Annotated in this window: 104 protein-coding genes, 3 tRNA genes and 2 pseudogenes; 53 read left to right on the plus strand and 56 right to left on the minus strand. The window is 45.7% G+C overall.

The annotated features are described in order from the left end of the window. Positions 1-121: 121 nt before the first annotated feature. From msrB to speB, 5 genes are all read right to left on the minus strand, one after another. Positions 122-520, minus strand: coding sequence for a peptide-methionine (R)-S-oxide reductase MsrB (gene msrB, locus QUB35_RS09440; RefSeq protein WP_333141487.1), 399 nt, complete (start codon positions 518-520; stop codon positions 122-124). Between the two features lie 298 nt (positions 521-818). Continuing rightward, positions 819-2,636 carry a molybdate ABC transporter permease subunit gene (gene modB, locus QUB35_RS09445; protein WP_333141489.1) on the minus strand — a complete coding sequence of 606 codons (1,818 nt, stop codon included), beginning with the start codon at positions 2,634-2,636 and terminating at the stop codon, positions 819-821. A gap of 416 nt (positions 2,637-3,052) precedes the next feature. Then, positions 3,053-3,871 (minus strand): molybdate ABC transporter substrate-binding protein, encoded by an 819-nt coding sequence (modA, locus tag QUB35_RS09450; protein WP_333141491.1) that lies wholly within the window; start codon positions 3,869-3,871, stop codon positions 3,053-3,055. A 134-nt stretch (positions 3,872-4,005) separates the two neighbouring features. After that, the gene (locus QUB35_RS09455) at positions 4,006-4,563 is read right to left on the minus strand and encodes a thioredoxin family protein (protein ID WP_333141494.1); all 558 of its coding nucleotides are present in this window, start codon (positions 4,561-4,563) and stop codon (positions 4,006-4,008) included. Positions 4,564-4,696: 133 nt separating this feature from the next. Next, positions 4,697-5,626, minus strand: coding sequence for an agmatinase (gene speB / locus QUB35_RS09460; protein WP_333141496.1), 930 nt, complete (start codon positions 5,624-5,626; stop codon positions 4,697-4,699). A 232-nt stretch (positions 5,627-5,858) separates the two neighbouring features. On the opposite strand from speB, the gene QUB35_RS09465 reads away from it, so the two are divergent. The 3 genes from QUB35_RS09465 (at position 5,859) to QUB35_RS09475 (ending at position 8,809) form a co-directional block, all read left to right on the plus strand. Then, a complete protein-coding gene (locus tag QUB35_RS09465; protein ID WP_333141498.1) occupies positions 5,859-6,773 on the plus strand; it encodes an alpha/beta fold hydrolase in 915 nt (304 codons plus the stop codon). 494 nt (positions 6,774-7,267) lie between these two features. After that, the gene (locus QUB35_RS09470) at positions 7,268-8,371 is read left to right on the plus strand and encodes a DUF4241 domain-containing protein (protein ID WP_333141500.1); all 1,104 of its coding nucleotides are present in this window, start codon (positions 7,268-7,270) and stop codon (positions 8,369-8,371) included. Positions 8,372-8,386: 15 nt separating this feature from the next. Then, complete coding sequence (locus tag QUB35_RS09475; protein ID WP_333141502.1) at positions 8,387-8,809, plus strand: DUF2809 domain-containing protein; 423 nt, start codon at positions 8,387-8,389, stop codon at positions 8,807-8,809. A 158-nt stretch (positions 8,810-8,967) separates the two neighbouring features. Here the strand turns inward: QUB35_RS09475 and QUB35_RS09480 are convergent, their stop codons facing one another. After that, entirely contained in the window at positions 8,968-9,396 is a 429-nt protein-coding gene (locus QUB35_RS09480) for a DUF202 domain-containing protein (protein ID WP_333141504.1), read from the minus strand. A gap of 358 nt (positions 9,397-9,754) precedes the next feature. Here QUB35_RS09480 and QUB35_RS09485 point away from each other — a divergent pair, with 358 nt between their 5' ends. Together QUB35_RS09485 and QUB35_RS09490 are read left to right on the plus strand one after the other, a co-directional pair. Further along, complete coding sequence (locus QUB35_RS09485; protein ID WP_333141506.1) at positions 9,755-10,639, plus strand: FkbM family methyltransferase; 885 nt, start codon at positions 9,755-9,757, stop codon at positions 10,637-10,639. Between the two features lie 247 nt (positions 10,640-10,886). Continuing rightward, the gene (locus tag QUB35_RS09490) at positions 10,887-11,009 is read left to right on the plus strand and encodes a hypothetical protein (protein WP_333141508.1); all 123 of its coding nucleotides are present in this window, start codon (positions 10,887-10,889) and stop codon (positions 11,007-11,009) included. Between the two features lie 8 nt (positions 11,010-11,017). On the opposite strand, the gene QUB35_RS09495 is transcribed toward QUB35_RS09490, so the two are convergent. The 3 genes from QUB35_RS09495 to QUB35_RS09505 form a co-directional block, all read right to left on the minus strand. Beyond that, entirely contained in the window at positions 11,018-12,433 is a 1,416-nt protein-coding gene (locus QUB35_RS09495; RefSeq protein ID WP_333141510.1) for an LCP family protein, read from the minus strand. A gap of 104 nt (positions 12,434-12,537) precedes the next feature. Continuing rightward, on the minus strand, positions 12,538-12,912 hold the full coding sequence (locus QUB35_RS09500) for a hypothetical protein (RefSeq protein ID WP_172192965.1): 375 nt from the start codon (positions 12,910-12,912) through the stop codon (positions 12,538-12,540). 124 nt (positions 12,913-13,036) lie between these two features. Then, positions 13,037-13,159, minus strand: coding sequence for a hypothetical protein (locus tag QUB35_RS09505; RefSeq protein WP_333105380.1), 123 nt, complete (start codon positions 13,157-13,159; stop codon positions 13,037-13,039). Between QUB35_RS09505 and rpe the strand changes: the two genes are divergently transcribed. Beyond that, the gene (rpe, locus tag QUB35_RS09510; RefSeq protein WP_333141513.1) at positions 13,158-13,859 is read left to right on the plus strand and encodes a ribulose-phosphate 3-epimerase; all 702 of its coding nucleotides are present in this window, start codon (positions 13,158-13,160) and stop codon (positions 13,857-13,859) included. The two genes, QUB35_RS09505 and rpe, sit on opposite strands and share 2 nt — an antisense overlap. A gap of 196 nt (positions 13,860-14,055) precedes the next feature. Here the strand turns inward: rpe and QUB35_RS09515 are convergent, their stop codons facing one another. The 10 genes from QUB35_RS09515 to QUB35_RS09560 all read right to left on the minus strand — a co-directional run bounded on the left by QUB35_RS09515 (position 14,056) and on the right by QUB35_RS09560 (position 23,177). Further along, positions 14,056-15,216, minus strand: a complete 1,161-nt coding sequence (locus QUB35_RS09515) for a ribonuclease inhibitor (RefSeq protein ID WP_333141515.1) — start codon at positions 15,214-15,216, stop codon at positions 14,056-14,058. 6 nt (positions 15,217-15,222) lie between these two features. Further along, positions 15,223-16,632, minus strand: coding sequence for an SDR family NAD(P)-dependent oxidoreductase (locus tag QUB35_RS09520; RefSeq protein ID WP_333141517.1), 1,410 nt, complete (start codon positions 16,630-16,632; stop codon positions 15,223-15,225). Positions 16,633-16,700: 68 nt separating this feature from the next. Further along, positions 16,701-16,772, minus strand: a tRNA-Ala gene (locus QUB35_RS09525). 8 nt (positions 16,773-16,780) lie between these two features. Beyond that, a tRNA-Asp gene (locus tag QUB35_RS09530) sits at positions 16,781-16,855 on the minus strand. Between the two features lie 107 nt (positions 16,856-16,962). Continuing rightward, the gene (locus tag QUB35_RS09535) at positions 16,963-19,311 is read right to left on the minus strand and encodes a VIT domain-containing protein (protein WP_333141519.1); all 2,349 of its coding nucleotides are present in this window, start codon (positions 19,309-19,311) and stop codon (positions 16,963-16,965) included. Positions 19,312-19,771: 460 nt separating this feature from the next. Beyond that, positions 19,772-20,554, minus strand: a complete 783-nt coding sequence (locus QUB35_RS09540) for a thioredoxin domain-containing protein (protein WP_333141521.1) — start codon at positions 20,552-20,554, stop codon at positions 19,772-19,774. A 704-nt stretch (positions 20,555-21,258) separates the two neighbouring features. Next, positions 21,259-21,771, minus strand: a complete 513-nt coding sequence (locus QUB35_RS09545; RefSeq protein WP_333141523.1) for a hypothetical protein — start codon at positions 21,769-21,771, stop codon at positions 21,259-21,261. Between the two features lie 116 nt (positions 21,772-21,887). Beyond that, positions 21,888-22,331 (minus strand): hypothetical protein, encoded by a 444-nt coding sequence (locus QUB35_RS09550; RefSeq protein WP_333141525.1) that lies wholly within the window; start codon positions 22,329-22,331, stop codon positions 21,888-21,890. A gap of 77 nt (positions 22,332-22,408) precedes the next feature. After that, the gene (locus tag QUB35_RS09555; RefSeq protein ID WP_333131066.1) at positions 22,409-22,591 is read right to left on the minus strand and encodes a CsbD family protein; all 183 of its coding nucleotides are present in this window, start codon (positions 22,589-22,591) and stop codon (positions 22,409-22,411) included. A 379-nt stretch (positions 22,592-22,970) separates the two neighbouring features. Next, positions 22,971-23,177 carry a hypothetical protein gene (locus tag QUB35_RS09560; protein WP_333141526.1) on the minus strand — a complete coding sequence of 69 codons (207 nt, stop codon included), beginning with the start codon at positions 23,175-23,177 and terminating at the stop codon, positions 22,971-22,973. 631 nt (positions 23,178-23,808) lie between these two features. Between QUB35_RS09560 and QUB35_RS09565 the strand changes: the two genes are divergently transcribed. Both QUB35_RS09565 and urtA read left to right on the plus strand, forming a co-directional pair. Then, the gene (locus QUB35_RS09565; protein ID WP_333141529.1) at positions 23,809-25,074 is read left to right on the plus strand and encodes a transposase; all 1,266 of its coding nucleotides are present in this window, start codon (positions 23,809-23,811) and stop codon (positions 25,072-25,074) included. Between the two features lie 155 nt (positions 25,075-25,229). After that, positions 25,230-28,157 (plus strand): urea ABC transporter substrate-binding protein, encoded by a 2,928-nt coding sequence (gene urtA, locus QUB35_RS09570; RefSeq protein ID WP_333141531.1) that lies wholly within the window; start codon positions 25,230-25,232, stop codon positions 28,155-28,157. 352 nt (positions 28,158-28,509) lie between these two features. Here the strand turns inward: urtA and QUB35_RS09575 are convergent, their stop codons facing one another. Next, entirely contained in the window at positions 28,510-28,986 is a 477-nt protein-coding gene (locus tag QUB35_RS09575; RefSeq protein ID WP_333141533.1) for a hypothetical protein, read from the minus strand. Between the two features lie 180 nt (positions 28,987-29,166). On the opposite strand from QUB35_RS09575, the gene uvrB reads away from it, so the two are divergent. From uvrB to QUB35_RS09595, 4 genes are read left to right on the plus strand one after another with little or no spacing between them, the layout of a single operon-like run. Then, positions 29,167-31,179, plus strand: a complete 2,013-nt coding sequence (gene uvrB / locus QUB35_RS09580) for an excinuclease ABC subunit UvrB (protein WP_333141535.1) — start codon at positions 29,167-29,169, stop codon at positions 31,177-31,179. A gap of 16 nt (positions 31,180-31,195) precedes the next feature. Next, positions 31,196-31,429: a DUF433 domain-containing protein gene (locus QUB35_RS09585; protein WP_424405108.1), complete on the plus strand. Its 234-nt coding sequence runs from the start codon at positions 31,196-31,198 to the stop codon at positions 31,427-31,429. Beyond that, positions 31,426-31,788: a DUF5615 family PIN-like protein gene (locus tag QUB35_RS09590; protein WP_333141537.1), complete on the plus strand. Its 363-nt coding sequence runs from the start codon at positions 31,426-31,428 to the stop codon at positions 31,786-31,788. The genes QUB35_RS09585 and QUB35_RS09590 overlap by 4 nt, the downstream gene beginning before the upstream one ends. A 56-nt stretch (positions 31,789-31,844) precedes the next feature. Next, positions 31,845-32,105 carry a DUF4926 domain-containing protein gene (locus tag QUB35_RS09595; protein ID WP_333141539.1) on the plus strand — a complete coding sequence of 87 codons (261 nt, stop codon included), beginning with the start codon at positions 31,845-31,847 and terminating at the stop codon, positions 32,103-32,105. 214 nt (positions 32,106-32,319) lie between these two features. Here QUB35_RS09595 and QUB35_RS09600 read toward each other — a convergent pair whose 3' ends face one another. From QUB35_RS09600 to QUB35_RS09625, 6 genes are all read right to left on the minus strand, one after another. Continuing rightward, entirely contained in the window at positions 32,320-32,697 is a 378-nt protein-coding gene (locus QUB35_RS09600; protein WP_332991898.1) for a type II toxin-antitoxin system PemK/MazF family toxin, read from the minus strand. After that, positions 32,681-33,361, minus strand: a complete 681-nt coding sequence (locus QUB35_RS09605; RefSeq protein ID WP_333141542.1) for a DUF433 domain-containing protein — start codon at positions 33,359-33,361, stop codon at positions 32,681-32,683. The genes QUB35_RS09600 and QUB35_RS09605 overlap by 17 nt, the downstream gene beginning before the upstream one ends. Before the next feature lie 92 nt (positions 33,362-33,453). Then, positions 33,454-33,804: a hypothetical protein gene (locus tag QUB35_RS09610; RefSeq protein WP_333141544.1), complete on the minus strand. Its 351-nt coding sequence runs from the start codon at positions 33,802-33,804 to the stop codon at positions 33,454-33,456. A gap of 588 nt (positions 33,805-34,392) precedes the next feature. Continuing rightward, entirely contained in the window at positions 34,393-34,917 is a 525-nt protein-coding gene (locus tag QUB35_RS09615) for a hypothetical protein (RefSeq protein ID WP_333141546.1), read from the minus strand. After that, a complete protein-coding gene (locus tag QUB35_RS09620) occupies positions 34,910-35,353 on the minus strand; it encodes a hypothetical protein (RefSeq protein ID WP_333141548.1) in 444 nt (147 codons plus the stop codon). The genes QUB35_RS09615 and QUB35_RS09620 overlap by 8 nt, the downstream gene beginning before the upstream one ends. 105 nt (positions 35,354-35,458) lie before the next feature. Beyond that, positions 35,459-36,385 (minus strand): aldo/keto reductase, encoded by a 927-nt coding sequence (locus QUB35_RS09625; RefSeq protein ID WP_333141550.1) that lies wholly within the window; start codon positions 36,383-36,385, stop codon positions 35,459-35,461. A 309-nt stretch (positions 36,386-36,694) separates the two neighbouring features. On the opposite strand from QUB35_RS09625, the gene QUB35_RS09630 reads away from it, so the two are divergent. From QUB35_RS09630 to QUB35_RS09650, 5 genes are all read left to right on the plus strand, one after another. Continuing rightward, a complete protein-coding gene (locus tag QUB35_RS09630) occupies positions 36,695-37,834 on the plus strand; it encodes a DegT/DnrJ/EryC1/StrS family aminotransferase (RefSeq protein WP_333141551.1) in 1,140 nt (379 codons plus the stop codon). Positions 37,835-37,983: 149 nt separating this feature from the next. Continuing rightward, on the plus strand, positions 37,984-38,859 hold the full coding sequence (gene crtB / locus QUB35_RS09635) for a cyanoexosortase B (RefSeq protein ID WP_333141679.1): 876 nt from the start codon (positions 37,984-37,986) through the stop codon (positions 38,857-38,859). 8 nt (positions 38,860-38,867) lie between these two features. Then, complete coding sequence (locus QUB35_RS09640) at positions 38,868-39,578, plus strand: cyanoexosortase B system-associated protein (protein ID WP_333141553.1); 711 nt, start codon at positions 38,868-38,870, stop codon at positions 39,576-39,578. A 129-nt stretch (positions 39,579-39,707) separates the two neighbouring features. Beyond that, positions 39,708-41,285 carry a polysaccharide biosynthesis/export family protein gene (locus tag QUB35_RS09645; protein WP_333141556.1) on the plus strand — a complete coding sequence of 526 codons (1,578 nt, stop codon included), beginning with the start codon at positions 39,708-39,710 and terminating at the stop codon, positions 41,283-41,285. Between the two features lie 180 nt (positions 41,286-41,465). Further along, the gene (locus QUB35_RS09650) at positions 41,466-43,751 is read left to right on the plus strand and encodes an AAA family ATPase (protein ID WP_333141558.1); all 2,286 of its coding nucleotides are present in this window, start codon (positions 41,466-41,468) and stop codon (positions 43,749-43,751) included. Between the two features lie 463 nt (positions 43,752-44,214). Here the strand turns inward: QUB35_RS09650 and QUB35_RS09655 are convergent, their stop codons facing one another. Next, the gene (locus tag QUB35_RS09655) at positions 44,215-44,505 is read right to left on the minus strand and encodes a hypothetical protein (protein ID WP_333141560.1); all 291 of its coding nucleotides are present in this window, start codon (positions 44,503-44,505) and stop codon (positions 44,215-44,217) included. 433 nt (positions 44,506-44,938) lie between these two features. Between QUB35_RS09655 and lpdA the strand changes: the two genes are divergently transcribed. From lpdA to QUB35_RS09670, 3 genes are all read left to right on the plus strand, one after another. Further along, positions 44,939-46,375 carry a dihydrolipoyl dehydrogenase gene (gene lpdA, locus QUB35_RS09660; protein WP_333141562.1) on the plus strand — a complete coding sequence of 479 codons (1,437 nt, stop codon included), beginning with the start codon at positions 44,939-44,941 and terminating at the stop codon, positions 46,373-46,375. A 286-nt stretch (positions 46,376-46,661) separates the two neighbouring features. Further along, positions 46,662-47,153, plus strand: coding sequence for a DUF4365 domain-containing protein (locus QUB35_RS09665; RefSeq protein WP_333141564.1), 492 nt, complete (start codon positions 46,662-46,664; stop codon positions 47,151-47,153). Continuing rightward, a complete protein-coding gene (locus tag QUB35_RS09670) occupies positions 47,150-47,731 on the plus strand; it encodes a hypothetical protein (protein WP_333141567.1) in 582 nt (193 codons plus the stop codon). The genes QUB35_RS09665 and QUB35_RS09670 overlap by 4 nt, the downstream gene beginning before the upstream one ends. Before the next feature lie 4 nt (positions 47,732-47,735). Here the strand turns inward: QUB35_RS09670 and QUB35_RS09675 are convergent, their stop codons facing one another. Then, positions 47,736-48,095 (minus strand): nucleotidyltransferase domain-containing protein, encoded by a 360-nt coding sequence (locus QUB35_RS09675; protein WP_333141569.1) that lies wholly within the window; start codon positions 48,093-48,095, stop codon positions 47,736-47,738. Between the two features lie 89 nt (positions 48,096-48,184). Here QUB35_RS09675 and QUB35_RS09680 point away from each other — a divergent pair, with 89 nt between their 5' ends. After that, on the plus strand, positions 48,185-48,508 hold the full coding sequence (locus QUB35_RS09680; RefSeq protein ID WP_333141572.1) for a hypothetical protein: 324 nt from the start codon (positions 48,185-48,187) through the stop codon (positions 48,506-48,508). Between the two features lie 16 nt (positions 48,509-48,524). Continuing rightward, positions 48,525-48,914 carry an SCO4402 family protein gene (locus tag QUB35_RS09685; protein ID WP_333141574.1) on the plus strand — a complete coding sequence of 130 codons (390 nt, stop codon included), beginning with the start codon at positions 48,525-48,527 and terminating at the stop codon, positions 48,912-48,914. A gap of 43 nt (positions 48,915-48,957) precedes the next feature. On the opposite strand, the gene QUB35_RS09690 is transcribed toward QUB35_RS09685, so the two are convergent. The 3 genes from QUB35_RS09690 to QUB35_RS09700 are packed head-to-tail and all read right to left on the minus strand — an operon-like array spanning position 48,958 to position 52,064. Next, on the minus strand, positions 48,958-49,398 hold the full coding sequence (locus tag QUB35_RS09690; protein ID WP_333141576.1) for a hypothetical protein: 441 nt from the start codon (positions 49,396-49,398) through the stop codon (positions 48,958-48,960). 22 nt (positions 49,399-49,420) lie between these two features. Further along, the gene (locus QUB35_RS09695) at positions 49,421-50,965 is read right to left on the minus strand and encodes a WD40 repeat domain-containing protein (RefSeq protein WP_333141578.1); all 1,545 of its coding nucleotides are present in this window, start codon (positions 50,963-50,965) and stop codon (positions 49,421-49,423) included. A gap of 7 nt (positions 50,966-50,972) precedes the next feature. Continuing rightward, complete coding sequence (locus QUB35_RS09700) at positions 50,973-52,064, minus strand: hypothetical protein (protein WP_333141580.1); 1,092 nt, start codon at positions 52,062-52,064, stop codon at positions 50,973-50,975. A gap of 241 nt (positions 52,065-52,305) precedes the next feature. Here QUB35_RS09700 and QUB35_RS09705 point away from each other — a divergent pair, with 241 nt between their 5' ends. Both QUB35_RS09705 and QUB35_RS09710 read left to right on the plus strand, forming a co-directional pair. Continuing rightward, a complete protein-coding gene (locus QUB35_RS09705; RefSeq protein WP_333141681.1) occupies positions 52,306-53,778 on the plus strand; it encodes an NB-ARC domain-containing protein in 1,473 nt (490 codons plus the stop codon). Positions 53,779-53,810: 32 nt separating this feature from the next. Next, complete coding sequence (locus QUB35_RS09710; RefSeq protein ID WP_333141582.1) at positions 53,811-54,002, plus strand: hypothetical protein; 192 nt, start codon at positions 53,811-53,813, stop codon at positions 54,000-54,002. A gap of 33 nt (positions 54,003-54,035) precedes the next feature. Here the strand turns inward: QUB35_RS09710 and QUB35_RS09715 are convergent, their stop codons facing one another. The 4 genes from QUB35_RS09715 to QUB35_RS09730 form a co-directional block, all read right to left on the minus strand. Further along, complete coding sequence (locus tag QUB35_RS09715; RefSeq protein WP_333141583.1) at positions 54,036-54,395, minus strand: DUF5615 family PIN-like protein; 360 nt, start codon at positions 54,393-54,395, stop codon at positions 54,036-54,038. Further along, a complete protein-coding gene (locus QUB35_RS09720; RefSeq protein ID WP_333055073.1) occupies positions 54,392-54,724 on the minus strand; it encodes a DUF433 domain-containing protein in 333 nt (110 codons plus the stop codon). Before QUB35_RS09720 ends, QUB35_RS09715 begins: the two co-directional genes overlap by 4 nt. 157 nt (positions 54,725-54,881) lie before the next feature. Then, the gene (locus tag QUB35_RS09725) at positions 54,882-55,274 is read right to left on the minus strand and encodes a XisI protein (RefSeq protein WP_333141586.1); all 393 of its coding nucleotides are present in this window, start codon (positions 55,272-55,274) and stop codon (positions 54,882-54,884) included. Further along, a complete protein-coding gene (locus QUB35_RS09730) occupies positions 55,259-55,678 on the minus strand; it encodes an element excision factor XisH family protein (RefSeq protein WP_333141588.1) in 420 nt (139 codons plus the stop codon). Before QUB35_RS09730 ends, QUB35_RS09725 begins: the two co-directional genes overlap by 16 nt. Before the next feature lie 147 nt (positions 55,679-55,825). On the opposite strand from QUB35_RS09730, the gene trpC reads away from it, so the two are divergent. The 3 genes from trpC to QUB35_RS09745 all read left to right on the plus strand — a co-directional run bounded on the left by trpC (position 55,826) and on the right by QUB35_RS09745 (position 58,561). Further along, a complete protein-coding gene (trpC, locus tag QUB35_RS09735) occupies positions 55,826-56,725 on the plus strand; it encodes an indole-3-glycerol phosphate synthase TrpC (RefSeq protein WP_333141590.1) in 900 nt (299 codons plus the stop codon). Between the two features lie 349 nt (positions 56,726-57,074). After that, a complete protein-coding gene (locus QUB35_RS09740) occupies positions 57,075-57,320 on the plus strand; it encodes a DUF5340 domain-containing protein (RefSeq protein ID WP_333055069.1) in 246 nt (81 codons plus the stop codon). An 83-nt stretch (positions 57,321-57,403) separates the two neighbouring features. Next, entirely contained in the window at positions 57,404-58,561 is a 1,158-nt protein-coding gene (locus QUB35_RS09745) for an alanine--glyoxylate aminotransferase family protein (RefSeq protein ID WP_333141592.1), read from the plus strand. Between the two features lie 62 nt (positions 58,562-58,623). Here QUB35_RS09745 and QUB35_RS09750 read toward each other — a convergent pair whose 3' ends face one another. The 4 genes from QUB35_RS09750 to nblR all read right to left on the minus strand — a co-directional run bounded on the left by QUB35_RS09750 (position 58,624) and on the right by nblR (position 60,993). After that, on the minus strand, positions 58,624-58,836 hold the full coding sequence (locus tag QUB35_RS09750; RefSeq protein WP_333141594.1) for a DUF2949 domain-containing protein: 213 nt from the start codon (positions 58,834-58,836) through the stop codon (positions 58,624-58,626). Positions 58,837-58,951: 115 nt separating this feature from the next. After that, positions 58,952-59,164, minus strand: coding sequence for a hypothetical protein (locus QUB35_RS09755; protein ID WP_333141596.1), 213 nt, complete (start codon positions 59,162-59,164; stop codon positions 58,952-58,954). A 493-nt stretch (positions 59,165-59,657) separates the two neighbouring features. Beyond that, positions 59,658-60,173, minus strand: a complete 516-nt coding sequence (locus QUB35_RS09760; protein WP_333141598.1) for a DUF192 domain-containing protein — start codon at positions 60,171-60,173, stop codon at positions 59,658-59,660. Positions 60,174-60,297: 124 nt separating this feature from the next. After that, a complete protein-coding gene (gene nblR / locus QUB35_RS09765) occupies positions 60,298-60,993 on the minus strand; it encodes a response regulator transcription factor NblR (RefSeq protein WP_333141600.1) in 696 nt (231 codons plus the stop codon). A gap of 317 nt (positions 60,994-61,310) precedes the next feature. Between nblR and rbsK the strand changes: the two genes are divergently transcribed. Beyond that, positions 61,311-62,231: a ribokinase gene (gene rbsK, locus QUB35_RS09770; RefSeq protein WP_333141602.1), complete on the plus strand. Its 921-nt coding sequence runs from the start codon at positions 61,311-61,313 to the stop codon at positions 62,229-62,231. Positions 62,232-62,299: 68 nt separating this feature from the next. On the opposite strand, the gene QUB35_RS39100 is transcribed toward rbsK, so the two are convergent. Continuing rightward, positions 62,300-62,488, minus strand: a complete 189-nt coding sequence (locus QUB35_RS39100; RefSeq protein WP_445252112.1) for a TRADD-N-associated membrane domain-containing protein — start codon at positions 62,486-62,488, stop codon at positions 62,300-62,302. A 33-nt stretch (positions 62,489-62,521) separates the two neighbouring features. Continuing rightward, the gene (locus QUB35_RS09780) at positions 62,522-62,707 is read right to left on the minus strand and encodes a hypothetical protein (RefSeq protein WP_333141606.1); all 186 of its coding nucleotides are present in this window, start codon (positions 62,705-62,707) and stop codon (positions 62,522-62,524) included. On the opposite strand from QUB35_RS09780, the gene QUB35_RS09785 reads away from it, so the two are divergent. Beyond that, positions 62,706-63,779, plus strand: coding sequence for an ATP-binding protein (locus tag QUB35_RS09785; protein ID WP_333141608.1), 1,074 nt, complete (start codon positions 62,706-62,708; stop codon positions 63,777-63,779). The genes QUB35_RS09780 and QUB35_RS09785 overlap by 2 nt on opposite strands. A gap of 759 nt (positions 63,780-64,538) precedes the next feature. Next, the gene (locus QUB35_RS09790) at positions 64,539-66,023 is read left to right on the plus strand and encodes an AAA family ATPase (protein ID WP_333141610.1); all 1,485 of its coding nucleotides are present in this window, start codon (positions 64,539-64,541) and stop codon (positions 66,021-66,023) included. Positions 66,024-66,423: 400 nt separating this feature from the next. Here the strand turns inward: QUB35_RS09790 and QUB35_RS09795 are convergent, their stop codons facing one another. Next, a complete protein-coding gene (locus QUB35_RS09795; protein ID WP_333141612.1) occupies positions 66,424-67,701 on the minus strand; it encodes a ribulose bisphosphate carboxylase small subunit in 1,278 nt (425 codons plus the stop codon). A gap of 128 nt (positions 67,702-67,829) precedes the next feature. On the opposite strand from QUB35_RS09795, the gene QUB35_RS09800 reads away from it, so the two are divergent. The 3 genes from QUB35_RS09800 (at position 67,830) to QUB35_RS09810 (ending at position 74,629) form a co-directional block, all read left to right on the plus strand. Next, complete coding sequence (locus QUB35_RS09800; RefSeq protein ID WP_333141615.1) at positions 67,830-69,101, plus strand: aspartate aminotransferase family protein; 1,272 nt, start codon at positions 67,830-67,832, stop codon at positions 69,099-69,101. A 574-nt stretch (positions 69,102-69,675) separates the two neighbouring features. Next, positions 69,676-70,908 (plus strand): RNA-guided endonuclease TnpB family protein, encoded by a 1,233-nt coding sequence (locus QUB35_RS09805; protein WP_333141617.1) that lies wholly within the window; start codon positions 69,676-69,678, stop codon positions 70,906-70,908. A 40-nt stretch (positions 70,909-70,948) separates the two neighbouring features. Continuing rightward, positions 70,949-74,629, plus strand: a complete 3,681-nt coding sequence (locus tag QUB35_RS09810; RefSeq protein WP_333141619.1) for a CHAT domain-containing tetratricopeptide repeat protein — start codon at positions 70,949-70,951, stop codon at positions 74,627-74,629. Positions 74,630-74,778: 149 nt separating this feature from the next. Here QUB35_RS09810 and QUB35_RS09815 read toward each other — a convergent pair whose 3' ends face one another. The 3 genes and pseudogenes from QUB35_RS09815 to QUB35_RS09825 all read right to left on the minus strand — a co-directional run bounded on the left by QUB35_RS09815 (position 74,779) and on the right by QUB35_RS09825 (position 77,320). After that, on the minus strand, positions 74,779-75,213 hold the full coding sequence (locus QUB35_RS09815) for a CAAD domain-containing protein (protein ID WP_333141683.1): 435 nt from the start codon (positions 75,211-75,213) through the stop codon (positions 74,779-74,781). A gap of 348 nt (positions 75,214-75,561) precedes the next feature. Next, positions 75,562-77,004 (minus strand): annotated as a pseudogene (gene gltX, locus QUB35_RS09820) (glutamate--tRNA ligase); the annotation flags it as partial. Positions 77,005-77,182: 178 nt separating this feature from the next. Next, complete coding sequence (locus tag QUB35_RS09825) at positions 77,183-77,320, minus strand: hypothetical protein (RefSeq protein ID WP_333141621.1); 138 nt, start codon at positions 77,318-77,320, stop codon at positions 77,183-77,185. A gap of 71 nt (positions 77,321-77,391) precedes the next feature. Here QUB35_RS09825 and QUB35_RS09830 point away from each other — a divergent pair, with 71 nt between their 5' ends. The 3 genes from QUB35_RS09830 to QUB35_RS09840 all read left to right on the plus strand — a co-directional run bounded on the left by QUB35_RS09830 (position 77,392) and on the right by QUB35_RS09840 (position 80,445). Further along, positions 77,392-77,889, plus strand: coding sequence for a DUF393 domain-containing protein (locus QUB35_RS09830; protein WP_333141623.1), 498 nt, complete (start codon positions 77,392-77,394; stop codon positions 77,887-77,889). Between the two features lie 97 nt (positions 77,890-77,986). Beyond that, on the plus strand, positions 77,987-78,196 hold the full coding sequence (locus tag QUB35_RS09835) for a hypothetical protein (RefSeq protein ID WP_333141625.1): 210 nt from the start codon (positions 77,987-77,989) through the stop codon (positions 78,194-78,196). Between the two features lie 368 nt (positions 78,197-78,564). Then, the gene (locus tag QUB35_RS09840; protein WP_333141627.1) at positions 78,565-80,445 is read left to right on the plus strand and encodes a DUF4209 domain-containing protein; all 1,881 of its coding nucleotides are present in this window, start codon (positions 78,565-78,567) and stop codon (positions 80,443-80,445) included. Positions 80,446-80,798: 353 nt separating this feature from the next. Here QUB35_RS09840 and QUB35_RS09845 read toward each other — a convergent pair. The 3 genes from QUB35_RS09845 to QUB35_RS09855 all read right to left on the minus strand — a co-directional run bounded on the left by QUB35_RS09845 (position 80,799) and on the right by QUB35_RS09855 (position 83,978). After that, a tRNA-Asp gene (locus QUB35_RS09845) sits at positions 80,799-80,872 on the minus strand. Between the two features lie 56 nt (positions 80,873-80,928). Then, positions 80,929-82,131: an esterase-like activity of phytase family protein gene (locus tag QUB35_RS09850; RefSeq protein ID WP_333141629.1), complete on the minus strand. Its 1,203-nt coding sequence runs from the start codon at positions 82,129-82,131 to the stop codon at positions 80,929-80,931. After that, positions 82,128-83,978 carry a TM0106 family RecB-like putative nuclease gene (locus QUB35_RS09855; protein WP_333141631.1) on the minus strand — a complete coding sequence of 617 codons (1,851 nt, stop codon included), beginning with the start codon at positions 83,976-83,978 and terminating at the stop codon, positions 82,128-82,130. Before QUB35_RS09855 ends, QUB35_RS09850 begins: the two co-directional genes overlap by 4 nt. Positions 83,979-84,073: 95 nt before the next feature. Between QUB35_RS09855 and QUB35_RS09860 the strand changes: the two genes are divergently transcribed. The 3 genes from QUB35_RS09860 to QUB35_RS09870 all read left to right on the plus strand — a co-directional run bounded on the left by QUB35_RS09860 (position 84,074) and on the right by QUB35_RS09870 (position 86,295). Continuing rightward, positions 84,074-85,429 carry an aminotransferase class V-fold PLP-dependent enzyme gene (locus QUB35_RS09860; protein ID WP_333141633.1) on the plus strand — a complete coding sequence of 452 codons (1,356 nt, stop codon included), beginning with the start codon at positions 84,074-84,076 and terminating at the stop codon, positions 85,427-85,429. Positions 85,430-85,666: 237 nt separating this feature from the next. Continuing rightward, entirely contained in the window at positions 85,667-85,891 is a 225-nt protein-coding gene (locus QUB35_RS09865) for a DUF2281 domain-containing protein (protein WP_333141635.1), read from the plus strand. After that, positions 85,891-86,295 (plus strand): type II toxin-antitoxin system VapC family toxin, encoded by a 405-nt coding sequence (locus QUB35_RS09870; RefSeq protein ID WP_333141637.1) that lies wholly within the window; start codon positions 85,891-85,893, stop codon positions 86,293-86,295. The genes QUB35_RS09865 and QUB35_RS09870 overlap by 1 nt, the downstream gene beginning before the upstream one ends. 120 nt (positions 86,296-86,415) lie before the next feature. Here QUB35_RS09870 and QUB35_RS09875 read toward each other — a convergent pair whose 3' ends face one another. Continuing rightward, on the minus strand, positions 86,416-86,688 hold the full coding sequence (locus QUB35_RS09875; RefSeq protein ID WP_333141639.1) for a hypothetical protein: 273 nt from the start codon (positions 86,686-86,688) through the stop codon (positions 86,416-86,418). Positions 86,689-87,267: 579 nt separating this feature from the next. Here QUB35_RS09875 and QUB35_RS09880 point away from each other — a divergent pair. Together QUB35_RS09880 and QUB35_RS09885 are read left to right on the plus strand one after the other, a co-directional pair. Next, entirely contained in the window at positions 87,268-87,627 is a 360-nt protein-coding gene (locus tag QUB35_RS09880) for a hypothetical protein (protein ID WP_190744682.1), read from the plus strand. Positions 87,628-88,321: 694 nt separating this feature from the next. Further along, positions 88,322-88,531, plus strand: coding sequence for a hypothetical protein (locus QUB35_RS09885; RefSeq protein WP_333141643.1), 210 nt, complete (start codon positions 88,322-88,324; stop codon positions 88,529-88,531). Positions 88,532-88,551: 20 nt separating this feature from the next. Here QUB35_RS09885 and QUB35_RS09890 read toward each other — a convergent pair whose 3' ends face one another. Together QUB35_RS09890 and QUB35_RS09895 are read right to left on the minus strand one after the other, a co-directional pair. Continuing rightward, positions 88,552-89,781 (minus strand): ferrochelatase, encoded by a 1,230-nt coding sequence (locus tag QUB35_RS09890; RefSeq protein ID WP_333141645.1) that lies wholly within the window; start codon positions 89,779-89,781, stop codon positions 88,552-88,554. Positions 89,782-89,801: 20 nt separating this feature from the next. Beyond that, a complete protein-coding gene (locus QUB35_RS09895) occupies positions 89,802-90,008 on the minus strand; it encodes a hypothetical protein (protein ID WP_333141647.1) in 207 nt (68 codons plus the stop codon). A 487-nt stretch (positions 90,009-90,495) separates the two neighbouring features. Here QUB35_RS09895 and QUB35_RS09900 point away from each other — a divergent pair, with 487 nt between their 5' ends. Both QUB35_RS09900 and QUB35_RS09905 read left to right on the plus strand, forming a co-directional pair. Next, complete coding sequence (locus QUB35_RS09900) at positions 90,496-91,080, plus strand: hypothetical protein (RefSeq protein WP_333141649.1); 585 nt, start codon at positions 90,496-90,498, stop codon at positions 91,078-91,080. Continuing rightward, positions 91,073-91,798 carry a DUF3120 domain-containing protein gene (locus QUB35_RS09905; RefSeq protein ID WP_333141650.1) on the plus strand — a complete coding sequence of 242 codons (726 nt, stop codon included), beginning with the start codon at positions 91,073-91,075 and terminating at the stop codon, positions 91,796-91,798. Before QUB35_RS09900 ends, QUB35_RS09905 begins: the two co-directional genes overlap by 8 nt. A 124-nt stretch (positions 91,799-91,922) precedes the next feature. Here the strand turns inward: QUB35_RS09905 and QUB35_RS09910 are convergent, their stop codons facing one another. Then, positions 91,923-92,393 carry an aspartyl protease family protein gene (locus QUB35_RS09910; protein WP_332983681.1) on the minus strand — a complete coding sequence of 157 codons (471 nt, stop codon included), beginning with the start codon at positions 92,391-92,393 and terminating at the stop codon, positions 91,923-91,925. A 227-nt stretch (positions 92,394-92,620) separates the two neighbouring features. Here QUB35_RS09910 and QUB35_RS09915 point away from each other — a divergent pair, with 227 nt between their 5' ends. Further along, complete coding sequence (locus tag QUB35_RS09915; protein WP_333141652.1) at positions 92,621-93,469, plus strand: alpha/beta hydrolase; 849 nt, start codon at positions 92,621-92,623, stop codon at positions 93,467-93,469. 108 nt (positions 93,470-93,577) lie between these two features. Next, a complete protein-coding gene (locus QUB35_RS09920; RefSeq protein ID WP_333141654.1) occupies positions 93,578-94,735 on the plus strand; it encodes a pentapeptide repeat-containing protein in 1,158 nt (385 codons plus the stop codon). A gap of 166 nt (positions 94,736-94,901) precedes the next feature. On the opposite strand, the gene QUB35_RS09925 is transcribed toward QUB35_RS09920, so the two are convergent. The 4 genes from QUB35_RS09925 to ggt all read right to left on the minus strand — a co-directional run bounded on the left by QUB35_RS09925 (position 94,902) and on the right by ggt (position 98,374). Then, entirely contained in the window at positions 94,902-95,066 is a 165-nt protein-coding gene (locus tag QUB35_RS09925; protein WP_333141656.1) for a hypothetical protein, read from the minus strand. 18 nt (positions 95,067-95,084) lie between these two features. After that, the gene (locus tag QUB35_RS09930; RefSeq protein ID WP_333141658.1) at positions 95,085-95,237 is read right to left on the minus strand and encodes a hypothetical protein; all 153 of its coding nucleotides are present in this window, start codon (positions 95,235-95,237) and stop codon (positions 95,085-95,087) included. A gap of 6 nt (positions 95,238-95,243) precedes the next feature. Beyond that, the gene (locus tag QUB35_RS09935) at positions 95,244-96,125 is read right to left on the minus strand and encodes a choice-of-anchor L family PEP-CTERM protein (protein ID WP_333141660.1); all 882 of its coding nucleotides are present in this window, start codon (positions 96,123-96,125) and stop codon (positions 95,244-95,246) included. 521 nt (positions 96,126-96,646) lie between these two features. Further along, positions 96,647-98,374: a gamma-glutamyltransferase gene (ggt, locus tag QUB35_RS09940; RefSeq protein WP_333141662.1), complete on the minus strand. Its 1,728-nt coding sequence runs from the start codon at positions 98,372-98,374 to the stop codon at positions 96,647-96,649. A 1,261-nt stretch (positions 98,375-99,635) separates the two neighbouring features. Here ggt and QUB35_RS09945 point away from each other — a divergent pair. The 8 genes and pseudogenes from QUB35_RS09945 to QUB35_RS09980 all read left to right on the plus strand — a co-directional run. Further along, positions 99,636-99,896 (plus strand): glycosyltransferase family 2 protein, encoded by a 261-nt coding sequence (locus tag QUB35_RS09945; RefSeq protein ID WP_333141664.1) that lies wholly within the window; start codon positions 99,636-99,638, stop codon positions 99,894-99,896. 9 nt (positions 99,897-99,905) lie between these two features. Beyond that, entirely contained in the window at positions 99,906-100,667 is a 762-nt protein-coding gene (locus QUB35_RS09950) for a glycosyltransferase family 2 protein (RefSeq protein ID WP_333141685.1), read from the plus strand. A gap of 567 nt (positions 100,668-101,234) precedes the next feature. Further along, positions 101,235-102,011, plus strand: coding sequence for a DUF1350 family protein (locus QUB35_RS09955; protein ID WP_333141667.1), 777 nt, complete (start codon positions 101,235-101,237; stop codon positions 102,009-102,011). A 379-nt stretch (positions 102,012-102,390) separates the two neighbouring features. Continuing rightward, on the plus strand, positions 102,391-103,578 hold the full coding sequence (locus tag QUB35_RS09960) for a sigma-70 family RNA polymerase sigma factor (RefSeq protein WP_333141669.1): 1,188 nt from the start codon (positions 102,391-102,393) through the stop codon (positions 103,576-103,578). Between the two features lie 563 nt (positions 103,579-104,141). Beyond that, positions 104,142-104,558, plus strand: coding sequence for a hypothetical protein (locus QUB35_RS09965; protein ID WP_333141671.1), 417 nt, complete (start codon positions 104,142-104,144; stop codon positions 104,556-104,558). Between the two features lie 184 nt (positions 104,559-104,742). Then, positions 104,743-105,282, plus strand: a complete 540-nt coding sequence (locus QUB35_RS09970; RefSeq protein ID WP_333141674.1) for a DUF4347 domain-containing protein — start codon at positions 104,743-104,745, stop codon at positions 105,280-105,282. Between the two features lie 103 nt (positions 105,283-105,385). Further along, the gene (locus QUB35_RS09975) at positions 105,386-105,979 is read left to right on the plus strand and encodes a calcium-binding protein (protein ID WP_333141676.1); all 594 of its coding nucleotides are present in this window, start codon (positions 105,386-105,388) and stop codon (positions 105,977-105,979) included. A gap of 732 nt (positions 105,980-106,711) precedes the next feature. Next, positions 106,712-107,253 (plus strand): annotated as a pseudogene (locus QUB35_RS09980) (hypothetical protein); the annotation flags it as partial.

Raw genomic sequence — 107,253 nt, forward strand, 5'->3', positions numbered from 1 at the left:
ACAACCGGATTTATTTTTTTTCTGTGAATGCTAGGTGAACAGGCAAGATGCCTGTTCCACAACCGGATTTATTTTTTGTGGGGAGTAGGGGTTGGGCACTCTTAGCCCGCCCTTAAAAGACTCAATCCTTGGGAACGAAATTAAGAGCAGCAGAATTCATGCAGTAACGCTGACCGGTAGGTTTCGGCCCGTCGTTAAATACGTGACCGAGATGAGCGTCGCAAACAGCGCACAGTACCTCTGTTCGGCGCATGAACAAGGTGTTATCCGACTCGCACTTGACATTTTCTTCGCTAACGGGAGCGTAGAAACTCGGCCAACCAGTACCGGAATCGAACTTTGTTTCAGATTTAAATAGCTCAGTGCCGCAGCAAATACACTTATAACTTCCCGTTTTCTTGTTGTCGTGATATTCGCCACTAAAAGCTCTTTCCGTTCCTTTTTTGCGGGTGACTTTAAACTGTTCGGGCGTGAGTTGTTGTTGCCATTCTGCGTCGGTTTTTTGAACTTTTTGAGTCATGATTTGATGTTGTTAATTGTTGACTGTTGACTGTTGACTGTTGACTGTATATAGCAATCCTAAATCATTCTCATAATTATTGTAGGGGCAATCCGACCCCTACTCCCCGTGGTTGCCCGATAGATAGGGGGTAGGCACGGGGAGTAGGGGTAGCACTACCCCTACAAATTTATCGGAATCATTTAGGATTGCTATATATAGCAACCACTAAGGTAGTTAAGACGTTATTAATTGCTAAAACCCTTGATTTTATTGCCTTTTCACATCTATCTTTTTCCTTCGGCTATAGCTAGTTAACTCAGGCTCCCATTAATATTAACCTAATTGGCTCGATCTGAACATACCAGGGAAAAGAATTGTCCTTAATAGCCCTCCACTTTTCCTTGAAAACTTCGGCTTGTAAGTGATAATCTTGGGAATCATTGGGAGGCGAGTGCAATTTGAGATATAATGTCACCCGGTGCGGAGTTTCCACAGTCGAGGCGATCCAACAAGCAAAAGTATTTTCACGATCGCACCCGCTAACAAAAATCAGTTGATGAGCCCGAATTCCCACAGAAACTAGAGATTTGGGAATTGGTTCGACTACAGTCAGAGTACAGCCCCAGTCGATCGCCTCGACGAGAGTTTCTGCGATCGGTTTAGCGGCAGAGAAGTTCTTACAGCCAGTCAACTGGGCGACGGTGAAGTTGCCAGGGCGATCGAAAATGTTCTCTTTGGTATCAAAGGCGATCGGCTTTCCCTCCGCCAATACCAACAGATTTTTGCACACCCGGTAAACTTCCTCTAAATTGTGGCTGACAAACAAAGTAATTCCCCGATAATTAGCCAGAGTCTGCATTAACTCCTGTTCCAGTTGACTGCGTAAGTGAGTATCCAAAGCAGAAAACGGTTCGTCTAACAGCAGCAATTCTGGAGAAGGGGCGAGCGCCCTCGCCAAAGCCACCCGTTGCTGTTGGCCCCCCGAAAGTTCGTGCGGGTAGCGGTTTTCCAGTCCCGACATTTGCACCGAAATTAGCTGTTCTTTTACCCGAAGTTCTTGCTCGCTTTCAGATAAATGCTGCAAGCCAAACGCAATATTTTGAGCAACAGTCAGGTGAGGAAATAAAGCATAGTTTTGAAACAAAAAACCGATGCGACGGTCTTTAGAAGGTACATTAATGCCCTGTGCTGAGTCAAATAAAACCCTGCCATTGACTGCAATTTTACCGCTCCTGGGAGTTTCCAAACCAGCGATGCAGCGCAGAGTCATGCTTTTGCCGGAACCCGACGCGCCCAAAATTCCCAGCACTTCCGGGCTAATATCGAAGCTGACATCCAAGGCAAAGCTGGAGAGAGGTTTAAAAATGCTTAAACAAAGTCCGCTTTTGGGTTGTTGTTGGGGTTTTGTGGTAAAACTAGACGCGAATTTAGGAAGATTTGATTGCAGTCTTTGGCTCGAATTCTCTTTGGGCGATATCCTTTGTAAATCCGTCCAAAAATTAACAGCAGTTAGCACGCTCAAAGAAATACTCAGAATAATCAAAACCCAAATACCAGCTTGCCTCATATCCCCAGCTTCCACAGCAAAATAAATTGCCATCGGGATAGTTTGAGTTTGTCCGGGAATATTCCCCGCTAACATCAACGTCGCGCCGAATTCACCCAAAGCGCGGGCAAATGCAAGGATAGTTCCTGCTAAAATTCCCGGCCATGCTAGCGGCAACATAATTCGCCAAAAGACTTGCCACTCCGAGGCTCCCAAAGTGCGGGCTGCGTTGAGAAGATTGGCATCAATTTGCTCAAAAGCTCCCAAAGCAGTTTTGTACATGAGGGGAAATGATACAACTGTGGCAGTAATGGCGGCGGCTTGCCAAGTGAAAATTATAGTTAAGTCGAATTGTAGCAAAAATTGCCCGATCGCCCCATTTCTCCCAAACAGCAGCAGCAGCAAAAATCCCACTACTGTCGGCGGCAAAACTAAGGGAGAAATTAAAATGCCTTCAATCAAAGCTTTACCTCTGATGCGAGTTGAAAGCATCCACCGAGCGGCGGCTATTCCCATGAAAAAGGTGATAAATGTCGCAATAGCGGAGGATTTTAGAGATATCCAGAGCGGAGAAATATCAAATTCCATAAATCGTAGGGACGGGTTTCACCAACAATAATTGCCTCCAACAAATAATTTCCTAAACCCCCCCACACACAGATAAATCAAAATGTATAATTTGGGGATTCGCTCGTAGGGGCGGGTTTTACCAACAATCTTCGGCTAATACCAATAATCTCGTAAACCCGCCCCCACCCAACGGAAAATCGAAATGTACCTCTTTGAATACACAAGGTTATCTGTTGTGTGAGGGCGGGTTTATATAGATTGTTGGCGGGAATTAGATATTGTTTGTAAAACCCGCCCTACAAAATTTGGTTGTATCTCACATCTTGCACCATTCTCAAGAACAGGCAAGATGCCTGTTCCACAAAGAGTGAATTTTCTTGTGGAACAGGCATCTTGCCTGTTGCTAAACAAGTAATTGAGAATGGTGCAACATCTCAGTTGTATGAGACTAATTGGTGAGCCATCCCAAATCCGTATTTCTGAAATACTATTTTAGCCCGATCGCCCGCCAAAAAGTCAACAAACGCTTTCGCAGCAGCCGGATTGCGGCTGTTTCTGATAACTGCCAGCGGATAAACAATGGGCGAATGCAAATTTTCGGCAGCCGTTAGCCGCACAGTTACTTTGTCGGAGGCTGTGGCGTCAGTCGCATAAACTATACCAGCATCAACGTTACCGCTTTCTACGAATGTAAGCACTTGGCGGACGTTATTTCCTAGCACTAATTTTGGCTGTATTTGCCCCCACAATCCAAGTTTATTTAGCATTTCCTGAGCGTATTGTCCGACAGGTACGCTCTTGGGTTCGCCGATCGCAATTTTCTTGATTCGGGCATCTGTCAACTGTTTGAAATCGCTCAAAGCAACACCGTTTTTGGGAGTAATCAAAACTAGGCGATTTGTCAGCAAATTGCGGCGCGTGTCGTTAATTAACAGGTTAGATTGCTGCAAATCGTTCATTTGTTTTGTAGCGGCGCTGAAAAATACATCTACCGGGGCTCCTTGCTGAATTTGCTGTTCTAGAGCACCGGAAGCACCAAAATTATAAGTAATAGTAAAATTCGGATTACTGCTTTGATAAACAGTTTTGATTTCCCCTAAAGCTTTCGAGAGACTGATAGCAGCGGATACGTTTAAGGACGTTTGCTGCTGTGTTGTTGTTGGGGAAACGCTTTTAAACAAGTTCCAAGCAATCAGCAGTGTCAGCGCTACAGCGGCTGCGACGATCGAGTTGAAAATGCGTTTTCTTTCCACAAGGCTGTATTATAATTTGCCCTAGGCCGATCTACACTATCTGTAGTAGTAAGGTGCGCCCCGCACACCTTACAAGTAGATGCTGTTTGTCCAGGATTATCATCTTCTAATGACTGATGACTGCTGACTAATGACTACGATCGCCATTTGACGGAACAGCCGATCGCCTCTGTAGTTGAAGGCTCAACGGGTTGACTGTTGAGCAATTGGTCGATCGCACTCCGCAGATAAGAAACCTGCACCGCCGCCGGATCGTCAGCGTTGTCGTCAATTAAACCTTTATAGCGCAGTTTGCCGTCTTGGTCTAACAAAAAAACCTCCGGCGTTTTAGAAGCCCCAAAACTTTCAGCCACATCTTGAGCAACATCTCGGATGTACGGGAAGTTGAGTTGATTGTTGGCGGCAAAAATTTTCATATTCTCAAAACTGTCGTCGGGATATTGGTTTGCATCATTAGCATTAATCCCGATTAAAGTAACATCTCGATCTTGAAAATCTGCTTGAAGTTCTTTCATACGATTGAGATACAACTGCACGTAAGGGCAATGATTGCACATAAATATCACCGCGATCGCCCGAAATTTTTCTAAATATCGAGCTAAATGGTGAACTTCGTCGTCAACTCCCGGCAGTTCAAAATCGGGAGCGTAGCCGTTAATGGGAGTACCCGTTGTATCCATTAGTAAACTCATGTTTTCAGGAGGTGAAGAGCAGTATTGGCCAGCATGAAAGATGAAACAATCAGCACGAATAAAATTGGCTGTTGTTTAGCTTTAGCTTAATTCTAGCCTTGCCAACAGCCTATTGTGATTCGTACTTCGCTATTTATCCCTCGTCTGGCTTTAGCCAACCTTGAGCCAGAGCTTGGTATCCAATAAGTTTGTATGCTAATTTGGCGGCGGTAAATTCTGAGACTACAGAATCTACAATAGGTGCTAATTCCATAATGTCACACCCGATTACTTCGTATGACTCGAAGATGCGACGCAAAAATGCGGTGAGGGAATACCAATTTAACCCGCCCGGTTCGGGTGTTCCCACCCCTGGAATTAACGTCGGATCGATGCCGTCTAAGTCGATCGTCAAAAATACTCGCTTAGTTGTTATGCTGGCAATTGCCCGATCGGCCCAATCCGGTTGAGTAGCAATTTCGCGAGCTCGAATCACGTTTAGCTGTTTTGCTTTAATTAAGTCTGCTTCTTCCTTGCAGATAGCGCGAATCCCGATTTGCAGTGTGGGCAAGCCCATATCTACAATACGTCGCATCACGCAGGCGTGGTTGTGAATCGAGCCTTCGTATTCGTGCCGCAAGTCCCCGTGGGCATCGATTTGCACGACTGTGAAAGGTTCATCCGGGTATGCTTGGCGATAACCTTCGACAACGCCGGCAGTGATGCTGTGTTCGCCTCCGAGGGAGATCACAAATTTATTTTCGGTAACTAGCTGGTAGACTGCTGCTTGGGTGACTTGCAGCATTTCTGAGGATGAAACTGGTTGTCTGTTGCGGGTATCGGCGATCGGCTCTTGTGTATAAATTCCGACATCGTAGCAAACTTCGGAATCCAATTCTTCGTCGTAGCACTCGAGTTGATGAGAAGCTTCTAGAAGTTTGGCGGGCCCGTTTTCGCACCCCCGGCGGTAAGTGGTGGTAGCTTCGTAGGGAATTGGTAAGATAACTACTTTGGCGGTGTCGTAGTCTGGTACAATTTCTGACCCCAGAAACGGTACGACAGCAGTGGAAATGATCGTTGGCATAAGGGAAATTTTAATACAGCAAAGAAGTCAGCAGGTTTAATCGTGACATAATATCGGCTCTAACTGCAAAGTCAGAAGGAAGAGGAATTAACCGCAGAGGGCGCAGAGGGCGCAGAGGGAGGAGGGAAGGGAGGTTTGGGATTTATTTCCTAGCGGTTGCCTCGAATTGCGATACGGTTTGTAGTAATGACGGAATTCCTTCTCACTCTTAAAGTTTCACTTTTTTATTTCTATGGCATCTTCTAGTCCCGCTTTGTCAACACTTATTTCGCCTCAAACTTGGCTGTGGAAAGGCTTTCCGATTTGCTACCAGGCTGCGGGTTCCCAGGGGCCTGCGGTGGTGTTTGTCCACGGTTTTGGTGCGTCTTGGGGCCACTGGCGCAAGAATTTGCCGGCGCTGGCTGCTGATTGCCGCTGTTATGCGATCGACCTCATCGGTTTTGGCGGTTCTGCTAAACCCGCGCCCAAACTTGAAATTGACTATACTTTTGAAACTTGGGGACAGCTAATTGCTGATTTTTGTCGGGAAGTTGCGGGCGGGCCGGCTTTTTTGGTGGGAAATTCGATCGGCTGTGTGGCAATTATGCAAGCAGCAGTGGATTTTCCCGATATTGCTTCTGGCGTAATTTTACTCAATTGTTCCCTGCGCTTGCTGCACGATCGCAAACGCGCCGAATTGCCTTGGTATCGCAGTTTCGGAGCGCCAATTGCACAAAAAATTTTAAATGTCAAGTGGATAAGTCAATTATTTTTTAAACAATTAGCAACGCCAAAAACAGTAAAAAAAGTGCTTTTGCAAGCATATCGCCGTCCTGAAGCTGTCAGCGACGAACTGGTAAATATGCTGCTGGAACCGGCTAAAGACAGCGGCGCTGTGGAAGTATTTGTAGCATTTATCAGTTATTCTCAAGGCCCGCTACCGGAGGATTTGTTGCCTCGTTTAAGCTGTCCGGCTTTGATTTTGTGGGGGACAGATGACCCTTGGGAGCCGATCGCATTGGGGCGAGAATTGGCAAAGTTTCCGGCTGTTGAAAAGTTTATTCCTTTGGAGGGAGTGGGCCACTGCCCCCAGGATGAAGCGCCGGAATTGGTCAATCCTATTTTACTCGATTGGATTAAAGAGCGATCGGCATTTGCAGACAATTAGTGCTTTTGCTCCTTTGGTGCGGGAAGAATTGGTATGATTGAACCGCGAAGACGCGAAGAACGCGAAGGAAGAAGTAGGAAGAAGAAATTAGGACACGGCACTGGTGTGTCCTCGGTATCATATGGAGTGCAGCCGTAATTGATATTATATCAAATCTGTTAGCATCGGAATTATTGATATCTCTCTTCTATTCATCTGCGTTAATCTGCGTCAATCTATTGTCATCTGCGACCCGACAAATTCTCTTTTTTTAACCGCAGATGAGGGCAGATAAACACAGATTAACGCAGATGAATTAGATCGATGGCGAGCGCCAAAGCAATGTAATTCTTTTGCAAGTTGTACCAGACACTCAATCCGATACAGGTTAAGATTTTATGCCAGTCATATCAAGTCCGGTTAAATAGATATGGCTTACCCAAGCAATCTTTGATGTTGAACCACAAATCATATATTAGAGTAGTAAAAATGTTCTATCTAACTGCGATCGCCTCATGTCCCTAAAGGCTCATACCAATTTCCTCGCAGCATTCGAGCCCAATCAAGTCTACGAATCGCTCACAGAGGGTCGCATAACCAGTGATGTTGTTCAGGCGGGTGACTTAGTTTTACCTTCAGGGCGTATTATTGCGTGCGACCCCGGTTGGCTGTGGTGCAAAGACGTTGCCCCATTTACCAGAACCGTTCCACCAGGGCGCTATCCTGTGTTGCTAAGTGTGGTTGACTATTGGACCATTGCCTGTGCGATGGTTAAGTTTTGCTCTGAATCCCCTGTCCGTTGGGAGATGGCTCTGCGTCCAAGTGAGGATTGGGCCGAGTTAAGAGGGAATCAGTTTTTTGGCTATGGTGTTGATGCGGGAATGGGCTGTTTTGTGGATGCTCAGGTAGTTGAGCGGCGTTCTGCTGAAGAATTGCAGGGTCTAGTCGAGGGTGCCTTTGAACAAAAGTTGCAATTGGATGCCTGGCTAGCAGCTCAGGATCTGGTAACTCAATTGACCTACCCATTTCAGCAAATTATCGATCCGAGTGGTTTCAATCTCACCCTAGACCCCGATACTAACACTTTCAATCTCACCCTAGACCCTGATACTGAGGGCAATGCGATCGCATTTTCAAGTGGATACGGGGATGGTTCCTATGCCAGTTATTGGGGGTTCACAGCCGATGATGAACTGGCTTGTTTGGTCACTGATTTCGGGGTACTGCTTGAGGGCATCACGCAAGATATCGAGATTGAAGCAGTCACAAGGTTCCTAGAAAAATCCATAGAGCATCCTGACTTGGAGCGGCTTGAGGTGGCTATCAGACTCAGCCTTCATCGCCCAAGTTGGGTTCAGCTTAGTGATGATTCGCTGAACGATCAACCCAGCAACCCAGATTGCATCTTGGTTTTGGAAGGACAGGGGCGGCAGCCCTGGAGCGTCAATTTAGACGCTGGCGATCGCTGTTTTGCGGAGCGTTGTATGTTTTCATTGATAGAAGAGGATAGGTGGTACAAAGAACATTGGTTCAATGAGCCGTTGCCAGCCAATGCAGTATTGAAGATGACATTTACTGCTGAGGTTTATCCACTTCAACCTGTGACAACAAATCCGTGATTGTGGCCGGAATCAATGACTTCCCCAATTTCTCCCCATCACCGTTTTTTCAAATATCGAGTTGCTCTGCTAATCAGCATTACTGTCATTATCCCTTTAGGTTACGTAGTGAGATTTTCTCGCGGCCCTGCACCGGAATGGTTCAACGACTCTTTTGGGAGCATAGCTTATGAGGTATTTTGGATTTTGCTGGTAGTTCTGATATTGCCGCGATTTTCGCAAATTAGGGCGGCTGTAGCTGTGTGTCTAGCTACCTGCGGAGTAGAGTTTCTCCAACTGTGGACTCCTCCGTGTCTACAAGCAATGCGAGCTACTTTACCAGGAAGGCTGATTTTGGGAAATCACTTTAGTTGGTCAGATTTTATCTCTTATTTTGTGGGGAGTTTTTTAGGTTGGTTGTGGGTGCGATGGCTTCATTTCACTTGCTTCCGCTTGTAAGTTGTACTGCATTTAAATTGTATATTTCCATGACCAGAGCCAAAATCGTCAAATCCTCTCCCCATCAGCTCCTTTAAGACTATAGACAATCTAGATGCACAAAAGCTTAATGATATGGTTGCGGTTATTTTCACTCAATTATAAGCAATCGGATTAACTTAGAATTGAGAGTTTTTAGGAGTTGAAGTGGGAGCTATATTTCCGCGATCGCGCCACAGCAACAAGGGAATGCTTAACGTTCCTAAAATCATTACAACTCCAGTCAGAATCCAAACTAGCACACGATTTGGGCGATAATCACCTCGCTCAATTTGCCAGAATACTCGATTATAACGCCATGCTGCTAAGGCAATCACCGCAATTCCAAAAACGACCAGACTCAGCCCTAAAGTTTCGGAGTTGAAGAAGGGAGGGGAGGAAACTTCTTGCTGAGTCACTGTAGCTTGAAATTGACGGAGAAATAAACTGAACCGACTGATCGCAAACCCAAAACCAATTAAAGCGAGTGAAGTTCGTAACCATGCAAGAAACGTGCGTTCATTTGCTTGATGTTCCCGCTGTCGGTCTATTTTAGGCTCCTTGTTCATCAACCCTACCTTTATAAAATATCTTAGGCTTTCCCTGGTAGATTATTGTTTCACTTGTGATTGCGGAGGGAAGTATCGGTATTGCGATCGTGATTCATTATCACCAAAAAAGATAGTATCATAGGAATAGCGCAGAAACCGGTTTTTTTTAGGAAAAGACTGTGTTATAGCCTTTAATCCCGGTAAAAAACCTTCCAGGCATCCGAGTGGGCAAGTCCTGATTCCTGACTGATGACTCCGACTAAAAAAAAACCGGGTTTTTGGGTCAGAGATTTTCATCGTTCCTTGAGATTTGCGATATAATCCTTATGACATTAAATTGAATAGCAATTTTTCTCCATAAATGAACCATCAACCCATGAATATTTTTCTTAACTGGACCAGAAAATTTACCCAATTTGCATACCAACATCCACCTTTGGGTTATTTAGGGGAATTAACCCGTAAACTCTATCCTCAACCCACTCAACCCGTAGTTATTGATGATTTTGATCGCAATCTTTACTTTACTTGCGATCTCAAGAGTTATATTTGTAACGAAATCTTTTGGCGAGGTTTCTATTCCTATCATCAGTGCAATTTTTTAGAGAATATTCTCAAACCGGAGATGGTTTTTATGGATGTGGGAGCCAATCACGGGGAATTTACTTGCTTCGCTGCTAAACGATTAACTTCGGGTTCTGTGATTGCCTTTGAACCTGTTAGTACAACTTTTGAAAAGTTATCCTCTAATGTTAAAATGAATCAATGGAATCACGTTCAACTCGTACAAAAAGGTTTGAGCGATCGAGTGGGTAAACTGCCTATCTACATCTCAATGGAAAAAGAAAAACATTATAATTTGCATAATGAAGGAGTAGCCACAATTTACCCCGATCAAAATTATACAGAATGCTTAGGAGAAATTGAGTTAACGACTTTAGATCGTTGGATGGAAGAAAATCCTCAAATCCAACGTCTAGATGTCATGAAAATCGATATTGAGGGGGCTGAATTAGATGCTTTAAAAGGCGGAGAAAAAACCCTGGCGAAATTTCGTCCCCTAATTTTAATGGAAATTAACCAGAAAACTATAAGAGCTGCGGGTTTGACCTCAAAATACTTACTAGACTATATGAATAATATGGGATATCACTATGAATTAATTTACCGAGATAGTCTGTATACAAAAGGTGGTCAAACCTTAAAAATTTCGGAAGATCAATTAAGTGAAATAGACGATTTAATCTTCTCTCCTAAATGAATTGATGGTTAAGGTTTTTAGGCAAAGAGCAACCTTTGCCTTTGAATTTATGAGGGATAAAGCAGAAACAGGCAAGGGTGGAAATCACGGGATATGCTGTATATTATACCTGTCTTTTCTCTTGTTCAGTGATAACACTGATGATAAGATAAGCTGTTCTACATTTAAATTGTCTGTTAAAAAACAATTCCCCGTCTTGTGGGGAGTAGGGGTTGGGCGTCCCGCCCGCCCTGAATATACAATTTAAATGCGCGACAGCTTAGTGCTGTGTCCCTACAAATACCAAATTAAAAAAGCGATCGCCTCCATCTCTACCAACAGAAAAGAAGAGGACACAGCATTGCTGTGTCCCTACAAATACCCCTGTTAAAATCCAGTTTAAAAAGACTTAGCCGCACTGCCGGACTGAGCCTTTTTCTCCAACCAATCCTTACCCAATCTAATTGTCACATCCGACTGCAAAGAACCGGTACTCTCAACCAGCACATCTCCAAAACCCAAAAACTGGCGAATTGCTTGAGCACCTTTAAGATCGCCCTGTTGAGCTACTAGAGTAGTTACCTCCAGCGGTTCGGGCCAAGCTTTATAAACCTGAACATTCCGATAACCGGCTTGAGTCAAATTATTGACAAAAGCTTCAACAGCCGATGGATCGCCGGTACTATCTTGAATTGCCACCTTCAGAAAAGTCGAATCAGCATTCTCAATTGTCCAAGTATTTTGGCCGAAGTCAAAATGTTCCGCCACCATAGTTTCTATGGCATATTGGTCGGGCAACCAAAAACTTGCCTTGTAGTCCTTAGAATCGCTAAATTTGCCGGGAACCATCAACATCTGCACGCCAGCGCGATCGGTTTGAGTAGCAAAACCCGCCAAAGCCACCAATTCTTCTATACTCAAATTCGTGTCAAGGTGAGACTGAATCACCGATAAAATCTTCGGTAGTCGAGACAGCAAACCTACATTTACTTCCTGTTCCACAAAAGCCCGCATCAACAATTGTTGGCGCTGCACCCGCCCGATGTCACCCAAATCGTCGTGTCGGTAAAGCAAATATTGCACGATTTGTTCGCCGTTTAGTTTCTGCTTGCCAGCCTTTAAATCTATATATAAATGCTGACTATGATCGGTATATTTCATGTCTTTAGGGACATTAATAGTAATGCCACCCAGGGCATCGACCAAACTTTTGATACCATGAATATTAACTGTGACATAGCGGTCAATTCCCACACCGCCCAGGAGTCCGCTGACTGACTTCGCTGACGAAGCTGGGCCCCCGTGGTAATTAGCTTCGTTTATTTTCACCTCCCCTCTACCTTCAACATAGGTGCGGGTGTCTCGCGGAATGGAAAGCACGCTTAACTTTTTATTTTGAGGGTCAAACCTAACCAACAGCATGGTATCGGTTAAGCCCTTAAATGAGTTTTCCCAAACCTCGTGTCCGACATTTTTGTTGACACTTCCTTCGATGTCAGAGGTCAGAACTTTAAGTCCTAAAACTAAAATATTAACTGGCCGAGTCAGCTCCGGCATCTTCATGTTGAGCTTTGCCATGTCGCCTTGAGAAAATACTGCTGCTTCTTCAGGGCTCAACTTTTGTTGCTGAAGCGGCGTTGTAGAAAGGGAGACGGCTAGCAATGCTCCGGCTGTGGCTGAGAGCATGGCTACTCCAGCCAAACCAAAACCAAATCCCAGCCAGCGGCCTCGATGGGGCTGGGAAGCTTTTTTGGTTGCAGGTTGAGCAGTTGATTGTTGGATAGGGTCTTGATTAGGAATTTTTTGAGCTGGCACTGGCTTCCTCACACACAACAAAAATAAAAAAGATAATGGCAATATGTAGTATCAAGCTGAAGACGCACTCAATCAATAGGGTAGGGGCTTAAAAAAACCCTAAATTATGATAAATGTTTGCCCACCACTTGCTCGGCTACGCGGCTAATTCCGGGCAACCATAGCGGTTGACGCTTCCAGAGGCGAACCATCAGTCCCAGAGCAACGATGAAATAGCTGGTTGTTAGCAGGCTACTCATTAATAACATGGGAAGTGTCGGAGATTCCGCAGAAATCGCTCCAGCTTCTAAAAGAATATGTCCTAAGAGCCAACTAAAAGCAAGGGCAATTGCCAAGCGGCTGATGGCTTTGCGTTCGGGACTACCCTGACGGCGGTAAAGAGTCCACAGGGCGGGGAAAAAGCCGATGACTGGGATCATTAATACAAACAGACTGGCACGATCGAGTTCAGGATTTTCTAAGGGATCTGTATTTTTCATAATTCGCTACTCAAAATTTGCAGAAGGTCGGATTTTGCACAAAAGTTATTTGTTAGAGGGAAAATTAATATCCTAAACCAAAATTCCCAGAGCTGGGCTGGGGCGCGATCGCCAAACTTGTCTGTCACAGGCCAAATTTTTCTGCCCTCCCAATCTCGCGATCGATCGTTGGCAACTTTTCGACCCGGAGACCCGTATTTTGATAAACTGGATACAGCACAGCAGTCAGGAGAACAGACTTAGCCATGACCCAATCCCAAAAACCCATCGTTATTGCTCCATCCATATTATCAGCCGATTTTAGCCGTCTTGGAGAAGAGATTCAGGCTGTCGATCGAGCTGGGGCTGACTGGATTCACGTAGATGTGATGGACGGTCGCTTTGTTCCTAATATTACTATCGGGCCGCTGATTGTTGAGGCAATTCGCCCCGTTACTACCAAGGTGATCGATGTCCACTTGATGATTGTGGAGCCGGAGAAGTACGTCGAGGACTTCGCTAAGGCTGGTGCTGACATTATTTCGGTTCACGCGGAACACAATGCTTCGCCTCACTTGCACCGCACCCTCGGCCAAATTCGGGAATTGGGCAAAATGGCTGGTGTGGTTCTGAATCCTTCGACGCCACTGGAGTTGATCGAGTACGTGCTGGAACTTTGCGATTTGGTGCTGATTATGAGCGTCAATCCCGGCTTTGGCGGTCAAAGTTTTATCCCGGCTGTTTTGCCGAAAATTCGCCAGTTGCGTAAAATGTGCGACGACAAGGGCCTCGATCCTTGGATTGAGGTAGATGGCGGTTTGAAGGGGAACAATACTTGGCAGGTTCTGGAAGCGGGCGCAAATGCGATCGTCGCTGGTTCTGCTGTGTTTAAGGCGAAGGATTACGCAGGGGCGATCGAGGGTATCCGCCACAGCAAGCGTCCGACTCCTGAGTTAGCTGCGGTTTAATCAAAAATTCGATCGTGTCCGGTGAATTACCCAGAATAAAACTGGTTTGCAGTCAGGACTTTAGTCCTTAGTGGCTAAAAGATTTCACAAAGGACTGAAGTCCTGACTACAAACTGTTTGATGACTTTTTAGCTAAACAGACGGGAATCCCCACACTATACCGATCGAGGTTAGTGTGGGATGAAAAGAGTTAAACTCAACGATATACACTCTGAATTAAAGAAACACTACGAGGCTGATGTAATTCTTCACCCAAATTCAGCATTCGGTTGCGCTGTAACAAAACTTCAATTCGCCGATCGGGTTGCCCATCTAAAATCAGATAACGTAATTTTTGATTGATTTCTAATGCAGCAATGAGCGCTTTTTTTCCCAAATTGCCAATTCCATTCCGACAAAGATTGAGTTTCAATAAGGTTTGGTTCCGTGCGATCGAATGGGCGATCGCACTTGCACCGATATCTCCAATCTGATTGGGCTGCGATCCCAACACTCCTGTAGAAGGACTATAACCTAAATCCAGATTACTAAGTTTGGGATGGGTTGCCACTGCTGCTAATAATGGATTGCACCCTGCTACCCCAATTCCATTGCTAGCTAGTCCTAAATCAACCAGTGTTTTATTTTCTGCCAATCCATCCACTAAAACTGTAACACCTCGATCGCCCAGATGATTGACATTAAGAAATAAGCCAGTAATAACAGGATTATAAGCTAAAAGATTAGCCAGTAAAGCAGCATGGTTTTCCTGAATTTGATTGCCGCCCAAGTACAGCCGTTCAACAGTACGATTGGTGTAAGTCAAAACCTCTAAAATGGCGGCTAATCCCTCATCTCCTATTTGAGTATTGACCAAATCTAGCGTGCGGATACTTGTATTGTGACGCAACATTTCCGCTAGACTATCTGCACCTCCTACGCCAATCGGATTGCGTTTTAACCACAAACCAGTTATAGATTGATTCTGCGTCAGCGCTTCGGCAAGTGCAGCAATACCTGTCGATGAAATCGCATTGCAACCTAAATAGACAATCTCTAAACGGTTGTTACGTTGAATCAATCGCGCCACATCCTTAGCACCCCGATCGCCAATACCATTGGTTCCCAATAATAAGCTAGCGATCGCATCATTGTTTGCCAATGCTTCAGTCACTAAATGACATCCCATTACACCTAAATCTTGCTTGCACAAATCAAGTCGTCCATCGGGCATGACTGTGCCGCGCGGGAAGACTACTTTTTGAGCGATCGGTCGATCGGTTTGGAGATAATCGATTAACGATTTGAGTTCCATTACAACTTCGGAGGAAGACTCTATAGGATTGGGTAACGGACAGTGAAGATCGGTATTTATCATCATTTGCTACCAGGGATAGGGGGCGTAGTCTTTAATAAAATGACCGTAAATGGGAGGATCGGGGTTTTCAATACCTTGAACAATCGGATCGTAAATTCTTGCCATCCCATCAATCGCATCTAATGGCGGGTAAAAACCTTGTTCGTCTTGAACTCGTATTTTTTTAGAATAAGGATTTTCATTGGTAATCCAACCCGTATCGACGCTGTTAATGAAAATATTAGATCGAGCATAATCAACCGCCGAGGTTCGCGTCATCATATTCAAAGCTGCTTTTGCCATATTGGTATGGGGATGATAGGGTGTTTTACTGTCGCGGTTGAATTGTCCTTCCATCGCCGAAACGTTGATGATAAAGCGTCTTTCAAAGGATGAACGAAGTAGTAATGGTTTGAGTTGACTGTTAAGAATGAAGGGTGCGATCGCGTTCACCACCTGTACTTCAAGTAACTCAATCGTATTTACTTCATCCAGTTTTAGCAACCAGCTATTTTCAGGGCGAAGATCCAGTTGTTGTCCGTCAGCATCGAAGCAATCGCGCGGGAAGTAATCAGCGATCGCACCCGGTAGGCGAGCTTTGTAATTCGGTTGACTTTCGAGTAAAAGAGATTGATGTCGAGGTAATTGCTCCTTTAATAGATTGCTATTGATCGGGATTAATGCTTGCGCGTTGTTGCTGAGTATTTGTGATGCTTCTTCTTCTCGCTCTAAGAGATGCTGATAAAATGCCAATGGACGCTTGATAGTTTGAGCTGCATTGTTGATAATCAGATCCAGAGCGGATTCAGTATGGAATAAATTCCGTACAAATGTTTCCACTGCGGGAATATTTCGCAGATCGAGTCCGTGAATTTGCAGGCGATCGCGCCACTGCTCGAAATCGGGTTCTAGACTATAGCGATTAGCACAGTCATAGGGGAATCTTGTGGTGAGAATCACCCTAGCACCATCTTGCAACAGTCGCAATCCCATCTGATAGCCAATCTTGATGCGTCCGCCTGTCACTAATGCAGTTCGCCCAACTAAATGGGTTCGCTGTTGTCGTTTTTGGTAATTAAATTCAGCACATTTTGGGCAGAGTGAATGATAAAAAAAATGAATTTTTGTAGAGGGTGTTTTGCAAATGTAACACAGGATGGGCTTGTGCAAATGCTGCGATCGGGTTGTTGATTCTGGTAACGCAGCGAATGGCTTTTGTTGGTGCTGATACTGCACCATGACGGTTGATGCTTTGAGTTGGCGATCTTCAATTCGCCGTTGTTGTTGTTGAGTTTGACGCCAACCTTTGCGTCCCTGTTTGTAGATTTTGGCAATCAAACTTTTGAAGCGATCGTGGTCGCCAATGACCGCTGGATCTTCTGAAATTTGTTGCAGAACATTGAGGCAAATTTCTAATTGGTCTGGTGGGATATTCATCTTGACCAACCCCTTGAGAAATGGAGCGCGAAAACCCCTTCATATATCCAGATTTGATATCGATGGGTGGGGGCTAAGAGGATTTGAACCTCCAACTTCTTCCCTGCTGAGAAAGCGCTCTTCCATTGAGCTATAGCCCCCAAAAAGGTGGAACTGAGGGAGACTCGAACTCCCAACCTCCGCGATGATGTCGCAGTGCCCTTCCTCTTGAGCTACCAGTCCCAAATCTTAGAAATCGCTGCTACTACATTATAGTTATATCAATTCCGGTAGCATCGGAATAATTATTGGTCCGAATGAGGAGACTATTGTGGTGCAACTCAAGCTGTTTTACGATCGCACCCGCAACGTCAGGCGCACTGCATCCCCAATAAAGTGAGGAATGCGCCAGCTAAAGAGCCATTTTTTAATCGTTTTCAGCAACTCCACATCCGCCAAAGTCGAAGCCTCAGCATCCACAACTATGCGGCTGGCGCGCACCTTACTGAAGACAATTTCTAACACCAATTCGCCGTTTGTACCGGGCGGCACAGTCAGAGTTTCCAAGTGTTCGTTTAAACTATCGATCGCCTCTTCATCCAACCCCGCAGCGCTAACGACTTCTACAGGTGATGTACGGCGCGCCTTTGACGGTGCGATCTCTTCGATCTCTTCACAAGCCATTGCCGCAAAGCTGCCGAATGAGATGCCGCGTTCTAATTCTTGTTCTTGTTCCATCCAGTCTGTGCAGCCATTATCTTCTACATAGCCTGTGCCGCCCAATACGCCCAGATATTCCACCGCTTCCGGCATTTCTACAGGAACGTTCATCGAGATCGATTCCGTACCCGGTTCGACGCGCACATCATCGCTGACAGCCACAAAAGCCGTGTACTGCGACAGAAGCTGATAGGTTAGCGCCGTTTCTGTCACTGTTTCCACCCCCACCTTGATTTCGTACTGCACCATCTGACTCATCAAATATTTGATGCGGTGCCGCCCCCAAAGCTGGGCAACTGCCGGATTTCCAGGATCGGTAAAGTTCATGTCGTAGGTTTGGACGTACTGGTGTCCGCCTGCACTAACCCCTTTTATCTGAAGTGTTCCAGCTTGGCGATCGCCCTTTTTTCCAAAGAGAACCAGCGGTTGTTCGGCAAATAAATCCGGCGCAACTGACGGATAAATTACCGGATTTTCGCCCTCTCCCTGCCAAGTAATTTCCAGATTTACCAACACCGGATTGTTGATTTGCCGGAAAAACTTTTCGACAAATTCGTTAACCGGTTCGTCATGCCGGATGATCCGGGAGATTCCCCGCCCGATTTGGGCAATGCGATCGAGCAAAAAGCGATTGACGGAACTCCCCGCACCGAAACTGTACAGGCGATTCCCTGATTTGAGATGTTGCTGCACTTCGGCGAGAACTTCGTTTTCGTTGCCGATGTAACCGTCGCTGAGGAATACCACAGTTCGCAAGCGCCCGGATGGTGCGGGAAAATCGATCGCCGCCCGAATCCCGCCCAACATTTCCGTACTACCTGCCGCGCACAGTTTGTTGATATATTCGATCGCCTTTTGTCGATTTTCTGCTGTATTCGGTAGCGGTTGTTGGGAAAGTCGCCGCACTTGGTCGGAAAAATCCAGAATCGAGAAAGTATCCGCTGGATTCAGCCCGTTAATAAATTGCCGCAACAATGCCTGACATTGCTGCAAAGGCGCACCGGATTGCGAACCGGAAGTATCGACTAAAAATACGACATCTTTCGGAACAATTTCATCAGTTTTGTACTCGATCGCCGGAATCAAGTAAACTGCAAAATGCCCGCCGCGATCGTCCGCTTGAGTTAATACCGTAGATTGAGTTTCCCCACCCGCAATTTGATAGCGCACAATCAAATCTTTGTTGGGAATTGTATCTTGATTGGCCAACTGAACGCGCACCCTCTGCCCATTTTTCTGCTCGCTTTCTAAGGAAATTTGGGGAGATTCGAAATATTCAATTTGCAGTTGGTGTGATGGGGAATTGACGTTGCGAATCGGTATGCCCGCCTCAATTTCCAGCGTCACGCCGATATCGTGTCCCGATCGCATTCCCGGTGGCAAAATCGGGGCATTCAGCCGCGACGCATCGGGAACAATATCGGTATCGGAATTAACTGTCATTGGGGCTGGGGCACTACCGCTGGCTGCCGTTTCATCCAGCGGCGTACCGGGAATATATCGCGGCCCGACAACCATCGGAAAGACGAATTCATAATCGCCAGCTAGAAATTTCAAGCTGTCGGTATAGCGAATCGTGACATCGATTTCTTCGCCCGGTTGGATGTTGGCAAGGGACTGGGTGAAAATATTATCTCGCTCCTGTTCCAGCAAACCCGCAGTCCGTCCTTCTTGTTTGGCTTTTTTGTAAATTCGCTGTGCTTCTTCGCGTTTTTTGATGCTGCCTTTAATGGTCTTATCGCCGATTTTAATTTCCATTTCATCTACCGCTGCTTCCTCCGGTAGCGGGAAAATATAGACGGCTTCCAGCGGCTTTGTGAAAGGATTTTCAAATTTTTGCGAGACTTCAACTCGCGATAAATTTCCGGCTATTTTGGCTCTGACTTCTGTATGTTTCAGGGGAAAAACGAGTTTTTCTCCATCGGGGGAACGCACGTATAATCCACTGGTTCGATCGGTTGGAGAGGTCACGGGTGTCATGAGCTTATTCCTCCATCAGTAATATATGAGTTGATCGATCGATCGCAACACCATTATCGTCTCAGATCGATTTTTTGTATGCGATCGAGCAAAAGGACACGGCAATTCCCATTTGTGTCAACAATCGCCTGAAAACCTTTTTATCTCTGGTTCACAGCGAAGTCTAAATCCCCCTGGCCCCCCCTGATAGTCGCACAACTTTGAGAAGATTCTTGTCCCCTCCGACAATTGGGGCGAACCTGGTCTTAATCGTCAAACACGAGTCTGTGACTGAATTTGACCGAAGCATCCAGGATACAAGCCCCCGGATACATCTCGCGCAAGTCAATGCTTCAATTCTTTAATCTAAAATCTAAAATCTAAAATCGATTGACCTGTTTGGTTACACGAAGCTGGGCAGTGCCGTCTCCCTATCCCAAAATAATATTGTAGGAACACCGCACTGCCCTCTCCTAATTTCTTATTTCGAGACAGATGCGAGAATGCTTTCCATCTCAGAAAGCTCGACCGCCCCGGAGAAAGTTTTGCCGTTCATAATAAAGAAGGGAGTCCCTTCAATGCCCAGTTGTTGAGCGAGTTGCACGTCTTTGGCAATGGCGGCTTCTGCAGCGGGGCTGTTGCGATCGGTGTTGAATTTATCTAATTTTAGATTGAGCTTTTGGGCGATCGATCCGTACAATGGTTCGCCTAACTGTTTCTGCCCTTCAAACAAAGCGCTGTAATATTCCCAGAATTTGCCCTGCTGCCCAGCAGCCCAAGCTGCTTTAGCTGCTGGCAGCGCTTGAGGGTGAATAGAAGTCAAGGGAAAATGCTTGTAAGCTAAAGTAACTTTGTCCTGGTGTTTTGCCATAAACTGCTTGACTGTATCGTGAGCGCGCGCGCAAAACGGACATTGAAAGTCAGAGAATTCTAAAAGTACAATTTGCTGGGAAGGTGAGCCCGTGGTGGGAGAATCCCCGATCGAAGATTTGGGATTAGTTTTCATCTCCTGCAAAAATGACTGCTGCGCTGCTTTGAGAGACTGCTGCTGCTGTTGCTGGTACGCTTGTACCGACTCTAAAATTGCTTGCGGGTTTTCGCGGATCACCTGCAAGACTTGCTCTTTGAACTTGGGATCGACTGAATTGCCAGCCGCTGACTGGGCGGGGGAACAACCGATAAATACAAGGCAACCTGCGAGGATTGCAGCCAAGCAGAAGGCTTGCTGGCTGCGGAGTTTTCGCCAAATAGTGGATAAGTTCATCTTTTTTTTCTGATTCACGACAACACTTAATCCTACATTTAATTTGGCGGAGTGTCAGGTATACCGCTGTTGACTGCTGTGCAGTTATTTTTAGCTTTAAGCAATAATTAGTAATTCGTAATCGGTAATTGGCAAGGTTTTTTACTTACCGGAACCGCTAGGAACCCAATAATTAAGATTTAAACAATCGGGATTTAGTATTATAATCTTATGTTTCCTCGAACGACCGCCATCAAAGATGTTTGTAGTGAGGACTAAATTTTGAGTTAGTTTTATGATGACTAAAATCCTCCATAAAAACGCGATCGCGGTTATTTTACTACCGGACTATATCTAACATCTAGTCCGATCGATTGACCATAATATCCCGGCCGGGCGGGTTTTTGAGATTGTCAATTATTGGCAGATATGGTTCGTGAACCCGCCCCTACCTGATTTCGGGTGAAGCGAAGCGGAGGGAATTGACGGGAGCATCTCACCTTTGCAGCCCTCCGCTAGAAATTGGAGTTTTGAGGCAGGAGGCAGGAGGCAGGAGGCAGAAGGAAAGAGGCAGAAGGAAGGAGCCAGAAGAAGTATTTTTACAAATATGAGATGCTCCCGAATTGACCGGACGAGATATAAAAAATAAAAGGACGATCGCCCGAGCGATCGTCCTTTTATTTGCTGCACGTATTATCAGTTTTTAGGCTTGTCTGAATCCAAGATTATTTGCGGTTGTTGAGCCATTTAGCCGCAACTATTCCCAAAATACCAGCAACAACTGGATTTCCCAAAAACTTCATCAAACTAGGCTGTTCGGCCAGCACTTCTTGGAAAATATCCGGGTGATTGTGATAGGTGAACGAGGCCAACTTGGTAACATCGTCAGCATTCATGCGGCTGGCGTGGTGGGTAGAAAGTCCTAGCTGCTTTTCCAATTGGCGATCGTCCAATCCTCTCTTGCCCAAATGCTTGAAGAATTCCCGCGCTACATCGTCGCGTTCATTTGGCTTAATTTGGGCGATCGCCTTTTGCAATTCCGGTTCCAATTGAGCCGGCGGGAGCGAGTCGTGATTCAGGGAACGCCCGAATAATTGTTTGCGCTGAGCCGGCGAAGTTCTCTGAGCAAAATCGTCAAAGTTTTCGTAATCTTCACCAGTTGTCTGGGGCATCATTTCTCGATCGCCCTGGGCTAAATCGTTCATGATTTGACGCTTGTAATTATCGCTGCTACTCATGGTAACTCTCTTCCAATCTACACAACATTTCAGTCTTAAATTGAGATTGTTTCGCCTTCAAAAAACTGCGGAATATTAAACCGCCACGCGGCTATCATTTAAGCTTGCTAACCCGGTCAAGACTTGTATTCAATCTGATTTGATTGCTGGTCGTACTTAGCCGTCAAAATCAGTTTTTTGTCAGGAGCGTAAACCAAAACACTTACATCCTGATTAGGGAAATTGCGGTGAAAACCTTGTGCTAAAGATTTCGCCAAATCTTTCACTTCTGTCGGGCGGACTTGCGGGGTAATTACAACTCCCAATTTGTTATTGTCGCGCACGTAAGCATCCTGAACCAAGCCCTGAGCCGTCTTTGTTACCCATTGACCAAAATCTTGACCGGCGGCGGTATTGCCACGTTCTAGCTGCGCGTAATAACCCTGACTGCCACCAATTGCTACAGGTACATCAGTCGGTTTTTGGGCTGAAACGCTGGGCGCGCACGCAGTAGTAACTGCCAGCATTAATACCAAAAGTACGCCCGCAATTATTTTGCGACTCTGCTGTAATAAACTCACCTTTTTTCCTCCGTTCAGAAAACATTTGGCATAATTGAAAGGGTCAGGTTGCTCGACCCTCTCAATTAGTATTAGGCTTAGTCTAGTTTCTTTTTGAGCTCATCTTTTACATCTTCGATGGCGTGACCAGCTTCAGCTTTTGCCTGCTTGGCTTTGCCTTCTGCTTTATCCTTCGGGTCGCCAGTAACATTGCCTAGGGCTTCTTGAGCTTTGCCTGCGATGTTGTCGCCAGTTGCCTTTGCTCTATCTTCAGTGCTCATGGGTTTCTCCCTATCTGTATCTCAGACATTTTTTACTTAATAAACTCATCATAGGTAACTAGGAGCTGCGTTGCACTCTACCTCTAGGAAGAAAGAATGAAGAAAAAATGAAGAGGGAACATGGAAGATGGAAAAATTATTTTTCAATTTGAGACTGACTGCCACTTTTATACTTACTTACCGGCGTTTTTTACCGTTTCTGCTGGCTGCAATCAAGTATTTTTGTAAAAAACTGCTGGAGGGTCGCCCGTGCGTCCCAGACTATTTTTTTAAACCCAAAAGAATTTATAATTTTAAATTTTTATTTAATTCGGCATTAAAAAGGCGGGTGTGGGCAAGACCGCATCTTACCCACACCCGAACAAATTTCGTATTAGTTTTAATTTACCTTGTGATGACATTCTTCATCTATTCTGTCCTGAAGTTCTTCTTTCAACTGTTCGACAGCGCGCATAGTTTGAGCATTTTCTTGTTTTTGCTGACCGAGGGCTTTTTCTGTTTCCTCGCCGAGCAAGGTTTCCTTTGATTTTGGTAGCGTTACTTGATTTTCGCTGCCAGTGTGGGTCGCATTTTCTTCAATATTCATTTGTCTTGACCCTATTGTTTGCAAAATTTATTTTTAACAAGGCTAGTTACAAGTTAACCTTATATTTATAATAACGCCAATGACGAAGCCTTCCCTCTCCCTGAAGACAGATAGGAGCTGGGGAAGAGTTTTTAGTTTTAAACTAAGAGAAATTAGGGAGACTTCCATCTGTCGGAAGAAAGATATGGGGAGGCCAAGAGTGCGTGAGTGCATGAGATTGCTTGGTGAGTCGCAAGGCGCGGGCAGTGAATGAGTAGGGGAGAGGGAGGAGGGGGGGACAATTTTTCTGCGGTGCGCGCGATCGCATTAAGTGCCGAATGTTGTTGGATGAGACTCTTTGGACATCGGTAAAAGATGAAGAGAGAAATGGGAGGCAATTTAGCTAGCCAGACGGGAATCCCCACACGCTTGTCGCTTCGATTAGTGTGGGATGAAAGTCGCGTTTCGCTGTGGATTCCACCGTCAACCAATTCAAAACTATGTTTTGAGCGGTGGGCGGGTGGATGACGAGACAAACAAACTCTTTATTTAATGGGTCTATTTTCTCCTTTGTACTTGACAGTAAATAACGCATTCTGGTACAGTAACACTAATTGATGCGTACCGACTGCGATCCAATATTTGCCAATTAATGAGAACGGCTTACCAGTACAAACTACGTCCAACAAAACAGCAAGTCATTGAGCTAGACAGATGGCTATCCATGCTGTCTGCCCAATACAATTACCTGTTGGCTGATAGATTTAATTGGTACGAACAAAATCGCTCTCCTGTTAACGCCTGCAATCTCGTCTGTTACCTACCTGAACTGCGAGACGATCCCGATTATTGCTCGCAAAAGAAAACGTTACCTCAACTCAAGAAAACAAATCCTTGGTATAGCGAAATATATTCGCAAGTCCTTCAGGATGTAGTTAAGCGAGTTAAGACAACATTTGACCGTTTCCTAAAAGGTGATAGCAGCGGAAAACGCAGCGGAAAACCTCGATTCAAAGCTCGCAGCCGCTATCGCACCTTTACTTATCCGCAAATGAAAGAGGGATGCTTACAGGGCAACTTGATTAACTTGCCGATGTTTGGGAAAGTTAAAGTTGTCTTGCACCGTCCTATCCCTGACGGGTTCAAAATCAAAACCGCATCTGTCACCAAGAAAGCTGATGGTTATTACCTTACGCTCTCCCTAGAAGACAAGACAGTTCCAGAGATAAAGCCAGACTTTAATCCTCGCTCGATAACAGGTATTGACGTGGGATTGAAGGAGTTTTTGACAACATCTGAAGGCGAAACAGTCGCCCCGCCCCAATATTACCGTAAAGAACAAAAATGCTTGCGAACTATTCAAAAGCGAGTGTCACGTCGCAAAAAGGGGAGCAATAGCAGGCTTAAAGCTATTAAGCAACTGGGCAGACAACACAAGAAGGTGGCAGATAAAAGAAAAGACTTCCACTTCAAGACAGCTAATTGGCTGCTGTCAAAATATGACGTAATCGCACACGAGGATTTAAACATCAAAGGTCTAGCTCGTACAAGGTTGGCTAAATCTGTGTTGGACGCTGGGTGGTCAAGTTTTCTGTCGATACTGACAAACAAAGCCGAAAACGCGGGTTTGTTGGTTGTCCCAGTAAGTGCCCATAATACTTCACAAGATTGTTCTAATTGCGGCGAGAAAGTACCAAAAAAGCTGCATATTCGTTGGCATGACTGTCCTCACTGTGGGTGCAGTCTAGACCGTGACCATAATGCCGCAATAGTAATCAAAAATAGAGCGGTGGGGCAACCCGTTCTTAAAGCTCAGTTAATGTCCTATGCAATAGCAGGAGTCACTGAGAAGCCTACACCAATGGTGACAGCTTGTGTTGGTGTAGGAGTTGTCACTGCAGACTTAAGTCAGATGTAGAGCAGTTTGACGGTTAAAATCAACAGGGTGCAGCAATTCCCAAGTTTGGTGGCGATCGGCTTAAATAATCTGCTAAACAAGAGTTAGCCTCAAGGCTAACTTCCAGCAGGATCGAACTAAAATTTCTCTTATTAGTAAAAATTATCTAAAACCCTATGGGAGCAAGGAGCAGTAACCCCCTCGAAGCAGCCGGCCCGACTCGTGAGCCGATCAAAATAGGCGTGTTGCATTCGCTGACGGGCACGATGTCCATCAGCGAAATTTCTGTTAAAGATGCGACGCTGTTGGCTGTTGAGGAAATTAATGCGGCGGGAGGGGTGCTGGGGCGCCCCTTGGAAGCGGTTATAGAAGATGGAGCCAGCGATTTGCAAACTTTTGCTCAAAAAGCTAAGCAATTGCTCCTAGAAGCGCAGGTGGCGGTGGTATTTGGCTGTTGGACTTCGGCGAGCCGCAAGGCTGTACAGCCGGCTTTCGAGCACGGCAGCGGGTTGCTGTTCTATCCGGTGCAGTATGAAGGGCTAGAACAGTGTCCGAATATTTTCTACACTGGTGCTGCCCCGAACCAACAGATTGTGCCTGGGGTGAATTACTTGCTGGCACAGGGGAAGCGGAAAATTTTCCTGTTGGGTTCGGATTATATCTTTCCCCGCACGGCAAATCTGATTGTGAAAGCTCAACTGGCGGCACTGGGGGGAGAGTTGGCGGGGGAAGTTTATCTGCCGCTGGGTTCGAGGGATGTGGGCGAGGCGATCGCACATATCTTAGCAGTGAAACCAGATGCGATTCTCAACACTCTCAACGGCGATAGCAATGTGGCTTTTTTCCAAAAGTTGCGGGAAGCTGGCGTGAAACCAGAGGATTTGTCGGTGATGTCGGTCAGCGTAGCAGAAGAGGAAGTGCGGGCGATCGGGCCGTCCAATATTGCTGGACATTTGGTGGTTTGGAACTATTTTCAAACGGTGGATACACCGGAAAATCGTAAATTTGTCAAGGCTTATAAAGCTCGATACGGGGAAAATCGAGTCACGGATGACCCGATCGAAGCTGCTTATTTGGGCGTTTACCTGTGGAAGCAAGCAGTAGAAAAAGCTGGTTCGACAAATGTGGTTAAAGTCAGGGCGGCAGCTAAAAATATTGAGTTTGCAGCGCCTTCGGGCAAGGTAAAAATAGATGCCCAAACTCAGCATATCTGGAAAACAGTGCGGATTGGTAAGGTGAGGGTGGACGGTCAAATTGAGGAGATTTGGAATTCCGGCGCACCGGTTCCGCCAGATCCTTTTCTCAAGGGCTATCCTTGGGCGGCGGCACTTGCTACGAGGGGGATTTCTCTGGGAACTCGGGCGTCTTTGATCGGGCTGTTTGTCATCTTGGTACTGATAACTTGGATGGCGGTGGGAGTCGGGTGGATGGGTTCTGTGGATATGAAGAACTATTTGCTGACAATAGAGGCTGCCTCAAATCCGGCGGCGGCGGTTTCTGAGGCCGCAATGGCGGTGCTGGTGCAGCAAACTCTCTTTGTGGCGAGCCGCACTCAGCACTGGCTGCTGGCAGCTTTGGTTTTGAGTTTGATCGCGGGGATAGTGGGTTTTGTGTCTGTGTCGGCAATTATTCGGAATCTCGGCTTGCTGCGGCAAACTGCCGAACAGATGGCAAGCGGTGATTTGACGGCTCGATCGCCTGTGGTTTCTAATGACGCGATCGGGGTGCTATCTTCTACTCTCAATACAATGGCTCAGCAAATTAGCAGTTTGCTCAACGGTTTGGAGGTGCGGCAGCGGCAGCTAGAGGAACGATCGGGGGAATTGGAAGTCGCTAAGAATGCTGCGGAAGCTGCCAACCGGGCGAAAAGCACTTTTTTGGCAAATATGACTCACGAGTTGCGGACGCCCTTGAATGCGATTATCGGCTATAGCGAGCTGCTACAAGAAGAGGCTCTGGAACTCGGCGAAGAAGAGTTTGTGATGGATTTGGCAAGCATTAATATGGCAGGCAAGCAGTTGCTCACCATTATTAGTGACATCCTGGATATTTCTAAAATTGAAGCAGGAAAGATGACTCTTTTCTTGGAGACTTTTGAGGTGTTGGATTTGATCGAGCAGGTTGTCACTATTGTTCAACCGACGCTAGGGAAAAATGGCAATACTTTGATCGTCAATTGCGATCCCAATATTGGCACGATATACTCCGATTCGTCGAAGCTGCGACAAGCGCTGTTAAATTTGGCGAGCAATGCTGCTAAGTTTACCGAGCGAGGCAAAATTACGATTAATGTTTGGAAGGAAGAAGGGGAGGTTTTGCCGATCGACAATTCCGAAGAACTCTCGGCAGATCCTTCTCGCTGTCAACAGCCTTCGATCGTGTTTCAAGTAACCGATACCGGCATCGGCATGACTGAGGATCAGGTGTCGAGGCTGTTCGGAGCTTTCGCTCAAGCGGACGATTCTACTACCCGAAAATACGGCGGCACCGGTTTAGGGCTGACAATTAGCCGGAAATTTTGCCAGATGATGGGCGGAGACATTACGGTTGAGAGCGAATTTAATTGCGGTTCTAGTTTTACGATCCGGTTGCCGATTGCGGTTACAAGCCCGAAAGAAGCGCGGGACGATCCAGAAATCGAACCAATGCAGCCGAAGCCTGCCGACGATTTAGAACCGAGTGCAGTGGCGACTGAGGCGAAGCAAAAAGCAGTGCGATCGCAACCGCTGGATCTGCCAGATGCTGCTACTGTGCTGGTGATTGACGACGATCCAGACGCGCGGGATTTGATGACTCGCTGCTTGTCGAAACAGGGATTTCGGGTGCGATCGTCGGCTAGCGGTCAAGGGGGGCTTCTGTTGGCTAAGGAGTTGCTGCCCGACGCGATTCTTCTGGACGTGATGATGCCGAGTATGGACGGCTGGGCGGTGCTGTCGGCATTGAAAGCCGATCGGGATTTGGTTGATATTCCGGTAATTATGATAACTTTTTTGGACGACCAAAATCAGGGTTTGGAATTGGGAGCGGCGGAGTATTTGAGGAAGCCTGTGGATTACAAACGCTTTGCTGCTTTATTGAGTAAATATCAGAGTCTGGGGAAGTAGTTAGTTGACTGTTGGCTGTTGACTGTTGACTGTTGACTGTAATTATTACAGTTCTGGACGCCACAAATTGTTAGATCCGCTATTGATAAGGGTAAGGTGCGTCGCCCGGAAAAATCGGCAAGTTTCATTTCTCATCTGAGGGCGACGCACCCTACAGATTAGCATTTCACTTCAAGAGAAAACCGCTATACATCCCTCTCAATTACCAATTACCAGACGTACCTCATTAAACCCAGAAGTGCTATGGTTATTGCTTATTAGTAGCAGGTAACAAATAAGAAATAACAACAGTCAACAGTCAACTGACAACGGTCAACTGACAACAGTCAACTAACAACTAACAACTGACTAATTAATCTAAGAAGCCCATTAATGTCGAGCTATCGTCAATTTCGTTTGAGGCAATGGGGCGGTTTCCTCCCATTGTGGAGTAAACTTCATCAATGTGAAGAGTGCTGATGGCAATAGGGCGAGCACCGGACATACTGAACATTTCACTGACTTGCATGGCGCTGGAGCCGATCGGGCGATTGCCGAGTGTAGCAACCACTTCAAAGTCGCTGGATTCGACTGGGCGATTGCCTACAATGCCGTAGGTTTCGCTGAGGTGCAGGGTGCTAATGCCGATCGGGCGATTCCCCGACATCGAGACGGTCTCGCTGATGGTAAAATCGTCAGGGCCGACGGGGCGGTTGTCATGCATGAGTTGAGGCCGATAAAGTTGAATTCCTGTTGCTTTGGCATCCGTGGGTTCTGTCGCTTGGCTTTTGGAACTGCCTTTGCCGCGGCGGGCGATCGCATTGCCTTTATTTTTGGGGGTGAGACTCATAATTATTTTCCTCGCTTACTGCTGTTGATTGCTGGGTTCGGACAACTGCTTTTGTGGGCTTTCTGCTTTCTATTTGGGCCGATGATTAAAATAATATTACAAAGTCTAACTATTTTTTTAACGAAATTGCAGAATCTCTGCATTTTTGTTAAAATTTATGGGTAATAGCTACATTTTCCTATGGTAACTGCGGCAGCATCTTTTCAATTGCAAGCGCCCTTCCAGCCCACAGGCGACCAACCGCTAGCGATCGAGCAACTTGTCAAAGGCATCGAAGCCGGGGATCGATTTCAAACCTTACTCGGCGCCACAGGTACGGGCAAAACCTTCTCCATTGCCTCGGTGATTGAAAAAGTCGGCAGACCCACCTTAGTCCTAGCACACAACAAAACCCTGGCAGCTCAACTGTGCAACGAACTGCGAAATTTTTTCCCGAACAATGCAGTCGAATACTTTGTCAGTTATTACGACTACTACCAACCTGAAGCATACATCGCTGTCACGGATACTTTCATTGAGAAGACGGCAGCAATTAACGACGAGATCGATATGTTGCGGCACTCAGCTACGCGATCGCTCTTTGAACGCCGCGACGTAATTGTAGTTGCTTCAATTAGCTGCATCTACGGTTTGGGAATGCCCGCAGAATACCTGAAAGCTGCTATTCCTTTGCGAGTAGGAATGGAAGTCAACCAGCGGCAAGTTTTGCGAGATTTAGTCAACGTCCAATACAGCCGCAACGACATAGATTTAGGCAGAGGCAAATTTCGCGTCAAAGGCGATGTTTTGGAAATAGGCCCCGCTTACGAAGATAGAATTATTCGCGTCGAATTCTTCGGCGACGAAATTGATGCCATTCGCTACGTTGACCCGGTAACAGGTAAAATCCTGCAAAGTTCAACGGCTTTAAATATCTATCCAGCGCGCCACTTTGTCACGGCAGAAGATAAATTAGAGGCTGCTTGCCAAGGAATAGAACTCGAATTAGAAGACCGACTGGCAGAATTTGAAAAAGAGGGTAAACTCTTAGAAGCTCAGCGGTTGGAACAGCGCACGCGCTACGATTTGGAAATGCTGCGCGAGGTAGGATACTGCAACGGAGTCGAGAATTATTCGCGGCATTTAGCAGGGAGAAATGCGGGGGAACCGCCAGAATGTTTGATTGATTATTTCCCGAAAGATTGGATGTTGGTAATAGATGAATCTCACGTCACAGTGCCGCAAATTCGGGGGATGTACAACGGCGACCAAGCGCGCAAAAAAGTATTGATCGAACACGGTTTCCGCTTGCCCAGCGCGGCTGATAACCGCCCTTTAAAAGCTGAGGAATTCTGGGCAAAAGAGAATCAGTGCATCTTTGTTTCTGCTACGCCTGGGGATTGGGAAATGGAAATATCTGAAGGCAGAGTTGCAGAGCAAGTAATTCGGCCTACCGGAGTAATAGATCCGACAATTTTCGTGCGCCCGACGGAAGGACAAATTGATGATTTGTTGGGAGAAATCAAGGAGAGAGTAAGTCGGGACGAGCGAGTTTTGGTGACGACTTTAACCAAGCGGATGGCGGAAGATTTAACCGAATATTTGCAGGAAAGGGGAATTAGAGTGCGGTATTTGCACTCGGAAATTCAGTCGATTCAACGCATCGAAATTATCCAAGATTTGCAGGATGGTAAGTTTGATGTATTGATTGGTGTTAACTTGCTGCGGGAAGGTTTGGATTTGCCGGAAGTTTCGCTGGTGGTAATTTTGGATGCCGATAAAGAGGGGTTTTTGCGCTCGGGACGTTCGTTGATTCAAACGATTGGAAGGGCGGCGCGGCACGTTCAGGGACAGGCTATTTTGTACGCGGATAATTTGACGGATAGTATGGTTAAGGCGATCGACGAAACGGATCGACGCCGGGGGATTCAGCTAGCGTACAATAAGATGCACGGGATTACGCCGCAGCCGATCGCCAAAAAGCGATCGAGTAATGCGATTTTGGCGTTTTTGGATGTGTCGCGCAAGCTGAATTCTCAGCAGTTGGAGGAGGTTTACGAACAGGTAAACGAGTTATCTTTGGATGAGATTCCTCAGTTAATCGGGCGGTTGGAAGCGCAGATGAAGGCGGCGGCTAAGAAGTTGGAGTTTGAGGAGGCGGGTAAATTGCGCGATCGGATTAAGCATTTGCGGGATAAGCTATTGGGACATTAAGGAAGAGTGGGAGGATATGATGTTCGATCGCATTACCTTCGATCCAAAAATTATGGGAGGAAGAGCTTGCATTCGAGGAATGCGAATTACTGTTTCTTTGGTAGTGAGTTTAGTAGCAAATGGGATGAGTGTAGAGGAAATTTTGGCAGCTTATCCTTATTTGGAAGCTGAGGATATTAAAGCTAGTCTCCAGTATGCGGCATTTTTGACGAACGAGCAAATTCGTCCATTTAGCGGGACTCCAGCATGAAATTTTTGGCAGACATGGGTGTGTCTCCTGTAACGGTGCTTGCACTGCGCCAGCAGGGATATAATGCTGTACACTTAAATGAGCAAGGATTGGAGCGTTTGCCCGATTCTGAGATCCTGGAAAAAGCACGCCAAGAGCAACGAATTGTTTTAACTTTTGACCTGGATTTTGGCGAGCTTTTGGCTATCAGTTCTCAATCTCTTCCAAGTGTGATTATTTTTAGACTGCAAACCACTATTCCAGTGTTTGTTAGTGCTAGATTGCTGGCTGTTTTGTCAGAGTGCGGTGAAGATTTGGAAACAGGTGCGATTGTGACAGTGGAAGATAATCGTTATCGAGTACGGCGACTTCCTATTTAGAGTAGGAAAGTGCGATCGTATTCAGCATTTGTGCAATAAACGGTTGGGAGACAGCAATGAGCAAGTTTCAATTATTCGATGCAGTTAATTTAACCGAAGCAGTCGCCCTCGCTGATGGCGAGATTGCACCGCCACAAACAGCCGGGGCAATTGTTGAGGTTTTCAAGAATGGTGAAGCTTATTTAGTAGAATTATTTGGGGGATGGGTGAAAGCAGAAGTTGGCGGGGATTTTGTTCCTGCAACTCAGGATGAACCGGGCGCATTTATAGAAACGATTGGTGTTGAAACAGTTTATCCGCATCAGTTGCAATTATAAGACTTACGCATGAGGTTCAGAAACCGGGTTTTTTACGAAAATACTTCGTTGCGGTGCGAAGATTCGCTAAAAACCCGGTTTCTTTGGGCTGAAGTCTGCGACTTTGCCGAGTTTTTAGAGGAAAAACAGCAAAAAGTACGCGCGTGCGAAGCTATCCCGTAGGGAATCGTATTAAGCATCTGCGCGATAAACGGTTAGGTAATGAAGGGATAATTTAAAAGCTGAACATTAGCTTGAGTCCATTTGCGATCGGCTGATACTCTTCTGCGGTTAAATCTCCTCGGTAGCCCAAAACACGCTTTATGTCCACAGCGCGTATTTGATCCAGCAACACTGTAGAGTCATAGCGTATGTTTCCCATTCCAGCCTGAAGCTGCGGATATAGCGTTGAGTTTCGTGCCGCCCAATCTCCTTGTTGTGTCGTCAAGGGAACGACTATTACCAACGAAAACCGCGTTATTCCTGTGACATTTGGCAAAGCTACAATTACCGCAGGTCGAGTGTTTTCCTGTTCGCGACCGGGGGGAATTTGAGCGGGGAAGTTAACTAGCACCACGGCCCTCACCTGCAAAAAATTAGGTAGCTGACTCACAAATTTTCTCTACCTTTTTATTGCCAATGTCGATCGGATTTGTTTCTTGAATTCGCCATTTAGCATAGGCGATAACTTCTTTAAAGTCTGCTTCTTCAAGTTCTGGATAAGTTTGGCGTATTTCTGCTGTCGAATAGTGAGACGCCATCATTGAGATGATAGTTTCAACAGTTATGGGTAAGTTGCGAATGCAAGGTTTTCCCGCCATGAATTCTGAATCGCAGGTAATTCTAGTAAATGGCTGGATATCTTCTTTACTATTCGTTGCACTTTCATTGTCCAGAATTACTATTCCAACTCCCGGAATAAAACGCACAGGCTTTGTGCCTTCGAGGGGGTCTACATCTCCCCAATCATAGGGGGGAATTTCATTATCGACGAGGTAAAGTTGACGCCAAGGCGATTTTGCCAATGCTTCCTCGGAAATGTCAGGAAAAAATATTAGCACTTCTGCGATGCCAACGGGAAAACCATTGAGTTTGCTCAAGCCCTCTATAATGGCGGCTAGGACGGATAAGTCTAGGTGGCTGAGGTTTTCGGCTTTTTCGATCAGTTGGTATACGGTTTCAGGATTGAGTGTTTCGCCCACAGCTTCGACTAAGTTTTCGGGGGTGAAACCTCGACATTTCAAGTATTCGGCTAGTTGTAAGCGAATTGTACTCATGGGTTTAGTTGAGAAAGATTTTAGGGTCAAGTGCGATCACCTTTTACCATTTTCCTATTTTCAGGGATGAATGGAAAGGGCGATCGTACTTTCTATGAGATTCCTAGTCTATCCGTAACATATTCGCGATCGTGACAATCTGCGTTTGATGAACCATCGTTATCCCAGTGATTTGGCTGCCAATCACGTTCGCGCCTCAAGTCATCTATTTCTTGTTGCTGTTCAAGGATTTTTTGCTCAAAGGATTGGATAGTTTTATCCTTAGCTTTGATAGTTTTATCCTTTGCTTCGTTTTCCTCAAGCAGACTGCGGTTCCACTCCGCCAAAGCGCGGTTCGACTTCGCCAAAGCGCGGTTCGACTCCGCCAAAACAGAGAGGGTTTTCTTAGTCCGCTGAAGGTTGGTGTACAACGACTCGCATTGTGGAGTATAATTAGGGGACATATATTTCAAAAGTTACGTTGACTTGTGGTGGTCTGAAGTTGAGATGTCAAACCACCGTGAGTTCGCTAGCTAAAGCAAGGCCTCTGTCTGAATCGTTACTTCAGGCGGGCCTTTTCCGTATCAGATATGATTTGCTATTGCAAAAACTACAAGCCATTAAAGCGTTGTCTTTCTTACACTTGGGAATGTGAGGAAGTTTTGTTTGAGCTTGTATTTTAAGAATTTAACATTCGCCCTGTGAATTGTCAAGCGATAAATAAGACCGTTTGTTTTCTTTATTACGGAGATTTAAACATCCGATTGCCGACATTCGATGCCGCTTTAATCTAATACGCTGGAATAACCGCATATACGGGGCTATGGGTAAAGTGGATGCCAACTCAACCTCAATTTGCCGACATCCGATGCCGCTTTAATCTAATACGCTTGAATAGCGCAGTCTACCGCGCTATGGGTAAAATGGAGGCCAAATCCACCTCAATATCTATTAAGAATTGAGCGCCGATTGAATCGCTCGCGGGCAGACATGGTAATGGGTTTCAGGAATATATAAAAAAGGTCGATCGCCCAAAACACCACCAAAACCAACTACTTACTCAATACCGCAGCATCCGTACTGCTAGCAAAAGCCGGACTAATAAATTCCTCCTTCTCTTCCAACGTGATGTAACCCTTATCTACAGCTAGCTGCATCACTTCCTGAAGAAAACCTCTGAGCACATCTAATACGTGAGTGCGATCGAACTCAAAATGCTTTTCCCAGCCCGAAGTTCCAAACTTGCTCAAAGTACAGCTAATGCGATCGTCCGTAGGTAGCAACGTAATAATAAACCAACTCTCAGAAAAAGTTATTACTATTTTTTGACCTTGTGATAGCTTAGCAATTTCTTTGGGAAAGTTACTTTCAATCATCATACAAATATCGGGATCTAAAAATACCTCTTTTTGAGCGTCACCTATTTCTATAAAAACTTTATGGTTGTGTTCAAAGCAGAAACATCGCCATCCCATTTCAAAATCAGAAAGCTCCCCTAATGGATCTTCTGCAGGATCTGCCCAGTCTTCTAAGAAACGTTCTGCTAGTTGAAAATTAAATTTATGACTGCTATTCATGGCTGCTACTCCTATTTAATTGTCGCAGACTGACACCCTCAGCTATAGGATAACCACTATTGAGAGTTCCATCAAAATCCCTTTGAATAAAAGCGCGAGTGACGTTTTGAGTTATCCTTAGATCGGGATGGTAAACTCTACCTATAGGACGATGAAAATCAATAATGTATTCTCCTCGATATTTGGGTACTAATTGCTCGGCTACGATCCAATCCTCCGCATTTAGCCATTGTCCTTGGTCATCGTTAGTGCTTGCTGCTCTTCCGATCAATCTGTTGGCTTTCAGTTTAGGCCCATGATGGCGAGCAATATGATCGTAGGCTTTCATTGATTTAGAATTGTTCCACTGCGGTTCGGTTCCGCTACCTGTCCATTCACAACCGCTCCCAACTTCTCTGCTTGAATCTATTATAAACTGTTCGACAATTTCTGCCACTTCTCTATTTTATTGATTTGGACAACATACATGATATTAGAAAAGTGGTAAGTTGGGCGAAGTGAAACGTAGGGTTCGTTACCTCAACCCAACCTACTAATAAACTTAGGGTGTCGGATTCGGATACTTAGCGTGCACCGCATTGATTTCCGCTATGATATCCTTATCCAAATTTACCTCCAAACTACCGATATTTTCCTCCAACTGTTCGAGGCTGGTTGCACCGATAATAGTGCTAGTTACAAAAGGGCGCGATCGCACATAAGCCAAAGCCATCTGCGCCGGACTTATCCCATGTTTACCCGCAATCTCAACATACGCTTTCACCGCATCATTCAGATTAGTTTTATCGTAACGCTGACCGAATCCAGCGAATAAAGCCAACCTAGAATTTTCCGGAATTCCATTCAAGTATTTACCCGTTAACAAGCCAAATCCCAAAGGACTATAAGCCATCAATCCCACATTCTTAAAACGGCAAGTTTCTGCTAAATTTAGGTGAAAAGTCCGATTGCTCAAACTGAAAGCATTCTGAATCGAAACAACTTTCGGCAACCCGTGTTTTTCCGCCAACGTGCAAAACTCGCAAACTCCCCAAGGCGTCTCGTTACTCAAACCCAAATAGCGGATTTTCCCAGCTTTAATTAAGCCAGCAAATACCTCTAACTGTTCCAAAATCGGTACAGTTTCGTGCTCTTGGGCGATGTCGTAATCCGGCGCACCAAATAGCGGGACGTAGCGGTCTGGCCAGTGGATCTGATAGAGGTCGATGTAGTCAGTTTGCAAGCGCTTCAGGCTGTCATTCAGGGCTTTTTGGACATTTGGGCGATCGATCTGATTTTTCCCTTCCCGAATCCACTTTAATCGAGTGCTTCTGCCCGCCACTTTAGTCGCTATAATGACCTTATCCCGCTGCTGTTTCGCCAACCATTCCCCGATATATTCCTCTGTTTTCCCCTGAGTTTCCGCCTTTCCAGGGACAGGATACATTTCGGCCGTATCGATAAAGTTGATTCCTCTATCGATCGCCAAATCGAGCTGTTAGGCCGCTTCTGCAACCGTGTTCTGCTGGCCGTAAGTCATCGTACCCAAACAGATTTCAGATACTGATAAATCGCTGTCGCCGAGTTTTTTGTATTCCATGATTTCGCTTGCTGGAAAATTATCTGATTCTATATTACAGAAAAACCTAGATTTAATTGACAACTCCAGAAAAGTGCGCGAGGCTTTCTCCTCTCTTCCTCTTTTCCTCTGCGCTCTCTGCGCCCTCTGCGGTAAAAAATAAATTAAAAGATATCCGCACCTAAATGTTAATATAAATAATTCGTATCCCTCTGATGTATGAGTAACCGCCAGCCCAAAGTTCCCTTTGTAAATCTCTCCCTGCAACACCAACCAATCCAATCCCAAATAGCAGAAGCTATGGGAAAAATAATCCAGGAAGGAGACTTTATTTTAGGCCAAGCACTCACCGAATTTGAAACAGCATTTGCAGCAGCTTCTGGAGTAAAATACGGCGTAGGAGTGGCTTGCGGAACAGATGCGATCGCTCTGGGACTCCAAGCTTGCGGCATTAATCCGGGCGACGAAATTATCATACCCGCTAACACTTTTATCGCCACCGCGATCGCCGTCCTCGAAGCCAAAGCTATACCTATTCTTGTAGATTGTGACCCGGAAACCGCCCTGATTGACCTCACAGCAGCCGAAACAGCAGTTACCTCGAAAACTAAAGCAATTATCCCCGTACACCTCTACGGTCAAATGGTATCGCCAGGGCAGCTTTTAGATTTTGCGAAGCGCCACGATTTAATCATATTTGAAGATGCCGCCCAAGCGCATCTAGCTTCCAGAGAAGGATACCGCGCCGGTGCCATTGGGAAAGCAGCAGCGTTCAGTTTTTATCCCAGCAAAAACCTCGGTTCTTTTGGCGACGGCGGGATGTTAATTACTAACGATGCAGAGCTCGCAGAAAAAATGCGAACTCTCCGCAATTACGGAGCACCCAGCAAATATTTGCACACAGAAATCGGTACAAACAGCCGCCTCGACAATTTGCAAGCCGCCGTGCTCAATATTAAATTACCTTACTTAGAAAAATGGAATCGCGATCGCACCGACGCTGCTCAACACTACAATACTCTATTAGCACCATTGAAACACAAAGGCATTGTACCGATCGCCAACCACAGCAGCAGCGGTCACATTTATCACCTCTATGTTATCCAAATTACTGAGAAAAGCTCGATCGACCGCAACACCCTTCAGGACAAACTCGCTCAACACGGCATTCAAACAGGTATACACTATCCCATACCTTGTCACCTGCAACCCGCCTACCAAAACTTAGGCAATCCGGGCGACTTCCCCCATGCAGAAACCCTGTGCCAACAAATTTTATCATTGCCAATGTATCCCGGATTGAGCAATACTCAGATCGAGCAAGTTGTTCGGGCGATCGTACTATCATTGAATTGCTAATTGTTCATCAAACTAATGCTGCAGGTGCTTCAAGCAGTAGGGTGCGGTTCTCAAAGCGTTTTTGTGGCGAATTAACAAATCTTTAACTGACAGTTCAAAACCCCAAAGCGTTGCGAATCCAGCGCGGCAATCTTAAAACTTCTCAAACCATGCACATCCAGCGCAAAATTCGCATTGTTTTCAAGCGATACCTCCTGGGGGAAGGTATCACGGTGCTCCTAGTGCTGCTGTACGCCCCCCTGCTAGTACATTGGTACGACGGCTGGTTGAACAAAAGCATCAGCCTCGAACACGAATATTTCAGCCACGGACTAATTGGTTTGCCCTACGCAGCTTATATTGCTTGGACGAACCGAAAGTGCTGGCGCAGCTTACCCAACTCACCGCATCCTTTGGGAGGCTTTTTGCTGGTACTAGCCACGCTTTTTTATCTGAGTCGCTTGAGCGATTTAGTAAATTTATCCCTGCCCGTAATGCTGGCCAGCATTTGCTTATCTTTAAAAGGAATTCCCGGCTTACAATTGCAGGCGATGCCGCTTTTCTTCGTATTTCTGGCCTCGCCCAACCACATTCCTTACCTCATAGAACCCTACGCCTTGCCGTTGCAGCAATTCATTGCTGAAGCATCAGGCTGGATATTAATTAAGGTTGGTATCAACGTGAGAGTGGAAGAAATTTATCTGTACGTGAACGAGCGCATTGTAGAAGTTGCTCCGCACTGTGCAGGCTTAAAAATGCTGTTTACCAGTCTTTACGTCAGCTTAATTCTGCTGGATTGGACGGGAGTTTGGAACTCTCGCAAAAAAAGCCTTTTGTTTTTAGTGATTACATCCATTATTAGCATCAGTTCCAACATTTTTCGCAATACTTTGCTAACTTACTTTCACGGAACCGACAGAGAGGCGCTTTTTACTTGGCTACACGCCGGATGGGGCGGAGATTTGTATTCTGCTTGTATACTAGGGTTATTGGTACTTGTCCTCAACGGGATGGAAAAGTATTTCCCAAGTCAGTCTGGCAATTAATGAAACAGATGATTTCAGCACAGAAACTACTGCGGCGGTATCAATTATCTAAAATTATGGTACTGGTGTTTTTGCTGGTATTAGTTGGGGCAGTAGCAATTCCCGGCTACGCGACGGGAAGGTGGCCTTGGACGAACCCGCCAACCCTTGCCAACCTCAAGCAATTAAGAAGTGTGCGCCAAAACGGGATAAAAATTCCTGGGTGGCAGGTTATAGCCGTTCAGAATAACGTCCAAATTGGCGCTCACAGATGGTTAGTTCAAGAAATTAAAAATGATCGAACAATTGCCCTTTTATTGCTGTTGCCTCAAAATTACGCCAAAAACCAGCCCCAAGTGGAATGGCTAGATATCGATGGATTTCACCGGTGGCAAACCGATTCTCATCGCACTTTGAGGTTTACAGTTAAATTAGCACCAATACCCGGCCAGCCACCGCCTACTGTCGAGGCGAGGTTTTTCCGAAGCTGGACTCCCCAACAAACTTTTGCTGTCGTGCAGTGGTACGCTTGGCCTAATGGGGGTTCTCCAACAACCAGTCGCTGGTTTTGGGAAGACAGCATTGCTAGACTGTCTAACCGCCGCGCCTCTTGGGTTGCTGTCAGTATCATCCTTCCCATTCAACCGCAGGGCGACATTAAGATAGCTCAACCATTGCTGGAATCTCTTGCCGAAAGTGTCCAGGCTAAATTAATTACAGAAACTTTTCGGTTTCAGTAAGCAGGTAGGTGTAAATAAATCAGCCTAGGGCGTGGGCGAGTTTTGCCAAAATCAACTGCTTCCTAGTAAATATCTGGGTTCAACCCGCCCTGAAAAGATATTATTGTTTTTTCGCGCTACTCTATTTAGATGAAACTTACAAGTCAGGTCATTATTCAAAATATTACTTTTTTAAATACTCTGAAAATGCGGGAAAAATCCACTATTAAAAATCGCCTCGCTTTTTCCTTGGCAGGTCTGTATTCAACTGCTTGGACTCTATCTTTTGCTGCTGTATTATGGGGTTTTAATAGCAAAAATTTTTCGCAAACGGCTTTAGCTCAATCTGTTGTTCCAAGAGACGAGCGACTCGTGGCGCCACCGCCATTGCGTGTACCGCCACCGCCGCCTGCCAATTTCAACCGGGATATTAACCCAGCTTTTCGGAATCGGCCCTACCGCCTGGGCCCGGGAGACCAGATTTCTGTTCAAGTTCAGCGCTTCCCAGAGCTAGGTTTTACGGGTGCAATCAGCCCTGAAGGGGTAATTGTACTGCCGCTAATCGGAACAGTAAATGTGCGTGGTCTTACCGTCGAAGAATCACAGCAGCGCCTCCGGGAGCGCTTTGGCCAATTTATCAAAAATCCTCAAGTCTCGGCTGCTTTGCTGGTTCAGCGCCCGGTAGTGGTGACGGTGACGGGGGAAGTGGCCAGACCGGGTTTTTATCCACTGCAAACCCCCCAGCTTCCTGCGGCTCTGGCGGCTGCTGCTGGGACTAATCCTACGGCCCAACTGCGAGGGGTGCGGGTGCGGCGGACTCTGCCGTCCGGTGATGTCGCGGAGCAAGTTGTTGATATTTTGACACCGTTGCAAACTGGTATTGCTCCACCGGATTTGCGTTTGGAAGATGGAGATGCGATCGTCGTACCGTATAAACAGGTTACGCCCGATCGCAAATCCGATCAAGATTTAGCATCGAGGTACAGCCTCGCTGCGGCTGCTGTCCCCGTCCAAGTCACTGTCACCGGAGAAGTCAGCAAACCTGGTTTTTACACGCTTCCGGCGGGTTCTGGTCGAATTTCGGCTGCTTTGGTGACTGCGGGGGGAGTCACGGGAAAAGCCGATTTGCGGGAGGTGCGAGTGCGGCGGACGCTAATGGACGGCTCGTCTGTGGAGGAACCAATCGACCTCTACACTCCCCTAGCAAACGGTAAAGATTTGTTCGATTTTCCTTTGGCATCGGGAGATGTGATTGTCATCCCGGAATTGGACGCTAGTACGAAAAACCTAGACTACGATAAAGCTCTGGTTTCGCGGTCTACTCTGATTAAGCCCAGGATCTACGTTCGAGTTTTGAGTTACGCTAGTGGTGGTTTGACCTCGTTCTACGTTGAAAATGGCAGCAGGTTTTTGGATGCTCTCAACAACTTGCCTGTTAATCTTGCTGACTTGCGGAAAATAGCCCTGATTCGGTTCGACGAAAAGCAAGGTAGAACAATCAACCGTTCGATAGATGCTAAAGCTGCTTTGGAGGGCAATGTTTCTCAGAACCCGATGCTCGAAGATAATGATGTGATTGTGATTGGTAGGAATTTGGTAGAGCGCATTGGTTATGTACTCAACACTTTTACTCGACCATTTCGCGATACTTTGGGATTTATTCTGTTCTTTGAGCAGTTGAGAAATGGGGTAACAGATTTGTTCGGCCCGTCACGTAATGATAGGTAGTCATACTATTTTCGATTTTTGATTTTCGATTTTCGATTTGAGATGGGGAATGACTTATGCGATATGGGTTTTAATCACAGACCGAAAGTTCTAAGGTTTTTGGGGGATTTGTAGAATTAGTCCGCAATCATTAGTTATCGTTAACAATCTAAAATCTAAAATCTAAAATCTAAAATCGTCATGACTTTATCCGTTGTTAAACGTTATTTAATTGCTTTCGACCAATACAAGTGGGTGGGACTGGCTACTCTCGCGGTGACTGTGGGCGTGTCGGGAGTAGTAGCCCTGCAGCCAAAGCCTGCGCCAGTTTACGTTGCAATAGGTACGCTGGCCTACGACAGACCGAGCGTGATTTTTTCATCTACTACTACTAAAATTCAACAGGAAGGACAAGAAATAACTAAAGATATGCTGCTGAATAAAATGGTGGTTGAACCAGCAGCAAAAAAACTCATAAAAGCAGAAAAAAAAATCAGCCAAAAAGAAGAGGGAACAGAAATAGAAGTTTTGACGGACAAGCTGGTAAAAGACGTGCAGATCAAGATGCCCAGTAAGAATAATGACCCCAGCGCTTTGATTCAAGTATTGTACAAAAATGGCGATCGCCAAAAAGCAGAAGCGGTAGTAAAGACGCTGATGTACGAAATGGTGGAACACAGCAAAAGTATTAATACTTCTAGACTGCGTGACACGATCGCCCAAATTAACAAGCGTTTGCCGAAAGTAACGCAGGAACTCAGAGACACGGAAGCAAAACTTGAAGCCTACGAAAAACGAGAAGGAACTTCAATTTTAGCAGCTCAGAGCGGTGCTTTGCCGCTAGCGATTACCAGCAGCCAACAGCAGCAGCGGCAACTCCGCGTGCAGTTGGGAGGAATTGAAGCTCAAATTAATAGTTTGCAGGATCGCTTGGGATTGAATGTGGAGCAAGCTTACGTCGCTCAAGCACTCTCTGCCGATCCAATTATTGCCCAACTGCGAGTGCAATTGTTTTCGATCGAATCTCAGCTCAAAATTCTCCGCAGCGACTTGCAGGAGGAACACCCGAAAATTGTAGAATTGCTCAAACAAAAACAAGCTTTTGAGCAGCAGTTGCAGCAGAGGCAATCTGAGGTACTCGGCGGTAACGGGGTGGCGGCCCCGCTCAGAAGTGCTGATCGAATTCGGGTAGACTCTTCTTTAGATCCGGCCAGACAGCAGTTAGCTCAAACTTTGATTGCTTTGCAAACGCAGCGGGATACGGTGCAACAGCAACTCCAAGGAATCGAGAAAACTGAACAGCTATTGCGTCGGGAACACGCGACAATCCCCAACAAGCAGTTAGAACAAGCGCGGTTAGCCCAGCAAGTGGGGTTCAAAAAAGCTCTCTACGACAAGATGCAGTCGGCTTTGGTAGATGCTGAGGCGGCGGTAGTTGAGACAACGGGGAGTTTGAGAATAGCCCAATTGCCCCAAACTGATGACGTTGAGTCAAACAAGAGAGGTTTGCCCGTGATGCTGGCGGTGGGCGGCTTTGTGGGATTCCTGCTGGGCGGGGGCTTGATATTTTTGTTGGGGATGCTCAACGGCAAGTTTTATAGTTGGGAAGAAGTGCGGGCGGCATTGGTGGAAAAAGAAGTGCCGATACTGGGAGTTTTGCCTGAAGTGACGGTGTTTGATTCTTACGGCGATGAAATAATGCCACTCGCCTTGGAGGCAAATTCTCCCTATTTGGAATTTTACGAGCGGTTGCGTACTAATTTGCGCCGGATCGGGAACAAACCGGTGAAGGTGGTGTTGCTGACTTCGGCGGCGCCTTTGGAGGGGAAAAGTTTTAGTGCTTACAATTTGGCAATTGCATCGGCTCGATCGGGTAAACGGACTTTGTTAATTGAAGCAGATTTGCGATCGCCTTCTAACGTTGAATCTTTGAAAATTTCTGCTGATCCTCTGGCGACTGTGGAACCTTTGCACTATTACGGCAATATTAGCGAGTGCGTTCTTTTGGTTCCAGAGGTAGAGAACCTATACGTCGTGCCGAGTCCCGGCTTTTTGCGGCAAGCCTCCGCCGTACTAGAATCAAGCGAAATGCGGAGATTGTTTGAGGATGTTCGCAACCGCTTTGATTTTGTGGTTGTGGATTCTCCGGCTTTGAGCGAGTGCAACGACGCGCTGACGCTGGAACCGTACACGGACGGTATGATTTTGGTGGCGCGGCCTGGTTACACTTTGTCTAGTATGTTGTCTGAGGCTGCAGATCAGTTGCTGGAATCTGAGGAGGAGGAGTCGCATAAATCTGGGCCGCGGCTGTTGGGAGCGATTATTAACGGTGCTGATATTCCGGTGAAGTTCCGCAATGATATTGATATTGATGAATGGGAGTTGCCTGTGAGTGCGATCGGCGATCGTGCGATCGAAGTGCGATCGAGGCAATTACCGCAGCACTCAAAGCCTAAAAACAAGGCTATTAATAGTAAATTGAGATGATTTATCTGGCTTGATTCTTGTAAAGCAATCCTCAACGAAATATGAATATATTGTAGGCTGCGACATAAGCAGCTTAAGCTGAAAGCACTGTTAACAGCCCGTCGATTTGAGATTTTAGATTGATATCAATTCCGGTGGCATTGGAATGATTAAACCGCAGAGGACACAGAGAACACAGAGTCAGAGAACAGAGAGATGAATCATTTCTATGCTATTAGATTTGAGATTTGAGATTTGAGATTGATATCAATTCTGGTTGCTTTGGCCTGATTAAACCGCAGAGAACACAGAGAACACAGAGTCAGAGAACAGAGAGATGAATAATTTCTATGCTACCGAATTTGAAATTAAAAATTGACTCCACAGATTCATCTGGGAGGGTAAACATTAATCTAAAATTTTTCACTTGTCAACCGTCAACAGTCAACAGTCAACAGTCATTACTTGAAAATGTGTCATCGCACTATTGATTGGATTCCGGGCGTTTCTGGTGTTTGCTCTGGATAAACTGTTCCAAATCGGCGATCGCATCTTCAAAATCCGACAAATTAATTTTCGCAGGTCTAGTCTTCTTCGGCAAACTCGAAGACTGACTCGAAGACTTAGCCGGAAGCGGTGGAGATTTAGGTTGTGCAGCTTGAGTGCTGTTGGACTCTATAGAATCGAACAATTCATCCAGGGACTCAAAAAATGATTGAGCCGAGGCCCGGCGTAAATCTTTCTGGTCGTCGTCATCCGTCATAAGCCACTCCATAGGGTCTAAAATTTGCCAACAAACTCTGTCCGCCCCGGCGCGTGCAGATATTAGACATGAAAACCGACTAAAACAAGCAGGAGGACAGAATTTAACCGGGCGATGGGAATGCCTGTGGCTGAACTTGCTGCCCCATATAAAACCTGCCGCGGGCATTGTCAGCCTTCAAACTATATTTAACTGTACACCCGCCTACTGAGTGATTTGAGACTTTGTGTAGACCCAGCTCAAAATCATCGACCCTGAAAAAATCTCAGTTAGGGCTCTTTCGTTGTCTAATTAACCCTAGTCTAGTCGAGAATAAGGAAACAGGACTTATGCAACTATTACCGCTGTTCAAGGGTTGCGATGGCAACGCGCCACCCCGAAAGGACCCAGAGACGGTGTTTTTTGCTTGAGTCCTAAGATTTCACAGGCATTAGGAGATTTTAAGGTGACTCAGGGATTTGATTACGATTTAGCAATTATCGGCGCTGGCGTGGGCGGACACGGCGCGGCCATACACGCGGTTAGCTGCGGGCTGAAAGTGGCAATTATCGAAGCAGGGGACATGGGGGGGACTTGCGTCAACCGCGGCTGCATTCCCTCGAAGGCGCTCTTGGCGGCTTCCGGGCGCGTGCGAGATTTGCGGAATGCCCACCACCTGAAGACTTTGGGCATTCAGTTGGGGAGTGTGGATTTCGATCGCGGGGCGATCGCCAATCACGCTAATACTATTGTTAGCAAACTTCGTGGCGACTTGACCAACAGCCTCAAACGTTTGAACGTCGATGTCATCCAAGGTTGGGGCAAAATTGCCAGTGCTCAAAAAATTACCGTGGAAACCGATAAAGGCGAGAAAACTATTACCGCCAAGGATATTATTCTCGCTCCCGGTTCGATTCCCTTCGTCCCCCCTGGGATAGAAATTGACGGCAAAACAGTATTTACCAGCGACGATGCTGTCAGGTTGGAATCGCTACCGAAGTGGATCGCAATTATTGGCAGTGGCTATATCGGTTTGGAGTTTTCGGATATTTACACGGCCCTGGGCTGCGAAATTACGATGATTGAGGCTCTAGACCAATTGATGCCGACTTTTGACCCGGATATTGCTAAGTTAGCAGAACGAGTGTTAATTGCACCCCGCGATATTGAAACAAAAGTAGGTGTTTTGGCGAAGAAGATTACTCCTGGTTCGCCGGTGATTATTGAATTAGCTGATTTCAAAACTAAGGAAGTTGTCGAAGTTTTGGAAGTAGATGCTTGTTTGGTAGCAACTGGCCGAGTTCCGGTAAGCAAGAATTTGGGGTTAGAAACTGTTGGCGTGGAAACGATGCGCGGTTATATCCCAGTTAACGATAAGATGCAGGTTTTGGCGGCGGGAGAACCGGTGCAAAATTTGTGGGCGATCGGCGATGTTAATGGCAAGATGATGTTAGCGCATTCTGCGTCGGCTCAGGGAATTGCTGCGGTGGAAAATATTTGCGGCCGTGCCCGCGAAGTTGACTATTTGAGTATCCCGGCGGCGGCGTTTACTCACCCGGAAATTAGCTATGTGGGGATGACTGAACCTGCGGCGAAGGAGTTAGGAAAAACAGAAGGGTTTGAGGTCGGTTCTGTCAAGAGTTATTTTAAGGGAAATTCTAAGGCTATTGCGGAGGGTGAAACCGACGGTATGGCTAAGGTGATTTACCGGAAAGATACTGGGGAGTTGTTGGGAGTTCACATTTTCGGTTTGCACGCTGCGGATTTGATTCAGGAGGCGGCAAATGCGATCGCCCAGCGCGATTCTGTGAACACTTTAGCATTCCGAGTGCACACTCACCCGACGCTTTCGGAAGTGTTGGATGAGGCTTTTAAACGGGCGGCTGGAGCGGGTAGTCATTAATTTGTAGGGGCTGTGTCTCGATTAGTGTCAACTTAAGTCTAAACCCTTGAGAAAACTCGTTCGCATTCCAGTCTAGATCCCCCTAAATCCCCCTTAAGAAGGGGGACTTTGAAATCCATTTCACCCCTTTTTAAAAGGGGCTTGAATGCTCTTGTCCCCCCCTTGTTAAGGGGGGCTAGGGGGGATCGAAAGCCTATCGGAGCAACAAAGGACTGGTACTATGTTTGACCTGTTTGTTGACACCAATGTGCGATCGTGGCCGCCCGTTTTTGAGAATTGTGTTTAAATGGAACTGAATCAACGCAAAGAATTATTTAGCAAGGCTTATGTCCGTGCTGTGGCGGCAGTCGCCGGCTGTTCTGTAGATCAACCTGAAAATGATTATGATAGCGTGGATCTCTGTATCAAGGCGATCGGCAGCGATCCAATGCAACCGCACCGCCTGGAATTGCAGTTAAAATGTACTTCAAGAGATGTACTCGATGCTCAATCTGTGCGATATCCGCTCAATGTCAAAAATTACAACGACTTGAGAGTCACTGCCTTTATTCCCCGGCTGCTGGTTGTCGTTTTAGTACCGGAAAATATAGGGGAATGGATACAACAGTCAGAACAGGAAATGTTGCTTAGACATTGTGCCTATTGGGTATCGCTGCGGGGAATGCCTGAAACTAGAAATACAAATCGCATTACTGTTGAATTGCCCCGCCGGAATCACTTTACTCCACAGGCTCTTGAGTCAATTATGCAGCGTATTAGCAAAGGAGGTTTCCCATGAAAGTAACTGTACGGGATTTGGAAGTTTTCAAAAGTTTAGATGTGAATGTAATTATAGCATATTTACAAAAAAATGGCTGGCACGAACACAGCCGAATTTACGACAATAAAGGAGCGATTTGGGTCAAAAAAAATGATGCAGGAGATGTGTTTGATATCGGGCTACCTTTGACAAGGGAGTTTGCGGATTATCCAGCTCGGATGGGAGATGCTATCAAGACGCTGGAAGTGTCAGAAAATAGTTCTCAATTAGAGATTTTAAGCGATTTAATTACTTCGTTAGACAATACTGAGATTCAGGGATTTGTTGTGAAAGTCGATCGCGAAGATGGGGCAGAAATCGCTAAGGTGGTGATGATGGGGTTTGTGGTGAACAAGCTGCGGAAAATCTATCTTGAGATCGCAGAAATTGATTGTAATTTAGCACTGAAAGCTTATCAGGAGAGAATTCCTGTCACTTGCACGGGTGATTTGCTCAAAGTAGGTGGATATTTTGCGATGAAAAATCTGCACGATTTTGCTTTGATGGCAGAGGAAGCTAAAATAGATGAAAGTACGCGCGGCGTAGCTATCCCGTAGGGAATTACGCGTATTTAAGGCGGCGGTAGAGTGCCGATCGTAAAGCTATTCCCTCTTTGCGAATGTTCCTCAATAAAGGCCCGTTGTAATGTATAAATCGCTGTTCGTCCATAAACAGACAGCTAATGACTTCATCATTTTGGAGCGACAAATCGGCTCGAATGTGACTGGTTCTTTTAATTTCTTCGCCTGGGTTTACTTGCCCTTTGAGGACGACTAAAATATCAATGTCAGAGTCGGGGCGTGCATCGCCTCTGGCTTGGGAACCGTAGAGCACCATTGTGACAAGGCGGCTGTCGTAAAGTTGCTCGAAGTGCGATCGTAATTGCATCAGTATGTTTTTAAGCTTATCGTTGATGTTCATATTTTTTGTTGTAAATGATTGGAGGGCGATATATCCTCTGTGCTAAAATTGGTGTCTAGGAACAGGATTAAGCATAAACCAGGTGCGAGGTGATTTCAAGTCAAGATTGGACATTTCCAGAAGCAGCCAGCCAGAAAATACCCGAATCCTGGGGCGATGCACAGCCAAACAAAAAGAAACCAGGTTGGCGGTGGCAATATCCAACAAATCAGGGAAATGGTGTAAGGATTGACAAAGGGGATGCAGATAGCAGTTTTCCTTCTCAGCAGGTAGACCACGTTATTCTTAGAAAAGACGGTCAAGTTATCGGTAAACATGGTCAGCCGATCGCAGGTAGCATCAAAAATAATCCCACAGAAGCCCACATCCCTTTAGATGAATGGTTGCAATGGTCAACCTGGTACGCACCTTAGTAAAGGAGAAAGTTGTATGGTAAAGTATCCGAAAATGAGAGAGGAGTTATTAGAAACTCTCCGCAGTTTGGCAGATAGAGAATATCAACATAAAGTTTGGTTAGAAAGAGATTATCCGCCAGAAATTAAGTACGACTGTTTTGATGAGGTGGTTCATTTTCTTTACGACGATACTGTGTTGGCAGAAAACCCATATCTGGCAATTGGAGCAATTATTGAAGATGAAAAAGAAGCCCGTTTGATGTCAGCAGTTTGTCAGGCTATAGACTTAGTATTTGAGGCGTTGGGGACAGGAGTTTCTGATGAGGAGTATATTAAATCTTGTGAGTGGACAAAGGTAGTTGAGGCTGCATTGAGAGCGTTGCAGGCGATGGAAATTCAATCGCAGCAAGCGGTTAAGATTTAAGTGAGAGTGCGATTCCCTACGGGATAGCTACGGTTTACGCACTTTAGGCAGAATGCTGCAAATCTGGCTGAATTTTGGCAACCACAAAAGGGGATTCGAGATCGATCGACCAGTTTTCATCAATAACTTTGAGATTGGTATCTAAAATCAGAGTCAGTTCGCCAATTTCATCATCGCCATCATCGCTAACCAGGTTGTTTTCAACCGCAGATAGATCGGCTTTGAGTAAAAATTTAAGTTTAATCCAGTGAGAAGTGGGATGGTTGTTGATGATATTTGTGCCGATCGATCGGCTAATTAACTCAGCATAGGTTGGATGAATGAAAGCTATCTCTTCATAAAACTTATTGCTCTCCCAATAACCGCGTATTTTGTAATTGCAGGACTCTAGATGTTTCTCTATGAGGTGATTCAGGGCGATCGGTGCTAATAGTTTAGCAAGTTCATCCCAAATTTGGGGATTTGTCAAAGTTAGTGCATTCATCAGCTTACACTATGACTCTTTTTTAAACTCTTTCCCAAAACCTAACTGTTTTATCCTTACTACCGCTTGCTAGTATTTTACCATCAGGACTAAAAGCAACTGATGTCACTGCTGCTCTATGTTCTTGAAGCACAGACACGGATGTCATAGTCTCAACATCCCAAATTTTAATATAACCGTACTCATCTCCACTAGCAATTAATTTACCATCAGGGCTAAAAGCAACTGTTCTGACTCTACTTGAGTGTTTTCCACTCTTTAATTCTTCAGCCTTAGAGACATCCCAAAGTTTGATACTATAGTCATCGCCACCGCTGACAAGTATTTTACCATCAGGACTAAAAGCTAATGAATTAATAGGTAATCTATTATACGAACCCTGCGCTGGAAAACTTTTAATCTTTATTCCACTTTTCCAATTCCAAGACTGAATCCTTCCCTCACCATCCCCAATGACAAAAATAGAGCTATATTTGTCTGGGCTAACAGCTATAGCCCTAATTTCATTTGCCAAATTATCAATTAGTTCGCCTCTTTTACCACCTGTTTTAACATCCCAGAAAAAAATTCTTTTATCTTGACTGCCACTAATCAGTATTTCGCTATCTGGAGTAAAAGCTACGGGTATAATTCTACTGAACTCAATATTTTTATGTCCATAAATTTCTTGATGCTCTTTTTTTTCCTCAATATTCCATAATTTTATGACATGGTTTCCGAATTTTTTAATAATTCTACTAGCCATATACTGACCATTAGGACTAATGGCAATAGGATTAGGATAAAAGCCAATAATATCTTCCTTGGCAAAACAAGTATTTTGGTTGGTCTCGAAATTGCTGATAATAATTGTTTGTTGGTGTTCGTATCTAATCGCAATAGAATTACCTTTAGGTAAAAATGTCACTGCTGTAACTTCACCATCAAAGTAATTAGGCCTTTGGCTTCTCCATTCTTGACTTTTACTGCTTTTTTTCTGCGGATCTACCACTGGAGAAACTGGTACTTGAGATCGGTCTGCTATCTTGGTTGGCTGAGGCTCAGGGGTTGGCGGAGGCTGAGGGATATCAACACCATAAGGCTTTAGTTTCTCATATTGTAGGCAAGATTCAGAACTATCTTGTGGTAAGCTAAAACATACTGAAGCTGTAGCAGGTTGAGAACTGGTATATTCCCAAAATTCACGGTAAGGTTGAATAATCATTCCGTGAGCCCTTTCTATAGTATCTTTGGTAACTATCACATCTGGCATTAATCCCTTAATAACAATTCCTTCAAGTAAAAGAATCTCTCTGCCAAATGAATCTTTTAAAGCTCCACTTCCTTCTATTCCCATATCTTCAAAAGTGGTTTCAATCACTCGAAATACTATGGTTAATTTCCCGGATTTAGATTTATGTATTTCTCGGTAGAAAGCCTCATTTTCTCCTGTCAGCCCCCCACCTGCTGTGTAGGCAAGAATACTGGCATCACCAATTTCACACAAAAAGTCAGGGGCGACTATTGTTCTATACTCAACGTAGCGATTAGCGCTAACTAAAAAAGGCCAACAATCTAAACTTTTCATAAATGTCTTACGAAGATAGATCGGAATCGGGGAAACTTATATAAAGTTGGTTTTGGATCAAGATAAAGCTGTTGACAACAGATGCTAAGGCGCTTTTTTCATCGCCTATTTTATTCAATGCTTCAGCTTTTTGCTGACGCAATTCCTCACTTCTTTTCGCCGCTTCTTTTGTTTTTTGTTCGGCAGAGCCTGCCCAATTTTTAATCCCAGGAAGACCTCTTAACCATTCTGGCAAATTTTGACTGAATTTTTCCGTACCAGAAAGGTCTGCTTCAACTTTAGTCGATTGCTTACGTTCTTCAGATGCTCTTTTATCAAGTTCTTGTTGCTTATTCTGGATCAGATCCGGTAAAACACAAGCTAGGGGAACTTCCACTTGAAATGGTTTAGGCAGTTTTCCTGGTATTTTTTCCATACCGCCACCAGGTACAGGTTTAGCGAAACCTTGCCCAACCGAACTAACAGGAATCAATCTGGTTGGAGAGTTATCTTGTTTACGGGTTGTAACTAGATTCTGAAATGCCTCACTAGATTCTAATAATTTCTCTCGTACTTGTTTCAAAGAATATCCACTACTTTCAACAATATCCCACTTGCTAATAACAAAATGAACGGGTTTTGCAATACCTTTAGTCATTATGTCAAGCATATTCTTAAACTCATTAATAACCCATACTACTCCTTCTGCTTCTTGACGCATCAACGCACAAATTTTAGATCCGTCTAACAATCCAAGTAGAATCTCAGCACTTTCTATCTTTCGATTAAAATCAGAGTCGTCTTCCATTTGTTCCTCAGTAATTCTACCGCCTGCGTAATCGAGATAGACAAACTCGCAAGCAGAGTATTTAGTCCTATTTCTATTGATGGAGCAGGTAAAAACCCATTCTGAGACTTCCTCGGGAACCGTCCCCGCAGGCCATTTTGTTTCTGTAGCGACTTCGGTGTATATTCTATTCAGTTTCTTGCGCTTTTCACCATCAGTCTCTAGAAAAAATCCCCATTCCCCTTGACTGGACAACTTCTGAAACATACTTCCCAAATATACTGTCTTGCCAGCACCACGCGGCCCCAGCATGATAACTCGATAACTGTACATGGATTTTAGTACCTAATAAGTTTATTTGCGGATAGCTCTTGTTTTTAGCCGAGCTCATATATTTAAATAAGTGTAATTAAAGATTTTGGATGTAGCCATTGAATTTAATGGGTAATTTGTAAATTGGTGAATTTGGGATTTAATGGGAGTTAATAGGAAAAAGTGGCATTTAGTTCCTCAATTGTCAAAAGTGTGGTAAAGTGGTGCTGTGTTAGACCCAAATATGGCAGCACCTAAACTTATGGAGCTTGAAGAATCTGTAAAATGGATCGATGACGAGATATTTGCTAAAACTGGAAAACGTCTTGACTCTCTTCAAATATCTATATTAGAAGCTACTTCTCAAGGTAAAAAGTATCCAGAAATAGCAGAAGAATATAAATTTAGTAACGATCATGTCAGAAAAGCTGCTTGGAAGTTATGGAAGCTGCTGTCAGAGGTTTTAGGAGAAACTGTTAGTCAATCTAATTTTAGAGGGCTGTTGCAGCGAGGGGTATTTTCCAATAGTAATATTAATAATATAGTCAATAGTAAGAATAGCAAAATTAATGTTTGTAGCGATCGATGTCATTCACCGTTAACAGAAGAGCGATCGCCCGCATCTCCCCCAAACCTCCAACAAACCCCAACTCAATCCCACCTAGACTTAAGCGACGCACCCAAAATCTTCACCTTTTACGATCGCACATCCGAACTCACCACCCTCAAACAGTGGATTCTCCACGAAAACACCCGCCTACTCGCCATACTAGGCATAGTCGGCATTGGCAAAACAGCACTCGCCGTACACCTAGTAGAACAAATCAAACATGAATTTGATTTCATCATCTGGCGAAGTCTCGCCACATCTCCACCCCTGTCAATACTTCAAACAAATATAATTCAATTCTTCTGTAGGGGCGGCGCCCCCGTGCCCGCCCCAAATGCCGACGGTGTGCCCGCCTTCGGTAGGGGCGGTGCCCCCGTGCCCGCCCCCTCCCCAGAAGAAGGGGCAACCACGGGGGGTTTGCCCCTACTGGACTACTTGCAAAAATACCGCTGTCTGCTGATACTCGATGACGTACAAATGGTAAATAGCAGCGCACAACTCGCTGGTATTTACAAACCTGGATATGAAGATTACGGCACACTCTTCAGACAGGTAGGAGAATTATCTCACAATAGTTGTTTAATCCTGATAGGTTCGGAAAAGCCTAGAGAAATCGCCGCATTAGAAGGCAAAACTCAGCCAATTCGCTCATTACAACTCAATGGTTTAGGTGTTGAAGCGGGGGAAATCCTCAGAGAAAAAGGTTTAGCTGAACATGAAAAATGGTCAGAACTAATTGAACAATACAGAGGGAATCCCTTGTGGTTAAAAATAGTTGCGACAATGATTCAAGATTTATTTAACGGCAGCCTATCGGAATTTTTGTCGGATGATACACTATTTTTAGGTGATTTAGAATCTTTACTGCATCAGCCATTTAATCGCTTATCAGACTCAGAAAAACAGGTAATGTCATGGCTAGCGAGTGAAACCGCGCCTGTTTCCCTCTCAAAAGTGCCAGAGAATCTGCAATTATCTCGATCGCAATTTTTGAAAGTTATGCAATCCTTGGGACGGCGTTCATTAATTGAAAAAATCCCGGAGGGCGATCGCACATTTTTTACCCTTTGCCCGATACTAAAAGAGTATATCAAAACCAACTATTCCCGCCCCAACGGTGAGTAATAAAAAATTATATTGTCGTCAAGTGAACTATCTTGAACTTAGAAATGTGCGATCGACCTTTTGGTAAAATTTGGGAAGGCGCGATCGACCTTTGTTTATTGAATTGGCTTTTCAGTCCTCTTTTAGAGGACTTTCGCTATGAGACGGGGGTTTTCAACCCCCGGCGGACTTGCGGGTTAGCGAAGGGATTTTGGCTGCCCAAAAGTGCCATTTCTACGGGATAGCTACGCACGCGCGTACTTTTTCCACATCATTCTCTAATATGGAATCCAATCTAACTTATCGATCCATTCTTCAGCTTCAGTAGTTTCCCAAATAAAATGAATTGTTTCTGCCCATCTGCCGATACTTCCACTTGGACGCACCCAAACTAATCCCCAACTTTGTCCCCCAGCCGCCCAATGTTCCTCCAAATGTCCGGGAATACTTTTGCGATTATCCGTCACCAATAGTCGTTTCGATGATTCCAAATAAATGAGAATCTCTGGATCTAATGTTCCGAATGGCGGTGCATTTGCGTCGCCAACACGCAAAATATCTATCTCTGGCTGGAGTTTTAAAACAGCACTTTTGAGCTTAGGAGGCAAATTTTCATCAAGCAAAAAACGAATTTTCACTTCAGGTTAAGTAACTCCTGTTCTCGCTGTGCTTTGATTGCTCTCAAACGCAATGCTAGAGGAGATGGATTAGCCAACCATTCCTGATAGCGTTCTTCCCGCCACTTCGCCAGCCGCAACATATAAGCATCCATCTGCCTCCGATTTTGCAGATAATAAGTTAGCGTCGCGTAAATTTTCTCTAAATTCAAACTTGGTAATTCTTCCAGAATTTGGTCGGGCGAATATCCATCCAAGTAATATTTAATTACATCGTCAATGCCGATCCGATGTCCTTTGATGCGGATGTCATCGGGGTCGAGAAATTCAAAATAGTCTTCTAATTGCATCGGTTTATCTCCGAATACTTAGTTAATCGCATTTTATCATAAATTGAAAAGGGCGATCGACCTTATATAATAGAAACTTGTTACGATCGCCCTTTATCCCCCTATCATGCTGCAAATCCGTTGCCGTCCCCCCAGCACATCCGTCTCCGTACTCTACTTAGGCCGATCGCACAGCAGCAGATTCAGCAACAATTTCTTCATCTTTCTCACTCAAACCAGTTCCAAATTCAGTGTACTGCCGCACTTGAGGATGCCTAAAACCGAGTACAATATCTTCTTTAGGAACACCGGCGGCCAGTAAATCCGTCGCCACTCCTTCTTCGGTATCATCATATTGAATCCAGATTTTATCGCCGATTAAATTGATGTGGATTGGTGTGGCGTGAAGGTAATTGTCATCATTCCAACCTATATCCAAAACTAAATATCCTCCTCGTTCATCATCAAATAACAGTTGAGAATGATAGCCGTCAGGTATAGTATTGCGGTATTTAGCGTGTTCCTGAAGTATACTTTTGATAATTTCTTGGTATCTCAATCGGGTATCCATTGAAGTATTTCCTCACTTTTTACATCAAAAACAATCAGTTTAACAATTTGATTTTTTAATAACACTTGCCCTAGTTCTATGGTAAATACGCTCTTAAAAGCAGGCTTAGAAATAGCAAGATAGAGTTTTCTATCGCTCTGCATTTCATTAAGCACTTGGTGGTAAAGAACGTACTGTCCCAAAGCCTGTTCCAAATCTTTTACATCCGATCGTCCTACAAAACTCTTGACCTCAACAACTATTTTTTGGGTGTCTTTTTCAGCATTAATTAGACGTTCTGCACCCAAGTCAGCAGATAAACGCTTGCGACCAATTTGCATGGAAAATGGATCGTGAGTAATTGTCCACCCATCCTTTTGCAAGGCACGCTTAACTGTATCGTGATAAATATCTTTAGCTGGCACGCATTAGCTCTCAGGCTAGGAGGATTTACTGTAACCATTATATAATAGGTTGAAACTTGTTGCGATCGCGGTAAGGTATAAATCCCCAGCCTAAAAACCTCGCTGTCAACTGTCAACTGTCAACTGTCAACTGTTTATCCCCCTATCATGCTTCAAATCCGCCGTCGTCCCCCCAGCACATCCGTCTCCGTACTCTACCTCAGCTACCAAATCGCCGTACCCGACGCCGAACCCCAGCACATCCTCGAAGAAATCGTCTGGGAAAAAGAAGCTGAAGTGGCCCAAAAGCGCGATCGCACCCCATTAGCCGATCTTCACAAAAAACTCCCCTTTGCACCGCCCATCCGCGACTTTCTTGCCGCCCTTAAAAACGGCAAAACCACACCCGCTATCATCGCCGAAGTTAAAAAAGCTTCCCCCAGCAAAGGCGTAATTCGCGAAGATTTCGACCCAGTGGCGATCGCCCTAGCTTACCAACAAAACGGCGCTAGTTGCATCTCCGTACTCACCGATGAAAAGTTCTTTCAAGGCAGCTTCGACAACCTCGCTAAAATCCGTGCCGCCGTCGATTTACCCTTACTTTGCAAAGAGTTTATTATCTATCCCTACCAAATCTATCTCGCCCGGATTCACGGCGCAGATGCTGTATTGTTAATCGCAGCCATTCTATCTGACAAAGACTTACAATACTTTGTGAAAATTGTCAAGACGTTGGGCATGACAGCTTTAATAGAAGTTCACACTCTCGAAGAACTCGATCGAGTATTAACCCTAGAAGGCGTCAGCCTAATCGGCATCAACAACCGCAACCTAGCAGACTTTTCCGTCAGCCTAGAAACCACCGGTCAACTATTAGCCTCGCGCCAAACCGAAATCCAAGCAAAAGGCATCCTCACCGTCAGCGAGTCAGGAATCCACACTCCCGCCGACCTCGCTAAACTTGCCAGCGCCGGCGCCGAAGCCGTCCTCATCGGCGAATCTCTGGTCAAGCAGCCCGATCCAGGCGCAGCTTTAGCCTCCCTTGCCGATCGCCCTCCGAGCCTCTGAAAGGCGAGACCGCTTGACAAACCACCCTTAATTCTGATAAAAAATGATTAAGTAGGTAAATAATGAGAATTTCTAGCCTGCATCGACTCAAGCGCTACTGTAAAAAAGAAATAGCACTGAAAGCTATATTGCATAGAAATATTTTGCCAGAAAGCAATTAAATCTATTCTGTAAGCCTGTCGATCGCAAGATTTAGCGTGTCCAACGCACCCAGCCCCGAATATTCGATCGGCAAAGCAGGGTTTATTGGACGGTTAGAAAACAAATAAAAAATCGGGCATCTAATGTTCACCGTGATGCCTCATGCAATTGCAATGGGGTATCGGTTCGCTGAGGTATGTTAGCTTTCATGGAGCCAATCCCCCTTCCTTCGTACATTCATTATGAATTGCTACTTCAATTGTTAGAACGCAAAACGATGTTTGCTGTCAGTCCACAATCGCCGCAGCAGCAACAAGTTCACCAACTTATTATTACACTGCGTAAAGCCCTTGCCATTCAAAAGCAATTAGAACAAAGCTGCGAGCGATCGAACTTAGCGGTAGAACATCGCTGGGCTCTAAATGAAATTAACCACAAGGGAGTTAAAAGTTAAAAAACTTAGAGTATCGACGCGACGTGACGTATCGTATTTGATTTATTCTATATAACTCCCACAGAAAAACTTAGGACAATATCATGGACAACAAATTAATGCTGATGATTCCGGGCCCGACGCCGGTGCCTGAAGCGGCATTGTTAGCGATGGCAAAACACCCGATGGGCCACCGCAGCAAGGAATTTGACGCGATTTTTGCAGAATGTACCGAAAACCTCAAATGGCTGCACCAAACAAAAAGTGACGTGCTGAGTTTAACGGTTTCTGGTACCGGGGCGATGGAAGCTGGGATCATTAATTTCTTGAGTGCGGGCGATCGAGTTTTAGTCGGTACTAACGGCAAATTTGGTGAACGTTGGGCTGAAGTCGCCGAAGCTTACGGTTTAAACGCCGAAATTATTAAAGCCGAGTGGGGCCAACCTTTAGACCCCGAAAACTTCCGCGAAAAACTCGAAGCAGATACAGAGAAGCAAATCAAAGCTGTCATCATCACGCACTCGGAAACCTCCACCGGCGTCCTCAACGACCTCGAAACCATCAACCGCCACGTTAAAGCCCACGGTGAAGCTTTAATTATGGTCGATGCTGTCACTAGCTTAGGCGCTGTCAATATTCCGATGGACGCTTGGGGCATCGATGTCATTGCTTCGGGTTCTCAGAAAGCTTACATGATTCCTCCAGGTTTGGGTTTTGTGGCCGTCAGTCCGAAAGCTTGGGAAGCTTACAAAACTGCAAAACTGCCCCGCTATTATTTGGATTTGGGCAAATATAGCAAAGACGCTGCCAAAAATACCACTCCTTTTACTCCCCCTGTCAATATGTTTTTTGCCCTGCAAGCATCGCTGCAGATGATGAAAACAGAAGGGTTGGAAAATGTTTTCGCGCGGCACAAACGCTTAATGACAACTACTCGCGCTGCTGTAAAAGCTTTAGGTTTGCCGTTGTTTGCGGCTGATGATGCCGCCAGCCCTGCGATTACTTCGGTTATGCCGCCAGAATCCGTAGATGCTCAAAAAGTGCGGACTTTGATGAGAAAGAGATTTGACATTGCTCTCGCCGACGGACAAGACCATTTGAAAGGTAAAATCTTCCGAATCGGTCATTTGGGCTTTGTGTGCGATCGCGATATTCTAGCAGCAATTTCCTCTTTAGAAGTCGTGCTGAGCGAATTGGGTCATGAAGGCTACACTCCTGGTGCCGGCGTTGCCGCTGCTGCCAAATTCTTGGCTGAATCCTAATCTCAGTTGTTAAAGGATTTTAGATTTTGGATTTTTGATACTCTCTAAAATCTAAAATCCTTTTAGTATGCTTCGGATAACCAATCAAAGATTTTATCCAACTGTTCGAGAGTGACTAAACCGTATTGCCACAGAACCATCGGCAAGGAATTCGGGTCTTTATCGCGCTGGCGCTGTTTGTCACCGCCACGTTCGGCGACAGCAATTGACGCGGGAGAAATTGCCAAATCTTCTTGTAAAAATCGAATTAATCTAGTGTATGTAGCGGGTGCCATGTGATTTCACCTCTAAGTATAGGACACCATTTTCTGATGTGAACCTGATGTTTTTGATGAGTAATAAGCCAGTTTTAAATTTGTCTTGTTACCGTCGATAGGTTTTAAAACGCTATTAGCGGTTGAACTGCCAAACGTAATGCTGAGTGCGAGCGCACAAGCTAACCTTTCCCAAAAAGTGAAAGGTTTTGCAATTTGGCTGATGTCTGCCCGATCGACTGGTAATCGCGATCGAACCTAAACTGAATACCTCGGCATCTCTGCAGCGCGAATCAGAATAAATTCTGCTACCTAAAACTACTAAACCAAGTTCAGAGTTTAACTTCATCTGCCGAAATGCAGAATCCGCAAAACTACTTCGGCAAAATTAGTTAGATATTTCGATCAAACCTGAAACTGCTACCAGAAGTTAAGTTTGCCAATTACAGCCAATTAACTTGGCTCGTAGCATATTACTTTAGATAGGTTTAGTAGATTTAGCTCGATCGCCAGAACTTCCAGAGAATTTCTTTTCGTGTTGCTACACCTTGAGGCTGAGTATCGTCTCTCAGGATTGGTAACGAGTCGCTGACTCGTCTCATACCTGCGACCAAGAATCTACAGCTTCCGGAAACAAGCTCAAGTCCTGACTGACTGAGATCGACATCGTAGCAAATCTTTCGGTGTTTGTACTGAATGTTACATTAATATTCTAATAGATTTTATCAATTTTTGTAAAGTTTCTAAATTTTCTTGGGTAGTCCGAAGGCAGAGGGCTCTCTGGGCGATGGAAACCGGGGGATTATCTCTGTCTGCAGGTTTTACTGAAACAGTCCGAAGTTTTACTGGAAAAACTCGATTTCAATACGATCGCCCTTTTTGACACCGAGTTCAGCAGCTCGCCCGCCCCGGAGTTCAATAACTCGATCGACAACAGTATCGGGCCCGTAGGTAGGACAAGGATCTTCAGTACAAGGAGGTGCAGAAACTTGTATCGCCTCAACCACCCCATCTCGCAGAAAAATCATATCCAGAGAAATCTTGCAATTTTTCATCCAAAAATTGACCCGCCGCGCCGGTTTAAACTCAAACAGCATTCCTCTGTCATCCGGCAAAGAAGTTCTGTACATTAAACCCATAGCCTGCTGTTCCGGTGTTTTCGCCACTTCGAGTTCGATTGGGCGATCGCCTATCCGAGCTCTAGCAGAAACAGGCAGCACTTGACCCGATGTTGTCGCCGTCGGAGACTGCGAGGCCAAAATACCAGTAGCACCAGCATTCGCGATCGGTAAAGTCGGCGAACATCCCAGCAAAAATATACTTACTCCAATACCGAGCAAATTAGTTAAATAATTCATAATGATTTTAGATTGTTGACTGTTGACTGTTGACTGTTGACTGTTGACTGCGTTGAGTGATGACAACTGACAACTGACAACTGACTAATGACTAATGACTAATGACTGATGACTAATGACTTCTTCAAGCTTCCCGCATCACATAGCCAACACCGCGCACCGTCTGAATCAAACGCTTTTCGCCCTCATCTTCAATCTTGAGCCGCAGATAGCGGATATAAACCTCAATCACATTCGACTCACCCAAAAAGTCGTAACCCCAAACATTTTCCAGAATTTGTTCCCGAGTCAAAACCTCGCGGGGATGTTCCATCAAATACTTTAGCAGCTCATATTCCTTCATCGTCAGGTCGATCGCCCGTCCATTGCGTAGGGCCCGCCTAGAGGCTAAATCCAAAACTAAATCGCCAAACCTCAATTGTTCGTTGCTGCTGTTATCCGGCTGCAAATACAAGCGCACCAACTGCAAAAACTCCTCAGTGCGGTAAGGTTTGAGAAAATAATCATCCGCGCCAGCTTCCAGACAAGCTACGCGATCGTCAACTGTATCACGACCGACCAATAGCAGCACCGGCACCCGATTGCCAATACTTCTGAGGTGAGAACACAGTGACAGCCCCGACTCAGCGCCAAGTATGCGATCGATTACAATCAAAGCTGGCTGCAATTCATGAGCTAAATGTTGGCCAGTGGCGGTATTAGAAGCCACTACCGGTTCGTAGCCGGAGGATTTTAAGTCGAGACTCAAGTGGCCGGCGAGAACTTCGTCTGTTTCAACTAGCAGGACACAGGGATTGCGATCGAGAGTAATTGCAGCCATTGAATTGACCGGTGGAGACCATAACTGTTCTAGCACGTTTGATGGCCGTTGGTTGTTAACTGTTGGTTGTTGGCTGTTGACTGTTGGGTGTTGACTGTTAGCTGTTGGCTGTTGTTATTTGTTATTTGTTGTTATTAGACTTCTCCTAAAAAGCAGATTTTGAACAGGCATCCTGCCTGTTCCACGATAATTATGGGAGATGTCTATTCGTTATGGGTTATTTGCGAGTTGCTACCCATTACCAATTCCCAATTCTATAATGCCCCATGCCCCATGCCCAATGCCCCATGCCCAATGCCCAATTCCCAATTTAAATTATGACCATTATCGTATTCGGTAGTATCAACATCGACCTAGCAGCAAAAACTCCCCGGTTGCCGCAACCAGGCGAAACTATCATCGGTAGCAATTTTTTCACGGCCGGCGGTGGCAAAGGAGCAAATCAAGCCGTCGCCGCCGCCCGTCTCGGCACTTCCACCCACATCATCGGTCGCGTCGGCAACGATAAATTTGCTGAAGAATTATTGACAAATTTACAATCTTATGGTTTAAGTACCGACAATGTATTAATAGACCAAAACACTCATTCAGGAGTGGCAATTATCGCGGTAGACGAGACAGGTCAAAATAATATTATTGTGATTCCGGGCGCGAATAACAATGTCGGTGAAGCCGAGATAGAACGTCTCAAAAAACTTTTAACAGCAGCTACATCTTTGCTGTTACAGTTAGAAATTCCCCTGGAAATTGTCCAAAAAGCTGCGAAAGCTGCTCGTCAAGCCGGGGTGCGAGTTATTCTCGATCCAGCACCGGCTAGGGCGGATTTGCCGATCGAACTTTATCCGCTAATTGACATTATCACGCCGAATGAAGTGGAAGCGGGCCAGTTAGTCGGTTTTCGGGTGAATGACACCGAAACAGCGATTGTAGCTGCCAAACACTTGCAGGATCGTGGGGTCAAGAATGTTATTGTCAAGTTGGGCGATCGCGGGGCTGTTGCTGTTACGGCGGATGAAACCTTTTTTGTACCGGCTTTTGCTGTGGAGGCGATCGACACTGTGGCTGCTGGCGATGCTTTTAACGGCGGGTTAGCCTCTGCATTAGATGCCGGTCTGTCCTTGTCGGAGGCGGTGCGGTGGGGCGCAGCAGCGGGCGCTCTGTGCACAACTAAAGTGGGTGCTCAAGGTGCTATGCCCGATCGCGCAACCTTTGATAAATTTTTGCAGAATTTAATTTGAATTTGTCAGGTGCGTATTAGTTGAATTTGTCAGGTGCGGAAGGCGCACCCTACTTTGACTATTTTTGTTTAATTGTCGTCTTTGAATTCTTTGGCTAGGCGATCGAGTCTGTCGTTCGTTTCTTTTGTAAACTTGAGTAACCCAACGCTCACAATATTTGATGTTAATCCGCCAGCGGTGGCAACTGAGCCTTCTGTGACTTTTCCAGAAAACAACAGTCCGATGCCTAAAATATTGACTAAAGCGCTGGTGATGATGAATCCAAAAGTTGCGTTAGAACTAAAACGAGCTTAACGCCAACTATCTTGAATCATCTCCCAACGACGAGCGATCTTGGAAGAATCATCAGAGGACGATCGACCATCGTTCTCTAAATTTAACGTGAGTTCAGGGTTGAGCAAAAAGGTTGAGCGAGTTGACTTGTAGTTGAGATCGAACCTATAATCTAAATTAGTAATTTTCTCTAAAGGCATCATGGGGCGATCGCTCAAAGTTTCTCCAGGGTGTATCGAACAAGTCAAATCGGCTTTAGGACGCAACGGCTTTCCGACTCAGAAGGCTTTGGCTGAAGAATTAGAAATTTCCCTATCCACCGTCAAGAGCTTTCTGACGGGTAAACCTGTTGATTATAGAAATTTTGAGGAAATTAGCGGGAGATTGGGGTATGAGTGGAGAAATATCGTACATATAGACGAAACTATCCCTAAGCCTATCTTCGAGGAAACCTCAGCTTTCATCACTGGAACTCCCATCACCCATCCGCATCACTTTTTCGGGCGGCAGAAAGAACTAAAACGCCTATTCGACTTACTGAAACGCCGTCCCCTGCAAAATGCTGCCATTATCGGCAAGAGGCGCAGTGGCAAGACTTCTTTGCTGCACTACTTAAAAAATATTACCACCACCCCAACAGAACAGTTGCGTCCCGGTCAAAAATCTGACTGGTTGCCCCATCCAGAAAACTATCGTTGGATTTTCGTAGATTTTCAAGATGCGCGACGGCAGAGTCGGGAAGGGCTGCTGCGCTACATTTTAGAATCCCTAAAAATGTCAGTACCTAACCCTTGCGATTTAGATAAATTTATGGATGTGGTTAGCAGTAATTTACGTCAGCCTACAGTCATCCTATTAGATGAAATTGGCGCAGGATTGCAACGCTGTCCCGAATTAGATGATGGGTTTTGGGAGAGTTTGCGCTCTTTGGCGACTAACCAAACAAATGGAAATTTAGGGTTTGTTTTGGCAACTTCTGAATCACCAATGGAATTAGCGCGTAGCACCGGACATAGTTCGCCTTTTTTCAATATCTTTGGATATACCACAACTCTGGGAGCTATGACTGCAGCCGAAGCGCGGGAGTTGATAGCCAGTTCGCCCATGCCTTTTCCTGATGAGGATGTCGAGTGGATTTTGAATCAAAGTAAATGCTGGCCTCTGCCGCTGCAAATCCTTTGTCGAGAACGATTATTTAGCCTGGAAGATGGGGAAACTGAGGATAATTGGCGTGAAGAAGGTTTACAACACATAGAGCCATTCGCTGATTTTTAAAAGGTAAATGCCATGAAAACTAATTTGCCCTTAAATTTGAAACGGGATCTTGCCTGTGGGGGGCTGGTAATCGGTCTTGGGCGAGCTAATTTATGCAAGCATTTAATTGTTTACCAAAAGTCACTCCTAAATCATCCATAAGTCAGCCATAAATCAACTTTGCTCAACCTTTAACTCAATCACGTCTTAATGTACTATACAGATATGTATAGACGTAAACAGTTGACGTAAACAGTTGACGTAAACAGTTGACGTAAACAGACTGTATTCGTTTAAAGCGATATAGTCGTTTAAAACAAAAAAGCCAAGTAAGTTGTCACCTTACTTAGCTGTTCTTGATTAAAAAAAGTAGTTCAACGATTCACACTGTTGCTATTCATGCTTGTCCTCATCCTTGCCCTTGCTCCTGTCCTCCATAGGCATGAGTAATTGGATGATAACGGGAAACACGACTGGATCATTAAAAGGTACGTCATTCAATATGGCGCAGGCCATCAAAGCAACAGCCAAGAGTAGTCGATAAAAAATACTCATCGAGTTTTCCTTCAAAAGTTTGATCAAGGCTTCTGAACGGTAGCTCCAGGGTAATGTTCAGGGGGAGCGTGGGTGTCCAGAGTCTAACCGTACTGGGCACTCTATTCTCTTTTTCCCTAACGCAAATGTAACACACCAATTTTAGCGAGCTGCATTAATTTATTGCTCGCTCATATTTTAATGTTTTATATATTTGCACTCATTTGTGCATTTTTACTTATATTTTTGGGATATACTAGCTATCGGCGATCGTCCGATCGGCTCACAAAGATTAAACAGGATGTACAAAGGCTAGAAATTTGTGCAGACGTAACAACCATAAGTAACGCTCACCACAGTATATCGATCGGCGAATTAAACAGTCCAGTCAGCGCCCTACTGAATAGCTTCAGTTATATCAGCCAAGACGTAGATGCAGCCCTCAACCAGCAAAGTCCTTACAACCAGCGTTTAGCCCTCAGTGCAGTAGCAGAAAAATTAAACAGTTTAATTCGAGAATTGACCCGCAGTGGTGACAAATATGCAGTACGCTTTCGCCCCATTGCTACCAGTTGGTATGAAATTGTCACTGACTATGTGCGGGAACTAGCAGAAGTTGTCGAACTGCGACAAGAAATCGACAACCCTTATATAATCGGCGTACCCCTGACAGAACAACAGGAAATCTTTGTCAAACCCGTTGACTTAAGTGGAACTTACATCAGTACGCGCATCGAGCAATTACTGCTAGACCGCCGCCGCCTTCCCTTGCTACTCTACGGACAGCGGCGCATGGGCAAAACATCCCTCCTCAACAATTTGGGACGCTTGCTACCCAGCACTATCATTCCCATGTTTGTAGACTTACAAGGGCCAGTTTCATCAGCGAGTGATTATGCTGGTTTTCTCTACAATATCGCCCGGAGTATGGCAAACTCAGCCCAGCGCCAAAGTGCCTTCACTCTCCCATCTCTTAAGCGCGAAACACTGCAAGATGACCCTTTCACCCGCTTTGATGAATGGCTGGACGAAGTAGAAGAAGCCCTACAACAAAATATTGCCCTGCTTGCCTTCGATGAATTCGAGGCGCTAGATAATGCCATCACAAAAGGACGCTTTGATCGGGAGGATGTTCTGGGAATGTTGCGTCACCTGATTCAACATCGTCCCCGCTTCAAAGTGCTGCTAGCTGGTTCCCATACAATAGAAGAATTTCAGCGTTGGGCTAGCTATTTAATCAATGTCCAAGTCGTTCATATCAGCTACCTGAAACAACCCGAAGCGCGTCAACTAATTGAGCAACCAGTCAAAGATTTTACCCTGCGTTACGAACCCAATGCGGTTGAGCGAGTCTTGCAACTCACCCGCTGTCACCCTTTCCTAATACAACTCCTCTGCGCTGAAATTATCGCACTAAAAAACGAGCAAAACCCATCTATCCGCCGACTGGCAACTTTAGCGGATGTAGAAGCAGCAATACCAGAGGCTTTAAGTGTTGGCAGTTTCTTTTTTGCCGATATTCAAAGCAATCAAGCAGATGCAGCAGGATTAGCTATTTTGCAGTTTTTGGCAGCACAAGGAGAAGGGGCAATAGTCAGCCGATCAACTATTTTGCAACACTTTTCCAATAAATTCGATGCTCTCAATTTACTTTTGCAACGCGAATTGATTGAGGAAGTTAGTGAGGGCTACCGTTTCCAAGTTGAATTAATTCGCCGCTGGTTTGCATAATCTCTGTCTGTCCTGTAGTCTACGGCGAGAGTAAGAAGATATTGCCTGTAGGGACACAACAGTGTTCATTGGTGTCAACTTAACGTTAAACCGATAGTCCGACAGTCCGACAGGGGTTGAAACCCCTGCCTCAAAGCTAAAGTCCTCTAAAGAGGACTGAGAATAAAAATTTTTAAACTCATTATATCATGTCCGATCGATTAACCATAATATCCCGGTCGGGGCGGGTTTTTGAGATGGTCAATTATTGGCAGGTATTGTTGGTGAACCCGCCCCTACAAAAATCGCTATCGCTCGACCGGACATGATATGAGAATAAAAATTTTTAAACTCATTAGTCCTCTTCAGAGGACTTTAGCTATTAGACAGGGAATTCATTCCCTGGCGGACTGCTTTAACTTTAACCCTGCGGCCGCTGAATAATTGTTTCAACTACCCGTCGCTTGACTTTTGGATCGATACCAATCAGCCGCACGTATTCGCCGCCGTGTTCCGCCAAACAAGTTTCTAAAGATGCAACCACATCTTTTTCTTGTTCAGTTTTAATCGTCGCGCAACTTTGCCAAGAACCAGTTTTAAATCGGCGATTATCTGCATATTCCATGCCAATTTTGCAGCCTCTTGCTAACAACTGCTTTACTTGTTCCAATACCTCGGAACTCAGCCGCGCCGCATGACCGTTACCCACTTCAGAACTTGGCTCCTCGTAAGCCTTATAATATTTCGAGGAGGGGTCGTTTAATTGACTTTGCGTGGGCGCAGCAGCAGGGGCATTGGGCGTTCCTTGAACGTTAAACAGGCGCGATTGGTTGTATTCATCTACTAAGCGCATTTCCTGAATCCGCTTTTGTTGACCCACCATCAAACTGCCCATTTCTAATAAATGAGCGAGGCTGAAATTCGGGTTATGGAAATCGGGCGCTGCTTCCAAAGTATTTACCAAACGCTTGGAAACTCGCTCGATTCCTACTTTGTGAATGAATTCGCGGATTTGTTCGTCATAAATGCGCGATCGCAGAGCACTAAAAAAGTCGATCGCCTGATCGGCAAAATTATCGACTAACGCCACAATATCGGTTTTTGACAATTTGTCTGACTCAAAAATTCCCCCAACAATGCCAATTTTATCATCCCGGCTGGGTTCCCAATAAAACTTTTCCATCCGCCCGTCGCGAATCAGCGGCGCGTAAAGCGTAGAAAAATCATTTCCCGTGACAATAATCGGCACTCGGTGCAGAGGCGTACTGTCATAACTTCCCGGTAACTGCACATTAGTTGGATTATCAGCAATATTCATCAGAGTCGCATTGACCATCTGAGTATTGACAGTATATTGAGTAGTAGTATCGAACCTGCCAGCACCAGCATCCAAATCGTTAATAAAGATGGCGCACATCTCGCCGCGCACGCGAATTTGCTCCGCCGCTTCCCGGTAGCGCAAGCGAATTAAACGCGCCGGATCTCCTGCATCCGGGCTTTCTAATTCCCCACCAGATATCATCACCGGTTCAAAGCCCATCCGCCGAAAAACCAGTTCGGTTTGAAAAGTTTTGCCTTCTCCTTTGCGGCCGTGAATTCCCAAAATTAGGGGGACTCTTACTCCGGGCAAATTTAAAAAGTTCTTAGTGACGTGCACCGCAACTTTATCGAGAAAGTTAGGAGAAATGTAATAACTCATCAGTAGATTTGTGAGGGATTAATTGAAGTTACTGTTATGATTTTATGACAAAACTAACAGCCTGCACCGCTAACCTGGATTTTTACCGTACAATCGAGGTCTACATATTATGTGTTAAGGAGCGATTCGTGAGTCCAGAAACCTTATTAAAAGAACCAAGCGTGCAAGCCGAAGCCAGTCCCTTCAGTTCTGAAAGCTTCGACAGCTATGTAATGACAACTTACGGGCGTTTTGCGATCGCCCTAGAACGGGGCCTCGGCTGCCGCGTTTGGGATACCGAGGGCCGCGAATATCTCGATTTTGTGGCCGGTATTGCTACCTGCACTCTGGGACACGCCCACCCGGCAATGGTTGCAGCGGTAACTCAGCAAATTCAGACCCTACACCACGTTTCTAACCTTTATTACATCCCCGTACAGGGCGAGCTGGCGAAGTGGCTTGTAGACCATTCTTGCGCGGACAGAGCCTTCTTTTGCAACTCCGGCGCGGAAGCTAATGAAGCGGCAATTAAACTCGCCCGCAAATACGCCCACGAAAAATTAAATATCTCGAATCCGACAATCATTACCGCCGTTGCGAGTTTCCACGGGCGGACTTTGGCGACAATTACGGCAACGGGACAGCCTAAATACCAGAAGGGTTTTAGCCCCTTGGTGCCGGGATTTCACTACGTGCCTTATAACGATATTAGTGCGATCGAAACGGCGATCGAGCAACTCGACAAAGACGAACGCCAAGTAGCTGCAATTATGCTGGAAGCGCTGCAAGGCGAAGGCGGAGTTCGCCCCGGAGATCTCGCCTACTTCCAGCGAATTCGGGAAATTTGCGACGAAAAAGGCATTTTGCTAATTCTCGACGAAGTGCAAGTCGGGATGGGACGCAGCGGCAAATACTGGGGCTACGAAAACCTCGGCATTGAACCGGATATTTTTACGTCTGCCAAAGGATTGGGCGGCGGTATCCCGATCGGCGCTATGCTGTGCAAATCTTCCTGCGATGTATTTGAACCGGGAAGTCACGCCAGCACATTCGGCGGCAATCCTTTTGCTTGCGCTGTAGCTTTGTGTGTGTGCCAAACTTTGGAACGGGAAAACCTTCTAGAAAACGTGCAGCAGCGCGGGGAACAGTTGAAAGCAGGCCTCAACAAGTTGGCGGCTGAATATCCGCATTTAATTGCTGAGGTGCGCGGTTGGGGTTTGATTGTCGGGATGGAATTGCAAGCTGACATCGAACTTACATCCGCTGATATTGTCAAATCTGCGATCGCCGCAGGAGTTTTGTTGGTTCCCGCAGGGCCGAAAGTGCTGAGATTTGTCCCGCCGCTGATTGTCACTGCTGCTGAAGTCGATCGAGCTCTGCAGGCAGTGGAATCAGCCTTGCGCTCTCAAGCGGTACAGTAAAATTTACTGAGTTGATTTTTGTTAGCTGTAGCGCTGCAACTCGCGCCATATCCTAGATAACTCACTTAGTCCAAGACACACTCTTCCTCAGAAACCGGGTTTCTTTCGAGATTTCTCGTTACTAAACCCAAGAGTTTCCCAGAAACGGGGTTTCTTAGCCTAAGTCCCATAAGGGTAAAAGTAAACCCGTCCCGCTGCAAGTCTGTCGGGGCGGGTTTGTCAATTTTATAAAGGCCTGTGAAACCCGCCCCCACAGGGTGACAGCGCCTTTAACCGCGATTTTACTCAAGAGGCACGCGCAAAATCATACTATTAGCGATCGTAGGTGCTAGTTTCGCTATCTGCGTATCTGTTGGGACTGGTGAATCCTGGTTTAACTATTTCGCCCCCTTCCCACTAAACCGAGTACCGTTATAGTGGGAAGGGCAGGTGAGGACGATTGCATCCTCAAGTAATTTTGCTTATCGCTTTCAAGAGAGAAAATATGTAATCTTCGTCACAAAATTTTTTCGTAATGCTTTGATAATCAACTGTATATTGTGAGAGAATAGAAGAACCAAGGAGGTGATGTTGATTGCTACACAAGGCTATCCAAGTTCGTTTGTATCCTACCCAAAATCAACAAATACAAGTAGCTTCAACTTTGGGGTGGGCGCGTTGGTGGTCTAATTATGGTCTAAATAAATCAATTGAAGTTTATAAAAAAACTGGTAAAGGACGTGGCTGCTTCGGGTTCAACACACTTTTACCGACTCTCAAAAAAATCGATAAAAGTGGAGGGTTAGGTGAGTTTTACAGCAAATTTTGGGAATTAACTACGCTCAATTTAACCACTGCCTACAAATTTTTTTTTGATAGATTGGCTGGTTTTTATAAGTTCCCATCTCAAGAGAAAAAACAGTCATTTCAGTATCCTCAAACCGTCACATGGGTAGCGGATACTAGAATTTTCCGGTATAGCGAAATAACGAAGCCCCAAATAAATAGATATAGATTAAGTGAGGGTAAAATTCCTAATTCAATTATTAGTAAAAAATATTCAGGGAAATATCTTGCATCTATACTGACTGAAATTCAAGCTGAAAACCAGACAACAAAAAAAGGTAGGATTGCGGGCATTGATTTAGAAGTGAAATACTTTGCTATTGTCCCCGATGATGAAAAAAAATCTAAATATGACTTTAATGCTAAGCATTTGGCCAAGCACGAGAAGAACTTGAAGCGCAAGCAGCAAAAGTTAACAGACTTGCAGAAAAAAAGTAATTCTGAATACAAATATATAAAAGCTGTGACCAAGGTATGCGAACGGTTGAGGAATTCGTGGCAAGACTTTCTTCTACATAAACTTAGTTATAAGTTGGTCAGCGATCGCCTCGCGGTCATAGTAGAAAAATTTCATTTCTGGGACATAATTCGCAATTCCAAGTTGGCGAAAGCAATATCAGAGGAGGTTTGGGAAAGTTTTACAAACTTCTTAGCCTACAAGTGGGAACGCAAAAGCGGAAACTTAGTCGAGATTGATAGAGGGGTTTCCAGTTCCAAACTCTGTTCTAATTGTTTCGATAAAATGACCGAGATGCCCTTAGATATGAGGGAATGGACTTGTCCTCACTGTGCTACTGACCATGATCGGGAGGGGAACGCAGCGATAAAGATGAAAGCAGAAGGTATCAAAATACTAAAGGCGGAAGGTTCAGCCGTTTCTGCTTTAGGATGCGAGGTAAGACCAAAGCTGGGACGAAAGTCTCCGCTAAGGCACTCGCCTATGAGTACAGAAGCCCCTACTATATTCGGTACTACGATTTAGGGGTGGGTAGTTCACTTGGTTGCAGGGAAGCAGCGCTCCTATGGTTAATAGTTTGGCGGAATGCACGATGGACGAACAGCGTCGCAAAACAGATGTTAATATGCTCCAAGCGCTGCTGGAAAATCCTGGGGACTCAGGAATAGATTTGATTTTGAGGACGAACCCAAAGTCGATCGACTTTGAGTTCGTGCAAACGCTTTATTTAGAAGAAGTGGCACTGACGCGAGAAAGCTTGCTCAAAGCTGCAAAATTTTTCCAAAGGGCGATCGCACCCTTAGAATCTGCAAAGGGGAATTATAAATTGCCTGCAACGGGAGCAGCATATCTGGCTTTTTTAGCAGAAGTATTGCAAGCAGTCGCGCGCGACGCTGATTCGCAGCACCTGTACTCGCTGCTGAGAAACAATTTAGACAAACTCGACCAGAATTTCGCAGAACTGCTGCGCCACTGGGCCAATTTGGTGTTCTCTGCTGCCAAAGAATCAGAGACTAGGCGCATTGCAGCCTTAATCGGCAATCTGAGCAACAAAATTGGGCGGTTTCCCCTCGGCAGCAAGGCTCATAACTTGGAAATCGAAATTGCCGGTTACGAAACAGTTGCTAAGGTGTTTACCCGCAAAGACTTTCCCCAAGAATGGGCGGTGATGCAAAACAATCTGGGCAACGCTTACACCGATCGCCCCAGAGGTGATAAGGCTCAAAATATCGAACAGGCCATCGCTTGCTTTGAAAATGCCCTACAAGTACGCACGCCCGAACAGTACCCGGAACAGTGGGCGACGCTGCAAAATAATCTGGGCAACGCTTACAGCGAGCGTCTCAGGGGAGATCCGGCAGACAATCTAGAACACGCGATCTCCTGCTATCAAAACGCGCTGCGAGTTCGCAGCCGCGAGGCTTTCGGGCAAGAGTGGGCGAGCACTCAAAACAATCTCGGCCGTGCTTACAGCCGCCGGCTGCAGGGCAACCGATCCCAAAATCTGGAACTGGCCGTCGCTTGCTACCACAATGCTTTGCAAGTCTACAACCGCAAGGTGTTTCCCCGGCGTTGGGCCACCACTCAAAATAATTTGGCAAATGCTTACTGCGAGTTGCTGCAGGGCAACCGAGCTGAAAATCTCGAATACGCGGTTACGTGCTATCAGAGAGCTTTGCAGGTGCGGACTCGGGAAGCTTTTCCGCTGCAGTGGGCGACGACTCAAAGGAACTTGGGCCGGGTGTTTGTCGATCGCATCAAAGGCGATCCGGTGGAAAATTTGGAAATGGCGCTCGCCTGCTATCAAAATGCTTTACAAGTCTACACCCGCATCAAATTTCCCGAAGCCTGGGCTTCGATCCAAACTTACCTCGGTAGGATCTACAGTCGGCGGGTGAAAGGGGAAAAAGCCGAAAATATGGAAATGGCGATCGCCTGCTATCAAAATGCTTTGCTGTTTTGCAACCGCCAAAAAACTCCCGAACGTTGGGCAATCCTGTGTGCCTACCTCGGCCGCGCTTTCTGCGAACACCTGAAAGGGGAAAAAAACCGCAACCTCAAAAGCGCGATCGCCTGCTATCAAAATGCGGGCGAAGTCTACACCAGGCAGGCATATCCCAACCGCTGGGCCATGCTGCAAATTTATCTCGGCAGGGCTTATTCGCAACTGACCGAGGCGGAAAACTTGTCCCACATGGAAAGCGCGATCGGCTGCTATCAAAACGCCACCCAAGTCTACACTCGCGAAACCTATCCCCACCGCTGGGCTGAAATTTTATTTTATTTGGGTCAAGCTTACCGAGTTCGAGGCGACTTGCTTCGCGCCTACGGGGTTTTTACTGCTGCTGTCGATACTGTGGAATTCTTGCGTAGCGAAGTTGGGGTTGATACAGTCGATTTTGGCGATTCCCTACGGGATAGCTACGCTTCACAGACGAGTACCGCAAAAGTCAAATTAACCCGCACCTGGGCTGCACTCTATAAATGCCTGGTGCAAGTTTGCCTGGAACTCGGCGCCACCCAACCTGAATATTACGCTAAGGCTCTGGAATACGCCGAACGCCACAAAAATCGGAATTTGGTAGAACTGCTGGTTAAATGCCACTTGACTCCGAAAGCCGAAATTCCCGCAGGGGTGCGAAGCGAGTTGGAGTCGCTGCAACTGGAAATAGCGGGGGAACAGCAGCACCAAGAAGAGGGAGAACCTGATCCCAACACGACTTTGATTTCTGAGGGCGATAGCCCAGGTTTGAACAGCGGTTCTCTGCTGTCGAACTCGGACTTCATGCACTTAAATCAATTGTGGAAGCAGTTTGATAGGTTGATTGCACGGGAGGTGCAGGCAAACGATCCTTTCTTCAGCCTAGCTCACAAAGTTGAACCGATCGCTTTCGAGCAAATTCGCCAATTGTTGCCTGATGACAATTGCGCTGCTGTGGTGTGGGCGAGTTTGGGGGAGTTGCTGGTTGCTTTTGTGGTGGTAAAGAGTGCACAATATCCCGCCGTTCACCTGTGTTCGTCGGAAAATGCTTTGGCTGCCGAAAGTTGGGGCCAGGAGTACCTCACCGCTTATTCTGAACAAAAAGGTCGCTGGATCAATCATCTCCCGACTCGCCTCAAACGCTTGGCTACGATGCTGGAAATTGATCGAGTGGTGGCGCTGATTCCCGACAATTGCGATCGGCTGATTTTTGTGCCGCACCGATTTTTGCACGCTTTGCCACTCCACGCTTTGCCTTTGGCGGGGAGAGACGGGTTTGAGGATGGTGGGGGAATTTTTAGGTCTGGGTGGAGCGATCGCAGCGGTTTTGATGTGGAAACCTACAGCCTTTCGGATTTTTCTCAAAGTTCGTCTTTTGGCGACGTTGCAGCGCCTGCTGCTTATTTGATCGATCGATTTCCCGGAGGAATTCGCTATGCTCCTAGCTGTCAGCTATTGCTGTTGAGACAAAGTGCACACGGAGCGGCTATTGGTCGGTACAAACCCGGTTTGCAGCAGCTTTTGGCAATTCCAACTTTCACCAGAGATGCGTTCTACAGCAACATTGAAATCGGCACTATTTCCCAGTATTTTGCCAGTACAGAAGTTGTGCGCCATAAGCCGGCAATTAAAGAGGCTTTTTCCCAAGAAATGTCTGCTAATAATGGGAATTTGCCGCAGAAAATAGGGCAGTTGCAGCATAAAAAATGCGCTCACTTTGCTTGTTTGAGTTTGCTTAATTTGGCTTGGCCACTGAAATCCGCAGTGTTTTTGAGAAATGATTCTCTGAGTTTGGAGGAAATTTTTAATCTGGATTTTAGGCAATATTTTTTAGTTACTTTATCTGGTTGCGAAATTGCCGCTGGCGGAGTTAGCGGTGCTGGAGGAGATTTTGTGGGTTTGTCGGCGGGTTTGTTGTATGCTGGCACGTCTAGTGTGGTTAGCAGTCTTTGGAAGGTGAACGATGTTTCTACGCTGCTGCTGACGAGCAAGTTTTATGAAAATCTGGGACGGTTCTCTCGGTTGCAGGTGGGAGATGTGGCGATCGCACTGGGGGACGCTCAAAGGTGGCTGCGGGATTTGACTAGCGAGGAATTGGAGGTGTTGCTGGCGGATTTTCAACCTCAAATTTCGCAAATGTTCGATCGGCTTTCTCAAAGTTCTCGCCTGATTGCGGAGGCATCTTTGCAGCAAATTCGCAACCGCAAACCCTATCCTTTTGCCAATCCTTATTATTGGGCGGCGTTTACTGCGACTGGGGTTTAGTCATTAGTCAGTAGTCAGTAGTCAGTAGTCAACAGTCAACAGTCAACAGTCAACAGTCAACAATCATTAGTCATTTAAAAACCCGACACTAACAACTTATTTAAAGTTATCAATGTCGGGCACAAATTCAACAAATTACCAGCAAAATTTTAGGACTTTTTGCCGAAAACTTGTTCTTTCAATGCTTGAATTTCTTGACCTAATTGTTGCCGATTGGACGATCGCAGCAAATAGCGGTAGACAAACCACACGGTGTATCCGATACCAATTAGCTCGAATGTGGGTGCTAGCAGGGGGATGTCGTTGAGTTCGTCTATTACGCCCAAAAGCACTTTCAAAGAGACAATCGAGGCTACAATTACACCGATAACAGTCAAGGGACTTTTGTACTGTTCGTAAAAGCTGCCGATGTAAGCGGGAAACTCGGACAAAATTGAGATAATTTGTTCTTTGATCTGCTGGCCCTGACTTGGCGGTTCTTCGGTAATTATGACTTTTGTTGTACCGCTTGAACTGTCTGCTTCATTTCCGGCAGGAATTTCGGTGATGATAACGGTTGTTTCTGGTTCGTTTGATGAAGTCATTTCTCCACTCGCAATAGTTTTTTGCTGGTTGGCGGCAGGTTTTTCAACTGCTGCTGCGGCTGTTTCAAGAGCCGGTATTTCGACTGCTGCAACCTCCCCGTCGGTTGGTTCAAGAGCCGACACTTCGCCTGTTTCTGTAGTCGGTATTTCGACTGCTGAAACGGACGCCGCCACTGCTTCAGGAGCCGATATTTCGACTGCTGAAACCTCTGGTTCTGAAGTCGGTATTTCGGCTGGTGAAACGGACGCTGCCGGCTGTTGTGCGACAGAAGTTTCGGTTGCAGTTTCCGCGTTTTGCTGTTCTGGGGTTGGAGTTTCGGCCGCCACACCAACACCAGGCAAATTCAAGTTGCTAATGGCATCAAGCAAACGGGTTTTAGCCGTTCCTCGCTGGTGAAGGATTACCCAAGATTCTATCAGGTCGGGGCCGTGCATTGCACCTGTCAGAGCGGCTCTGAGCGATCGCATAATTAGCCCTTTGTTAAGATTTTTCTCTTTACTGAGCTTTTTAGTGATTTTCTGAGCTTCCGCTGATGTCAGGGATGAATGACTTTCCATCGCTTCTACAACTGCTTGTAAAGCCTGTGCAGCCCCTGTTTGCTGCAATTGTGCGAGTGCTTCTTCTTCGTATTCCACCGTGGTGGAGAAGAAAACCTTACACATATCCACAGCGTCGGTTAAGCGAACGAGACTCGGGCCGATTAAAGCAGCTATTTGTTCGAGCCAGGGGCGATCGGCCTCCAAGTCAAACTCATAACCGCCTTTCTGCCACCAATAAGGTATCAGCAAATCTGTCAATTGCGGCACTGGCATTTTGTGCAGGTATTGACTGTTTAGCCAATTGAGTTTATCCCAATCAAATTTTGCACCGGCTTTGTTGACTCGATAGAATGTAAATAATTCTGCTGCTTCCGACAGTGTAAATATTTCCTGCGTTGAATCCGGCGGAGTCCAACCGAGCAAAGTCATGTAATTAACTAAAGCTTCGGGCAGGTAGCCCATATCTTTGAAGTCAGAAATCGAGGTTACGCCGTCGCGTTTAGAAAGCTTTTGTCCTTGGGAGTTTAAAATCAGCGGCGTGTGGGCAAATTCTGGGATTGTCGCGCCCAAAGCTTCGTAGAGCAATATTTGTTTCGGAGTATTGCCGATGTGATCTTCGCCGCGGATGACGTGGGTGATGCCCATGTCGATGTCATCGACAACTACGGCGAGGTTGTAGAGGGGTTGGCCGATGACGCCGCCGCTGGATGCACGGGCAATCACCATATCGCCGCCGAGGTCGCTACCTTTCCAGGTTACGGTGTCGCGTACCATGTCGTTCCAAGCGATCGTGCGATCGTCGTCGATGATAAACCGAATCACAGCTTGTCGCCCTTCGCCTTCAAAAGCTGCGCGCTCTTTGCTTGTCAAGTTGCGGTGCCGGTTGTCGTAGCGGGGGGCTTGTTTGTTGGCTTTTTGTGCTTCCCGCATTTCGTCGAGTTCTTCCGACGTGGTGTAGCAGCGGTAGGCGAGTCCATTGTCGAGAAGGGTTTGGACTGCTTGGCGGTATATTTCCAGACGCTGTGACTGAAAACTCGGGCCTTCGTCCCACTCCATACCCAGCCAGGTGAGGCCTTCGAGGATGTTATCGGTGTATTCGCTTTTAGAACGTTCTACGTCTGTGTCTTCTACCCGCAGGATGAATTTGCCGCCTTGGTTGCGGGCAAACAGCCAGTTGAATACGGCGGTTCTGGCGGTACCGATGTGTAGGTTTCCGGTGGGACTGGGGGCTAGACGGACTCTGACATTCATGTAGATTTTTGCTTTTAGATTGGGGGCGATTTGCTGGTTGGGCGAATAGCTGATGTTTAAGACTTCAAATTTTATTATATTTTGTTGCCGACTTAATAGTTGTGCTTGGCAGGTGCTTTGCCTCGAATTGCTTGATAATAGGCGATCGTCTTCGAGGGCTTTCCTTGGGATCGCGGAGCTAACGAGCGATCGGGCGTAAAGTCTCCGGCAAGGCAGGAGAAGGCATCTTGATGATATTAGCTTGCGGGTGGCCAAGACTGGATTCACCTTTGGGACTATTTTTCACAGCACAAATAACTGCTTTAGGAGTACCCAAGGCCCACCTGATAAATATTTATCCTTGTAAAATGTTTGTGTGCGATCGACGACATTAAAATATATTTCCCTATGTCTGCTGCTAAAACTGAGTTTTCCGAATCTGTGGCGCCCTCACCCGAGCCTGCTGCGCCTGCTTGGCAGATTGAGTTGCTGTACGACGGTGAATGTCCTCTGTGTGTGCGGGAGGTTAATTTCTTGAAAAAACGCGACGCGGGGCGAGGTTTAGTGTCGTTTGTGGATATCGCGGATGATGGCTACAACCCGGAGGCCCACGGCGGAATCGACTACGAAACGGCGATGGGGCGGATTCACGCGATATTACCCGACGGTACGGCAATTAAAAATGTAGAGGTTTTTCGCCGAACCTACGAGATTTTAGGGATGGGATGGATTTATGCAGTTACTAAGTTACCAGTGATCGGGGCGATCGCCAATTGGCTGTACGGAATTTGGGCAGACTGGCGGCTGAAGCTGACGGGAAGGCCGGATTTAGCAACAATTATGAGCGATCGAACTCAGCGGATCGAGTGCGAAAGTCAGGGCCGCTGCCAACCCAACTCAAAATGAGTCATATTTAATAAGTGCGATCGGTCTATCAGAAGATGTCAGCAGAAACAGACTGCAACTAACCTTAAAGATGGACTACTATTAAAGGTCAAAAAAAATGCAAGATGTAGGCTATACAGTCTTCATGGGCTTCGGCGGCCTCTGGATACTTATGGGAATTGCGGCTGTGATTTTCCTGTTCAAATCGGACGGTCAAAAACTTGGGTTTGGCAAATGGGGATTGCTAGTTGCTATTCCGATTCTCGTCCCCATCGTCCTGGTTTTGACATATCAGATCGCCCGACCCTTTATTTCCTCGCACCTTTGAGCGCTGCTGGGAGTCGATCTTTAAATTTAATTATAGGCAAAGATTGTGGGGAACTTGTGAGGAAAGTTGTAGGAAAGGGGGATAAATGTTAGGAGTCGTTGATGGGGGTGGGGGGAGAATCGGCTACAACCTCACACTGGCTTAACTTTAAGGCTTTACGGATCACCTTGTACTACACCCTCACCGATAACTCAGGTGGTACAACGACCAAGATAAGTGGCGGCACATAACTTTTGGAACTCTACCAAAGGCTTGGGTCAGTCCGCTGCGCTCGCGAACGCGGACTCAAATTTTATGTTACAATGCACTACAAGAGGTAAGCTAGATAGATTATCTTTAACTTTAATCAATAACTGACAACCTACGCTATGTCACAATTTAAGGCTGTCCCATTGTTGAATGCAGAAGACTTTGAGAGGTATCAATGGACAGAGATACTAGACCGAGCAAACCCTAATGAATGCTGGAATTACTACGATAAATTTCAAGCGAAAGCCAAAGCCTATCAATTATCTGGTGACACGCTAGGGCAAGAAATTTTCAAATTTTTGAGTGAAATTACCTCTGTTTTCATGGAGCCTTTTGGATTGAATAGTACCTCTACTTTAGAAGAGACTATTTTACCAGAGACTATGTTAGGGGTTTTATCTGACGATCAACTCGCTTTGTTAAGGGAGTTAGTTGTCAGGGTAATTGAGCCCGAAATGCGGGCAAGAATAGCTGATATCCTCTGGATTTGTTGTAAACGAGATCCAGAAAGGAGTAGACCTATTCAGATGGCTAAAGTGGCTGTAGAGTCATATCTTCAAGCTGCTAAAAATCTTGAAAACACAGAAAATCAGAAAACTTGCGATGAAAGGCTACAGCGAGCAGCACAATTAGCCCCTCTAGTTGATGGGAAGAAGAGTACAGAAATGCGCTGCATAGTGATTTCTCACATTGAGCAACTTATAGAGCGTTATGCAGTTGTAGAAAATGAGTTTATAACAGGTAGTGCAATGCAGGTACTTCAGGAGTATTTAAGGAAAAGCCGCAGTGTTATTAAGAGTAACAACCTTCCACTCTATGCAGCAAAGTATGCAGCAGTTGCCGCTCAAAAGGCAGTTTTTGCAGAAAACTTTCAAGACTACCATAAAGCTTTTTTTCAGAAGATAGCGTACCGCCAGATAGAAAGCGATTGGTACAAGATAGCTAATGATAAAGAGGCTGAACGTAATGCAAGATTCAATCTTGCAGAAGTTGAGGTTTGGTATGCTCAACAGGCATTAGTTAGAAATGAGCCTAATTCCTACATTGTAGCTGCTGGGAGACTTAAAAATGCAATCGCAGCCTTCAGAAAGATTGAAGATAGGTTTGGAAAAAAACAAGATACCTCCGATCGCATACAAGACTTACACAAACAAATGCTTGATAACCAGAGAGAATCAATGTCTCTAATGGTTACTATTCCTATTGCTAAACCAGAGAAGTTTGATGACCCTGAAATGCAAAAACTAGCAAGAGATATTGTGCGAGGTAAGCCATTATGTGATGCCCTGTACTCTCTGGCATTTGGATGCAAGCTAATTCGCGATCTGGCAGATATTCAGGTAGAAGCAAAAGCAGATAAAAGTTCTCATTTAATTCCAACAGCTTTTATAGATGAAGAGGGAAAAACAAAAGCTATTAGTGGAGATGGCGAAGATAGTTTAGAGAATTCAATGTTTAGAATCGCTACTTTCTATCAGAGCTGGTATGCGCTAAATTTTATTGTTCCTGCTTGCAATCAAATTTGTTCTGAGCATAGTCTGCATTTGGAAGATTTATCTTTTGTCGTTGTTGAGAATCCATTTATTCCAAAAGGGCGTGAACCTCTTTATGCAAGAGGTTTATTAGCTGGCTTACAGGGAGAGCCAGTAATTGCGGCACATCTATTAATTCCACAGCTAGAAAACTCCTTGCGTCATATTTTGAAGCAAAACGACTTTATTACGTCCCATCTCACTTCTGCCATGATTCAGGATGATTACAATCTCAAGAAAGTGCTCGATGTGCCTGATTTAACGCAGATTTTGAATGAAAATACAATTTTTACTCTCAAGGGTTTACTCGTTGAACGAATGGGTTCTAATCTCAGAAATGAGATTTGTCATGGCTTATTTAGTCACAATCAATTCTTTACACCACAACTAGCCTATCTCTGGTGGTTAACGCTGTACTTATGTCTTATGCCGACTTACAGACAATGGGTTGAGAATGAAGATAAATGATAGAGATAGAGTGATACTACTGCTGCAATCGCACCACCAATCTCAAAGTAACACCGCACCAAGAATCTCATGCCAACTTAACTATGAAGACCAACAGATAGGCTCTTGGTCGCGTCCCACCGAGGAATCAGCAGCATAAAAACTAAATTCTACAGAAAGTTTCTGCATATCTCCCTGTAAGCGGGTGATATACGGAAATTCTCCATATATCACCTGATTTGGGATGATATGCAGAGACTTCCCCTATCTCTACCCATTTATTGAGTAGTGAAATGTTCAACTACCCATTGATTTATAATCAATAAGAAATTGCGATAGCTTTTTTCAGCAATCTGAACATTTTGTATTTTGAACGGGACAGACGGGGCTCGAACCCGCAACTTCCGCCGTGACAGGGCGGTGCTCTAACCAATTGAACTACTGTCCCTCGTTTTGCCGTTTTTTCAGGCACAATTTCTATTATGCCTATAACTTCACCTTTTGTCAAGAGGTTTTTTGAACTTTTATTTGAAAGCCCAAAATTTGAGTCTCTTGCAGGGGACTGAAGTTGTTGTCGCTCACCAAAATCAGACCTCTGCTAGCATCCGCCAGGGCGGGGCCAAATGTCAACCCCTCAATGTTGTCTAGGGGAATTTTCAGCGTTTCCAAATCCAGCAGCAGGCGTTTTTGAGCGGGAGAAAGCTCGCCCAGACGGCTTTTGAGGCTTTCGAGTGCTTCAATACGATCGCCCTTTTCCAGAGAAATCTCAAAAATTCTGATAGTTGTGCCGGTTTCCAGGGAGAAAGCACGCTCTAAACTCAGTAACCGATTATCGTCGATCGCCAATAAATCCACTAAACCGTTAGTAGTTAATTTTCCCACAGGATTCGCACCAGCGGGTAGCGGTTCGGTGATGTAGAGAAACGATGCTTCTGGATTGCCGCTCACCGCATCGTAGCGCAAAATCCGGCACGGGCTCCCGGTTTCCAGGGAAACTACAGCGCCATCTTGAACCAAGGCGTTTTCGGTGGCGGTGAATAGGTATTTGCGATCGGGCGTTAAAGTTAAACTTTCAAAAGCGAGATTGTTGCGGATGCCCTTAGTGCCCTTGTCATTCGGCAAAAATAGTTCTGGAATTGCCAGCGTTTTTAGGAGTTTACCATCGAGGGAGAACTCTTTGATAAAAGGATTTATTTGGCGATCGACATCTCCCTCAGAAGAAACAAACACGCTATTGCCAGTAAAAGCTATCCCTTCAGGATCTAAACTTAATTCAGGAAAACCTTTGCCGTTTTCATCTAATAAAGTAGTGACACCAGTAAAAGTAATTTGATCTTTTTCCAGTTTACCAGATTGCAAGTTGATTTTGAGAGTATAGAAGCGCGCCGGAGCCTTGCTGCTGCGGTCATCAGAAATGGCATAATAAACTTGTTTTTCGGCATCATAAGTAATGCCCGAAAGTCCGCCAATTTCTGTTCCCTGAAACGGAGAACCTGTCGGAAATATTGCTCTGCCGATAAAATCTATTTTGGTAACGGCGAAAGATTTGGCTGACTGGTTTACCCAAATAGCAACAGTTGCTGCCATCAAAAAACAGGCAATAAATATAGTTGCTTTTGCTAGCTTTCGCATTTTACCAATAAATACATTATTACCTACCTTCTTCTTCCCTTTCTTCCTTCGCGGTTGATTAAATGTGAAAATCACGGCTCATGATTTAGCAAAAAATTGGTCAACCAATCTTTAACCACATAAGTAGCACGACAGTCGTCCTCATTGTAGCGGACGATCGCCTCCAAGAGCGATCGATCGCCAGTTTTGAGCCAATCGTCGTACCAGCAGACGCACTGAGCACCATTAGCCTTAGCATCTCGCCAATCAAAACCCAGCCAGCGGGCAATTGGTTTGAGTGCGTAACTTTCCACCGGCATAATCGCCTTTTGCGTCACTTGTTTGTGAATATCTACAAACCGTTTCAGCACGGGTTTCCACAAATAAGCTGGAGTATTGTAAAGTTTAGCCAGTCGCTTAAAAGTCTTGACTTCATAGTCGCAAAAGTGGAAAATCGGAGCAATGGGATAAGTCCACATTAATTCTAAAAATTGCTGCCAGATTGCACCTTCCTCTGCTGCTGATTCTGCTAAAAAACCGTGGAATTTTTCCGTATTGTTGTACCTGTCAACAACTAAGACTCCGTGGAGGTAATCTAAGTTTAACTCGGGTTCGGCTTCAATATCAAAGTAGAGTTCGATTGGGGCGATCGGCAAAAAGACAGATTGGGAATAGGGAATTGGTTTCTTGCGGAGGATTGGCGCAGGTATAGAAGATGTCGCAGGCTTATTTTCTCTAATTTTTATTTCCTCAACTGCGATGCCATTCAAGATATTGTCTACAATATCTGGTACTATTTCAGATGAGTTAAGTTCTTCTGAATTCTCACTTCTACGTTCTTCTCGATCGTTAATCCCTGTATCCGTGTCAAAATCCGTGTCTTGCCTTCCTTCTTCCTTCTTCCCTCTTCCGACTTCCATCGGACTGACATCCGTTACATCCGTTACAAAATCCGTTGCCGAACTTCCTTCTTCCCGCAACAGCGGTTGATTTAGCAAGTGCGATCGAGCTTGCTGCACCACATCAAAAGCAACTCTGTCCGGGAATTCTGGATACTCAGCAAGCAGTTCGGAACTAGCATTAGCGAGAGCTTCTACATCAGTAATTTCGAGAGTTTTTAGTCTAGCATAGCGGCTGGCAGTAACTCCCGGCAATAAGGAAAGATGTTTAATAGATTCTGCTTCGGCGTGACAGATAGTATACCAACCGCAAAGATTGCACTTTTGCCGGGAAATAAACACCTCTGGTTTATCCCGATTTTCTATCATCTGAATGCAATCATCTAAAATCTCGAACATCTGAGGAGTTCGCTGGTCGAGATTCACCTGCCACCACCCTTTTTTTCGCAGCATCAGCCACGCAGCCTCGGGCATTGTTTCCTGTACGGAAGCTAAAACTTGGGCGTGAAAAGCAGCGATAATTTGATACTCTTGTTTTGGTCGCTTGCTAAGCCAAATATCCGCAGTAATATAACTCCAATTGCCAAATTTTGATTGTCCCGGCTGTTTGATTAATAAATGGGGGCGGCTGATCAGGGTAATGTTTGAAGAGGGAAGATTGGAGGATGAAAGATGAACTGGAATTTCGGGGATTTCGCCAAATTCTGGGAAATATTGACTGTCAATTCCTACCAGAGAAGTTGTTGCGCCGTTGGTTTTGCCGAATTCGCCCTGGATCAGAACTCCTCGGTAAATGCGATCGACCCCTTGCTGCATTAAACTCAATGTAGCGGCCGCGCCGGCTTCCCAATCCCCTCTAGGATAATATGGTTGTTGGTAAGTCTCGTGTTCCAAAGCTTCCTGCTGGTATGCCGCGCTGTCGCGCATCAGTTTCAGCAAAAAGTCGCTGGGGGGATCTAGTTGTTTCCAGTCTCCGCAGGTATCTAAAAATGCTCGGAGATGGCATCGCTGATAGGAAAGTAGTAGTTTGTCAGTTATTAACATTTAGTATTCGCAAGGCATAGAGTATCAGGCAAAAGGTATAAAATTCACAGCATTACTTATTCAATATTAACGCTATCAATAATTCCCCAAAAAAAATGACAAAGGACAATCACCGGCAACAATTCCCAGCTTTGGCCAATAAAGCTTATTTTAACTACGGCGGACAAGGGCCGCTGCCTGAGCCTGCTTTAGAGGCGATTTATGAGGCTTACAAACGGGTGCAGCTTGGGGGGCCGTTTTCGGGGGAGGTGGGGGCTTGGGTGGTTCAGGAGGCGATGCTGACGCGACGTGCGATCGCATCTGAGTTGACGGTACCTCCTGAAACCATCGCCCTGACTGAAGATGTCACCGTCGGCTGCAATATTGCGCTGTGGGGCATTGACTGGAAAGCAGGCGACCATTTGCTGCTTTCTGATTGCGAGCACCACGGCATTGTAGCTAGTGTAATGGAACTTCAGCGCCGTTTCAACATTGAGGTTTCGATTTGTCCGTTGACGGCTACTTTGAATGAGGGTGATCCGGTGGCGGTGATTGCTGATAGTTTGCGGCCAAATACTCGCTTGTTGGTAATCAGTCACATTTTGTGGAATACTGGCCAAGTTTTGCCTCTGGCTGAGATTGTGAAATTATGTCATGAACCCCCCCTAACCCCCCCTTGCCAAGGGGGGGGACAAGAGGGGTTTTCCCTGATTCAAGGGGATGGGGAAACAGATATAAAACCCCCCCTAACCCCCCCTTGCCAAGGGGGGGGACAAGAGGGGTTTTCCCTGATTCAAGGGGATAGGCAAGAGGATTTTTCCCTGATTCAAGGGGGGAGACAAGAGGATTTGTCTGCAAAGAAGCACAAAGTTAGGGTGTTAGTTGATGCGGCTCAGTCTGTGGGGGTTTTGCCTTTAAATTTGATTGAATCAGGGGTTGACTTTTATGCTTTTACTGGTCACAAATGGTGGTGCGGCCCGGAAGGTTTGGGGGGACTTTATGTGAGTGCTGAAGCTTTGGCAGATTTGCATCCGGTGTTTATCGGTTGGCGGGGAATTGTGACGGATGCTAATGCTAAAGTTCTTGGGTGGAAGCCTGGATCGCAGCGCTATGAAATTGCGACTTCGGCTTATCCTTTGTATGCGGGTTTGCGGAGTGCGATCGCCCTGCAACATGAATGGGGTACGATTGAAGAAAGGTATGCAGAAATCTGCCGTTTGAGTAAGTATCTCTGGCAGCGTTTGTCGGAACTTCCCGATGTGGAATGTTTGCGAAAATCTGCGCCGGAAGCTGGTTTGGTTTCGTTTCGATTAACTAATGGGATGCCGCACAAAAAGCTTGTCGATTTGTTGGAAAAACAGGGGATTATGGTAAGGACTATTCTTAATCCTGATTGTGTGCGGGCTTGTGTTCACTATTTTACCACTGAGGCGGAGATTGATAAGTTGGTTGGGGCGATCGCCATAACGTAGGGTGCGTCGCCTTGAGCTATTTCAAATAGCTGGAAAATCTCATAGCGACGCACCTACAAAATTAGAGGCGATCGCACTCCAATCCGAAAAATATTATTTCAAACTAGGATGCAAGAGGCGTTAGTTTTTTGTGGGATTTACCTTATAATATGGTAAGTAGGTTGCAAGCACATTTTTTGAATTTGGTAAGTAAAAGCGTGAAGATAATTTTAGAGTAATTACGGAGGGCAATAAACGATGAATTTAGAGCAAGCAGTTTTAGATAAGTTGCGGGCATTGCCCCCTGAACGACAGCAAGAAGTTTTAGATTTTGCTGAATTTCTTCAACAAAAAACTATGGCTAAACGACCGCTAAAGAGTGCCAAAGGGTTGTGTGCTGATTTAAAAGTAGATATTACGGAAGAAGACATCGCCCAAGCCCGACAAGAAATGTGGGGAAATTTTCCCAGGGATATTGTTTGATGCCCTCAGTCGTAGCAGATACCCATACCCTAATTTGGTACATTTTTGAACTGCCAAGATTGTCGCCAGCAGCATTAACAGCATTAGAGCAAGCGGTTAATGAGGGAAATTTTATCTACTTTTCCGCAATTACAATTGTAGAAATTTCTTACTTGATTGAGCGAGGGCGTTTGGCAGGCGAGGTGCTGACACGAGTTTTAAATGCTGCGGACGATCCAAATGTGGGGATTATGCTAGCACCTTTGGATCGCAATATCTCGGCAACTATTCAACAAATTGACAGGGCAACGGTTCCTGATATGCCAGACAGGATTATTGCGGCTACTGCTTTATCTTTGAGTCTTCCGTTAGTTACTCGCGACGCAAAAATTCAAGCGTTAACTACTATTCAAACAATTTGGTGAGTATGACAGGAAACTCTCTTCGTTCCCTACAGTAATACCTTCGGGTGCGTCGCTTCCCGTAGCTATTTCAACTAGCAGGAAAATCTCACAGCGACGCACCATACAAATAGCAATATTGTGTCACCACACTTCGTTCCCCACAGCAACTCCACTGTCAATCTCATTATGAAGATTCTCAGGCGCGATCGCCCCAACCAACTCCTCAAGCGAATACCGCCGACGAACGATAGGCTCGATAATTTGTTCGGCGACAATAGAGGCGTCTATTTCCTGACAGTGGACTGCATAAAAAGCGAATACATCGTTCACTTGAGCTTCACTTAAATCATACTCAGCGGCAATTTGATTTAGCGAAAAACCCCATTTATGGGCTGCAATGACTACTGTTTGCATCCGCAACCGAGTGCTAAATAGAGAGATTATGGGAGCAGGAATGTACGGACAAATAATTTTTCTTTTCCTCTAATCTCTAATCTGTAAAGATAAATTATGGATATTAATACGATGATTGTGCTTAAGGCTCGCAAATTAAATAACTTACAATTGTAATTGTTATTGTGGGGTGTCCCGCCCGCCCGTCCAAAAAGGGCGGGCGGGACACCCCACTTTCCTTGTGTAAGTTATTTAATTCTCATTCCTAAGCTTATAATTTAAGTTCCAGGCCTGTAGGGTGCTTTCATAAAGTTGTGGCTAATACGCCTCAATTAGTGTTACTTTAGCAGCACTACTCCGGACAGTTTTTGGAACGAGACTACAAGCTTACGCGGCGCAAGGATCATAAATAAAGTCCAATTAAATGCAACGAGCGGGGTGGAGCTGACATTGATTTAATTATCCACAGGGGCTGCGAAGTCAACCGAGAATAAGCCATTGGGCCATATAAAAACTGTCCGGACTATTGAGCAGGAGACGTTTAAAAAAGTATTCTGCTAAAGTTAAATAAATATCACACTTCTTGAGGTACGAGGGTAAATGATTAACAAGTTGTTAAGCAAAGTAACGATCGCTGCGGGGCTGTCACTGCCCCTGTTAGCGCTGACAGCAGCTAGCGTTTTCGCTGAGATAATCAAAATTTCGGTAATTAACAACAGCGGCAAGACGATGACAGCCATCTATATCGGCCCTCCCGATACAAATGATTGGGGAAAAAACGAGCTACCGTCCCCCATTGCCGATCGGGAAACGCAAAATTTTTCTTGGGATCAAGCTGACTACGGCGGCTCGGAAGCGGGCTGTATTTTTGATGTCAGCGCCGAATACTCAGACGGCAAATCCACTGAGTTATATGGTGTTGACCTTTGTAAAACGCCTACGCTCAACTTCAAGAAATAGATAATGTAGGCAAAAACCGAGTTTTTTCCAGTCTGATATTCACCAAAAAGATTTTGGATTGTGGAGAAACCCGGTTTTTGCGATCAACTGATTTTCAGCAAAAAATCGAAAATCGAGTTAGGAGAGAAGTAAGGCGAGCGCGATGGGAAGCTGGAAAATGGGCGCGAGCGCAACACCTATTCCCCAAGATAGTGAGTAAGAAGTTTGTTCGCCTCGTCATCCATCTGTTCACTGCTCAAAGCTATGCTTTAAGATTGTGAACAGATGTAATCCTCATCTCACAAGCCTTTCATCTCTTTTTTTGTCAACTCCTAATACTGTACCGATGCCCTAGCTAGTAATATTACTCTGAGGAATTTACCGATACTTTTTTGCTAACATTTGCTAACAAATACATAAGTTGAGATCAGATATCAACCAAGGCGTATCAACCGATGCCCGTAGAATTTTCTACAAGCACTTATATTCTTGCCTTCAGCTTGGTTATCGCTTACAGCCCCACGCCAATCTGATTATTTGCTTTGATAATGTAGAGGCAACTTATTTATATAGCGGTTGCGTACTACCAAGGTTTTTCACCTACATCTGAGTGGCTAAATTCATTCTATATGACATGAAGACCAGAAGGCAAATGTAAGTGATTGTTAGCAAATGTCAGAAAAAGTCTTACTGTTAATCAACCTTTGGTAAAATAATGTATATACAGAGTATCTACAGTGTAGCGACTAAGCGGATGTTTGACAAGCACAGAAAATCTGATAAAAAAGCCGTAAAGCATAGCTATCCCGTAGCCGATCGCCCTTTTCGCCCAAATTTCGACCTACGCACCCTAACAAAAGAAACCGGGTTTTTCACTAAATCTGCCATTTCCATGCAGTATCTTCGCAAAAAACCCGGTTTCTGAGCTCTCAGGCCCAAGTCCTATTAGTGACTGTGCCCGTGCCCGCCATGAGAATGCCCGTGATCACCATGAGAATGCCCGTGATCACCATGAGAATGCCCGTGTCCCCCATGAGAATGACCGTGCCCTTCATGAGAATGCGCGTGCTCGCGGTGCGCCGCAGCCAAACTCGGATTAACAGCGATCGCAGTTTCACTCAACAACGCTTCAATCTGCGGATTTGCCCACTCAGCGGCCATTTTCAGAAACTCTGGATGGTCGTTAACGCAAGGCAATTTGCGGTAAGTAACTCCTTGACGCTGTTTCTGCAAAGACTCAATAATGTGGTCTACATCTAACAAAGTTTCGTGATTTTCTGTCGCAAATCCGATCGGCATAAAGACGATCGCAGTTGCACCCAGATCGATCAAATTCTTCGCAGCTAACGTCGCATCCGGCTGTGTCCATTCAATCAGCGGCGTGTCGTGGTTCAGCCAACCCACCGAAATCAAAGGATAGCGATACATCAAACGTTCCCGCACGCGATCGTACAAAGCTTGACTTTCCACAATTCCCGAAGTAAAGCCCTTCGCCTTGTGCGGACAACCGTGATTCATCAGCACAATCCCAATCTGAGAAGGCAAATGCGCTACAGCTAAATCGTTCTTAATTTCCTCTTCAACCAAATCCGCCATTAGCTGGATGTAAGCAGGTTCATCGTAAAAAGAAGGAATGTAGCGCTGTCCTTTTACCCAATGTTCTTTGCCATCAAAGGTTTGTGCTAAAGCTTTATTCACCTGTTCGACTGCAATGCCGCTGGTGAAAACAGAATCAACTACCAACAGCGGATAAATCAGAATTTTGTCAAATCCTTCTGCTTGAATTTGAGGGATTACTTGTTCCGGCAAAAACGGCGCGCAAAAGTTAAAAGCTTTGAACACTTTTACTTTATCGCCCCATTTCTCCTGTAAATTCTTTTCAATCCCAGCGCGCTGCTGTTCAAAAATTGCATTGTGCGGCGAAACGAATTGACCGTGTTGGTGACTCCACTCGTGCAAGTCAAAGATTGCTAAAATCTTCGCCAGCGGCGGATAAATCCAAAGCGGTACTGGCGCAAACTTTGCCGTAAGCAAATTTAAAGCTTGTTCGTTGTAGTTGGCAAAATCGTCGTAGCTTTCGACTTCGCCGTAACCCATCAGCAATACAGCAACGCGATCGTTGCTTGCGGGTGCTGCAGATGTTTTGAAATCGATTTTTTCTGGAGAAGCAACCACTTTGTATTCCTCAATTTTATTTATTCTAAGAGATCCAGGCAGGATGAAGGGGGAATCGGAGATTTTTCATTGTGTGCGATCGCACGACAGACGTGCGCGGGGCTGATTCCCGGTTTCTTGGCCCATACTTCCCGGTGCAACCTCTTATTTATCCTAGAAACCGGATTGATGAGCATCAGTCCTAAGTCGGTTTTTTGACCAAGAATTTCAAAGGTGGTACCCGCCACGTGATTTATCCGTGGAATCAATCCCAAATCGAAAATCCTCAAGCCTCCGCATTTATCTCGCGCAAGTCAATCTCAAATCTCAAATCTCAAATCTCAAATCGATTGACCCTGACCCGAAATTCGTAGGGCAGCTAAGCTGGCAGGCCTCTAATTTTCACAATCCTGTTTCTTTAAGCTTTTTTGGACCGGGCTTCGACGCCGCCAGAAAAGTTAAATCTAAATACAGAACTGCTTAAAACTAGAATCTGGCTTTGCTAAGCTTGACAGGGAATGGGGTCGGGGGGGATAAGTTTTATGTTTTCTTAAGACTCCCTCACCTTGCCTCAGATTAATGGGGTTTGGAGCGTTCCCAGCATTTAACTTGGGGGGATACTCTTCAAACTTGACTCTATTATAAGTTTAACACCCTATCCCCTGGGGTAGTATATGATATAGTAGGCATATGATAAAGTTATGTTGCGAACTATATTAACTTTCTTGACGAACTATGAGACTGGTAATTTGCCCCGGATTCCACGAACCAAAGCTAACCGACTGTTTCCTGACGGGACTTTCGGGGCTTTGGGGACTGGTAGCCGATCGCCCAAACCAGCAAATAGTCGATCGTGTCAAGATTTTTCCCGCTCATAAATATCCACCTTTCTCGGCTCTTGACATATTGCACTTTTTGTGCACCGAAGACTTAGCAGGAGAAAGTCTAGTATTTGTCAGCTTTTCGGCAGGAGTAGCCGGGGCGATCGGGGCGGCTTGGATGTGGCAGCAACTCGGCGGCAAAGTCGGGGCATTTTTTGCCTTAGACGGTTGGGGAGTACCCCTGGGGGGCAATTTTCCGATCCACCGAATCAGCCACGATCGCTTTACGCACTGGAGTTCGGCAATTCTCGGTGGCGGTGGAGAAAGCTTTTATGCAGATCCCGCGATCGAACATTTGGATTTATGGCGAGCTCCTCAAACGGCAAAAGGCTGGCACGTCAGCCACACCGCCGCCGGGATTGAGACTGTCGCACCAACAACCGCAGCAAAATTTTTAGTCCACCTATTGAAACAATACGGAGTCCAATCAGTTGTTTAATCTAAATTTAGTATCCTCAGCGATCGCACCTATTGCCACCATCGCCCGCCTAGACAATTCTCTCACTTCAGCCACAACCAACAGCATCAAACAGTGGTTGATATTTGGTGCCTCAGCTTTTTTAGTCTCAATTCCCGTCTTCGTGCAAGCACCGTTAGTGCGCTTATATCCAACCATCAGTTTGCTATCAACTATCCCCTGGTTCGTTCTGAGTTTAATTCTAATTTTCCGCCCCAAAACACAACTTTGGGGAGATTTATTATTAGGATTCGCCGGATGTTGGCTGGCAGGTTCTATCTATTGGGGGTGGTTTAGATGGGAACCAATTTTACATCTACCTATAGAATCAATTGGCTTGCCTTTTGCTATTTGGTGCTTGGGCAAATCTTGGGGAAAAGTTGGCGGATATTTTTACTTGGGTTCGCTATTCGGTACTGCCATTACTGATTTATATTTTTATTTAACTGGGTTGATGCCCTACTGGCGGCAAGTGATGCACGCGGAACCGGAATTAGCAATGCCGATTTTTCAAAGTGCGATCGGTCAAATTGAAACTCCTTGGGGCATAGGTTGCGCTCTAGTTTTAATCGCTGTGTTGCTAACAGTCGGTTTGCTGAGTTTGCGGGGCACGCAACTGCACTGGCGCGCGTTTAGCGGCGCGGTGTTAAGCACGCTTTTGGTAGATGGTTTATTTTGGCTGGCTGCTTCTGCGGCTTAAGATTTATGATTGGTTCCTATGTTGGTAATTTTTGACTGCAGATGTGGGCGGGTTGACGCAGATTAACGCAGATTTTTTTGAGATTACCGACTTTTTTAAGAAGTTGGTAATCTGGGTGTTTTTTTTAGCATCCGCCTGTTAACTTGATATAAGTTACAGGATAGTTAGGATTAGTGGGATTCCCGATTAACCGCTGATTCCTACAATCGACAAGCAAATCTAACTTCTCCAAAACCACCTGACCAATCAACACCTCATCACCTGTTACCAGAGCATCCTCGGTAGTCCTACGCCCCTCAATTTCAATTAATATAGCCTCCGTTACTCCTACGGTTTCCTGACGACCATCAGCATACTTAACAAGCTGCTGTCCTATAATTCGTAAACCTAGCTGCTGTACCATCTCTGCTGAAATTACTAGGTAAACCGATCCTGTATCTACGAGAGCTTCTGTTTCACACTCACGCAACAGCCGAGGCGCGAGCAACCCCCGACTAATTAGAGCTTCATCTATGGCATTGGTCAGCTTTACCTGAGTCTTAACTGCCCCCATGTTCTTAATTCCATCCAATTCTAATTTATTTAATTCTTTCATATTAAATTTCCTTTTAATCTTTTGCTGCTTACATTATACGAGTTCGGCTAACTGATATCGTTTCCGGTAGCATCGGAATGATTTAACCGCAGAGGGCGCAGAGAACGCAGAGGGAGAGAATACAGAGATGAATACAGGACGATGCAACCGGATTTGATATGAGACGCGATCGCCCCTCATTCCTATATGATTTAAAATTATCACTCACAACTCAAAACTACTTAATCATGTCTTTCATTTCAATTCGCGGTGTAGAACATTATTACGAGTGGATAACGGCAGATAACACGGCCCAACCTAGCGGGAAACCAGTGATGGTATTCCTGCACGGCTGGGCGGGATCAGCGCGCTACTGGGAAAGCACGGCACGGGCTATTGCTGATGATTTTGATTGTTTGCTTTACGATATGAGAGGTTTTGGTCGATCGCCTTTGCCGAAAGAGCCTCCTGAGTCCAGCTACGAACTCGAAACCTATGCCCACGACTTAGCGGAATTATTAGAATCTCTGAATTTAAGCCGCGTCTTTCTCAATGCTCACTCTACAGGTGCATCAATTGCTACTTTATTTCTCAACCTTTACCCTGAAAAAGTAGAAAAAGCAATTCTCACTTGCAGCGGGATTTTTGAATACGATGAAAAAGCCTTTACAACTTTTCACAAATTCGGTGGCTATGTGGTAAAATTTAGACCATCTTGGCTGGCATCGATCCCTTTTGCCGATCGGCTATTTATGGCCCGGTTTTTGCGCCGTTCCCTGCCCACAGAGGTCAGTCTGGCGTTTCTCAAGGATTTTTTAATGGCAGACGAGCAAGCTGCTATAGGTACAATGGTGACAGCCGTCAGCAAAAGAGCAGCCGAGGAAATGCCCCAAGAATTTGCGCGGCTGAGTGTTCCCACACTGCTTGTGGCAGGAGAATTTGACCAAATTATCCCCGCCGTCATGGGAGAGCAAGCGGCCTCCCTCAGCAAAAAAGTAGAATTTGTTATAATTCCGAATACGGCTCACTTTCCGATGCTGGAGGATGCTGCAACATACTTGCAGCGAATTCGAGACTTTTTGCCAGCAGCGGCTTAGCTGAGTTATTGTTCATCTAATGCACGATCGGACAAGCAAGCTTTGAGAACGGCTTTTGCTCCGATCTTAATTTTTAATTCCTAATTTCTTAAAGCGAAAGGTGGTACAATGAACGACCTCGACCAATACTATAAAGTGCTGGGACTGTTGCCGGGAGCTTCCAGAGAAGAAATTAGCCAAGCCTACAAGGATTTAGCGTTCATTTGGCACCCCGATCGCATCCCCAAAGACAATCCCAGACTACTACAGAAAGCTGAAGAAAAGATTAAGGAAATTAATCAAGCTCGCGAACAATTGCGATCGATTCAACCAAGAGGTCAGAATCAGAACGTTCAGCACAAACATACTCAGCACAAACACACCCAGCAACAAAACACCCAGCACAAACACACCCAGCAACAAAACGCTCAGTACAGAAACACTCACCAACAAACTACCCAGCAACAAAACGCTCAGTACAAAAACACTCAGCAACAAACTACCCAGCAACAAAATACCCAGCAACAAAATACCCAGCAACAAAATACTCAGTACAGAAACACCCAGCAACAAAATACCCAGCAACAAAATACCCAGTACAGAAACACCCAGCAACAAAATACCCAGCAACCAAATACTCAGTACCAAAACACTCAGTACCAAAACAATCAGCAACCCAATACTCAGTACCAAAACACTCAGTACAGAAATACTCAGTATCCAAACACCCAGCAGCAAAACACCCAGCCACCACCGGCCACCCCAAAAGAACCCCGCTACTCTTCTGAACCCTCTTCAGGAAAATATCCTGGAAATTATCCGGGAAACTATGGGGGAAACCCTGCAGGGCCCTATTCAGAGGCGTCGCGCTACCAATCGCAGCCGCCACCATCTCAGTCTTACCGCCAAGCTGGGCCGCAAGCTCCCGATTTGAGCGGTTCCAACTTCCAAGGAGCCTCCTTAAAAGAAAAGGATTTTTCAGGGAGAAACTTGAGCAATGCAAACCTAAGTGAAGCCGACTTAAGCGATACTTTTCTACACAACGTCAACCTCACAGGCGCGAATTTGCACAAAGCAAACTTGTTCAGGGCTAATTTGTTAGGAGCTTGTTTGATCAATGCCAACTTGAGAGAAACCAACTTAATCGGAGCCGATTTGAGCGGTGCTGACTTGAGCGGTGCTGACTTGACAGGAGCGAAAATCGGTTACGGCGATCGAGTTATGGTCAAACTTACCCGGACTACATTAACAGGTACAATCTTACCCGACGGTACTGTTCATAGCTAAATTATTTAGTTTTTAGTCAGTGGTTGTAGACGCGGGTTTTACCCGCAATATTTGTTGCAACTCCAAACACAAAAAAATCCGCCCTTTGCGAATTTGGGATAAAAACTTATATTCTGTCCGCTAGAACAACCGCAATAAAATTGGTTCGTAGTGAGGGCCTTCGTCGTCACAATTGTATGAGGACTTGCATTCCTCGCTGCGTACCCATAATGCTTAAATTACTTGACATGATATTACGCGATCGCGATCGCACAAACCGAGTTTTTTTACCCGGTTCAACAACTGCAACGAGGTCTTTTCGTTCATCAAACCCCCTTTCTGTCTCCAACACGGCTAATCGAGATTCATATTACACCAACCGCCAAAATGGTTCCTGTTCTGTTTTTTCCTTCTGCCTTCTGCCTTCTGCCTTCTGCCTTCTGCCTTCTGCCTTCTGCCCTCTGCCTTCTGCCTTCTGCCTTCTGCCTTCTGCCTTCTGCCTTCTGCCTTCTGCCTTCAACATCCGTTATTAATTACTTCCGCCACGGCCATTGCGTAACTTTCGTCCAGCAGCCAGCATAGCGCCTCCCGCCATCAAACCCCCCACAGTCATCGGTTCGGGAACCGGCTCAGCTTGAACCGTCCCCACAGAACCGCCTTTAATAAATACAGCAGAATCTAACTTGCCATCGCCCACATCTTTAATGCGGATACTGAGAACATTCCTCTGATTTTGCTTGAGCAAACCCTCAAAACCTAAAACTTTAGTAAAACCGTCGAGCTTAACGATGTTAGCAGCAATACCTGTCAAACTTGGGTTATCAATATAGTCTGAGTGATATGTAGAGCGATTATATGGATCTGGAACCAGATTATTAATCGTAACTGTTTTTCCGTCGCTCAATTTGGCCAAATTAGTGCCGTTCAGCAGCAGTTCAAAATCGTCATTATATTCTTCATAAGCGCCGAACTCAGGAAACTCCTCAGAAGCAAATACATATTGAAAGAACAACTTTTGAACCGTGCTATCAGCAAAAAAGCTGAGGTTTAGCTGAGTCACATCCCCCTGTTCACCTTCAGATCCAAAGTCCGTGCTTAAATCGCTGTCCTTTATCGTGAAGTTATCTGTCTGATTCGTACCCGGTATATCGGCGACTCTACCAGTGCTCAGAACAACACCTGATGTCAAACCGAAGGGGTCATTAGTGAAAGTACCAAAAGCAGCCGAATTACCCCTAATTGAAACAGAGAAATTACTCAACCCGGCTGTATTAGCCCCCAATAAATTATTTCTTAAAGTCGCAGTGTTATTAGTTGCCCCTACCGAAAATGCCATTGCTGGCGCTGCCAACAAACTCAGAGCAGTAGTTAATGTAGCTGTTAAGGCAGCAATTTTGTGAGTAATTAGCATAAATTTTTCCTGGAAGATACAAACCTGATTCTCTGCACAACTTAATTTTTACATTATATAAGTATCAATGTCTAGTGCCTTTACAATAACTTTACACATAAGTGTATATACGCTTTCTATGGTTATTCTTTTTGGTAGTTCTTGGCAATAAGTCAGCCTATAAACATCAGCGCAAAAATACGGATGCAAAAATACACGTACACAGACTAATAATTTCAGGACTTACGCACTGGAGACCCAAGAAACCCGGTTTGGATACCGTTGGCGCTCTCCAAAATGACTAATGACTAATAGCTAATGACTAATGACTAAGGACTAATGACTAATGACTCATGACTCATGACCTCCCCCAAAAAAACCATACAAGCCCCCGATTCCTGTCGTAGAGAGATCAAAATTTTTTACCCTAGTTCAACATCCCAGATTCATCTGTGGAGTAAATCTAAAATCCTTCGACCCTCGCGCCACTCGACCGCTGGCCGAAGTCTAAAATCTAAAATCTCTAATCGACTGACTGTTGACTAAAATCCCCTTGCTTCTCCTTCCCCGCGCCGATCGGCAGCCCCTTCCAACCAACCGTCTGCAGTCAGGACGATCGCATTGGCATTGCCCCAGCCGTCACCTTCAACAATCTGGTGTCCCCGCCGCCGCAACTCCGAAAGCGTCGCAGCCTCAAAACCTCCCCGTTCCACCCTCAGGCGATCGGGCTGCCACTGATGGTGAATCCTCGGTGCAGATACAGCATCGCCGACATTCATGTCGTAAACCAATACGTTCAGTACAATTTGCAACACCGTGGTAATAATCGTGCTGCCTCCGGGAGCCCCCGCAGCGAGGCGAAATTTGCCATTTTCTGTCACGATGACCGGCGTCATGCTCGATAAAGGAGTCTTCCCTGGGGCGATCGAATTTGCCTCGGAGCCCACCAAACCAAACAAATTCGGCACTCCCGGCGCGACTGCAAAATCATCCATCTCGTTGTTGAGCAAAATTCCCGTACCCGCAGCCACGACTCCCGCCCCAAAACCGCCATTCACTGTAAAAGTTAAGGATACCACATTGCGCTCTTTGTCAACTACCGTGAGGTGGGTAGTTTCGGGAGACTCCCACACAAAGCGGCTCAAAGTTTCAGCGTCAACAGCTTTTACCTCGCTGGAGGGTCTGGCTTTTGACATTTGGATTTGCGATCGTCTGAATTTGCCATAATTGGTGCTAGTCAGAGCTTTGACCGGTACACTCACAAAATCCGGGTCGCCCAAATACTCAGCCCGATCGGCATAAGCAATCCTCATACTCTCCGCCAGCAAGTGCAAAGTATCTGGACTTTGCCTCCCCAACCTCTTGAGATCCGTATCTCCCAGAATATTTAAGATTTGCAACAAATGAACGCCGCCGGAAGAAGGAGGCGACATCGCGCAAATTTCGTAAGTGCGAAAGTTGCCGCAAACCGGATTCCGCCAAATCGGCGTATAGTTTTTCAAATCTTCGAGAGTGATAATGCCGCCATTTTTAGCCATATCGGCGGCGATCGCCCGCGCAATGTCCCCGCTATAAAAACTCTGCGGATTTTGTGCAATCTGTCGCAAAGTCCGCGCCAAATCCCGCTGCACCAAAAGCTGACCAGGTTGGTATAAAATGCCACCGCGAGTAAAAACCTCCCGCGCCGCCCGGTTTTTTTTGAGTACATCCTGTCGTCGCCCGGTAGCCGTGGTAAACCGCGAACTTACCGGAAAGCCTTTTTCCGCCAGGGCGATCGCCGGCGCCACCACCTGTGCCCAAGGCAACTTACCATACTCGCGGTGCACCGTATAAAGTCCAGCAACAGTGCCGGGAATACCCGCCGCCAAATGCCCGTCCAGACTTGCCCTTTGGCGCACCTTCCCTTGCTTGTCGAGGTACATATCCCGCGCCGCCCGTTTCGGAGCTCGTTCCCGGAAATCCAGCGCTTGCACAGTCCCCGTTTCCACCCGCCGCAGCAGCAAAAAACCCCCGCCGCCGATACCCGCCGAAAAAGGCTCCACCACCGAAATCGCCAAAGCCGTAGCAGCCGCCGCATCCACTGCATTGCCGCCCTGTTGCAGCACGGCCAGCCCCGCAGCGCTCGCCAGAGGGTGAGCTGAAACTGCCATCCCCTGTTTGCTGCGCTGTTGCTGCAAGTTTGGCTGTAGCTGCTGCTGGCAGCCACCCAACACCAAGACTGTTAGGCAACAAGTATAAATTCGCACTTTACTCAAGAAATTTGGCAACATTTTTTACGGGTGAGGCGAGGATTTTTTACAGTATAATTTTATGATGGTCTTCCCTAAGAACTAGCAATACTAAGTTCAATCGCAGATAAATTACCTGTTATGGCAGACGGAAAAACGATTTGACCCTGGGAGGCGATCGCGGTACAAGAGGAAGAGAAAAATCAGGGACAGCTTATGGCCAATTCATAATTAAACAAGTTTGAAAAAGCATCTTTTTTAAGAAAATACCGATTTCAAAAGAGCTGAGGAACCTACAAAAACGCCGTTGCTGATTTACGATAGAAAAAACTAAAGATGCCAATCATATAAACCAGGATTCACAAAGCTTCTGAATCTTCAAATTATTTTTGTTTCAGAGCATGATTAAGCAACAGCAAAATAATCAGTATTTTAGGTGATGGCTATGGTAATCCAACATAGAGCAGATTTAGCATATAGCAATCCTCGCATCATTTGCATAATTATTGTAGGGGCAATCCCACGCCCGGTTGCCCGATAGATAGGGGGTAGGCACTCTTAGCACTACCCCTACAAATTTATCTGAATCATTTAGGATTGCTATAGCCGTTTTTGGGCAGTTGTTCGACTGGTTAGTTAATCAATACAACAGGATTTACCCAATCTGGCTCTCAAGTTTGATTAAATAATTATAATGAGGCTGGCGAGTGAGGAATCAAAGTCCTCACTCGCCAGCCTCTGGCCCATGAAAAACAATTTTATGCTCACCGATTAACCGGAATCGCTCTGAGTCAGAAACCAGGTTTTTTAGTAGCTCTATAGTTCTCAAACCAATGATTTTGATTGAGACCGGGTTTTTCTGGGTAAGTCCTATTAAAGCAAAAAGATGCGATCGAATTTAGGACAACTCCAGTCCCCCGTAAAAACCCTCAATCCCTCGCACCCGTGGCCTTCGTGTCAGAAAAATTGCCCGCCAAATAATAGTCTGCACTCCGCCTGCTAACGGCTGTCCCCTCCTTATGGTAGCTCGCACTAATGTCCGTAAACCTGTTATATTGGCAGTATCTAGGCCCGTTTCCTGACTACAGGTACTTGCACGTAAATGAGTCAGAGTGTCTGCTTCGAGACTATAGCAATCCTCGCATCAGTTGTAAAAATATGTAGGGGTAGTGCTAAGAATGCCTACCCCAGCCTGCATCGGGGCAACCGGGCGTGGGGAGAGCCCCTACAATAATTACACAAATCATTTAGGATTGCTATATACTTCGGCGAACAACTACCAAACCACACCTTAATGCAAGTTATGAACAGCCAAAAAGTCAGCGTAATCATTCCTGCATTCAATGCTGCCGACACTCTGGCCGAGACAGTTGCCTCCGTACTCAATGGCACCCACAAGAATCTAGAAATTTTAATTGTTGATGACTGCTCTACTGACGCTACTGACAAAGTTGCTGCTAAGCTGGTCGAGCAAGATTCGAGAATTCAATACTTCCAGAATCCCCAAAATTACGGGGTTTCTAAGGCTAGAAATTTAATGATATATCGGGCAACGGGCGAGTAGGTAGCGTTTATCGACAGCGACGATACCTGGGAACCCAATAAGTTAGAAGTTTGTTTGAAGATGCTCGCAGACAATCCCGAAGTCAAAGCTGTGGCTCACGCTTTGCGGTATTTAGACAAGCGCGGCAACAAGTTGAGTTACATTCCCACCTATCCTACCACTAAAGCAGAAATGCAGGCGATTAAGGAGACAGGCGAATGTCCTTGGGTTTTCCCGTCTTCTGTTGTAGTCGATCGCTCTATTCTACTCCAAGAAGGCGGGTTTCCCGAAGATTGGCAGGTAGGAGAAGATACAGAGTTATTTACCAAAATTGCTCAAAAGTACGGTTTGCTAGCGGCGACAGAACCTTTGGGAAATTATCGGATTAGAGGGAACTCTCTCACAGATAAGCACTGGCTGAAGAAGCGCATAGCTTCTGATTGTGTCAAGGAAAACCAACTGTGGCGCTTGCGGGGAGAAAAAGAGTTATCACTCCAGGAGTACGAAGAGTTATGTTTTAAGAATTTGCCGCTTTTGCAAAAGCTTAACAAATTTCGAGAAGTTTTGGCACTGCACTACATGAGAAAGCTGGGACAAAGTTGGTTAAATCGGGAGGTTTTGCCTACTATTGTTTACGGCATCGCTACCACAGTGCTCAATCCTCAAGCTACTGTGCACAAGTGGAAATGGATGAAGACTCACGAAAAGTTGAGTCATCAAACCGCAGAAGGTATCAGTCATTCGCCAGAATTAAACCCCCAGCGATCGTCTGAAATCGGGGGGTTGTCCTAAAGGATGTTATACTTGTATAGCCTTTCTCATTAACATGAGGTGCACACTTGATAAGCGGGCATAGGCCTCCGTGGGCATAGGGCATACCTCACCAAGATTGAGAACTGCTGTATGCGGGTTGAGTCAAGAAATGAGGTGCTGCCAATACAGCCGAATCAAAGTTGATAGCCCTGGGGCTGATTAATACGCGATATTCGGGTTTTGATCCGTATTTGACTGTTAATATCCTGTAGGGTCAATTACCCGCAATACCAGCTACAGCGGCTTGCAGCCGTGCGATGGGACACAATATAAAAATTTTTGAAAGTCGCGGATGTCAGCCTTGATTTATTCGATCGCCAACTTCAACCTTATACAGGGCGAAAATAGCAGCGATCGCCAGCCGTGCTATTTGCCCCCACAACAGTTAGAATAAATAATGTATAAGTAAAAAGGAAAGTTTTTGGAATTAAAAAATGGGTAGCAAACCCCTTTTTGAGGCCGAAAATAAAAGCAAAAATTTATAAAACATTCGGCCTTCTACCTTCAGAGGACGATCGCCTTTTTATTTGGAATTAGATTGAATTTATGGACTGGCAAGAAATTTCTGGTAACTGGGTATTAATTCCTTCAAGACCGATCGCGATCGTACATTTTCTCGGCGGTGCATTTGTGGCGACAGCACCGCAACTCACCTATCGCTGGCTGTTAGAGGCTTTGGGGAATCAAGGATATGTTGTAGTCGCAACGCCGTTTGTCAATACTTTGGATCATATTGCGATCGCCCGCGATGTCCTCAACAAATTTGAAAATGCCCTCGATCGCCTGCGGGCCACTAAATTGCTCAAATCTTCCTATCTCCCCGTTTACGGCATGGGACACAGCATGGGATGCAAACTGCACTTGCTGATCGGTTCTGTATTTGACATAGAAAGGGCAGGCAATATCCTGATCTCTTTCAACAATTATGCAGCATCCGAAGCAATCCCGATCGTCGAGCAAATTTCCCCCGTCTTTAACGTTGAGTTTACCCCGTCCCCGCAAGACACCAATCGCCTCGTCCAAGATAGCTATCAAATCCGGCGCAATCTTTTAGTCAAATTTAACGGCGACAACATCGACCAAACCCTGCTGTTGACAAAACTGCTAAAAGCACGATTTCCCGACATGATTACAGTTCAGACTCTAGCGGGCAACCATCAAACGCCCTTGGGGCAAGATGTTAGCTGGCCTGTGGGTCAAATTTTTACGCCCTTCGACGCGATCGGGCAGTGGGTCAAACAAGAAGTGTATCGAGAATTAAATCAATTAAAACAGACAATTCTGCTGTGGCTTAATCCTCTGTCCAAGGATTTTAAATCTTAAAGTTCAGATTTTAGCTTGGTGACATTAAATTGAAAAATTACGCATAAACTCTATCTGTAGGGTGCATATGGCGCACAGGCTACTTAGGAATTACGCATAAACTCTATCTGTAGGGTGCTTATGGCGCACCTTACACTACCAATAGTGTTAAAAAGCCGTTTGCGTAACTCCTAAAACTGCCAAGGGATGTCTCAGCTATGCACTCATAGCCGCGAAGATCCTACTTTTCCGACTTTTCCGACTTAAAAGATCCGACTTTTCCGACTGACATGAGCCTGAGTGGTGAGTCAACATGGTGATAGGTGCATCTGAGGCTAGGTAAATTACGGCCTAAATTAATCGCCAGTTGTTTGTCCACTTAGAGTTTCGGCACCCACAGATGTTAATTTCTAGTTCTGCATCAGTCCCTTCCTCATGCACTCCAGATATAGATTCAGCTTTTTGGAAATTATGGCAGGATAATCAAGATTACCTTTACCGTTGCTGTCGCAAGTGGATGGGCAACCCAACCGATGCCGAAGATGCCCTCAGTCGCGCGATGCTGAAAGCTTGGGAGAAAGCAAGAGATGGTACGGATGATATCAAAAACTTTAAGGCTTGGTTAACCAAACTGACTTATAACCTGTGCGCCGATATCCATCGAGAGCGCAACAGGGGTGCAGTAGGAGTTGACAGTTTAGACACCATTGCTTTAGGAAACGAAACCGAATTAATCAGCCAAGAAGAAACACCAGTTCGCGCTGCTATGCGGGGTGAAGTCGAATTATTTTTTCGCGAGGCAATAGATGAGTTGCCCGATAGATTGCGCGAGACTTTTCTTCTCCATTTTGAATCAGGGCTATCTTATCCAGATATTGCAGAACAGCTTGGTATATCTTACGATAACGTCCGCAAGCGGATTTCCCAGGCGCGGGCAATTTTGCGTCAGCGGTTCAATGAAAATTTCGGTGAAGAGGGGACTGACGCGGATTTGTCTAATCCTAAGTCGAGGGTTTCTCCTCAATCTGCAAAAGGGAAAAAGTCTCAGAATATTGTTGAAAAAAAAACGGTAACAGAGGAGATTGAAGAAAGAGAAATTGTTGCCGGTGGGGAAATTCAAGAATCGGTTTTAGTGAATGCTCAATCTGATGGGGAGAGCACAGAAAGAGAAATTGTTGTCGGTGAGGAACAGCAAGAAGCGGCGGTGTGTGTTTTGCATCTAGGCGCGAAGGATTATTCGCCCCTACGGATATTGGCTAATAGTCTGGGGGATGACAGCGAAAAAGCGATCGCCCCTAACCCCTACAGCGGATTACTTTCTGAGTCTTGGGAAAGCCAAAAAGCTCTTGGTGTACAGGCATCATTAATGCTGCCCGCACAGGGCTGTTGTACCATCAGCGACTGCAATCCGCTGTATTCCCAGTTTCTCAACAGAGAAAACCAATACTTGACCGATGTTCGATCGCCCGAAATGCGATCGCCCCAGGGTGCCGCAGGCATATCGCGCAACGGTGCGTCTGCTGTATCGCTTTTTCCACTGTACAGGAGGATGTGGGCAGACAGTGGCGGCTGGCTTTCTTCCATCTGAAAAATAGGCAGGCAGAAAATCGCTTTAAATCAGTAGTGCGTAGGTTGGGCCCGTGGAACGAACCCTCCGTTTCACTCCGCCCAACATTTTCTTTAACCCAAGCGTATTGGGCATTAATGCTGCCGCGAGCTGCAATCCCCTATATTCTCGCTTTCTCTATGACTGGCGCGATATGGCGCTAGGCCGAATTTGGCATGGAAAAATTCGGCATCCCTGGTTTCGTCAATCTAGATTTTCAGGAAGAGATAGACCAATACGCTTGGGTTAAAACTATTTATTGCTCGAAGATCCCCTTAAATCCCCCGAATCGTTGCGGGGACTTTGAGTAAGTTCTTGTCCCACCCCCTACTCCCCTTTTTAAGGGGGGTTAGGGGGGATCGAGCTTAACTGAACCGTATTGAGAGATCGACTGCGTAGCAGGAATTGGTCAAATCCTCCCTCAAACCTGGTCACCCCCAAAAGTTAGAGATGTCATCTATCTAAAGACTGAATTATTCACAAATCGCCTTCGGGAAACGTCTAACTAATAGAACACAAAAAACCAACCCTGGAGTTGAAAAATTATGATTCGTCGTATTGCTTTCGTTAGTGGTCTCGTTATTCTCAATGCTTTTGGTTTCGCTACCGTAGCCCGTGCCGGTGAAGGTGGTATAGCAGGTTCCGCAGCTTTCACCGTTAACTCCGACAAAGTTACAGGTGTGGCTGTCTCGGCGGCGGTCGGTAAAGAAAACGCTTCTGCTGCTGCTTTCAACTACAGTGCTGCTGGAGGGGGCAATGCTTTACAGAACTCAGCTTGGGCTCTGGGTAGTGCAGGGATACAGGCTTTTACGACTGTCGGCAATCCGACTGGTTTCGACGTTACGCCCGTTTCTGACACCGCAAGAGCTACCCCACAAGAGAATAAGTTTAATGCTGGAACTGTCAACGTGCAGATTGGTACCGCTACTAACAATGCTGTTGTTAAGTCTCCCACTCCCTAGAACGGTTGTGAAAGGTTAGCTAGCCAGCTAACCTCACCGGTCAATCAATTTTATCTCCGTTCAAATATCAGATCAGGATCTCCGCTTCCCTCGAACCAACCAGTCAGCCGAGATCCTTATTAATAGGGTGTTTTTATCCGCAATACCTTCTGATGAATAACAGGACATTCCCCCGATGAAACCCATGCTAAATACTTCAAAAACTATCAATCCAGCCACCAGAATTGTTTTTATCGATGCTGGAGTAGAAAACGCCGATCTACTCATTGAGGATGTCATTTCCACTACTGAAGTCTTTGTCCTAGATGGGACGGCCGATGGCATCGAGCAAATTAGCCTGGTTTTACAACACCGTCCAAATACCGATGCCGTTCATATTATTTCCCACGGTTCCCCAGGTTGCTTGTATCTGGGCAATAGCCAACTAAGTTTAGATACCCTAATCCACTACGCCCCGCATCTCCAAAAGTGGGATGTTGCCAACCTCGTCTTCTATGGCTGTAAGGTTGCAGCCGGAGATGCTGGCGAAGAGTTCATCGCACGACTCCACGAACTAACAGGCGCTCAAATCGCTACCTCTGCCCTACCCATTGGCAGTGCCGCAGGACTCGGTGGTTCTCAGTTGCTCAATAGCGGTTTGGTGAGGACGAACGGTATTAGCTTCCATAACAATTCAGCAATTGGCGGCCACGGCGGCAACTTCTGCGACTTTTTTGCACGCTGACCTCTGTAACTCTTTCAGCGCCAAGTTTTCAGGTGTGTATGGAGGTAAATTATCTCTTCGCTACTTTGACGCAAATTCACTATTTTTCAGGAGAAAGTATTTCATGACGAGCGAGTTAATCTACGGGCCTATCTACGGTACACCCAATAACGACATTCTGCGGGGTACTGCGGCTGGTGACCAAATCTACGGTGACGCCGGAAACGATGTCCTCTATGGTAACGCCGGAAACGATACCATCAATGGTAATTTGGGCGACGATATTGTCTACGGTGGCAATGATAACGATTCGTTGCGGGGGGGTCAAGGCAGCGATCGCCTTTACGGTGATGCCGGTAACGACGAACTCCTCGGCGATCTGGGTGATGACATCCTCTATGGGGGTGATGGTAACGATCTCCTCAATGGCGGTGCAGGGAGCGATCGGCTCTACGGGGATGCAGGATTTGATACCTTTGTCCTTGCACCAGGAATGGGTCAGGATCTGATCTATGGCTTCCAAGGTCGCCAAGACAAAATCCGATTAGATGGAGGTTTAACTTTCGGCGCTTTACAGATTGCCCAAAGTGGTAGTTCCACGTTAATTAAAATTGCATCAACCGGAGAAACCCTCGCTTCTTTAGTTAACACAAGTTCCGCCGGGATTGGGGCGGCTGATTTTATCCCAAAATCCGGCTTGTCTAACGGAGAATTTTAGGGCGGTCGCGCCTGTCTAATTGTCTAAATTCTGAAATAATCAGGTGCGTTAACTTCCGTTAGCGCACCCTTGATTCTGATTTTATAATTATTAAAAATTCAAAATATTCATCCCAATAAATATTTTTTTATTGCATCTATAGCGAACCTAAATGAATTATTTAATTCTTGTATGGGCCAACCCCCCGTGGTTGCCCCGATCCGTGGGGGGTAGGCACGGGGAGTAGGGGTAGCACTACCCCTACATATTTATTTGTACCAATGATTTATACCAATTTAATGTGAAGTTGCACATATCTCGATGCCCCTCGCATACCCCCTACTCCCCCTGATTGTTGGGGAGTAGGGGTTGACTTTGAGAAGAATCTTGTCCCACCCCCTACTCCCCTTATTAAGGGGGGTTAGGGGGGATCAGATTCTACGGGGCCTCATAAAAAATTGGTATTAGACCCGCTATATATAACACAATACGCTTGGGTTAAAACTATTTATTCCTCGGAGATCCCCCTAAATCCCCCTTAAAAAGGGGGAATTTGAGTAATTTCTTGTCCCACCCTTCGTAGGGGCGGTGCCCCCGTGCCCGCCCTTGGCTAGGCGGGCTCGGAATTAACCCAAGCCTATTGATATATCACAATATTAAAGCCAGAAATTGAATTGTTATTAAATCATCAGGATATCCGAATTGAATCACTGTATTAACTAATATATTTAATCCCTACTTTCCGCGCTTTTAATGATGATTAACCTCCTCAAATTTATCGTTAACCCTACGGCGCTCCTTTCAAGAGCATACAATGCTAGTATTGTCGTCGGTTTGGCTCTCCTGAGCATCGCTTACTCAACCCCAGCCATAGCAGAAACTCGCTCCAATTTACTCGACACATCCAATCAACTGGATGCCTCTGCTGCGAGTGTTTCTGACCTTCCAGAAACGAGCCCTTTATCAGAAACACCCAACTGGTTTACTTCTGCTACAAAATTGGAACCCTCATCCCAAAATTTAGCCTCTGAACCTCAACCCACAGAACCCCAGTCAACTAATAATCCTAACGGATTGTCCCAACCTTCTGTGCCATCTACTGAACCCGATTACATTATTCCACCTCGCAGCGCTCCAAGCGTTTCCGACCTTCCAGAAACCAGCCCTTTATCAGAAACATCCAACTGGTTTACTTCTGCTACAAAATTGGAACCCTCCTCCCAAAATTTAGCCTCTGAACCTCAACCCACAGAACCCCAGTCAACTAATAATCCTAACGGATTGTCCCAACCTTC

The organism is Microcoleus sp. B13-B6 (genome assembly GCF_036705405.1).
In the GTDB taxonomy this organism is placed as follows: domain Bacteria; phylum Cyanobacteriota; class Cyanobacteriia; order Cyanobacteriales; family Microcoleaceae; genus Microcoleus.

What these genes read in the sequence shown, in the direction of transcription:
- QUB35_RS09455 (WP_333141494.1), bottom strand. Translation starts at nt 4,563, where the DNA reads ATGAGTTTACTAATGGATACAACGGGTACTCCCATTAACGGCTACGCT.
- QUB35_RS09900 (WP_333141649.1), top strand. Translation starts at nt 90,496, where the DNA reads ATGAGACTGGTAATTTGCCCCGGATTCCACGAACCAAAGCTAACCGAC.
- QUB35_RS09910 (WP_332983681.1), bottom strand. Translation starts at nt 92,393, where the DNA reads ATGAAAGAATTAAATAAATTAGAATTGGATGGAATTAAGAACATGGGG.
- trpC (WP_333141590.1), top strand. Translation starts at nt 55,826, where the DNA reads ATGCTTCAAATCCGCCGTCGTCCCCCCAGCACATCCGTCTCCGTACTC.
- QUB35_RS09750 (WP_333141594.1), bottom strand. Translation starts at nt 58,836, where the DNA reads ATGGCACCCGCTACATACACTAGATTAATTCGATTTTTACAAGAAGAT.
- QUB35_RS09760 (WP_333141598.1), bottom strand. Translation starts at nt 60,173, where the DNA reads ATGAATTATTTAACTAATTTGCTCGGTATTGGAGTAAGTATATTTTTG.
- QUB35_RS09920 (WP_333141654.1), top strand. Translation starts at nt 93,578, where the DNA reads ATGAACGACCTCGACCAATACTATAAAGTGCTGGGACTGTTGCCGGGA.
- QUB35_RS09490 (WP_333141508.1), top strand. Translation starts at nt 10,887, where the DNA reads ATGCGCGACAGCTTAGTGCTGTGTCCCTACAAATACCAAATTAAAAAA.
- QUB35_RS09595 (WP_333141539.1), top strand. Translation starts at nt 31,845, where the DNA reads ATGAGCAAGTTTCAATTATTCGATGCAGTTAATTTAACCGAAGCAGTC.
- QUB35_RS09480 (WP_333141504.1), bottom strand. Translation starts at nt 9,396, where the DNA reads ATGAACAAGGAGCCTAAAATAGACCGACAGCGGGAACATCAAGCAAAT.
- QUB35_RS09560 (WP_333141526.1), bottom strand. Translation starts at nt 23,177, where the DNA reads ATGAATATTGAAGAAAATGCGACCCACACTGGCAGCGAAAATCAAGTA.
- speB (WP_333141496.1), bottom strand. Translation starts at nt 5,626, where the DNA reads ATGCCAACGATCATTTCCACTGCTGTCGTACCGTTTCTGGGGTCAGAA.
- QUB35_RS09610 (WP_333141544.1), bottom strand. Translation starts at nt 33,804, where the DNA reads ATGTCCCCTAATTATACTCCACAATGCGAGTCGTTGTACACCAACCTT.
- QUB35_RS09725 (WP_333141586.1), bottom strand. Translation starts at nt 55,274, where the DNA reads ATGGATACCCGATTGAGATACCAAGAAATTATCAAAAGTATACTTCAG.
- QUB35_RS09975 (WP_333141676.1), top strand. Translation starts at nt 105,386, where the DNA reads ATGACGAGCGAGTTAATCTACGGGCCTATCTACGGTACACCCAATAAC.
- QUB35_RS09540 (WP_333141521.1), bottom strand. Translation starts at nt 20,554, where the DNA reads ATGAACTTATCCACTATTTGGCGAAAACTCCGCAGCCAGCAAGCCTTC.
- QUB35_RS09470 (WP_333141500.1), top strand. Translation starts at nt 7,268, where the DNA reads ATGTCCCTAAAGGCTCATACCAATTTCCTCGCAGCATTCGAGCCCAAT.
- QUB35_RS09965 (WP_333141671.1), top strand. Translation starts at nt 104,142, where the DNA reads ATGATTCGTCGTATTGCTTTCGTTAGTGGTCTCGTTATTCTCAATGCT.
- QUB35_RS09465 (WP_333141498.1), top strand. Translation starts at nt 5,859, where the DNA reads ATGGCATCTTCTAGTCCCGCTTTGTCAACACTTATTTCGCCTCAAACT.
- QUB35_RS09675 (WP_333141569.1), bottom strand. Translation starts at nt 48,095, where the DNA reads ATGAACATCAACGATAAGCTTAAAAACATACTGATGCAATTACGATCG.
- QUB35_RS09485 (WP_333141506.1), top strand. Translation starts at nt 9,755, where the DNA reads ATGAATATTTTTCTTAACTGGACCAGAAAATTTACCCAATTTGCATAC.
- QUB35_RS09575 (WP_333141533.1), bottom strand. Translation starts at nt 28,986, where the DNA reads ATGAGTCTCACCCCCAAAAATAAAGGCAATGCGATCGCCCGCCGCGGC.
- QUB35_RS09935 (WP_333141660.1), bottom strand. Translation starts at nt 96,125, where the DNA reads ATGCTAATTACTCACAAAATTGCTGCCTTAACAGCTACATTAACTACT.
- QUB35_RS09700 (WP_333141580.1), bottom strand. Translation starts at nt 52,064, where the DNA reads ATGTACAGTTATCGAGTTATCATGCTGGGGCCGCGTGGTGCTGGCAAG.
- msrB (WP_333141487.1), bottom strand. Translation starts at nt 520, where the DNA reads ATGACTCAAAAAGTTCAAAAAACCGACGCAGAATGGCAACAACAACTC.
- rpe (WP_333141513.1), top strand. Translation starts at nt 13,158, where the DNA reads ATGACCCAATCCCAAAAACCCATCGTTATTGCTCCATCCATATTATCA.
- QUB35_RS09475 (WP_333141502.1), top strand. Translation starts at nt 8,387, where the DNA reads ATGACTTCCCCAATTTCTCCCCATCACCGTTTTTTCAAATATCGAGTT.
- QUB35_RS09515 (WP_333141515.1), bottom strand. Translation starts at nt 15,216, where the DNA reads ATGATAAATACCGATCTTCACTGTCCGTTACCCAATCCTATAGAGTCT.
- QUB35_RS09720 (WP_333055073.1), bottom strand. Translation starts at nt 54,724, where the DNA reads ATGCAATTAGAAGACTATTTTGAATTTCTCGACCCCGATGACATCCGC.
- QUB35_RS09885 (WP_333141643.1), top strand. Translation starts at nt 88,322, where the DNA reads ATGTATATACAGAGTATCTACAGTGTAGCGACTAAGCGGATGTTTGAC.
- QUB35_RS09785 (WP_333141608.1), top strand. Translation starts at nt 62,706, where the DNA reads ATGGGGCGATCGCTCAAAGTTTCTCCAGGGTGTATCGAACAAGTCAAA.
- QUB35_RS09745 (WP_333141592.1), top strand. Translation starts at nt 57,404, where the DNA reads ATGGACAACAAATTAATGCTGATGATTCCGGGCCCGACGCCGGTGCCT.
- QUB35_RS09835 (WP_333141625.1), top strand. Translation starts at nt 77,987, where the DNA reads ATGCAAGATGTAGGCTATACAGTCTTCATGGGCTTCGGCGGCCTCTGG.
- crtB (WP_333141679.1), top strand. Translation starts at nt 37,984, where the DNA reads ATGCACATCCAGCGCAAAATTCGCATTGTTTTCAAGCGATACCTCCTG.
- QUB35_RS09930 (WP_333141658.1), bottom strand. Translation starts at nt 95,237, where the DNA reads ATGTTGAAGGCAGAAGGCAGAAGGCAGAAGGCAGAAGGCAGAAGGCAG.
- nblR (WP_333141600.1), bottom strand. Translation starts at nt 60,993, where the DNA reads ATGGCTGCAATTACTCTCGATCGCAATCCCTGTGTCCTGCTAGTTGAA.
- QUB35_RS09815 (WP_333141683.1), bottom strand. Translation starts at nt 75,213, where the DNA reads ATGACTTCATCAAACGAACCAGAAACAACCGTTATCATCACCGAAATT.
- QUB35_RS09665 (WP_333141564.1), top strand. Translation starts at nt 46,662, where the DNA reads ATGGAACTGAATCAACGCAAAGAATTATTTAGCAAGGCTTATGTCCGT.
- QUB35_RS09535 (WP_333141519.1), bottom strand. Translation starts at nt 19,311, where the DNA reads ATGACACCCGTGACCTCTCCAACCGATCGAACCAGTGGATTATACGTG.
- QUB35_RS09705 (WP_333141681.1), top strand. Translation starts at nt 52,306, where the DNA reads ATGGAGCTTGAAGAATCTGTAAAATGGATCGATGACGAGATATTTGCT.
- uvrB (WP_333141535.1), top strand. Translation starts at nt 29,167, where the DNA reads ATGGTAACTGCGGCAGCATCTTTTCAATTGCAAGCGCCCTTCCAGCCC.
- QUB35_RS09915 (WP_333141652.1), top strand. Translation starts at nt 92,621, where the DNA reads ATGTCTTTCATTTCAATTCGCGGTGTAGAACATTATTACGAGTGGATA.
- QUB35_RS09830 (WP_333141623.1), top strand. Translation starts at nt 77,392, where the DNA reads ATGTCTGCTGCTAAAACTGAGTTTTCCGAATCTGTGGCGCCCTCACCC.
- QUB35_RS09685 (WP_333141574.1), top strand. Translation starts at nt 48,525, where the DNA reads ATGGTAAAGTATCCGAAAATGAGAGAGGAGTTATTAGAAACTCTCCGC.
- QUB35_RS09970 (WP_333141674.1), top strand. Translation starts at nt 104,743, where the DNA reads ATGCTAAATACTTCAAAAACTATCAATCCAGCCACCAGAATTGTTTTT.
- QUB35_RS09780 (WP_333141606.1), bottom strand. Translation starts at nt 62,707, where the DNA reads ATGATGCCTTTAGAGAAAATTACTAATTTAGATTATAGGTTCGATCTC.
- QUB35_RS09630 (WP_333141551.1), top strand. Translation starts at nt 36,695, where the DNA reads ATGAGTAACCGCCAGCCCAAAGTTCCCTTTGTAAATCTCTCCCTGCAA.
- QUB35_RS09740 (WP_333055069.1), top strand. Translation starts at nt 57,075, where the DNA reads ATGGAGCCAATCCCCCTTCCTTCGTACATTCATTATGAATTGCTACTT.
- QUB35_RS09670 (WP_333141567.1), top strand. Translation starts at nt 47,150, where the DNA reads ATGAAAGTAACTGTACGGGATTTGGAAGTTTTCAAAAGTTTAGATGTG.
- QUB35_RS09520 (WP_333141517.1), bottom strand. Translation starts at nt 16,632, where the DNA reads ATGAATATCCCACCAGACCAATTAGAAATTTGCCTCAATGTTCTGCAA.
- QUB35_RS09840 (WP_333141627.1), top strand. Translation starts at nt 78,565, where the DNA reads ATGTCACAATTTAAGGCTGTCCCATTGTTGAATGCAGAAGACTTTGAG.
- QUB35_RS09695 (WP_333141578.1), bottom strand. Translation starts at nt 50,965, where the DNA reads ATGAAAAGTTTAGATTGTTGGCCTTTTTTAGTTAGCGCTAATCGCTAC.
- QUB35_RS09755 (WP_333141596.1), bottom strand. Translation starts at nt 59,164, where the DNA reads ATGAAGTTAAACTCTGAACTTGGTTTAGTAGTTTTAGGTAGCAGAATT.
- QUB35_RS09870 (WP_333141637.1), top strand. Translation starts at nt 85,891, where the DNA reads ATGCCCTCAGTCGTAGCAGATACCCATACCCTAATTTGGTACATTTTT.
- QUB35_RS09545 (WP_333141523.1), bottom strand. Translation starts at nt 21,771, where the DNA reads ATGAGTAGCAGCGATAATTACAAGCGTCAAATCATGAACGATTTAGCC.
- urtA (WP_333141531.1), top strand. Translation starts at nt 25,230, where the DNA reads ATGGGAGCAAGGAGCAGTAACCCCCTCGAAGCAGCCGGCCCGACTCGT.
- QUB35_RS09655 (WP_333141560.1), bottom strand. Translation starts at nt 44,505, where the DNA reads ATGGAGTGGCTTATGACGGATGACGACGACCAGAAAGATTTACGCCGG.
- QUB35_RS09605 (WP_333141542.1), bottom strand. Translation starts at nt 33,361, where the DNA reads ATGAGTACAATTCGCTTACAACTAGCCGAATACTTGAAATGTCGAGGT.
- QUB35_RS09945 (WP_333141664.1), top strand. Translation starts at nt 99,636, where the DNA reads ATGAACAGCCAAAAAGTCAGCGTAATCATTCCTGCATTCAATGCTGCC.
- QUB35_RS09555 (WP_333131066.1), bottom strand. Translation starts at nt 22,591, where the DNA reads ATGAGCACTGAAGATAGAGCAAAGGCAACTGGCGACAACATCGCAGGC.
- QUB35_RS09650 (WP_333141558.1), top strand. Translation starts at nt 41,466, where the DNA reads ATGACTTTATCCGTTGTTAAACGTTATTTAATTGCTTTCGACCAATAC.
- QUB35_RS09875 (WP_333141639.1), bottom strand. Translation starts at nt 86,688, where the DNA reads ATGCAAACAGTAGTCATTGCAGCCCATAAATGGGGTTTTTCGCTAAAT.
- QUB35_RS09795 (WP_333141612.1), bottom strand. Translation starts at nt 67,701, where the DNA reads ATGAGTTATTACATTTCTCCTAACTTTCTCGATAAAGTTGCGGTGCAC.
- ggt (WP_333141662.1), bottom strand. Translation starts at nt 98,374, where the DNA reads ATGTTGCCAAATTTCTTGAGTAAAGTGCGAATTTATACTTGTTGCCTA.
- QUB35_RS09645 (WP_333141556.1), top strand. Translation starts at nt 39,708, where the DNA reads ATGAAACTTACAAGTCAGGTCATTATTCAAAATATTACTTTTTTAAAT.
- QUB35_RS09640 (WP_333141553.1), top strand. Translation starts at nt 38,868, where the DNA reads ATGATTTCAGCACAGAAACTACTGCGGCGGTATCAATTATCTAAAATT.
- QUB35_RS09855 (WP_333141631.1), bottom strand. Translation starts at nt 83,978, where the DNA reads ATGTTAATAACTGACAAACTACTACTTTCCTATCAGCGATGCCATCTC.
- QUB35_RS09690 (WP_333141576.1), bottom strand. Translation starts at nt 49,398, where the DNA reads ATGAATGCACTAACTTTGACAAATCCCCAAATTTGGGATGAACTTGCT.
- rbsK (WP_333141602.1), top strand. Translation starts at nt 61,311, where the DNA reads ATGACCATTATCGTATTCGGTAGTATCAACATCGACCTAGCAGCAAAA.
- QUB35_RS09860 (WP_333141633.1), top strand. Translation starts at nt 84,074, where the DNA reads ATGACAAAGGACAATCACCGGCAACAATTCCCAGCTTTGGCCAATAAA.
- QUB35_RS09615 (WP_333141546.1), bottom strand. Translation starts at nt 34,917, where the DNA reads ATGAATAGCAGTCATAAATTTAATTTTCAACTAGCAGAACGTTTCTTA.
- QUB35_RS09865 (WP_333141635.1), top strand. Translation starts at nt 85,667, where the DNA reads ATGAATTTAGAGCAAGCAGTTTTAGATAAGTTGCGGGCATTGCCCCCT.
- QUB35_RS09505 (WP_333105380.1), bottom strand. Translation starts at nt 13,159, where the DNA reads ATGGCTAAGTCTGTTCTCCTGACTGCTGTGCTGTATCCAGTTTATCAA.
- QUB35_RS09810 (WP_333141619.1), top strand. Translation starts at nt 70,949, where the DNA reads ATGGTTAATAGTTTGGCGGAATGCACGATGGACGAACAGCGTCGCAAA.
- QUB35_RS09880 (WP_190744682.1), top strand. Translation starts at nt 87,268, where the DNA reads ATGATTAACAAGTTGTTAAGCAAAGTAACGATCGCTGCGGGGCTGTCA.
- QUB35_RS09565 (WP_333141529.1), top strand. Translation starts at nt 23,809, where the DNA reads ATGAGAACGGCTTACCAGTACAAACTACGTCCAACAAAACAGCAAGTC.
- QUB35_RS09500 (WP_172192965.1), bottom strand. Translation starts at nt 12,912, where the DNA reads ATGAAAAATACAGATCCCTTAGAAAATCCTGAACTCGATCGTGCCAGT.
- modB (WP_333141489.1), bottom strand. Translation starts at nt 2,636, where the DNA reads ATGGAATTTGATATTTCTCCGCTCTGGATATCTCTAAAATCCTCCGCT.
- QUB35_RS09590 (WP_333141537.1), top strand. Translation starts at nt 31,426, where the DNA reads ATGAAATTTTTGGCAGACATGGGTGTGTCTCCTGTAACGGTGCTTGCA.
- QUB35_RS09585 (WP_424405108.1), top strand. Translation starts at nt 31,196, where the DNA reads ATGATGTTCGATCGCATTACCTTCGATCCAAAAATTATGGGAGGAAGA.
- QUB35_RS09960 (WP_333141669.1), top strand. Translation starts at nt 102,391, where the DNA reads ATGTTAATTTCTAGTTCTGCATCAGTCCCTTCCTCATGCACTCCAGAT.
- QUB35_RS09955 (WP_333141667.1), top strand. Translation starts at nt 101,235, where the DNA reads ATGGACTGGCAAGAAATTTCTGGTAACTGGGTATTAATTCCTTCAAGA.